Annotated in this window: 108 protein-coding genes and 2 pseudogenes (1 of these 110 running past the window's edge); 65 read left to right on the plus strand and 45 right to left on the minus strand. The window is 60.5% G+C overall.

The features are described from left to right. Window positions 1–2,441 (plus strand): Ig-like domain-containing protein (locus KGB29_RS04210; RefSeq protein ID WP_218543913.1); only part of this gene is annotated, 2,441 nt, incomplete at its 5' end. A 336-nt stretch (window positions 2,442–2,777) separates the two neighbouring features. Here KGB29_RS04210 and KGB29_RS04215 read toward each other — a convergent pair. The 3 genes from KGB29_RS04215 to KGB29_RS04225 all read right to left on the minus strand — a co-directional run bounded on the left by KGB29_RS04215 (window position 2,778) and on the right by KGB29_RS04225 (window position 5,627). Further along, entirely contained in the window at window positions 2,778–3,347 is a 570-nt protein-coding gene (locus tag KGB29_RS04215; protein WP_150814803.1) for a YceI family protein, read from the minus strand. A gap of 137 nt (window positions 3,348–3,484) precedes the next feature. Next, window positions 3,485–4,156, minus strand: a complete 672-nt coding sequence (locus KGB29_RS04220) for a phosphoribosyltransferase (RefSeq protein ID WP_150814802.1) — start codon at window positions 4,154–4,156, stop codon at window positions 3,485–3,487. A gap of 115 nt (window positions 4,157–4,271) precedes the next feature. Beyond that, window positions 4,272–5,627: an MATE family efflux transporter gene (locus KGB29_RS04225; protein ID WP_150814801.1), complete on the minus strand. Its 1,356-nt coding sequence runs from the start codon at window positions 5,625–5,627 to the stop codon at window positions 4,272–4,274. 296 nt (window positions 5,628–5,923) lie between these two features. Between KGB29_RS04225 and KGB29_RS04230 the strand changes: the two genes are divergently transcribed. Continuing rightward, entirely contained in the window at window positions 5,924–6,196 is a 273-nt protein-coding gene (locus tag KGB29_RS04230) for a hypothetical protein (protein ID WP_007976567.1), read from the plus strand. Window positions 6,197–6,362: 166 nt separating this feature from the next. On the opposite strand, the gene KGB29_RS04235 is transcribed toward KGB29_RS04230, so the two are convergent. Continuing rightward, window positions 6,363–7,307: a LysR substrate-binding domain-containing protein gene (locus tag KGB29_RS04235; protein ID WP_150814800.1), complete on the minus strand. Its 945-nt coding sequence runs from the start codon at window positions 7,305–7,307 to the stop codon at window positions 6,363–6,365. 180 nt (window positions 7,308–7,487) lie between these two features. Between KGB29_RS04235 and KGB29_RS04240 the strand changes: the two genes are divergently transcribed. The 4 genes from KGB29_RS04240 to KGB29_RS04255 all read left to right on the plus strand — a co-directional run bounded on the left by KGB29_RS04240 (window position 7,488) and on the right by KGB29_RS04255 (window position 11,622). Then, window positions 7,488–8,717, plus strand: a complete 1,230-nt coding sequence (locus tag KGB29_RS04240) for a CaiB/BaiF CoA transferase family protein (protein ID WP_150814799.1) — start codon at window positions 7,488–7,490, stop codon at window positions 8,715–8,717. Beyond that, window positions 8,714–9,508 (plus strand): methylmalonyl-CoA decarboxylase, encoded by a 795-nt coding sequence (gene scpB, locus KGB29_RS04245; RefSeq protein WP_090454900.1) that lies wholly within the window; start codon window positions 8,714–8,716, stop codon window positions 9,506–9,508. Before KGB29_RS04240 ends, scpB begins: the two co-directional genes overlap by 4 nt. A 169-nt stretch (window positions 9,509–9,677) precedes the next feature. Next, window positions 9,678–11,030, plus strand: a complete 1,353-nt coding sequence (locus KGB29_RS04250) for an SLC13 family permease (RefSeq protein WP_150814798.1) — start codon at window positions 9,678–9,680, stop codon at window positions 11,028–11,030. Window positions 11,031–11,190: 160 nt separating this feature from the next. Next, window positions 11,191–11,622 carry a bleomycin resistance protein gene (locus KGB29_RS04255; RefSeq protein ID WP_150814797.1) on the plus strand — a complete coding sequence of 144 codons (432 nt, stop codon included), beginning with the start codon at window positions 11,191–11,193 and terminating at the stop codon, window positions 11,620–11,622. Between the two features lie 98 nt (window positions 11,623–11,720). On the opposite strand, the gene KGB29_RS04260 is transcribed toward KGB29_RS04255, so the two are convergent. Then, on the minus strand, window positions 11,721–13,583 hold the full coding sequence (locus KGB29_RS04260; RefSeq protein WP_090454898.1) for an ABC transporter ATP-binding protein: 1,863 nt from the start codon (window positions 13,581–13,583) through the stop codon (window positions 11,721–11,723). Window positions 13,584–13,918: 335 nt separating this feature from the next. Beyond that, window positions 13,919–14,872, minus strand: coding sequence for a LysR family transcriptional regulator (locus KGB29_RS04265; protein WP_150814796.1), 954 nt, complete (start codon window positions 14,870–14,872; stop codon window positions 13,919–13,921). Window positions 14,873–15,176: 304 nt separating this feature from the next. On the opposite strand from KGB29_RS04265, the gene KGB29_RS04270 reads away from it, so the two are divergent. From KGB29_RS04270 to KGB29_RS04280, 3 genes and pseudogenes are all read left to right on the plus strand, one after another. Beyond that, on the plus strand, window positions 15,177–15,602 hold the full coding sequence (locus tag KGB29_RS04270) for an ester cyclase (RefSeq protein WP_150814795.1): 426 nt from the start codon (window positions 15,177–15,179) through the stop codon (window positions 15,600–15,602). Between the two features lie 236 nt (window positions 15,603–15,838). Beyond that, the gene (locus KGB29_RS04275) at window positions 15,839–16,735 is read left to right on the plus strand and encodes a serine hydrolase domain-containing protein (protein ID WP_150814794.1); all 897 of its coding nucleotides are present in this window, start codon (window positions 15,839–15,841) and stop codon (window positions 16,733–16,735) included. Window positions 16,736–17,039: 304 nt separating this feature from the next. Next, window positions 17,040–17,443, plus strand: a pseudogene (locus KGB29_RS04280) (hypothetical protein); the annotation flags it as partial. Between the two features lie 207 nt (window positions 17,444–17,650). Here KGB29_RS04280 and KGB29_RS04285 read toward each other — a convergent pair. Further along, a complete protein-coding gene (locus KGB29_RS04285; RefSeq protein ID WP_150814793.1) occupies window positions 17,651–17,833 on the minus strand; it encodes a hypothetical protein in 183 nt (60 codons plus the stop codon). A 293-nt stretch (window positions 17,834–18,126) separates the two neighbouring features. On the opposite strand from KGB29_RS04285, the gene KGB29_RS28620 reads away from it, so the two are divergent. The 5 genes and pseudogenes from KGB29_RS28620 to KGB29_RS04305 all read left to right on the plus strand — a co-directional run. Further along, window positions 18,127–18,261, plus strand: a complete 135-nt coding sequence (locus KGB29_RS28620) for a hypothetical protein (RefSeq protein WP_256355847.1) — start codon at window positions 18,127–18,129, stop codon at window positions 18,259–18,261. Window positions 18,262–18,557: 296 nt separating this feature from the next. Further along, window positions 18,558–20,054 carry a methyl-accepting chemotaxis protein gene (locus KGB29_RS28700; RefSeq protein WP_150814792.1) on the plus strand — a complete coding sequence of 499 codons (1,497 nt, stop codon included), beginning with the start codon at window positions 18,558–18,560 and terminating at the stop codon, window positions 20,052–20,054. A gap of 97 nt (window positions 20,055–20,151) precedes the next feature. Further along, the gene (locus tag KGB29_RS04295; RefSeq protein WP_150814791.1) at window positions 20,152–20,556 is read left to right on the plus strand and encodes an antitoxin Xre-like helix-turn-helix domain-containing protein; all 405 of its coding nucleotides are present in this window, start codon (window positions 20,152–20,154) and stop codon (window positions 20,554–20,556) included. Continuing rightward, on the plus strand, window positions 20,550–21,242 hold the full coding sequence (locus tag KGB29_RS04300; protein ID WP_150814790.1) for an RES family NAD+ phosphorylase: 693 nt from the start codon (window positions 20,550–20,552) through the stop codon (window positions 21,240–21,242). Before KGB29_RS04295 ends, KGB29_RS04300 begins: the two co-directional genes overlap by 7 nt. Before the next feature lie 236 nt (window positions 21,243–21,478). Beyond that, window positions 21,479–21,676: pseudogene (locus KGB29_RS04305) on the plus strand (hypothetical protein); the annotation flags it as partial. 259 nt (window positions 21,677–21,935) lie between these two features. Here the strand turns inward: KGB29_RS04305 and KGB29_RS04310 are convergent. The 4 genes from KGB29_RS04310 to KGB29_RS04325 all read right to left on the minus strand — a co-directional run bounded on the left by KGB29_RS04310 (window position 21,936) and on the right by KGB29_RS04325 (window position 25,928). Then, a complete protein-coding gene (locus KGB29_RS04310; RefSeq protein ID WP_150814787.1) occupies window positions 21,936–23,528 on the minus strand; it encodes a DHA2 family efflux MFS transporter permease subunit in 1,593 nt (530 codons plus the stop codon). Then, a complete protein-coding gene (locus KGB29_RS04315; RefSeq protein WP_150814786.1) occupies window positions 23,525–24,622 on the minus strand; it encodes an HlyD family secretion protein in 1,098 nt (365 codons plus the stop codon). The genes KGB29_RS04310 and KGB29_RS04315 overlap by 4 nt, the downstream gene beginning before the upstream one ends. Before the next feature lie 95 nt (window positions 24,623–24,717). After that, on the minus strand, window positions 24,718–25,131 hold the full coding sequence (locus tag KGB29_RS04320) for a cupin domain-containing protein (protein WP_150814785.1): 414 nt from the start codon (window positions 25,129–25,131) through the stop codon (window positions 24,718–24,720). A 44-nt stretch (window positions 25,132–25,175) separates the two neighbouring features. Continuing rightward, the gene (locus KGB29_RS04325; RefSeq protein WP_150814784.1) at window positions 25,176–25,928 is read right to left on the minus strand and encodes an SDR family oxidoreductase; all 753 of its coding nucleotides are present in this window, start codon (window positions 25,926–25,928) and stop codon (window positions 25,176–25,178) included. A gap of 259 nt (window positions 25,929–26,187) precedes the next feature. Between KGB29_RS04325 and KGB29_RS04330 the strand changes: the two genes are divergently transcribed. The 9 genes from KGB29_RS04330 (at window position 26,188) to KGB29_RS04370 (ending at window position 36,117) form a co-directional block, all read left to right on the plus strand. Beyond that, entirely contained in the window at window positions 26,188–27,777 is a 1,590-nt protein-coding gene (locus KGB29_RS04330) for a winged helix-turn-helix domain-containing tetratricopeptide repeat protein (RefSeq protein ID WP_150814805.1), read from the plus strand. Between the two features lie 251 nt (window positions 27,778–28,028). Further along, entirely contained in the window at window positions 28,029–29,402 is a 1,374-nt protein-coding gene (locus KGB29_RS04335; protein WP_150814783.1) for a glutamine synthetase family protein, read from the plus strand. Window positions 29,403–29,409: 7 nt separating this feature from the next. Further along, entirely contained in the window at window positions 29,410–30,801 is a 1,392-nt protein-coding gene (locus KGB29_RS04340) for an aldehyde dehydrogenase family protein (protein WP_150814782.1), read from the plus strand. A gap of 3 nt (window positions 30,802–30,804) precedes the next feature. After that, entirely contained in the window at window positions 30,805–31,965 is a 1,161-nt protein-coding gene (locus KGB29_RS04345) for an iron-containing alcohol dehydrogenase (protein ID WP_057714226.1), read from the plus strand. Between the two features lie 162 nt (window positions 31,966–32,127). Beyond that, window positions 32,128–33,681, plus strand: coding sequence for an amino acid permease (locus KGB29_RS04350; RefSeq protein WP_150814781.1), 1,554 nt, complete (start codon window positions 32,128–32,130; stop codon window positions 33,679–33,681). 320 nt (window positions 33,682–34,001) lie between these two features. Next, window positions 34,002–34,292, plus strand: coding sequence for a hypothetical protein (locus KGB29_RS04355; RefSeq protein WP_150814780.1), 291 nt, complete (start codon window positions 34,002–34,004; stop codon window positions 34,290–34,292). An 81-nt stretch (window positions 34,293–34,373) separates the two neighbouring features. After that, window positions 34,374–34,946 carry a chorismate mutase gene (locus tag KGB29_RS04360; protein ID WP_150814779.1) on the plus strand — a complete coding sequence of 191 codons (573 nt, stop codon included), beginning with the start codon at window positions 34,374–34,376 and terminating at the stop codon, window positions 34,944–34,946. A gap of 6 nt (window positions 34,947–34,952) precedes the next feature. Next, a complete protein-coding gene (locus KGB29_RS04365; RefSeq protein ID WP_150814778.1) occupies window positions 34,953–35,696 on the plus strand; it encodes an SGNH/GDSL hydrolase family protein in 744 nt (247 codons plus the stop codon). Continuing rightward, window positions 35,689–36,117, plus strand: coding sequence for a nuclear transport factor 2 family protein (locus KGB29_RS04370; RefSeq protein ID WP_150814777.1), 429 nt, complete (start codon window positions 35,689–35,691; stop codon window positions 36,115–36,117). The genes KGB29_RS04365 and KGB29_RS04370 overlap by 8 nt, the downstream gene beginning before the upstream one ends. A gap of 149 nt (window positions 36,118–36,266) precedes the next feature. Here the strand turns inward: KGB29_RS04370 and KGB29_RS04375 are convergent, their stop codons facing one another. From KGB29_RS04375 to KGB29_RS04390, 4 genes are read right to left on the minus strand one after another with little or no spacing between them, the layout of a single operon-like run. Then, window positions 36,267–37,391 carry an agmatine/peptidylarginine deiminase gene (locus KGB29_RS04375; RefSeq protein WP_150814776.1) on the minus strand — a complete coding sequence of 375 codons (1,125 nt, stop codon included), beginning with the start codon at window positions 37,389–37,391 and terminating at the stop codon, window positions 36,267–36,269. Window positions 37,392–37,439: 48 nt separating this feature from the next. After that, window positions 37,440–38,540 carry an extracellular solute-binding protein gene (locus tag KGB29_RS04380; RefSeq protein ID WP_150814775.1) on the minus strand — a complete coding sequence of 367 codons (1,101 nt, stop codon included), beginning with the start codon at window positions 38,538–38,540 and terminating at the stop codon, window positions 37,440–37,442. 1 nt (window position 38,541) lies between these two features. After that, on the minus strand, window positions 38,542–39,450 hold the full coding sequence (aguB, locus tag KGB29_RS04385) for an N-carbamoylputrescine amidase (protein WP_150814774.1): 909 nt from the start codon (window positions 39,448–39,450) through the stop codon (window positions 38,542–38,544). Between the two features lie 4 nt (window positions 39,451–39,454). Then, window positions 39,455–40,507, minus strand: a complete 1,053-nt coding sequence (locus KGB29_RS04390; protein ID WP_150814773.1) for an agmatine/peptidylarginine deiminase — start codon at window positions 40,505–40,507, stop codon at window positions 39,455–39,457. Window positions 40,508–40,641: 134 nt separating this feature from the next. Between KGB29_RS04390 and KGB29_RS04395 the strand changes: the two genes are divergently transcribed. Then, window positions 40,642–41,517 (plus strand): LysR substrate-binding domain-containing protein, encoded by an 876-nt coding sequence (locus KGB29_RS04395; protein ID WP_057714216.1) that lies wholly within the window; start codon window positions 40,642–40,644, stop codon window positions 41,515–41,517. On the opposite strand, the gene KGB29_RS04400 is transcribed toward KGB29_RS04395, so the two are convergent. From KGB29_RS04400 to KGB29_RS04415, 4 genes are all read right to left on the minus strand, one after another. Continuing rightward, window positions 41,518–41,907, minus strand: coding sequence for a c-type cytochrome (locus KGB29_RS04400; protein WP_057714215.1), 390 nt, complete (start codon window positions 41,905–41,907; stop codon window positions 41,518–41,520). Window positions 41,908–42,142: 235 nt separating this feature from the next. Then, on the minus strand, window positions 42,143–42,586 hold the full coding sequence (locus tag KGB29_RS04405) for an arsenate reductase ArsC (RefSeq protein ID WP_150814771.1): 444 nt from the start codon (window positions 42,584–42,586) through the stop codon (window positions 42,143–42,145). A 318-nt stretch (window positions 42,587–42,904) separates the two neighbouring features. Continuing rightward, window positions 42,905–43,243, minus strand: a complete 339-nt coding sequence (locus KGB29_RS04410) for a hypothetical protein (protein ID WP_057714212.1) — start codon at window positions 43,241–43,243, stop codon at window positions 42,905–42,907. Between the two features lie 67 nt (window positions 43,244–43,310). Further along, window positions 43,311–43,973: an ATPase gene (locus KGB29_RS04415; RefSeq protein ID WP_150814770.1), complete on the minus strand. Its 663-nt coding sequence runs from the start codon at window positions 43,971–43,973 to the stop codon at window positions 43,311–43,313. 230 nt (window positions 43,974–44,203) lie between these two features. Here KGB29_RS04415 and KGB29_RS04420 point away from each other — a divergent pair, with 230 nt between their 5' ends. Beyond that, window positions 44,204–44,521, plus strand: a complete 318-nt coding sequence (locus KGB29_RS04420) for an NIPSNAP family protein (RefSeq protein ID WP_102670496.1) — start codon at window positions 44,204–44,206, stop codon at window positions 44,519–44,521. Window position 44,522: 1 nt separating this feature from the next. Here KGB29_RS04420 and KGB29_RS04425 read toward each other — a convergent pair whose 3' ends face one another. The 5 genes from KGB29_RS04425 to speB form a co-directional block, all read right to left on the minus strand. Continuing rightward, a complete protein-coding gene (locus KGB29_RS04425; RefSeq protein WP_150814720.1) occupies window positions 44,523–44,981 on the minus strand; it encodes a GNAT family N-acetyltransferase in 459 nt (152 codons plus the stop codon). Window positions 44,982–45,192: 211 nt separating this feature from the next. After that, entirely contained in the window at window positions 45,193–46,881 is a 1,689-nt protein-coding gene (gene betA / locus KGB29_RS04430; protein WP_090457955.1) for a choline dehydrogenase, read from the minus strand. Between the two features lie 2 nt (window positions 46,882–46,883). Next, entirely contained in the window at window positions 46,884–48,458 is a 1,575-nt protein-coding gene (locus KGB29_RS04435) for a purine-cytosine permease family protein (protein ID WP_057714208.1), read from the minus strand. Between the two features lie 226 nt (window positions 48,459–48,684). After that, a complete protein-coding gene (locus KGB29_RS04440) occupies window positions 48,685–50,196 on the minus strand; it encodes an aldehyde dehydrogenase family protein (RefSeq protein WP_150814722.1) in 1,512 nt (503 codons plus the stop codon). Window positions 50,197–50,249: 53 nt separating this feature from the next. Beyond that, complete coding sequence (gene speB, locus KGB29_RS04445) at window positions 50,250–51,251, minus strand: agmatinase (protein ID WP_057714206.1); 1,002 nt, start codon at window positions 51,249–51,251, stop codon at window positions 50,250–50,252. Between the two features lie 151 nt (window positions 51,252–51,402). Here speB and KGB29_RS04450 point away from each other — a divergent pair, with 151 nt between their 5' ends. From KGB29_RS04450 to KGB29_RS04480, 7 genes are all read left to right on the plus strand, one after another. Beyond that, a complete protein-coding gene (locus KGB29_RS04450; protein ID WP_150814723.1) occupies window positions 51,403–52,317 on the plus strand; it encodes a LysR family transcriptional regulator in 915 nt (304 codons plus the stop codon). A 68-nt stretch (window positions 52,318–52,385) separates the two neighbouring features. Then, window positions 52,386–53,894: a sigma-54-dependent transcriptional regulator gene (locus tag KGB29_RS04455; protein WP_150814724.1), complete on the plus strand. Its 1,509-nt coding sequence runs from the start codon at window positions 52,386–52,388 to the stop codon at window positions 53,892–53,894. Window positions 53,895–54,275: 381 nt separating this feature from the next. Further along, entirely contained in the window at window positions 54,276–54,659 is a 384-nt protein-coding gene (gene gcvH / locus KGB29_RS04460; RefSeq protein WP_057714203.1) for a glycine cleavage system protein GcvH, read from the plus strand. Between the two features lie 41 nt (window positions 54,660–54,700). After that, window positions 54,701–55,957: a serine hydroxymethyltransferase gene (gene glyA / locus KGB29_RS04465; protein ID WP_150814725.1), complete on the plus strand. Its 1,257-nt coding sequence runs from the start codon at window positions 54,701–54,703 to the stop codon at window positions 55,955–55,957. 144 nt (window positions 55,958–56,101) lie between these two features. Then, window positions 56,102–57,091, plus strand: a complete 990-nt coding sequence (lipA, locus tag KGB29_RS04470; RefSeq protein ID WP_150814726.1) for a lipoyl synthase — start codon at window positions 56,102–56,104, stop codon at window positions 57,089–57,091. Window positions 57,092–57,124: 33 nt separating this feature from the next. Continuing rightward, complete coding sequence (locus KGB29_RS04475; protein ID WP_150814727.1) at window positions 57,125–57,883, plus strand: M15 family metallopeptidase; 759 nt, start codon at window positions 57,125–57,127, stop codon at window positions 57,881–57,883. Further along, complete coding sequence (locus tag KGB29_RS04480; RefSeq protein WP_150814728.1) at window positions 57,880–58,599, plus strand: L,D-transpeptidase; 720 nt, start codon at window positions 57,880–57,882, stop codon at window positions 58,597–58,599. The genes KGB29_RS04475 and KGB29_RS04480 overlap by 4 nt, the downstream gene beginning before the upstream one ends. 145 nt (window positions 58,600–58,744) lie before the next feature. Here KGB29_RS04480 and KGB29_RS04485 read toward each other — a convergent pair whose 3' ends face one another. The 7 genes from KGB29_RS04485 to KGB29_RS04515 form a co-directional block, all read right to left on the minus strand. Continuing rightward, a complete protein-coding gene (locus tag KGB29_RS04485; protein ID WP_150814729.1) occupies window positions 58,745–60,133 on the minus strand; it encodes a purine-cytosine permease family protein in 1,389 nt (462 codons plus the stop codon). Window positions 60,134–60,179: 46 nt separating this feature from the next. Next, on the minus strand, window positions 60,180–60,920 hold the full coding sequence (locus KGB29_RS04490; RefSeq protein WP_150814730.1) for a TorF family putative porin: 741 nt from the start codon (window positions 60,918–60,920) through the stop codon (window positions 60,180–60,182). Window positions 60,921–61,026: 106 nt separating this feature from the next. Continuing rightward, the gene (locus tag KGB29_RS04495) at window positions 61,027–62,766 is read right to left on the minus strand and encodes an amidohydrolase (protein ID WP_150814731.1); all 1,740 of its coding nucleotides are present in this window, start codon (window positions 62,764–62,766) and stop codon (window positions 61,027–61,029) included. Between the two features lie 18 nt (window positions 62,767–62,784). Next, window positions 62,785–64,581, minus strand: coding sequence for an amidohydrolase (locus KGB29_RS04500; RefSeq protein WP_150814749.1), 1,797 nt, complete (start codon window positions 64,579–64,581; stop codon window positions 62,785–62,787). Between the two features lie 202 nt (window positions 64,582–64,783). Next, window positions 64,784–65,806, minus strand: coding sequence for a helix-turn-helix transcriptional regulator (locus KGB29_RS04505; protein ID WP_150814750.1), 1,023 nt, complete (start codon window positions 65,804–65,806; stop codon window positions 64,784–64,786). A gap of 100 nt (window positions 65,807–65,906) precedes the next feature. Next, window positions 65,907–66,734: a nitrilase-related carbon-nitrogen hydrolase gene (locus KGB29_RS04510; protein ID WP_150814732.1), complete on the minus strand. Its 828-nt coding sequence runs from the start codon at window positions 66,732–66,734 to the stop codon at window positions 65,907–65,909. Then, complete coding sequence (locus KGB29_RS04515) at window positions 66,731–68,230, minus strand: purine-cytosine permease family protein (protein ID WP_150814733.1); 1,500 nt, start codon at window positions 68,228–68,230, stop codon at window positions 66,731–66,733. Before KGB29_RS04515 ends, KGB29_RS04510 begins: the two co-directional genes overlap by 4 nt. 199 nt (window positions 68,231–68,429) lie before the next feature. Here KGB29_RS04515 and KGB29_RS04520 point away from each other — a divergent pair, with 199 nt between their 5' ends. Beyond that, on the plus strand, window positions 68,430–69,335 hold the full coding sequence (locus tag KGB29_RS04520) for a LysR family transcriptional regulator (protein ID WP_150814734.1): 906 nt from the start codon (window positions 68,430–68,432) through the stop codon (window positions 69,333–69,335). Window positions 69,336–69,450: 115 nt separating this feature from the next. Here the strand turns inward: KGB29_RS04520 and KGB29_RS04525 are convergent, their stop codons facing one another. Both KGB29_RS04525 and ggt read right to left on the minus strand, forming a co-directional pair. After that, a complete protein-coding gene (locus KGB29_RS04525; protein ID WP_150814735.1) occupies window positions 69,451–69,984 on the minus strand; it encodes a cysteine hydrolase family protein in 534 nt (177 codons plus the stop codon). 69 nt (window positions 69,985–70,053) lie between these two features. After that, entirely contained in the window at window positions 70,054–71,781 is a 1,728-nt protein-coding gene (gene ggt, locus KGB29_RS04530; RefSeq protein ID WP_150814736.1) for a gamma-glutamyltransferase, read from the minus strand. 136 nt (window positions 71,782–71,917) lie between these two features. Between ggt and KGB29_RS04535 the strand changes: the two genes are divergently transcribed. Continuing rightward, window positions 71,918–72,433, plus strand: coding sequence for a methylated-DNA--[protein]-cysteine S-methyltransferase (locus tag KGB29_RS04535; RefSeq protein WP_150814737.1), 516 nt, complete (start codon window positions 71,918–71,920; stop codon window positions 72,431–72,433). Between the two features lie 168 nt (window positions 72,434–72,601). Here KGB29_RS04535 and KGB29_RS04540 read toward each other — a convergent pair whose 3' ends face one another. Then, entirely contained in the window at window positions 72,602–73,195 is a 594-nt protein-coding gene (locus KGB29_RS04540; protein WP_150814738.1) for an NUDIX domain-containing protein, read from the minus strand. Between the two features lie 66 nt (window positions 73,196–73,261). Then, a complete protein-coding gene (locus tag KGB29_RS04545) occupies window positions 73,262–73,699 on the minus strand; it encodes a hemerythrin domain-containing protein (RefSeq protein ID WP_150814739.1) in 438 nt (145 codons plus the stop codon). 147 nt (window positions 73,700–73,846) lie between these two features. On the opposite strand from KGB29_RS04545, the gene KGB29_RS04550 reads away from it, so the two are divergent. After that, a complete protein-coding gene (locus KGB29_RS04550; RefSeq protein ID WP_150814740.1) occupies window positions 73,847–74,272 on the plus strand; it encodes a GNAT family N-acetyltransferase in 426 nt (141 codons plus the stop codon). A gap of 128 nt (window positions 74,273–74,400) precedes the next feature. Here KGB29_RS04550 and KGB29_RS04555 read toward each other — a convergent pair whose 3' ends face one another. Then, window positions 74,401–74,751, minus strand: coding sequence for a hypothetical protein (locus KGB29_RS04555; RefSeq protein ID WP_090456593.1), 351 nt, complete (start codon window positions 74,749–74,751; stop codon window positions 74,401–74,403). Between the two features lie 148 nt (window positions 74,752–74,899). On the opposite strand from KGB29_RS04555, the gene KGB29_RS04560 reads away from it, so the two are divergent. The 9 genes from KGB29_RS04560 (at window position 74,900) to KGB29_RS04600 (ending at window position 79,900) form a co-directional block, all read left to right on the plus strand. Further along, entirely contained in the window at window positions 74,900–75,139 is a 240-nt protein-coding gene (locus tag KGB29_RS04560; protein ID WP_150814751.1) for a hypothetical protein, read from the plus strand. 28 nt (window positions 75,140–75,167) lie between these two features. After that, window positions 75,168–75,497, plus strand: coding sequence for a DUF6388 family protein (locus KGB29_RS04565; protein WP_102670523.1), 330 nt, complete (start codon window positions 75,168–75,170; stop codon window positions 75,495–75,497). A 25-nt stretch (window positions 75,498–75,522) separates the two neighbouring features. Continuing rightward, a complete protein-coding gene (locus KGB29_RS04570) occupies window positions 75,523–76,227 on the plus strand; it encodes a YoaK family protein (protein ID WP_090456597.1) in 705 nt (234 codons plus the stop codon). 200 nt (window positions 76,228–76,427) lie between these two features. Further along, window positions 76,428–76,820 (plus strand): sulfurtransferase complex subunit TusD, encoded by a 393-nt coding sequence (gene tusD, locus KGB29_RS04575; RefSeq protein ID WP_150814752.1) that lies wholly within the window; start codon window positions 76,428–76,430, stop codon window positions 76,818–76,820. Between the two features lies 1 nt (window position 76,821). Continuing rightward, complete coding sequence (gene tusC, locus KGB29_RS04580; protein ID WP_150814741.1) at window positions 76,822–77,184, plus strand: sulfurtransferase complex subunit TusC; 363 nt, start codon at window positions 76,822–76,824, stop codon at window positions 77,182–77,184. Continuing rightward, window positions 77,184–77,477 carry a sulfurtransferase complex subunit TusB gene (tusB, locus tag KGB29_RS04585; RefSeq protein ID WP_150814742.1) on the plus strand — a complete coding sequence of 98 codons (294 nt, stop codon included), beginning with the start codon at window positions 77,184–77,186 and terminating at the stop codon, window positions 77,475–77,477. The genes tusC and tusB overlap by 1 nt, the downstream gene beginning before the upstream one ends. Beyond that, window positions 77,474–77,809, plus strand: coding sequence for a TusE/DsrC/DsvC family sulfur relay protein (locus KGB29_RS04590; RefSeq protein WP_057714179.1), 336 nt, complete (start codon window positions 77,474–77,476; stop codon window positions 77,807–77,809). The genes tusB and KGB29_RS04590 overlap by 4 nt, the downstream gene beginning before the upstream one ends. Continuing rightward, the gene (locus KGB29_RS04595; protein WP_057714178.1) at window positions 77,806–78,807 is read left to right on the plus strand and encodes a glycosyl transferase family protein; all 1,002 of its coding nucleotides are present in this window, start codon (window positions 77,806–77,808) and stop codon (window positions 78,805–78,807) included. Before KGB29_RS04590 ends, KGB29_RS04595 begins: the two co-directional genes overlap by 4 nt. A gap of 91 nt (window positions 78,808–78,898) precedes the next feature. After that, window positions 78,899–79,900, plus strand: a complete 1,002-nt coding sequence (locus KGB29_RS04600) for a glutathione S-transferase family protein (protein ID WP_150814743.1) — start codon at window positions 78,899–78,901, stop codon at window positions 79,898–79,900. A 115-nt stretch (window positions 79,901–80,015) separates the two neighbouring features. Here the strand turns inward: KGB29_RS04600 and cysG are convergent, their stop codons facing one another. From cysG to KGB29_RS04630, 6 genes are all read right to left on the minus strand, one after another. Continuing rightward, entirely contained in the window at window positions 80,016–81,410 is a 1,395-nt protein-coding gene (gene cysG, locus KGB29_RS04605; protein WP_150814744.1) for a siroheme synthase CysG, read from the minus strand. Then, window positions 81,411–82,691 carry a serine--tRNA ligase gene (gene serS / locus KGB29_RS04610; protein WP_218543914.1) on the minus strand — a complete coding sequence of 427 codons (1,281 nt, stop codon included), beginning with the start codon at window positions 82,689–82,691 and terminating at the stop codon, window positions 81,411–81,413. Window positions 82,692–82,707: 16 nt separating this feature from the next. Then, the gene (gene crcB / locus KGB29_RS04615) at window positions 82,708–83,082 is read right to left on the minus strand and encodes a fluoride efflux transporter CrcB (RefSeq protein WP_057714174.1); all 375 of its coding nucleotides are present in this window, start codon (window positions 83,080–83,082) and stop codon (window positions 82,708–82,710) included. After that, complete coding sequence (locus KGB29_RS04620; RefSeq protein WP_150755581.1) at window positions 83,082–84,404, minus strand: replication-associated recombination protein A; 1,323 nt, start codon at window positions 84,402–84,404, stop codon at window positions 83,082–83,084. Before KGB29_RS04620 ends, crcB begins: the two co-directional genes overlap by 1 nt. Before the next feature lie 162 nt (window positions 84,405–84,566). After that, on the minus strand, window positions 84,567–85,190 hold the full coding sequence (gene lolA / locus KGB29_RS04625) for an outer membrane lipoprotein chaperone LolA (protein ID WP_008049385.1): 624 nt from the start codon (window positions 85,188–85,190) through the stop codon (window positions 84,567–84,569). Window positions 85,191–85,256: 66 nt separating this feature from the next. Next, window positions 85,257–87,668, minus strand: a complete 2,412-nt coding sequence (locus KGB29_RS04630) for a DNA translocase FtsK (protein WP_150814746.1) — start codon at window positions 87,666–87,668, stop codon at window positions 85,257–85,259. A 307-nt stretch (window positions 87,669–87,975) separates the two neighbouring features. Here KGB29_RS04630 and trxB point away from each other — a divergent pair, with 307 nt between their 5' ends. The 4 genes from trxB to infA all read left to right on the plus strand — a co-directional run bounded on the left by trxB (window position 87,976) and on the right by infA (window position 90,773). Beyond that, complete coding sequence (gene trxB / locus KGB29_RS04635) at window positions 87,976–88,935, plus strand: thioredoxin-disulfide reductase (RefSeq protein WP_150814747.1); 960 nt, start codon at window positions 87,976–87,978, stop codon at window positions 88,933–88,935. 62 nt (window positions 88,936–88,997) lie between these two features. Beyond that, entirely contained in the window at window positions 88,998–89,678 is a 681-nt protein-coding gene (gene aat, locus KGB29_RS04640) for a leucyl/phenylalanyl-tRNA--protein transferase (protein WP_057714170.1), read from the plus strand. Window positions 89,679–89,735: 57 nt separating this feature from the next. After that, complete coding sequence (locus tag KGB29_RS04645) at window positions 89,736–90,443, plus strand: arginyltransferase (RefSeq protein WP_057714169.1); 708 nt, start codon at window positions 89,736–89,738, stop codon at window positions 90,441–90,443. A gap of 111 nt (window positions 90,444–90,554) precedes the next feature. Then, window positions 90,555–90,773 (plus strand): translation initiation factor IF-1, encoded by a 219-nt coding sequence (gene infA / locus KGB29_RS04650; protein ID WP_002553999.1) that lies wholly within the window; start codon window positions 90,555–90,557, stop codon window positions 90,771–90,773. A gap of 358 nt (window positions 90,774–91,131) precedes the next feature. On the opposite strand, the gene clpA is transcribed toward infA, so the two are convergent. Further along, window positions 91,132–93,402, minus strand: a complete 2,271-nt coding sequence (gene clpA / locus KGB29_RS04655; RefSeq protein WP_057714168.1) for an ATP-dependent Clp protease ATP-binding subunit ClpA — start codon at window positions 93,400–93,402, stop codon at window positions 91,132–91,134. A gap of 30 nt (window positions 93,403–93,432) precedes the next feature. Next, window positions 93,433–93,816, minus strand: coding sequence for an ATP-dependent Clp protease adapter ClpS (gene clpS, locus KGB29_RS04660; RefSeq protein WP_020799529.1), 384 nt, complete (start codon window positions 93,814–93,816; stop codon window positions 93,433–93,435). A gap of 224 nt (window positions 93,817–94,040) precedes the next feature. On the opposite strand from clpS, the gene cspD reads away from it, so the two are divergent. Next, window positions 94,041–94,307 (plus strand): cold shock domain-containing protein CspD, encoded by a 267-nt coding sequence (gene cspD, locus KGB29_RS04665; protein WP_150812623.1) that lies wholly within the window; start codon window positions 94,041–94,043, stop codon window positions 94,305–94,307. Window positions 94,308–94,387: 80 nt separating this feature from the next. Here cspD and icd read toward each other — a convergent pair whose 3' ends face one another. Then, complete coding sequence (gene icd / locus KGB29_RS04670; RefSeq protein ID WP_007972065.1) at window positions 94,388–95,644, minus strand: NADP-dependent isocitrate dehydrogenase; 1,257 nt, start codon at window positions 95,642–95,644, stop codon at window positions 94,388–94,390. On the opposite strand from icd, the gene KGB29_RS04675 reads away from it, so the two are divergent. From KGB29_RS04675 to nuoG, 16 genes are all read left to right on the plus strand, one after another. After that, on the plus strand, window positions 95,643–95,810 hold the full coding sequence (locus tag KGB29_RS04675; protein ID WP_167362871.1) for a hypothetical protein: 168 nt from the start codon (window positions 95,643–95,645) through the stop codon (window positions 95,808–95,810). The genes icd and KGB29_RS04675 overlap by 2 nt on opposite strands. Before the next feature lie 327 nt (window positions 95,811–96,137). Continuing rightward, the gene (locus KGB29_RS04680; protein WP_150812622.1) at window positions 96,138–98,363 is read left to right on the plus strand and encodes an NADP-dependent isocitrate dehydrogenase; all 2,226 of its coding nucleotides are present in this window, start codon (window positions 96,138–96,140) and stop codon (window positions 98,361–98,363) included. 199 nt (window positions 98,364–98,562) lie between these two features. Next, window positions 98,563–99,009 carry an NUDIX hydrolase gene (locus KGB29_RS04685; RefSeq protein WP_150812621.1) on the plus strand — a complete coding sequence of 149 codons (447 nt, stop codon included), beginning with the start codon at window positions 98,563–98,565 and terminating at the stop codon, window positions 99,007–99,009. A gap of 59 nt (window positions 99,010–99,068) precedes the next feature. Further along, window positions 99,069–100,202 (plus strand): tRNA 2-thiouridine(34) synthase MnmA, encoded by a 1,134-nt coding sequence (gene mnmA, locus KGB29_RS04690; RefSeq protein WP_150812620.1) that lies wholly within the window; start codon window positions 99,069–99,071, stop codon window positions 100,200–100,202. Next, window positions 100,199–100,822, plus strand: a complete 624-nt coding sequence (gene hflD, locus KGB29_RS04695; RefSeq protein WP_057714163.1) for a high frequency lysogenization protein HflD — start codon at window positions 100,199–100,201, stop codon at window positions 100,820–100,822. Before mnmA ends, hflD begins: the two co-directional genes overlap by 4 nt. A gap of 124 nt (window positions 100,823–100,946) precedes the next feature. After that, the gene (gene purB / locus KGB29_RS04700; protein WP_007972090.1) at window positions 100,947–102,317 is read left to right on the plus strand and encodes an adenylosuccinate lyase; all 1,371 of its coding nucleotides are present in this window, start codon (window positions 100,947–100,949) and stop codon (window positions 102,315–102,317) included. Between the two features lie 87 nt (window positions 102,318–102,404). Further along, window positions 102,405–103,574: a cupin domain-containing protein gene (locus KGB29_RS04705; RefSeq protein ID WP_008053451.1), complete on the plus strand. Its 1,170-nt coding sequence runs from the start codon at window positions 102,405–102,407 to the stop codon at window positions 103,572–103,574. Next, window positions 103,567–103,992, plus strand: coding sequence for a GNAT family N-acetyltransferase (locus KGB29_RS04710; RefSeq protein WP_150812619.1), 426 nt, complete (start codon window positions 103,567–103,569; stop codon window positions 103,990–103,992). Before KGB29_RS04705 ends, KGB29_RS04710 begins: the two co-directional genes overlap by 8 nt. A gap of 362 nt (window positions 103,993–104,354) precedes the next feature. After that, window positions 104,355–105,116, plus strand: a complete 762-nt coding sequence (locus KGB29_RS04715; protein ID WP_150812618.1) for a secretin N-terminal domain-containing protein — start codon at window positions 104,355–104,357, stop codon at window positions 105,114–105,116. A 473-nt stretch (window positions 105,117–105,589) separates the two neighbouring features. After that, entirely contained in the window at window positions 105,590–106,915 is a 1,326-nt protein-coding gene (aceA, locus tag KGB29_RS04720) for an isocitrate lyase (RefSeq protein WP_034146910.1), read from the plus strand. A 645-nt stretch (window positions 106,916–107,560) separates the two neighbouring features. Further along, window positions 107,561–107,974 (plus strand): NADH-quinone oxidoreductase subunit A, encoded by a 414-nt coding sequence (locus KGB29_RS04725; protein ID WP_003223812.1) that lies wholly within the window; start codon window positions 107,561–107,563, stop codon window positions 107,972–107,974. A 10-nt stretch (window positions 107,975–107,984) separates the two neighbouring features. After that, window positions 107,985–108,659: a NuoB/complex I 20 kDa subunit family protein gene (locus KGB29_RS04730; RefSeq protein ID WP_046037844.1), complete on the plus strand. Its 675-nt coding sequence runs from the start codon at window positions 107,985–107,987 to the stop codon at window positions 108,657–108,659. A 72-nt stretch (window positions 108,660–108,731) separates the two neighbouring features. Further along, the gene (gene nuoC / locus KGB29_RS04735; RefSeq protein WP_057714159.1) at window positions 108,732–110,516 is read left to right on the plus strand and encodes an NADH-quinone oxidoreductase subunit C/D; all 1,785 of its coding nucleotides are present in this window, start codon (window positions 108,732–108,734) and stop codon (window positions 110,514–110,516) included. 2 nt (window positions 110,517–110,518) lie between these two features. After that, entirely contained in the window at window positions 110,519–111,016 is a 498-nt protein-coding gene (gene nuoE, locus KGB29_RS04740) for an NADH-quinone oxidoreductase subunit NuoE (protein WP_008020715.1), read from the plus strand. Beyond that, on the plus strand, window positions 111,013–112,368 hold the full coding sequence (nuoF, locus tag KGB29_RS04745) for an NADH-quinone oxidoreductase subunit NuoF (RefSeq protein ID WP_150812616.1): 1,356 nt from the start codon (window positions 111,013–111,015) through the stop codon (window positions 112,366–112,368). Before nuoE ends, nuoF begins: the two co-directional genes overlap by 4 nt. 135 nt (window positions 112,369–112,503) lie before the next feature. After that, window positions 112,504–114,125, plus strand: the 5' portion of a protein-coding gene (gene nuoG, locus KGB29_RS04750; protein WP_150812615.1) for an NADH-quinone oxidoreductase subunit NuoG. 1,093 nt of this gene lie beyond the right edge of the window; only the first 1,622 of its 2,715 coding nucleotides appear in the window; the start codon lies at window positions 112,504–112,506; its stop codon lies off the right edge, out of view.

The following is a 114,125-nucleotide window of genomic DNA, read 5'->3' on the forward strand; positions in this document are numbered from 1 at the left end:
ACGGCCAACCGGTGCTGATGCGCCACTACAACGCCCTGCCGATCGATCCGTCGGCCAACATGGGGTTCGGCCTGCATACCCTCAGCACCCACGAACACAACGGCCACTCCCCGGCCGAAAGCGACGGCTATTCCAATGCGTTTTTCTTTCCGGGGCAGTACTACGACTATCGCTGGCCGATCCAGTTGGCCGGTTACGACACCATCAACACCAGCGCTCAGGATCCGCGCGCGGCATTCCCCTGCGCGCCGGGTGAAACCCTGTTCGTCAACGATGCCACGCCGGGCTTCAAGACCTGCGACAACGGCAGCATCAAGATCCGTGGCGACTGGCGCGAAGCCATGAGCACCCACTGGTTCCACGACCACATGCTCGATTTCACCGCGCAGAACGTCTACAAGGGCAACGCGGTGATGATGAACTACTACAGCGCCATGGATCGTGGCAACGAAGCGCTGCAAGACGGCGTCAACCTGCGCCTGCCCAGCGGTTCGGCGTTGCCCTGGGGCAACCGCGACTATGACGTCAACCTGATGATTGCCGACAAGGCCTGGGATACCAATGGCCAACTGTGGTTCAACCCGTTCAACACCGATGGTTTTCTTGGCGACCAGATCCTGGTCAACTGGCAGTACCAGCCGCGCCTGAACGTGCGGGCGCGCAGCTATCGCTTCCGCATTCTCAATGGCTCGGTGTCGCGCTACTTCAAGATCGCGCTGGTGCGTGAGATCGCCGGTACCGGTGGCGAATTCCCCGGCCCGGCGGGTTCCGGCCTGTCTTACACCCGCGTGCCGTTCCATATGATCGCCAACGACGGCAATCTCATGGAACACGCGGTGCCGTTCGACGGGAGCATGGACCTGGACGCCGACGGCGATGTGCAGGACCACAACGCTATCCTGCCCACCCTGGCCATCGCCGAGCGTTACGACATCATCGTCAACTTCTCGAAACACGGGATCAAGACCGGCGACAAGCTGTACTTCGTCAACCTGATGGAGCACCACGACGGCAAGGGTCCGGAGGTTGCATCGCAGAGCCTGGCCGATGTCTTGTCCGGCAGGTACAAGGCGGTGCTCAAGCTGGGCAGCAAAGGGCTGGAATGGGACGCCGGCGATCCGGTGGTGGGCAAGTTCATGCAGATGGTGGTGCAGACTTATGCCGGCCAGGACGTGAGCATGAACCCCGCCGACTACGAACCCGCCAAGCCAGGCCAGCCGGTGGGTAAAAGCATGATCCCGCTGACCCTCAACCGTGACGATCCGACGGTGCAAGCCACACTCAAGGCGGCGCGCCATCGCGAGTTCACCTTCGGCCGCTCCGACGGTACCGACGAAGAACCCTGGACCATCAAGACCGACGGCGGTTTCGGCTACCAGATGGATCCTCGGATCATCAGCGCCGCTCCGCAACTGGCTACCGGCCCGACCGCTGCCGGGTTCTCCGGCGACGGCACCCTGGAAGTGTGGAAAATCATCAACGGCGGCAACGGCTGGAGCCACCCGGTGCACGTGCACTTCGAAGAAGGCATCGTCCTCAAGCGCGACGGCAAGGCACCGCCGGAATGGGAAAAATGGGCGCGCAAGGACGTCTATCGGATCGGGCAAGAAGTCGACAGTTCGGTGGACGTGGAGATAGCGATCCGCTTCCGCGAATTCGCCGGGACCTACATGGAGCACTGCCACAACACCCAGCACGAGGACACCTCCATGCTGCTGCGCTGGGATGTCGAGAATCCGGGCCAGTTCCAGTTGATGCCAACCCCCCTGCCCGGCTGGGACGGCGTCACCTACGTCAATTCCGCCGCGCTGCCGACCTTCCGCACTGGCGATACACGTGTCGAGGACCCCGATAACCAAAAACCGGTCGCCAACGCCGACAACGCCATCAGTAACACCGGCCAACCGGTGATCATCAACGTGCTGGCCAACGACAGCGACCCTGACGGTAACGTGCCGCTTAAAGTGGTGGGTCTGGAGCAACCGGACTCCGGCAAGGGCGTGGTCAGCACCGATGGCCTGCGTGTGACCTACACACCACCGGCCACGGTCCCCGCGCCGTTCACCGCGACCTTTACCTATAAGGCCGCCGATGCCAAGGGCGCCGAGTCGGCACCGGCGACGGTGTCCGTGGCGGTCTCGGCAGCGGTCAACGAGAGCCTGATCGTCACCAGCGCCACCGTCACCGCCCGCAGCAACAGCCGCTGGTATTGGGTCCTGTCCGGCACCACCTCCCGTGGCACGGGCAATACCATCACGGCGACGGCCACCACCACAACCGGTACGGTGAACCTTGGCGCTGCCGTCCTGACGCAGACACCGACAGGCGCGCGCTGGAACATAGCGGTGACCACCGCCGGCAGTGGCCCGTCGCCTGGCCCGACGGCGACCATCAAATCGGCCTTCGGCAAAACCGTGACGGTGCCGATAAAGGCGAACTAGAGCGGATTGATCGACGCCCGGCCCATGCAATGTGGATCGGGCGTTTTTCTTTTGTGCAGCGTGCGGTGGGACCGAAGTGGGTTTTGTTGACTGTCCGCTCTATCCGCAAAGTGCCTGATGGATCTCAGCCTTTGTATTGACTGTTACACCGCCATCGCGGGCAAGCCCGCTCCCACAGGGGGTCTGCGTCGAGCATAATTTATAGGCTGGCTGAAGATCCTTGTGGGAGCGGGCTTGCCCGCGATGGCGGCACCTCGGTCTATCAGACAAACCACATTCCATCCCCCTGGCAGCATGGTCACATGATTGGCCGACGAACTATCGATGAGGTCCCAGTCACCTTTGCGGCGCCACCATCCGGAAGCGGATATTGATCTCGTTGGACACCACACTGTCCGCCCACTCGCCCTCGCCGATCTTGAAGTCGTCACGCTTGAGCACCAGTTGGCCCTCGAAGATGCCGATGGCGCTCTCGGATTTGAGCAGCACCGGTACACTCACTTCCCGAGTAAGCCCCCGCAGGGAAAGCTTGCCGGTGATGGTGTAGCGGTTATTGCCCAGGGCCTTGATGGACGTCGACTCGAAGGTCGCCACCGGATAAGTCGCCGTGTCGAACCACGCCGGTTTTTGCAGCTCGGTGTTGGCGTCGCTGTTGCCAGCGTCGATGCTGTTCAGGTCGATGGTCAGCGCGGCATGGGCGGCGCCGGGGTTATCGGTGTCGAAGTCCAGTTTGGCCTTGAACTTGCCAAAGGTGCCGTAGGCTCTCGACCCCATCTGCTCATAGGTGAAGCTCAAGGTACTGGCCCTGGCGTTCACATCCTTGTATTCCACGGCTCCAGCAAACGGCACCAGGCCGAACACCAACGTGCCGGCCAGAGCGACGCAACGCGCGGATCGAAGGTTCATGACGCTCTCCGGGAGGGCTCCCGTCCTGAGTTGGCGTGCCGCACAAGTCGGGTCGTATCAGATGGACTAAAGCAAACAACCGGCGTTTATTCCACCTCACCCGTTGATTTGCGACCACCTGCCGCTGGCCGCCAGCGCTACCCGCACTCCCCGCGTTGCCACGCCCGCCGCAACAGGTCGATCACCTCGGCATCCGAGGTTTGGGAAAAATTCATATACCAATGACCAATCGACGTGAACCACTCGGGCATCAGCGGACAGATCAACTCATCCACCTCGCTGCGCAGCGCCTCCACCGTTTCGATCGGCGCCACCGGCACCGCCACCACGATGCGTGATGGCGCCTGCGCCCGCAGCGCCTGGATCGCCGCCCTCATCGAAGCCCCGGTGGCCAGGCCGTCATCGATCAGGATCACCACCTGATCCTTGAGCTGCACCGCCGGTCGCGTGCCACGGTAGACCTGTTCGCGGCGTAGCAACTCGCGGCTTTCCCGTTCGACCACGGCGTCGAAAGCGGCGCGATCAATCGGGTGCACCCGCAGCGCCTCTTCATTACGAATCTGGATACCACCGCTGGCAATCGCGCCCATGGCGTACTCCGGGTGGGACGGCACGCCGAGCTTGCGCACCAGCATCAGATCCAGGCGAACCTTCAGCGCCGTGGCCACCTCATAAGCCACCGGCACGCCGCCACGGGGCAAGGCCAGAACGATGACATCGGGGCGATTGGCGTAAGGCAGCAACGGCTCAATCAAACGCCGCCCGGCTGCTGCTCGGTCTTGCAGGATGGAATGGGACAAGGGGCTCATTTGAAAACCTCCCCAGGCGATAGCGCCTGTCTTTTTCAGTCACACCGTCCTTTTGTGGCGAGGGGCTTTGTGGCAAGGGACCTCTGAACAGCATGCCCCTCCCGCAGCGTTCCGCCTACACCAACCGCTCAATCTTCTGATGCTGCCACACCAGTTTGTAATACAGCGTCTGCAACACCAGCATCCCCAGATACGCCACCGGAAACGCCATCCACACCCCTTGCAATCCAAACTTCGCATCCAGCAGATACGCCGCCGGCAACTGCACGCCCACCACGCACACAATGGAAATCGCCACCGGCACCATCACCGTACCGCTGGCGCGCATGATGCCGCCGATAATCGCCTGGAAACCAAACACCAACAGGCTCCAGAGCATGATGTGCAACAGGTGCTCGGCCATGCCAAGTGTCGCCTCCTCAGTGAGGAACGACGCCAGCAACCAGCTCGACAACAAGTACCCGAGCACCACCAGACCACCGGTCAAACACACGTTGATCATCAGCCCGGTCTTCAGGATCGGCCCGATGCGCTCGATGCGCCCCGCCCCAATCGCCTGGGCGCCAAGAATCGACGCGGTGATCGCAATCGACAGCGCCGGGAACTGCACGTAATTGACGATCTGCGTCACTGCGCCATACGCCGCCGTCGCCTGGGACCCGTGCTGGTTCACCAGCGCCAGAATCACCAACTCCGACAGCGACAACACCACCATCTGCAACCCGGTGGGCAAACCGATGCGCAGCACCTTGCCGAGGATCGCCACGTCCAGCTTCATCGCCGCAAAGAACTCGCGATCCGGCGCCAGTGGATGGCCCTTGCCGATCAAGCGCCATGCCAGCAACCCCATCGCCACCAGGTTACCCACCAACCCGGCAATCGCCGCACTCTGAATCCCCATCGGTGCAAAACCCAGCCACCCGCGAATCAACGCCGGTGTCAGCGCCAGTCCCACACAGGTCGACACCACCAGCGCCAACAACGGCGACAACGTATCGCTCACCCCGCGCAGCAACTGCGTGAACAACACGAACACCAACAGCGACGGCATGATCCACAACATCACATGGGCATACGCCACAGCATCGTCCAGCACATCCGCGGGCGTCCCCAACCCCACCAGCGCCGACCGCGCAAACACGCTCCCCACCACCGCCGCCACCAACCCGATCAACACCCCCAACAACAACGTCGCCCCGGCAATCGCCTTCACCAGATGCGTCTCCCGCGCCCCCCACGCCTGCCCGATCAACACACCCGCGCCGGCACCGAGGCCGATCACCAGGGCGATGAAGAAAAACACGATGGGGAACATCCCCGACACCGCCGCCAGGGCCTGGGTGCCGAGCATCTGGCCGATGTAGATGCTGTTGACCGTACCGGACATGGATTGCAGGAAGTTCGACAGGACCATGGGGGCGAGGAACAGCAGGTAGGTTTTCCAGAGGGGGCGTTGGGGTTGGGTTTGCATTCGGGAAGGTCCATCTCGACGGCCGGAGCGATGATTAAGGATAGCGTGGGTGGCTGAATCCAAGGGCCCGTGAACATCTCAGGTCTGTGTTTATATTTCCAGCGACGTGAGGTGAAAGGTCTGAAGTTTCATCATCAAAGGTCCCACACAAAGCTCGGAATCCCTCACCTTCCCGCGCTGATCTCATGGGGCTTACAGTCGGCGCCGTCGCCCAAATGGCGATTCGGGTTTGGCGACCTGACAATAGAGAATGACCGACTGACGGCCTTGAGCCAAACAAACAGAGATCATTCAAAATGAATCGATATATGCCCCTCACCGGAATCGATCTGGTTCCGGCCTCCCTGCTCATCGACACCCAAGCCCCCCTCGACGTCCTGCAAGCCATGGCCGACTACCGTATTCGGACAGTCACGCAAGTGCTGGAAAACATCGCCTACCGATCAGAACTCGGTTGCGACACCGTGGTGTTGGAGGACTTTTCCAAGCTGCTGGTCATTCCGTTGAGGGATGGTTGTGATTTGATGGATGTGATTGGGCGGCGGTTGCGGGCGCAGGTGGCGGAGTGAATGAAAACGGGCGCCAAAGGTGCCCGTTCTTTTTGTCCGACGAGAAAAGCGGCTTTTTGTTCTGTGGCGTAAATTTCGTCTGTTTTCGTTTTCAGACCTTCGCGACAGGCAGCAATCGTCAAAAGCAGCCGCTCACGAACGACTACTTCCGACCCAATATAGCCTGTCAGTAGTCTTGGAGGTTCTTTCCTTTGACCAGTTCATCTGCCCACCCCGGCTGCCGCTCGAACTCCTCGAACAGCTCGAAAATGGTCGACTTGACCTTCTGCACGGCATTGCTCTCTACAACCGTGTCATGCCAGCACAGCGAAAGATCCCGCTTGAACAGTCGATGATCGATCCTGGCCAGCTTGAGCCTGTGTTGCACAAGCTCAACATGGGCCGCGGCCCACGGCAGGATCGTGACACCGAGCTGCGCCTTGACGGCTGAGAACAACAGGTCGGTGGAATTGGCTTCGAATTCAACCTCGCATTTCAGGCCGGCCTCCTGCAGTGCAAATTCGACCCGACTGCGAATGGTGTTCGGAGCACAGGGCAGCACCAGCGGCATCTTCGCCAATGCCTCAATCGACACCGGTTCATCCGGTAATGAAAACTCCGGCCACGCCACCAAGTACAGCGTTTCGGTTAACAGCCGCCGGAAAGCCATGCCCCGGGTTTCGACCACATCGACATTCACCGCCAGTGCCACTCGCCCTACCGTGATCAGACGTCCGAGTTCGGCGCTCGGAGAATCAATCAATTCCAACTTGATACCCGGATAACGGCTGCGAATCGTGCGTGCGAGCGGAATTGCCAGCATGCGCGCCGTACTCGACGGCATGCCGACCGAGACTTTGCCTTGCGGGAATTCGGCGTCCTGGCGCAGCAGTTCGTGGGTGCCGTCGGCCTGGCGCAGCAGTTCGATGGCATGCCGATAAAGCGTTTGCCCAGCCGCCGTGGGAACAACGCCATGCACGCTGCGCTCGAGCAGTTGCATGCCCATGTCCTGCTCCAGGTTGCGCATCTGCTGGCTGATGGCTGGCTGCGCGATATGCAGCGTTTCACTGGCGCGGGTGATGTTCCCGCACTCGACCACCTTGATGAAATACCGCAACTGGCGCAGGTCCATGTGTACCTCCCAAGCCATATGATTTTCCGATGAGTGTAGAGGAATATCATATTTGAAGGTTATGAGATACGGCGCCTAGACTCGTCTCACAACACGAAGCGCTAACGGTCGTCACAGGCGAATGGCGCTTCAACGGCCTTGGTGCAATGGCCGGTATTCAACCCTTCAATGGAGAGTCCTATGCAAGCTTTGCAAGGCGTGAAAATCGTCGACCTGAGTCGCGCACTGTCCGGGCCGTTCTGCACCATGGTGCTGGCAGACCTCGGTGCCGATGTGATCAAGATCGAGCCCGGCCCGACTGGCGATATGAGCCGCACCTGGGGCCCCTTCGACCGTGGCGTGAGCACCTACTATTTATCGTGTAACCGCAACAAACGCGGCATGTGCATTGACTTGCGCACCCCCGAAGGGTTGACCACCATCGAGCAGCTGATCGATGACGCCGACGTCGTCATCGAGAACTTCAAACCGGGCACGCTGGAAAGCATGGGCCTCGGTTATGAGGTGCTCAGCGCCCGCAATCCGCGACTGGTATTGGGCAGCATTAACGCCTTTGGCGCCGACGGGCCGATGAGCAGTTGGCCGGGCTTCGACCAGATCGCCCAAGGCTACTCGGGGCTGATGAGCCTGACCGGTTTCGTCGATGGCGACCCGACACGCACCGGCACCGCCATCGGCGATTTGACTTCGGGCATGTGGCTGGTGACAGCGGTGCTGGCCGCGCTGCTCGAGCGCGAGCGCACCGGGCGTGGCCAACATGTCAGCACGTCGCTGCTGGCCAGTCTGGTCGGGTTGCTGAGTGTGCACGGCCAACGCTACCTCAGCCTGGGGGATGTGCCGCGCCGCACCGGTAACGCCCATTCGGTGATTGCACCTTACGGCGTGTTCCAGACAAAGGATGGCCCGCTCAATCTGGCGCCGATCACCTCGGCCATGTGGGGGCGTTTGTGCATACTGCTCGATTTGCCCGAGCTGCCGGATGATTCGCGCTTCGCCACCAATGAAGCGAGGGTCGAACGTCGTGACGAATTGAGAGAGATTCTGGAAAGTCGTTTGAAAACCCGCAGCAAACGCGAGTGGACCTCGCTGTTCGTCGACGCAGGATTACCCGCCGGCCCGATCAACACACTCGATGAGGTCTTCGACGACCCGCAGGTACTGCACAGCCAACTGACCGAGACACTCACGCACCCGACCCTTGGTGCACTGCGTCAGGTAGTGACCCCGGTGTTCTGCGCCAATGACAGCGTTGTCAGCCGCCCACCGCCGCTGCTTGGCGAACACACCGTCGAAGTATTGCGCGAAGCCGGTTTCGACGCTGCATCAATCAACGCACTGCTCGCCGCTAAAATAGTGTTCCAGAACGCCGATGACATGACCGGCGCGCAATCGACAGGAGCCGCACAATGAATTCAGCCTCTTCCACAACAGTGACCGTCAACCGGGTCGATGAACGCATCGCGCGGCTGGTCTTCAGCAACCCCACACACCGCAATGCACTCAGCGCGCAACTGCTGACGGCGCTCGACGAAAGTCTCATCGCACTGGCGTCACAACGCATCCCGGTGGTGATCCTCGGCAGCGAAGTCGGCCAATCCGTGTGGAGTGCCGGCCACGATATCCGCGAACTGCAACACGACCGCGACCCGATTGCCTATGGCAAACCGCTCGAACAGGTATTGCGCCGCATCCGCGCCTATCCCGGCGTGGTGGTTGCCCTGGTGTCCGGCTCGGTGTGGGGCGGCGCGGTGGATCTGGTAATGAGCTGCGACATGGTCGTCGCGGACCGCAGCGCAAGCTTTGCCATGACTCCGGTGAACATTGGATTGCCCTACACCACCAGTGGATTGCTGCGCTTCTTCAACAATTTGCCGATTCATGTGTTGAAGGAAATGTTTTTCACTGCACAAAAGCTCGATGCGGTGCGGGCGGAACGGTTTGGTCTGGTCAACCGACTGGTCGACACTGATGTGCTGGAAGCGACCGCGCTGGAGCTGGCACACGGCATCGCCTGCAAAGCGCCGCTAGCCGTTGCGGCGGTCAAGGAACAGCTGCGTATCCTCGAAGACTTGCAACCGATTCCGGTGCAGGCGATGGAGCAGATTGCCGAACTGCGCCGACAAGCCTGCGAAAGTGCTGACTTTGGCGAAGGACTGGCAGCCTTTGCCGAGCGCCGGCCAGCAGCATTTAATGGCAATTAGCACGACAGCGTTGAAAGCTTCTGTGTTTGTACGACCGACTTCGCAGGCAAGCCACGCTTCCTCGTTTCGTCACGCTCGGCCCGAAGCGAGTCGATTGCTAAACATCCCGAAACAATAACAACAAGGACGGTACCTGCGGGACCGTCCGAATGCGGGGAGTCAGATTGAAATGAATAATGAAATTCTGTCGATTTTAGTGCTAGTGGTCATTTTCGGCATCGCCAGCGTGTTGCCCATCAATATGGGCGCGCTGGCGTTCGCGGCGGTCTTTATCGTCGGTTCGGTGATAATGGACATGACACCGGCGACCATTTTCGCCGGCTTTCCCAGTGACCTGTTCCTGACTTTGGTCGGTGTCACCTATTTATTCGGCATCGCCCAGAACAACGGCACCATCGATTGGCTGATCGAACGGGCAGTGTTGATGGTGCGTGGCCATGTCGCCTGGATACCCTGGGTGATGTTCGTGGTGGCGGCGCTGCTCACCGGTTTCGGTGCGCTGAGCCCTGCGGTGGCAGCCATCCTCGCGCCTATTGCTCTCAACTTCGCCGTGCAGTACCGCATCAACCCCGTGCTCATGGGACTGATGGTGATTCACGGCGCTCAAGGCGGCAGTTTCTCCCCTGTGAGTATTTTCGGTGGCATAACCAATCAGATCGTTGCGTCCTCCGGGCTGCCTTATGCACCGTTCACTCTGTTCATCGCCAGCCTGCTGTTCAACCTGGGGATTGCCATGGTGGTATTCGTAGTCTTCGGTGGTTTACGTAGCGCTCGCGTGTCAATGGTGGTGGTCCCGTCCGGTCCCGAATTGCATGCTGCCGGTGCATCGCTGGCCATTCTTGGCCACGGTGGTACGCCGGCGTCCCCTGCTTATCATCGTACTGACCTGACGGGTGCCGGTGCGCCGCTACATACCCTCAGCGGCCTGGACGGGGCCAAGCTGTCGACGCTGGTCGGGCTGTTGGCCCTGGCGATCTCGGCATTAGTGTTCAAGTTCAATATCGGGTTGGTGGCCATGACGGTCGCGGTAGTCCTGGCCATGTTCGCGCCCAAGGCGCAGAAGGCGGCCATCGACAAGGTCAGTTGGTCGACTGTTCTGCTGATTACCGGGATCATCACTTACATCGGAGTGATGCAGACCATCGGTACCATCGACTATGTCGCCCATGGCATCTCCGGCTTGGGTGAACCGCTGCTGGTCGCTTTGCTGCTGTGCTTCACGGCCGCAATTATCTCGTCCTTCGCTTCGTCCACGGCGTTGCTAGGGGTGATCATTCCCTTGGCCGTGCCATTCTTGAGCCAGGGCCACATCAGTGCGGTCGGCGTGGTCGCGGCTATCGCCATTTCCACCACCATCGTCGACACCAGCCCGTTCTCCACCAATGGTGCGCTGGTGGTTGCCAATACCCCCCCGCTGGAGCGAGAAAAAGTGTTGCGCAGTCTGCTGATCTATAGCGCGGTGGTTGCCCTGGTGGGACCCTGTGTTGCCTGGTTGACCCTGGTGGTGCCCGGGGTGCTCTGAGCCTTCGGGTCAGGCCCTGATCAACCTGACGGACTCAATTTTTCCGTCACCTGCCACGAGGGGTAAACTCCTACACGATTTTCGGAAGGGAAGAATCGAAGCCATAAGTGCAGAACCTGCCCGCCCGCAAAAATGAGCCTTTTGAAATGGAAGTCATCTCATGTTCGAACGTAACAAACTGGTTCCGGAGTTAATGGTAAGCAACCTGGATAGCAGCCTGGCTTTTTGGGTTTATTGCCTGGAGTTCAAAGTAGCTTATCAACGCCCGGAAGATGGATTTGCATACCTTGATTTGAATGGTGCTCAAGTAATGCTTGAGCAGGTTGATTCGGACGCGGGTCAATGGCTGACTGCGCCGTTGACCAAGCCGTTTGGAAGAGGCATCAACCTGCAGATTGATGTTGAGGCTGTCGCACCCATCATCCAAAAACTTGATCAGGCTGGATTTCCTCTCTATCGAGAATGCAAAGACACCTGGTATCGGGCTGACAATGTAGAAGTAGGCCAGCGCGAATTCATCGTCCAGGATCCCGACGGTTATCTCGTAAGGTTGGTAGAGCGGTTGGGTGAGAGACCGGCTTGCTCAATCTGAATCAGAGCAGCCCTTGACGAGTGGCGACGGTCGTGACCCTCCCCTCTCGTCCCACTGCACCGCTCAAAGCCCCTTCCCCTGCTACGCACCCTTCACACTCACGCCTGATCCATAGCCTCTTCTACCACGCCCTTATCCTCCCCCAGGAACCCGCCGCTTTGATGCTGCCAAAGCCGCGCATAGACGCCGTTCTTCCCGAGCAATTCGGTGTGGGTGCCCTGTTCGATGATGCGTCCGTCATCCATGACGATGAGCCGATCCATGGCTGCAATCGTGGACAGCCGATGGGCGATGGCGATCACCGTCTTGCCCTGCATCATTTCATCGAGGCTTTCCTGAATGGCCACTTCGACTTCCGAATCCAGCGCGCTGGTGGCCTCGTCAAGAAGCAGGATCGGGGCGTTCTTGAGCATCACCCGGGCAATCGCGACGCGTTGGCGCTGGCCGCCCGACAGCTTGATGCCGCGCTCACCCACAAGGGTGTCGTAACCGGTATGGCCTTGCCGGTCGCTCAATTGACTTATGAATTCATCGGCCTGGGCATTGGCCGCGGCGCTGCGGATTTGCGCGTCGGTCGCATCGGGACGGCCGTAGGCGATGTTGTCGCGAATGGAACGGTGCAGCAGTGAGGTATCCTGCGTGACCATACCGATGCAGCCGCGCAAGCTGTCTTGCGTCACTTGTGCGATGTTTTGGCCGTCGATGCGAATCTCCCCGCTGTCGACGTCATAGAAACGCAGCAGCAAGTTGATAAGCGTGGATTTGCCGGCGCCAGAGCGGCCAACCAAGCCGATTTTTTCGCCCGGGCGGATGCTCAGGCTCAGGCCATCGAGCACCTGGCGTTCGCCATTGTAATTGAAGCTCACCTTATCGAAGGTTACCGCGCCGCCGGAGGTCACCAGCACGCCGGCACCCGGCGCGTCCTGCACCTTGGTGCCCTGGGTCAGCGTTGCCATGCCATCCTGCACGGTGCCGATGCTCTCGAACAGCGAGGTCATTTGCCACATGATCCAGTTCGACATGCCATTGATACGCAACGCCATGGCGGTGATTGCCGCCACGGCACCTGCGCCGACCTCACCCTGGTGCCATAGCCACAGGGCATAACCACCCGCGGCCATGATCAACGCCACCACCAATGCCTGGTTGACGATTTCGAACTGGCTTACCAGGCGCATCTGGCGAAAGCCGGTGTGCTTGAAATCCTCCATCGCTGCGCGCGCGAAGTGCGCTTCACGATTGGAGTGGGAGAACAGCTTCACCGTAGTGATGTTCGTGTAGGCGTCCGAGATACGCCCGGTCATCATCGACCGCGCATTAGCCTGTTCCTGCCCGACTTTCCCCAGACGGGGCACGAAGTACAGCATGGCCAGGCCGAACAACACGACCCAGGCAACGAAAGGCAGCATCAGTTTCAGAGCGAAGCCGCCGGCCAGTGCGATGATCGCAATGAAATACACCCCGATCCCGGGTGCGATCTCGATAAGGGTGAATAGCACGTCGCGCACCGCTAGCGCAGTCTGCATCACCTTGGTAGTGACTCGGCCGGAAAACTCATCGGAAAAAAACGAAAGGCTTTGTCGCAACATCAGGCGATGGAAGTCCCAGCGCAGCCGCAACGGCAAGTTAATCGCCAATATCTGGTGCTGCACCATGGTGCGCAACGCCACCAGCCCGACACTGGTCACCATTACGATGCCCATGCCCCACAACACGCGACTTTCCTGCGCAGCTGCTTCACCGCCTGCCTGCCAGGTCGAGAGCAGGTCCACGACCTGCCCGAGGAAGGAAAACAGCCAGGCTTCGTAAATCGACACACCGGCACTTAGTAGCGCAAGTGCAAGGATGTAACCGCGGGCGCCCCGCGTACAGGCCCACAGGAAGCGAGCCAGGCCATCGGGTGGCGGTGGTACCTCGTCAGGAGGAAAGGGGTCGAGCCTTCGTTCAAACGCACGAAGCATGGAGTTCTCCAAAACGATCAAGTTGAGGAGATTCTGCCATTGAACGGTTGCTTTGAGGGTTTTGCGAAGTTGAGGTATGACGCTGTTGGCAGGTCGCTCTTAGGATCGGGTTGCCGGATGCGGGCTATCAAACGTTGCCAGAGACCCGGTCGGCAGGGATAGATCGGCCGGTATCGAAGGGAACAGGCCAAGACCGGACGCTCATCCAAGGACCGCTTTCAGCCAGAAGCAGCCGAAAACATCACAGACAGAAACGCAGGTGGCTGAGGAAATTCATGCCAATGGCGACTGATTGAACATGACTCATAGCATTCACTACAGAGAACTAAATTCAGTCATCCTCGAAAGTCCACCCTGATGTCTAAGGTGCCATGCATCACTTCCCTTAATGCCTCCACTAAAGCGGAAGCGGCAGGCGGTAAAGTAGTACCTGCCAGGCGGGAAATACCGATCTGTTCCAGAATCATAGGTTCTAAAGCGGGAAGCGGAACAAGGCTACTACTGTGTGCCGGATCGAAAACAACCGACTGGGGCAATATCCCAAGAAGGTCTGTCTGTTTTAATAGCCAAAGTATATTGAAGAAGGACACCGTTTCTATAGCTGCACACGGCGGATCAACATTTTCCCGATAAAAGATGCTATCAAACTGCTTCCGCAAGGTCGTCTCTGCGGGTGGAAGAATCCAGGCTTCGCGTGCGAGTTCTTCAAGTTGAACCTTTGATTGTTGAACAAGAGGATGTCCCCTCCTCGCAACAACGATGGCGTTCTCGCTAAAAAGAGCTTCTTGAGAGACAGCAGCACTTGAGCCAACATCGGAAAGCCTCCCAATCAGGAAGTCTAGCTCTCCCGAGATAAGTCGAGGTATCAGTTCGCCACTCACTCCATCGACAACTTTAATACTGACACTTGGCTGTTTTTTCCAAAGCCGTGCAATAGCCGCAGGCACGAGATAACTTGATCCGGTTAGCACACTTCCTATGGCAACACGTCCCGCATGCCCCTTGCCAAGAGCATCAATAGCTTGGGAGACATGGTCTAGCTGGGCAAGCACCATTCGGCTGCGCTCTACAAAGGCCCGACCAAGCTCTGTAGGTGTAACGCCTCGACGGTTCCGTATGTAGAGCTGAGCCCCCACGGCCTCTTCAAGGTCTTGCAAGAGCTTGCTGGCAGTTGGCTGTGAGAGGTGAAGCGAGCGCGCTGCATGCACGACACTGCCATATTCGAACAAGGCTATAGCTAAGCGAAAGTGCCTTACTGTCGCCCATCTTTCCAGTCTGTCCAGTCCCATGTGATATTCCAATTCCCGATACCACCATCACTATATTCTAGATTTACGAATACCATAACCCCCCCTAGAATCTGTCCATGGGAGCCGTCTTCCTACTCGAACGCATGATTAAAGCCCCCCAAAAGACCTAGGGCGGATTAATAGAAATATCACCAGCAACATGCACTGCCTTTGTTGCCGCGCCGAAGCGACAACACTCAACCAGACTTGAAAACTTAACAGTTGAAAGCAAGAGCTTTTCTTGTCGTTGCTTTTAGTTGCTGGCTAGTTTCACCATCATCAACATAATCGGAGCAAGAACCATATGAGTGCAAAAAACCTCGAAACCGTTAAAAATTACTTTAAATACTGCGTAGACGGAAAAGATGCCGAGCGAGTTTCCGAATACTTTGACATCGACGTAATTGTGCACCGGCCTGACTGCGACGCTCCAATCCATGGTCTGGAAAACTTCAAGCGAGCCTTGAGCACAAATGTTCTCGATCGATACCAGGCAATTAACACTACCTTCAGTAAGGAAGTCGTCACTGATGACGTTGTGGTGGTCGCATTGACGCATTTCGCCACCGGGTCAAATACGTGGCATGGTTTTAACGTTGAAGGTAAGAGCCTGACTTGGACAGCCCTTACGTATTTCCGTTTTAACGGGGAAGGTAAGGTTGTCGAAGAAATCGTAGAACGAAACGAACTGTTCATGGCCAAACAACTAGGGATCATCAACTACGACTGACGTTTGCCAAGACCACCAGGTAGCCGTCCCTCCACTGCCCAGACTGTTACTCAAGAAAGAACCGCGCAAGAACTTGACCGGTACCGACGGGTCAATAGCTGTCTACTCGATAGGCAGCTATCGGCCAAGAGCCGTCGTTCAGGACAGTACAAACGACTGGCTTTTCACTCTGGCGAAGTAAAGTGAATGAGATATCTTGTCGAGCTGTCGATCCGCTCAACACTCCAAGGAAGCCAATGCTCAGTTCACTCGTATCAAATGGTCAACCACGAACGCCTGACCGATCAGAACTGATGGCCCCCTGGTGGAGTTTTACTAAAACAGTCCTGGCAGCGACAGCCCTATCATTGGTGCGTGATGCGCTGGTCGGATTGGACGACCCAATTCTTGATCAGCCTTTCACGTTACGCCAACTACTGCGACATGAGGCAGGTCTCGCCGATTATGGCGAACTTGCGGAGTATCACGCCGCCGTTGCTAACAATGAGTCAGCTTGGTCGGCAAGTGAAATGATGCAACGCCTTGATGGTGCTCGACTTCGATACAGCCCCGGAACCGATTGGCGCTACTCGAATGTTGGCTACTTGCTCATCGGCAGGCTCATTGAACAGCTAACGGATCTGACGCTTGATGATGCAGTGAGTCAACGTGTACTTATCCCTCTGGGCCTGTCGAACGTTCGCTTCGCTAAAACGCGTGCAGACTTACATACGGCCCATCTTGGAGGGACCTTAAATTATGACCCCGCCTGGGTCTATCATGGTTTGTTGATCGGTCCAATTTCACAAGCAGCGCTATTCTTGGATCGACTCCTCTCTGGAGACCTTCTCTCCCCGGGCCTGCTCCTGGAGATGCAGGCAGCACGAACATTGGGTGGCCCAATTCCCGGGCGCCCATGGATCGCCCCGGGCTATGGCCTTGGTGTGATGCAGGGTTCGATTGACGGCGGACTTTCCCTATGCGGACACACAGGCTGCGGACCTGGCAGTGTCATTGCCGTTTACCGTATCTGCAACGGCGACGCATCGGCTTGTTGCGCTGCTTTTGAGGCGGGCGCAAGTGAAGGTGCCGTCGAAACACACGTTGTTGGACAGCTGATACAAGTCCTGCGGCAAGGGGCTGAAGGCGTCTAAGTCCTTCTTGCGGCAGCCTCATGATTCTTCGGAGACCGCGTTGGGTCGTTTACTGCCCTTCACGACAGGCAGCAACCGGACAAAAGCAGACGATTACGACTGGATTTTTACTCCGCCTCAGTGATGAAAAAAGGCGCCTATTCGGCCAATGCCTGTCAGTTAAGCCCCGGACATTGTGGGAGCGAGCTTGCTCGCGATAGCGGACCGTCAGTCACCCCTTATGTGACTGTCCAACCGTCATCGCGAGCAAGCTCGCTCCCACAAGGTTTGCGGTGCCTTAAACGCTTAACTGACTGGCATTCGCAAGGATCTGGACATCTGGTTGCCGAACGGTCGGCGCTTGCTCAATAGCTTCAACCTTTCACTTGAGCCCGGTGACAGCCTGCTGATCAGCGCACCGTCCGGCTACGGCAATGCAACACTTGAGCGAGCAACTGGATGACGAACTGGACTGGTCGCAAATCCTGAGCGTTGGCGAACAGCAACGCTGTGCCTTCGTCCGCGCCCTGTTGGCCCGCCCCGCGGTGCTGTTCGGCGCTGGATGCGGCGAACGAGGCGCGCTGCTATCAGTTACTCAAACAAACGCTGCCGAAGACGATCCTGATCAGCGTCGGCCACAATGCCTTGCTGGAACGCCTCCATTGGCAAGTTCTGGAACTGCAAAGCGAGGCTCAGTGGGTGCATCGAAAGGTGATGCAACCGGTATGACTTCGCAGGGCACACAGCTACGTCAAATCGAACGCGAGCAAGTAATCAGACATCTATCACAGTATTTTCACATCCATTGGCATACGGTGGATCCAGCTCCTTTGTGATTTCCAGCCCGCTCTCCCCATCGCGGGCTTTTTTTCGTCTGCTCGATTCAATTCGTATGAATCAACAAGACGCCCCAGCCATCAGGGGGAGGACAAGTGACTAGAGCAGTCGGACGACTATGGCGGCGGCGGCAAAGATTATCAGTGCCAGGGCGGCACCGATGCCAAATGGCAGCAGAGTAGCGCGGGTCGAGGTCGGGCTACGCATTTCTTCGGCCATGAACCTTCGGATCTCGACTTGTAGTTTATCGAGTTCCAGATTGTCGCGGTCGTTTTGTAGCATGGATCATCCTGTCGGGCTTTGCTATTAAAAAGGCTCTCACCGAACGGCCAGTGTCCCCCTTCCTGCCCCTTCAATATTCCCCGTTTTTCATTTTTTGGAATAGCGGGTCACTCCTGCCGAAGTTGTAGGCAGAATCCGAGAATTGCGTAAGGGGGTCTATCAACGGGGCCGAAACAGAAAAGCTGATCGCTCATAACACATTCCCCAAGCGCCAAACGACCCTGCTTACAGTCGATTAGCTAAACTTCATCAGTAACCCACTTCGCGAATCCCTGAAAATTCAGGAGGCGAACATGAGCAAACAACCGCAACCCCAAAGCCGCTCCAACCCCCAACCCAGATCCCGTCCGTTGGTGCCGAACCTGCCGAGCAAAACCGGCAACAAGTCCGGTGGCTTGCGCGGTAACTATCCGCCGAAGAAGTCGTAACTGCCTCGGGTGTACGACAGGCTTTGCAACGGAGTCTGTCGCACTCCCCCGTCACTTCAGCATTACTTGCCTCTATATCGGACATTGTTTTCCACGAGCGACGTCGTAGCTGCCTAGAATGATGGCCAAAGGCTACGCTCTCCACGACATCTCAAATACAGCTCGACCATGCCGCCAACAGATTCGCATCCCTGACTCTGAAAACGTCTGCCCCTTAACGTACCCAAGCCTTCGCGATGTCCCGTGTTGCCATAAACCCTGCTTTTTTCTGGCTCATTTACATGGAGTAAGCGTACATGCCCTTCCCCCCTCGTTTCCTCGACCACTACCGCAAAGCCGACCGCATCATGCTGGGCCTGATCTGGCTGATGTTCGCGTTCGCTATCGGCCTGGCGTTCTGGCACGACACGTTGAAGCAGGCGCTGCTGGTGGGCGGTGGCACCAGTGTGTTGCTGACGCTGTTGTATCGAGCCATTGGCGGAACGCGGTTGATGCGTTGTCTGCTGGGCGTGGGTTTGATGGTGATGGCGGCGTTGCATATCAATCAGGCCGAGGGGGTCATTGAGTCGCACTTCGGGATTTTTGCGTTGTTGGCAGTGCTGACGTTTTATCGGGACTGGCTGCCGATTCTGGTGGCGGCGGTGACGATTGCGCTGCATCACGTGGTGTTTCATGCGCTGCAGCATCAGGGTTTTCCGGTGTTTGTGATGGCCCATCACGGTGGCTGGACGATGGTGTTCGTTCACGCTTTTTATGTGGTGATGGAGACCGTCGCGCTGCTCTATCTGGCGATGCACAGCCAGGCCGATGCGGTGGAGAGCCAGGACATGCTGGACAAGATGCTCGCCACCACGTCCCAGTTCACTGTCGGTGCCGGCCAAGGTGACAAGGCGCGAGTGCATGTGTCGCTGGCACAGCGCTTCGATCAGTTTTTGATGCAGATCACCGCGTTGGTGGACGGGGTGGTGCGTGACTCTCAGGGTTTGGGTCAGTTGGGCCAGGAGTTGGCCAAGGCCAGTAACACGCTGGAGAAAGGCGCCAAGCATCAGTTGACGGAAATCGCGCAGATGACCGGGTCGATGCAGCGCATGGGCGATGCGATGGAGCACATCGTGGTGCATGTCGAGCATGCCGTTGCCCATGCCGGCCAGGCCAGCGCGCAAGTCACTCGCGGCCAGGAAAGTGTGAACCGTGCGCGGCAGGAAATCACTCAACTGGCCTCACGCCTGGAAGGCACCAACCAGACCGTGCAGGTACTGGCCGGGCAGGCGCAGCAGATCGGTACGGTGCTGGAGGTGATCAGCAGCATTGCCGAGCAGACCAACTTGCTGGCGCTCAACGCGGCGATTGAAGCGGCGCGCGCCGGCGAGCAAGGCCGGGGCTTTGCGGTGGTGGCCGATGAGGTGCGCAGCCTGGCGCAGCGCACGGCGGTGTCCACCAAGGAAATCCGCACCATCATCGAGGCCTTGCAGCAAGGCAGCCGCAAAGCCGTGGAGGCCATGCAGGACAGCCGCGAAGGTGTAGTGCGCTGCGTCGAGGACAGTCAGGTGGCCGCAGCGATGTTGCAGGCCGTCGGCAGCGACATCTCGCAGATCGATGAGCTCAATGGGCGGATCGTCACGACGACCCGCGAACAGTCCACGGCGAGTTTCGAGATTGTCGGGCGCTTGCAGTCGGTGCAAAGCATTGCGCAGAACACGGCGGATGATGTGGAGACACTGGCGCTGAGCAGTCGGCGCTTGCCGCCCATTGCGACCCGGCTGGATGCGTTGGGGCGGACGTTTCATCAGTGATGTTCGACGGGAGAAGTTTTCCGTTGGTCGAACCGATTTGCTCTACAGACTCAATAAACCTATCTTTGAGTCTATGGACTCAAGATAGGTATTGATCATGGCCGTCCCCCTGCAACCCCAATCCTTCAGCAAAAACCAATGCGTCACCGGCCTGCGTGCCGCCGTGAGCATTCTGGAAAAGTGGAAGGCCAACAGCGATCAGGCCTGTCGCATCCTGCGTATTTCCCGCAGCACCTACACCCGCGCCCGGCAGCGGGACCCGGACTGGGCGGTGGCGCTGGATGCGGACCAGATGCAGCGCATCAGTTTTGTGTTGAACATTCACGCGACGTTGCGGCTGGTGTTCGACAACCCGGGTAACGTGTACGGCTTTGCCTCGATGGCCAATGACAACGAGTTTTTCAACGGGCGTTCGCCGCTGGAGATCATGGCCCAGGGCGACATGATTTCGCTGTACGAAACCTTCCGCCGCATCGACATGCTGCGGGGTGCGCAATGGTGATGGCGAGTGAGTTGGCGGTGTTTGCCGGTCAGTCGTTGCAGGCTTATCGCCTGGTCAATTCGAAGTTTCCGCCCATTGCGTTGTTTGATGATGTGGCGGATGCGGCCGAGTTCGAGGTGTTGTTCGAGATTCAGGCTCTGACCAATCCGCGGTTGAAGAATGAGGTGGGTCAACTGGAGTTGATTGCGCGCCGCGAGATCCCGTTCGGCATTCCGGGTTGCTCCTACGCCATTGCGCCGTTTACCCACGTCAACCCGGCGGGCTCGCGTTTCAGCGATGGCCGTTTTGGGGTGTTGTACCTGGCGGAGTCGATGGAAGCGGCGTTGGCCGAGGTGCGGCATCACCAGGCACTGTATTGGTCGAGGGTGCCGAGCCTGAACTATGAGCGCTTTGTGTTTCGTGGACTGGCCTGTGCATTTGGCGATGGCGGGATGAAGGACGCCACGGCCCTGCCGATGAGCGATCCGGTGTATGCGCCAGACGACTACAGCCACTCCCGTGTGCTGGGGCAGGCGGTGCGCGATGCCGGTTGCCCCGGTTTGCGTTATCACTCGGTGCGGATGCCGGGCAGTCATTGCTGGGCGTTGATGACGCCGAGGCCGGTTTCGTCGATTGTGCAGACGGCGCATTACGAGATGGTCTGGAATGGGCAGATCACCAGTGTCAGTCAGATCAGTGAGGCTTGAGTCCCGTTGTCAGACACATGAATACCTGTGGGAGCGAGCTTGCTCGCGATTGCTGTGTGTCAATCGACACATATGTTGAAAGTGAAATTGCCATCGCGAGCAAGCTCGCTCCCACAGGGATCTGCGATCCATTGACCGCATCGATAGTCACCATTATTTCAATGAAGTTCTCTTGAAAATTCCCCGGCGTAACATCTGCTCCATACCAACCCATAAGCACCCCGGAGCACACCATCATGAAACGCCAAACCCTCCTCAGCATCGCTTTCTCGGTTTTCGCAGTTAACGCTTTCGCCGCAAACCCTGCTCAACCTGTGGTCGCTGAAGGCGGCTCGGATCGTCTGATTGAAAGCCGTGTGGCCGAAGGTGGTTCGGATCGCCTGCTGGAAAAACGTGTTTCCGAAGGTGGTTCCGACCGTCTGATCGAAAGCCGCGCTGTCTGAATGCAGTGCTTTACCGCAAGACTCAACGAAAAGCCCGGCCTCAACAGCCTGATGCTGCTCAATCAAGCGAGAATGATCCACTCACTGTAGGAGCGAGCTTGCTCGCGATGGACTCAAGAGCGCTGCGTTTAGTCAGTAAACACGCGGCATCGTTAACGACCATCGCGAGCAAGCTCGCTCCTACAGGGGATCGTTTTCATTTAACTGAACAGCATCAGGCTTCAACAGCCGGGCTTTTTCGTGCGGGTTATCAATTCGTTTGTAGTTCATGCACTTTTGCGGATCGCGAGAGGCCAATCTTGATGCCGACCAGTATGGGCGCGGCAAAGACGAACAGCAGGGCCACGGCGAAGAACGCCGTATCGAAAGCAATCACCGTAGCCTGACCTGATACCGCTTTGCCCAGCAAGCTCGTGGCTGCCCGGCCAGCGGCCACCTGATCCATGCCCTTCCCTGCCAGCATCGCGGTTGTGGTCATCAGCCGTTCGATGACCGCGTGCCCCCCTGGGGTGACGTTGGCGCCGAGGACCACGCCATTGCTGACAACCTGATGGTCGATCAAGGTCTGCAGCCCAGCGACGCCCATCAAGCCTCCCAACTGGCGCCCTGTGTTGAACAGGCCGATGCCGCTGGCCAGGTTGCGGCTGTTGAGGTGGCTGAAAGCGATCAGCGTGATCGACAGAAACAGGAAGCCAAGGCCCAGGCCGCGCAACAGGATGGCCGCCATCATGTCGTCGGTGCCGCTTTCGCTGTTGGAGCCGGACAGCATCCACATCGCCCCCATGATCAGCAGGATACCCAGCGGCACGGTCGCCACGGGCGGCACGCGGCGCACGCTGAACAGATAGGCGGCGATGAGCAGCGAACCGACAAAAAAACCGCCACTGGGCAACAGGAGCAGGCCGGCATCGGTCGGTGTGAACGCGAGTACCGACAGGGCGAACGCCGGGATCAGGTAGGCGCTGCCGAACAGGGCGGCACCGGCGACGAAACTGACGATAAAGGCAAAGGTGAAATCGCTTGTTTTGAACAGGCTGAAATCGAGCAACCCCTGGCCGTTGGCCAACACCTGTTGACCGAGAAAGGCCAGCAGCGCGGCGGCACCGATCACCGTCAGTGCCAGGATGCGCGGTTCCTCGAACCAGTCCCAGCGGCTACCCTGGCTGAGCACGTAGGTGAAACAGAACAGCGCGGCACCGATCAGTGCACAGCCGAGCCAGTCAAACGAAGGTTGCCGGCACCTGGCGGGCATGGGGTGGTCGGCGATGAGCAAGAAGCCGATCGCCGCCAGGGCCAACGGCACTACGCTGAAGAAAATCCAGGTCCAGGACTGGCTGTCGATCAACCACCCTTGCAGGGCCGGCGCGAGGGTCGCCGACGCGACCACCGCCGCCATGGCGAACAGGGCTTGCAGGATCGGCTGAAGAGCGCGCCGATAGCCGCGAAAGATGATCGCCTGGCCCGCCACCAGCAAAGCACCTCCCGCGAAGCCTTGCAGGATGCGCAATGCGATCAGCAGTTCCAGCCAGGCGGTAACGGCAGCCACGCAGCACGCCAGGCCCATGACCAGGGTGGCGCCGATGATCACGTTGCGCGCAGAAAATCGCTGCATCAGCCAAGGGGCGATCATGAACCCGATCAGCTTGAGCGCGATGTAACCGACATCCAGCCAGGCGAACTCGTCGGGCGTGGCATAGGTGTCGCCGATGATGTCGCCGCGGCCGAGGGCCAGCACGGTGCTGGCGATCGCTTCGGTCAACGTCGCCAGCACGATGCCCACCATGAGCAGGACGCCGTTCGTTGTCCTGGCGCTGCTCGGCGTGGTGCAGGCAACGCGGCTCATGAGCCGGCCCCTTGTGCAACTTCCACCCGCGCGGACAGGCCCGGCACGATGCGCCCCGGCAGCGGGTTGTCAGCCAGGCGGATCTTCACCGGTACGCGCTGCACGACACGCACAAAGTTCCCGGTGGCGTTGTCGGGCGGCAGCAGGCTGAACGCCGAGCCACTGCCGGGTGCAAAGCTGTCGACCACGCCATCGAGTGCCGCATCGGGGTAGCCATCGACCGTGACGCGCACCGGCTGACCGGGGCGAATATGTTCCAGTTGGGTTTCCTTGAAGTTCGCCACGACCCATACATCATTGACCGGCACGATATCGAGCAGGGAAACGCCCGGTGTGACGAAACGACCGAGGCGAACCTGACGGTTACCGACCACGCCATCCACAGGTGCGTGTACCACGGTGTGCTCGAGATCGATCCGGGCGAGATCACGTGCGGCCTCTGCCTGGCTCACAGCGGCCACGGCAGCCTCGCGCTCGGCTACAAACACCGTGATGCGCTGCTGTTGCGCCTCGACCGTTGCCGAAGCGGCCGAAACCGAGGCCGCGGCTCTGGATTGCGCGGTGCCGGTTTCATCGACCAGGGCCTGACTCACCGCATTGCTGACGATCAGTTTGCGGCTGCGGTCGTGGGTCTTGGCCGCCAGGCTCATGTCGGCGGAGGCTGAGCGCCTTTGCGCTTCGGCCTGCCTGATCAGCGCATGCTGGAGCTGGATCTGCGCATCGACATGGGTCAGGCGCGCCTGGGCGGCGCTGACATTGGCCTCGGCTTGCGCAAGTTTGGCGCGGTAGTCGCGGTCATCGATTCGAAACAGCACATCACCGGCACGCACGGCCTGGTTGTCCCGGACCTCGACCGCCGTGACATAGCCGGCAACCTTGGCGGCCAGCGAGGTGACGTCCCCGCGGACATACGCGTTGTCGGTCGAGGTCACGCCACTTGAAAACGCCATGGCTCCCCAAACCGCCACGACCATCAAGGCCGCGACGCACAGCAACAGGCCGATGGTCTTGCGCTTGCTTCGCCGCACCACGACCACAGGCGTGCCGCTACTTGCGCTGGTGGCAATGGCGGCCTTGTCCAGGAGCGAGTTCATTTTTTCATTTCCTGTTCAGTGCCAAGAACTGACTCGGCCACTGGGCGACAGCGTCTGCCGCCCGGCGGTCGAGCCTTCATGAGCGCGTGATCGGCTCACTGTTTGATCGGTGTTACGAGCACCTTTTCCTCGGTGTCGAGGACGAACACCGCCAACAGGCGTGCAGGTTGGGTGTCACTGGCGTTGGCGCTGACCAGGTGCACGGAGCCCGGCTCCTCTACGAAGTTTTCGCCGACGTTGTAGATCTTTTCCGGCTCGCCTTTGACCTGGATGCGAAACGAACCCTCCAGCACCGTTGCATAGATGAAGGCCGTTTTCGGATGGGTGTGGGCCGGCGACGCGGCACCCGGCCCATACTCGACGACCACGCCCCTCATGCTCTTGCCAGGGATGTTTGGAATGGGACGGTCGAACACCACCGTCACCTTGCCGGGGGGCGGCTCGGCGGCTGATGCGGCGCTGATCGATAGCGCTGCGAAGACAGCGGCCATTAGCAATCGGGTAACCATGGGATTTCTCCTGGATTCGTAGGGTAATGTGCGGGTGCGATTCGTTACTGCGCTGTCGACCGGGCCAGCCAGTCGTCGAAGCGGATCGCCCCCAGGCGTGCGTTCTTGCCGGTGACCAGCGATTGATCGTCGAGCACGGCGCCGAAGTAACGGGCATGCACATCCGGCACGACCTTGCGGTTGTCCTGAGTCGCTTGCAGATAGCGCCTGGCCAGTTCGTCGATCGGCATGGTTTCCGGGCCGCCGACTTCAACCGTGCCATTGACCGGTGCTGCCAGCACGACATCGGCCAGCGCCGCTACCACGTCGTCGGACGCTATCGGCTGGATCAGCGCCGGCGAAGCATGAATTTCCTCGCCAACGGCGAACGACTGGACAATGCCGCCGGCAAACTCGGAGAACTGCGTGGCACGTAGAATGGTGTAAGGAACGCCAGATGCCTTGATAAGGGCCTCCTGCGCGACCTTGGCCCGGAAATAGCCGGTATCGGGAAGCCGTTCGCTGCCGACAATCGACAGGGCTACGTGATGACGAACCCCGGCAGCGGCTTCGGCGGCCAGCAGGTTACGGCTCGACGTTTCAAAGAAATAGAGAACGGCCTGGTCTTCCCACGACGGCGCGTTCGCCACGTCGACCACCACATCAGCACCATCCATCGCTTCGGCCAGGCCTTCGCGGGTGATGCTGTTCACGCCCGTGCTGGGGCTGGCGGCGAGCGCATCATGGCCGCGCTCGCGCAGGGTGTTCACAAGTTTCGATCCGATGAGGCCGGAGCCTCCGATGACGACGATCTTCATGACTTTTCTCCACTTGTCGACTGCAACCATTGCGTCGGTGTAGAAAGAGTGCCTGCGCGCACCAGGCAAGTCCTTGCGCCGGGCTTGGGTTTGCCTTGGCGAGTGCTTGGATTTATGTCCAAAGCTATTGACGTTCGTCCAGCCGCCCTTGCCGCAGACGGTGCAGCGGGTGTCGAGCTGCCGTATCATCTGCCTCAGTTACCAACCGCCAGCCGCCTGGGACACGGAGTTGAGGGCGCTTCGCCAGGGGATGCTCAATTTGCCATTCACGTTTGAAGACTACGTACTCGATCAGGAGCGCCGGGAGCTGACCCTGCGCGGGCAAATCGTGGCCGTCGGACCGCAGGTTTTCGATCTGTTGCTGCTGTTCGTCAACAATCCCGACCGCGTCGTCAGCAAGGACGAGTTGCTCAAGGCGGTGTGGGGCGACCGGATCGTTTCGGAATCGACGATCACCAGCCACATCAATGCGGTGCGCAAGGCCGTTGGTGATACCGGTGAGGAGCAGCGCCTGGTGCGCACCGTCCCCCGCAAGGGCTACCGCTTCGTTGGTCGGATCAACGGCGACTTGAGCGGGCAAACTCCACAGCCTGACATCGACGAACGCGCAAGCGCTGCCCCGAAACAAATCCCCTCCCCTACGCTCGTCCTGCCGGACAAACCCTCGATCACCGTCCTGCCCTTCCAGAACCTGAGCGGCGATCCGGAGCAGGAGTATTTCGCCGATGGCGTCGTGGAGGACATCATCGCCGCCCTGTCGCGTATCCGCTGGCTGTTCGTCATTGCGCGCAATTCGAGCTTCACCTACAAGGGCCAGGTCGTGGACGCACAGGGCGTCGGCCAGGAACTGGGCGTGCGCTATGTGCTCGAAGGCAGCGTGCGCAAGTACGGGAACCGGCTGCGCATTACCGGGCAACTGATCGACGCGACAAGCGGGACGCATATCTGGGCGGAGCGCTTCGAAGGCCTGCTCGACGACCTCTTCGAGCTGCAGGACCAAATCACCGAAAGCGTCGTCGGTGCCATCGCGCCGCAACTGGAGCGGGCAGAAATCGAACGCGCCAAGCGCAAGCCGACGGAAAGCCTGGACGCCTACGACTACTACCTGCGGGCCATGGCAAAACTGCACAGCGGCAGCCGGGAAGCCATCGAGCAGGCGCTGCCGATGTTCTACCAGGCCATCGAACTCGATGCGGAATTTGCTTCGGCCTATGGCATGGCCGCCTGGTGCCACTTCTGGCGCAAGCTCAATGGCTGGATGAGCGATCGACCCGCAGAAATCGCCGAGGGCATACGGCTGGCGCGTCTGGCGGTGACCCTCGGCCGCGACGATGCCGTCGCGTTGACCCGGGGCGGACATGCGCTTGCTCATCTCGCCGGCGAGGTCGACGGCGGCATTGCGCTGCTCGACAGGGCGCGCCTGCTCAATCCCAACCTCGCCCCCGCCTGGTTTCTGGGCGGTATCCTGCGGGCACTGCACGGCGAAACAGACGCCGCCATCGAGCATTTGAACCATGCCGTTCGCTTGAGTCCGCTGGATCCGGAAATGTTCAGGATGCAGGTGGGGATGGCGCTCGCGCATTTCTTCGCCGGGCACTTCGATGCCGCTGCGCAGTGGGCGGAAAAGGCCCTGGGTAACCTGCCCAGTCTGCTGGTCGCGGCGGCGCTGGTGGCGGCCAGTGATGCGCTCGGCGGTCGAATGGAAAAAGCGAATCTGGCGATGCAGCGTCTGCAAAAGCTGGATCCTTCTTTGCGTCTGTGCACCCTCAAGGACTGGCTGCCCATTCAACGGCCTGAGGATTTCGCCCGTTTCGTCGATGGACTGCGGCTGGCCGGGCTACCGGAGTGAAGACGACTCCCCTCACCTTGTAGGAGCGAGCTTGCTCGCGATGGTCGCCAACGATGACGCGGGTTTTCTGATTAGTCGCGGTGTCTTCAAATCCATCGCGAGCAAGCTCGCTCCTACAATTGCAACGGTAGGCTAAGCTTTGAGCAACTCGTTGCTCATGATGCTCGGTTCTGCAGGTTTTGGGTTTTTCTGGAGAGCGTCTGCAACAGCTATCCCAGACTGGCCCAAACCTTTCACGCAGGATTGCCGTGATGACAGAGCCCCTCCTCAGCTTTGATGCACTCAAGCGCGCCGCGGCTGCCGGCGAAATCGATACCGTACTGGTCTGCATGGTCGACATGCAGGGACGCCTGGTCGGCAAGCGATTCCAGGTCGAGTTTTTCATCGACAGCGGCCACGAAGAAACCCACTGCTGCAACTACCTGCTGGCCGATGACATCGACATGGAGCCGGTGCCGGGTTACGCCGCGGCCAGTTGGAGCAAGGGATACGGCGATTTCGTGCTCAAGCCCGACATGTCCACCCTGCGGCGCGTGCCCTGGCTTGAGTGCACGGCGCTGGTGCTGTGCGACGTGCTCGATCATCACCATCGCCAGGACCTGCCCCACAGCCCAAGGGCCATTCTGAAAAAACAGGTCGAGCGCCTGCGCGAGCGTGGTTACACCGGCATGTTTGCCTCGGAGCTCGAGTTCTATCTGTTCGATGAGAGTTACGAGGCGATCCACAGGCGCAACTATCACAAACCGAAAACCGCCGGCCATTACATCGAGGACTACAACATCCTCCAGACCACCCGCGAAGAGCCGGTGCTGCGGGCGATTCGCAAGCATTTGCAGGCATCGGGCATTCCCGTGGAAAACTCCAAGGGAGAATGGGGCCCCGGCCAGGAAGAGATCAACATCCGCTACGCCGATGCCATGACCATGGCTGACCACCACGTCATCATCAAGCACGCCTGCAAAGAGATCGCGCAATTGCAGGGCAAGGCGATCACCTTCATGGCCAAGTGGCGCTACGACGCTGCCGGCTCCAGCAGTCACATCCATAATTCGCTGTGGGACAAGAACGCCAAGAAGCCGCTGTTCTTCGACGCGAAAGCCGAGTTCGGCATGTCGAAACTGATGCGCTCCTGGGTCGCCGGCCAGCTCAAGTACGCCAACGACATCACCTGTTTTCTTGCGCCCTACATCAACTCCTACAAGCGCTTCCAGGCTGGCACTTTTGCGCCGACGCGGGCGGTCTGGAGCCGCGACAATCGCACCGCCGGCTTTCGCCTGTGTGCCGAAGGCAGCAAGGCCATCCGCATCGAATGCCGCATCGGCGGTGCCGACCTCAATCCCTACCTGGCGTTTGCTGCGTTGATCGCGGCGGGCCTGGCCGGTATCGACGAGAAGCTCGATCTGGCGCCGCCGTTCGAAGGCGACGCCTACCTGGATGAGCATTTGCCGGAAGTGTCCAAGACCCTGCGCGAGGCGAGCGCCGCACTCAAGGCCTCCGGCATGTTGCGCAAGGCGTTCGGCGATGAGGTGGTCGACCATTACGTGCACACCGCCGAGTGGGAGCAGAAAGAGTACGACCGGCGTATCACCGACTGGGAATTGCAGCGCGGCTTCGAGCGCTATTGAGAACATCATGACTGCGAAGGTTCAATTGATCTCCCCGGTCGATGGCCGGGTGTACGCCGAACGCGAGGTGGCCGATGCGGCGCAGGTCGAGCAGGCGCTGACGGCCGCTGCCAGCGCACAGGCGGCATGGCAACGCCGCTCACTGAGCGAACGCGCGGCGTTTTGCACTGCCGCGGTGGACGCAATGCTGTCGATGCAGGCCGACATCGTGCCGGAGCTGGCCTGGCAGATGGGCCGCCCGGTGCGTTATGGCGCCGGCGAACTGCGCGGTTTCGCCGAACGCGCCCGGCACATGATCGCTATCGCACCGCAGGTCCTTGATCGGGTAGAACCCGAGCCTGTCGCGGGATTTCGCCGCTATATCAAACGCGAACCGCTGGGCACGGTGCTGGTGGTCGCTCCGTGGAATTACCCCTATCTGACGGCGGTGAACACGATTATCCCGGCACTGATGGCCGGCAACAGCGTGATCCTCAAGCATGCGTCGCAAACGCTGCTGGTGGGCGAGCGCTTCGCCGAAGCCATGCGTCGCGCAAAACTGCCCGAGGGGTTGTTCCAGAATCTGCTGCTCGACCATGTGTCGACCGGGGCGATCATTGCTTGCGGGCGCGTGCAGCAAGTGAACTTCACCGGTTCCGTGGAGGCTGGAAAAGTCATGGAAAGCGTCGCCAGCGGACAATTTCTCGGTATGGGCCTGGAGCTCGGCGGAAAAGACCCGGCCTATGTCCGGGCAGACGCCAACCTTGAACAGGCGGTGGAAAATCTGGTGGACGGCAGTTTCTTCAATTCCGGGCAGAGTTGCTGCGCCGTGGAACGCATCTACGTCGACCAGAAAATCTACCCGGTGTTTGTCGAGCGTTTCGCCGAACTGACCCGCCAGTACGTGCTGGGCAACCCACTGGATGAAGCCACCACCCTCGGTCCGCTGGTGACACCGGGCGCCGCATTCTTCGTTCGCGGCCAGATTGCCGATGCGCTGGCCCAGGGCGCCAAAGCGCTGATCGATCCGAAGTCCTTTCCCGCCGACGTGCCGGGCAGCGCCTACCTGGCACCGCAAGTGCTGGTGGACGTGAACCATCAAATGTCGGTCATGCGCGACGAAAGCTTTGGCCCGGTGGTCGGCATCATGCCGGTGGCCAGCGATGAAGAAGCCATCGCCTTGATGAATGACAGTGAGTTCGGGCTCAGCGCTTCCATCTGGACCCGGGACCTCGCAGCGGCCGAACGCCTGGGCAACGAGATCGCCACCGGCACGGTGTTCATGAACCGCTGCGACTACCTGGACCCGGCATTGGCCTGGACCGGCGTGAAGAACAGCGGGCGCGGCGTCACCCTGTCGCCACTGGGCTACGAGCACCTGACCCGGGCCAAATCCTTTCATCTGCGTCACGAGGTGTAGACCATGAACCTGACAGGAAACTGGAGCTACCCCACAAGCGTTCGTTTCGGTGTCGGGCGCATCGCCGAACTGGCCGAGGTCTGTCGCAGCCAGGGTATCCAGCGACCTTTGCTCGTGACCGATAGCGGCCTGGCCCGTGCACCGATCACCACGGCGGCACTGGACGCATTGCGCGCCGCCGGTCTTGGCGTGGCGCTGTTTTGTGACCTCAAGCCCAATCCGGTGGAAGCCAACCTGGCCGGCGGGCTCGATGCCTGGCGTGCGGGCCAGCACGACGGCGTGATCGCGTTCGGCGGCGGCAGTGGCCTGGACATGGGCAAGCTCATTGCCTTCATGAGCGGCCAGACCCGTCCGGTCTGGGACTTCGAAGACATCGGCGACTACTGGACCCGCGCCGACGACAGCCGCATCGCCCCGGTCATTGCCGTGCCGACCACGGCGGGAACCGGTTCCGAAGTCGGCCGTGCGGCGGTGATCATCGACGAGCGCACCCACACCAAACGCATCATCTTCCACCCGAAAATGATGCCCCGCGTGGTGATCAGCGATCCGGCCCTCACCGTCGGCATGCCCGCCAAAATCACCGCAGGCACCGGCATGGACGCGCTGTCCCATTGCCTGGAAGCGTACTGCGCCCCCGGCTTTCACCCCTTGGCCGATGGCATTGCCGTGGAAGGCATGCGCCTGGTGGCCAACTCACTGGTGAAGGCGGTACACACGCCGTCGGACCTTGAGGCCCGCGCACAAATGCTCGCGGCGGCGGCCATGGGCGCCACGGCATTCCAGAAAGGCCTGGGCGGGATGCATGCGCTCTCCCATCCGGTGGGTGCGTTGTATGACACCCATCACGGCATGACCAATGCCACCTTCATGCCCTATGTCCTGCACTTCAATCGCTCGGCCATCGAGGAGCGCATCACCCGCCTGGCGGCGTACCTGCGCCTGCCCTCCCCGGGGTTCGACAGTTTCCTGGCCTTCGTCCTCAAGCTGCGCAAGGACATCGGCGTGCCCCATACCCTGGTTGAACTGGGCGTTGATGACCGGCAGGCCGACCTGATCGCCGACATGGCGATTGTCGACCCTTCCGCTGGCGGCAACCCGCTGCCATTGACCCGGGACGGCGTGGCAAAGATTTTCGACGCGGCACTTCACGGCCGTCTGTAGGAGCGAGCCTGCTCGCGATGGACTTGAGGATGACGCGGGGGGTCAGGCTCCCCGCGTCATCGTTGACGTTCATCGCGAGCAAGCTCGCTCCTACAGAAAACCAAGGTCGAGCCTACGGCGGCTTAGTTCGGCCTGTCCAAAACCTGAAAAGGGGCACACATCATGAACCCAGCAAGCCAGCCGGGCACCGAAACGCACGACGATGACGTCAAGGTGCTGCACAGCATGGGCTATGCCCAGCAACTCTCACGACGAATGGGGGTTTTCTCCAACTTCGCCATTTCCTTTTCGATCATCTGCATCCTTTCCGGTGGCATCAACTCGCTGGCCCAGGGCACCTCGGGCGCGGGGGGTATATCCATCGGCATCGGCTGGCCAATCGGTTGCCTGATCTCCGGGGTATTCGCCATGGCCATGGCGCAGATTTCCTCGGCCTACCCCACCGCTGGCGGCCTGTACCACTGGGGTTCGATCCTGGGTAACCGCTTCACCGGATGGCTGACCGCGTGGTTCAACCTGCTGGGGCTGGTCACGGTGCTGGGCGCGATCAACGTCGGTACCTATTACTTCTTTTTCGGTGCCTTCGGGCCGGCACTGGGCATGGAAGACACGACCACGGTCAGGGTGATTTTCCTGGCGATCCTCACCGGCCTGCAGGCCTTGTGCAACCACTTGGGTATCGGCCTGACCGCCAAACTCACTGACTTCTCAGGTTACCTGATCTTCGCCACGGCGCTGGCCCTGACCATCGTCTGCCTGATATCGGCACCCAGCTATGAATTCGCACGGCTGTGGACCTTCGGCAACTATTCCGGCGAAGCGGGTGGCAGCGTCTGGCCGCAGGTCTCCAACGGCTGGGTTTTCATGCTCGGCCTGCTGTTGCCGATCTACACCATCACCGGCTATGACGCCTCTGCGCATACCTCCGAGGAAACCCGCAACGCGGCCATGTCGGTGCCGCGCGGCATGGTCATGTCGGTGGTCTGGTCGTTGCTGTTCGGCTGGCTGATGCTCAGCGCGTTCGTGCTGATGCTGCCGAACATGGACGAGGCGGCCAAGCAAGGCTGGAACGTGTTTTTCTGGGCCATGAACACCCAGGTCGACCCGACACTGAAACTGGTGCTTTTCGTGGCGATTTTCATCTCGCAGGTGCTCTGCGGACTGGCCACCGTCACCTCGGTTTCACGGATGATCTTCGCGTTCTCCCGGGACGGAGGCCTGCCCTGCTCAAAAGCGCTGTCCTCGGTCTCATCGACCCATCGCAGCCCGGTGGCAGCGATCTGGACCGGTGCCACCCTAGCGGTGTTGTTCGTCTGGGGATCGTCGGTGATCTCGATCGGGACAACGCCGGTCTATACCATCGTGGTGTCCTGCACGGTGATCTTCCTGTTCTTCTCCTTCGCCATTCCCATCGCGCTCGGCCTGTTTACCTTTGGGACGTCGAAGTGGCCGACCATGGGGCCGTGGAACATGGGGCGTTTCTGGTACTCGGTGTTCGCCATCCTCTCGATCCTGGCGATGATCATCATTTTCGTCATCGGCATCCAGCCACCGAACGATTGGGCGCTGTACATCACCATCGGTTTCCTGATCCTGACGGCCATCGTCTGGTTCGGTTTTGAAGCCCGGCGCTTCCAGGGGCCACCGGTGGGCGACATGATCGTCAAGCGCCAGGCTGAAATTGCCGCGGCGGAGGCGGCGTTGGACAGGAAATAGGCGAGTGCTGATTAACCTGTGGGAGCGAGCTTGCTCGCGATGGCGGCGTGTCAGGCGCCATTGATGTTGGATGTGCCGGCCTAATCGCGAGCAAGCTCGCTCCCACAAGGTTGTTTGGCGTTTCCGGGATTTGCGGGTGGCTGCATTCCCCTGTGGGAGCGAGCTTGCTCGCGATGGCGGTGTGTCAGGCGCCATCGATGTTGGATGTGCCGGCCTAATCGCGAGCAAGCTCGCTCCCACAAGGTTGTTTGGCGTTTCCGGGCTTTTTTGCAGGCTGATGATCTATCCTGTGCCTCCCCGATTCCGCCCCGGAGACACCTGTGCCCGCCCTCACCGCCCGCGAGGTTTACCAGCCGTTGCGCGATGCCGCTCAAGGTATTTGCACCTTCAAGCGAGTCGACAACGCCTGCGAGTTTGATCATGTACAGGTCGACATCGACGGTTGGCGCCTGACGCTCGACGTCGACGCCGGTCACCTGCGCCACTGCCTGCACGGCCAAAGCCCCGATGGCCGTGAATATGTGTTCGACAACGGGCAGCGCTTCGGCACCGACCCGGTGAGTTTGCTCAGCACCTGGGAGCTGGCGCAGATTGAACGGCTACTGACCTGAATCTTTCGCAACCTGTCGTTCCCTGGCCGCACTTGTGATACACAAGCCGGAGTGATTTTCGCGTCCAAGGAGGTTCTGCCCATGCCCCATTCCCTGCGCCTGCCGCACTGGCTGGCCTGCGCCCTGCTCGGCTTGCTCGCTGGCAGCGCCCAAGCTGGCATGACACCCCCGGCGCCAGATGCCTTGCAGCCCTTGCTGGCGACGATGAATGAGCGGTTGAACATCAGCGAACTGGTGGCGCTGACCAAGTGGGACAGCGGCAAACCGGTCCAGGACAACACCCGGGAAGCGCAAGTCATCGCCAACGCCAGGAAGCAGGCGGCCCAACGCCAGCTTGACCCCGACGATGTCGCCGTCCTGATCGCCGCCCAGATTGAAGCCAGCAAACTGGTGCAATACGGCCGGCTCGCACAATGGCAAGCGGCGCACAAGGCACCGGACACGCCACGGCCAGACCTGGGCAACGACATCCGGCCCAAGCTCGACAACCTGCAGAACCTGCTGCTCACGCAGTACGCCGCGTTCCTGCCCTACCGCAACGACCCGAACTGCCCGCAATGGCTGGCCACCGAACGTTCCGCGCTGATCAAGGATTATTTGCATGGCCAGGCGATGATTCGTGCGACCGGGGAGCTGTGTATTGCAGGGCGATAACGTCAAATGAGCCACATTGAAACCCTCGCCAAAATCCTGCTCGGCCCGTTGTTGCTGGCGCAGGGCCTGTATACGCGGCGGGTGACGCCCAAGTTGCCGGAGGCCGAAGGTGACCGCCAGGGCGAGGCCGGCAGCGGTGACGTGCTGCGCTTGTTGATTGTCGGCGACAGCGCCGCAGCGGGGGTGGGTGCGGCGACTCAAGGTGAAGCCCTCAGTGGTCGGCTGGTCGCGCGCCTGGCCGATGATTACCAGTTGTCGTGGAAACTCTGGGCGCACTCGGGGCTGGATTCACAAGGGTTGCTGGAGCTGCTCGAACAGCACGCCCCCGAGCCGTTCGATGTGGCGCTGTTGTCGATTGGTGTCAACGATGTCACCAGCTCTCTCACCCTGGATCAGTGGCTCGCTCGGCAACGGCGCTTGATGGCGCTGCTGTGCGATAAATACGCGGTGAGGCAGATCGTGGTGTCGCCGCTTCCGCCGATGCATTTGTTCCCCGCGCTGCCCCAGCCGCTGCGCTGGTTTCTGGGTTTCAGGGCGCGGCGGTTCAATGCACATCTTGCGGATCTGGCCGCATGCCTGGATCAATGTACGATGCTGACCACCCCGCTGGCGCCCGAACCGGGCTTGATGGCCAGCGATGGTTTTCATCCGGGGCCGATGCTTTATCGGCAATGGGCCGACGATGCCGCCAGGGTGATCGACCAACGCTTTCGCACCACAACAATAAAAACAGGAGTTGAAGATGTCTGAGCTGAAACTGAACCCCAATGTTGCAGCGTCCCTGAAGCAGTGGCACGCGATGCTCGGCAACCGCGACTTGAGCGGTTTGCCCGAAATGCTCGATCCGCAGGCGGTGTTCCGTTCGCCGATGGCGCACACGCCGTATCCGGGAGCGCCGGTGGTGTCGATGATCCTCAATACGGTCATGGACGTGTTCGAGGATTTTGCCTATCACCGTGAGCTGGCGACGGCGGATGGCTTGAACGTGATTCTCGAATTCAGCGCCAGGGTCGGCGAGAAAGAGCTGAAGGGCATCGACATGATCCGCTTCAACGAACAGGGCAAGATTGTCGAGTTTGAAGTGATGGTGCGACCGCTCAGTGGCTTGCAGGCGTTGGGTGAGGAAATGGGGCGGCGTCTGGGTGCTTACCTGAAGGCCAGCAAGGCCTGACTTAACTGACTCACCAAAAATCCCTGTGGGAGCGGGCTTGCTCGCGAAGGCGGCGAACCAGTCGATAAAAATGTTGACTGACACTCCGCTTTCGCGAGCAAGCCCGCTCCCACAGGATTTGTGTTTAGCCTGAAATCAGGGGCAAACCGTTAAACCATCGGCTGGTGGCTGGTCACGCAGTGAATCCCTCCACCGCCTGCAGAGATCGCATCGATGTCGAGTTGCACCACTTCGCGGTCCGGGTAGAGTTCGGACAGCAGGTCGAAGGCCTTGGCATCCGCTTCCTTGTCGCCGAATTGCGGTGCGATGATCGCGCCATTGATCACGAAGTAGTTGATGTAGCCGGCGGCGAAATCCGGGTTGTCCTTGCTGAACCGGCTGTTGCGCGGGTTGAGTGGCGGCGACACGGTATGCACCTGCAACTTGCGGCCATCGGCATCCGTGGCGTTTTCCAGGATCTGCAGATGGGCGCGAGTGACCTTGTAGTCGTAGGACTCGGGGTCATTGTCGAGGTTAGCGATGACCACGCCGGGCTTGACGAAGCGCGCATAGAAATCGACGTGGGCGTCGGTGATGTCCTTGCCCTTGATGCCTGGTAGCCAGATGATTTTGCGCAGCCCCAGACGCTCTTTCAGCTCTGCCTCGACCTCGGCCTTGCTCCAGTCGGGATTGCGGTTGCGGTTGATCCAGCTGCTTTCGGTCATGATCCCGGTGCCGTGGCCATCCACTTCGATGCCACCGCCCTCGCCCACCAGTTCGCTTTGCTGGTAATCCGCCTTGGCGTTTTCGGCGACCAGGGCGGCCAGTTGCGCATCGTCCGCATGCTGCTGTTTGTTGCCCCAGCCGTTGAAGTTGAAGTCCACGGCAGCAAGGCCGCCGCTTCCGTCGACGACAAAATTGGCGCCGATGTCGCGCATCCAGATGTCGTCCAGTTCGGTGATCACGAAGGTGGTGTTGTGGCTGCCGCATTTGGCTTCGGCCAGGCGCCGTTCGCTCTGGCGACAGAACACGGTGACCGGCTCGTGTTCGGCAATGCTGCGGGCGATCCGGCCAAGGGCGTCTTGCACATGGGGCGTGAAGTCCTCCCAGATCGCGGCCTGTGCCCCGAAGGCGATGAAGGCCCGCTGGTGTTTGTCCCCTTCATCGGGCATGTACCAGTTGCCTTTACCGGCCGCTCGCACCGGCTGGGAGGCAAAGCCCAATCCCATGGACGCCAGCGCGCCCAGTCCGGCAGCGACCGATACCTGCTTGATGAATGTTCGACGTGTCGGCATGTGATTTCCTGAAATCGAGGTTTGGCCGGCCCTCGGGCCGGCCGATGATCATTTGACTGTAGCGGTCTTGAACTTGGTCCAGGTGCGCATGCGTGCCCGCATGTCGGCCTGGGGAATGTCCTTGCCGGGAATCAGCCGCGCGTAGGTGGCATCATCGAGGTAGATGTCCGGGTTGTTGCGCATCGCGGCATCGACATCCGGGCGTGCCTTGGCGTTGGAGGTCGGGTAGCCGGTGAAGTTGCTGATGGCTGCCATGTTTTGCGGGCGCATCACGAAGTTGATGAACGCGTAGGCGTACTCCGGATGCCGGGCGTCGACGGGAATGGCCATGGTGTCCATCCACACCGTGGTGCCTTCGCGGGGGATGCGGTAGTGGAAGGCGGTTTTCTTGCCGGCACTATCAGACGTGCGTTGCGCCTGGGTCATGTCGCCGCTGTAGCCGAGGGACATGCACAGGTTGCCGTTGACCAGGTCGGTCACCGGTTGCGACTGGAACTTGCGAATGTACGGCCGCAGTTTCATCAGCAAGTCACTGGCCGCCGCCAGGTCCGCCGGTTTGGCGCTCCGCGGGTCGCGGCCCAGGTAATTGAGCACCACGGCCAGCACTTCGTCCGGCGAGTCGATCATCGAGATGCCGCAGTCGGCGAATTTCGCCGCCAGTTCCGGTTTGAACAGCATGTCCAGGCTGTCGACCGGCGCATCCGGCGCACGCTGGGCAATCTGCCCGGCGTTGTAGGTCAGGCCGATGGTGCCCCAGGTGTACGGGACCGTGGCCTGGCGCGACTGCTCGTAGTGCGAGCGCAATTTCTGCAACCCTGGCTCGACGTCATTCAGAGCAGTAAGTTTTGACTGATCCAGGGGCTGCAAACTGCCGGCGCGCATCAGGCGTTCGGCCACGGTGTCACCGGGGAAGATCAGGTCGTAGCCGCTGCCGCCAGCGAGCATTTTCGCTTCCAGGGTTTCACTGCCGTCCATCACGTCGTAGATCACTTTGATCCCGGTTTCGGCGGTGAACTTGCTCAAGGTGTCCTCGGCGAAATAGTCGGCCCAGTTGTACAGCCGCAGGGTTTTCTCTTCGGCGTGCAACGCAGGCACCGCACAGCTCAGCGCCAGCCCCATGGCCAGGCACAGCTTGTCGATCGTGTTCATGTCACACCCCTTGGGTTGCCCAGCGTGAATGGATCTGACGACCGTCCTGGGTCAACAAGGCGCCGTACATTTCCGGACGGCGATCGCGGTAGATACCCCAGGTCAGGCGGTCCTCGCGCATGGCCGCCAGGTCCAGGCTGTGGACCAGCACGCCGGTGCTGTCACGGTCGGCTTCGGCGAGCAACTTGCCCTTGTGGTTGCAGATGAACGACGAGCCATAGAAGCTCATTTGCAGAGTCGGGTCGGTGGTCGCCGCTTCCCGGCCGACCCGGTTGGCCGCCACCACCGGCAGCAGGTTGGCGGCGGCGTGGCCGCGCATGGTCATCTGCCAGTGATCCCGGGAATCGAGAGTGGCACAACCCGGTTCGGAGCCGATGGCCGTCGGGAACAACAGCACTTCGGCCCCCATCAACGCCAGGCAGCGAGCGGTTTCGGGGAACCACTGATCCCAGCAGATGCCCAGGCCGATGCGCCCGAACGCGGTGTCCCAGACCCGGAAACCGCTGTCGCCGGGGCTGAAGTATTCTTTCTCCTGATAGCCGATGGCGTTGGGGATGTGGGTCTTGCGGTACACACCCAACAGGCGCCCGTCGGCGTCGGCCACGCTCAGTGAGTTGAAGTAGGCGTTGCCGGCCTTCTCATACCAGCTCAGCGGCAGCACCACGCCCAACTCTTTCGCCAATGCGGCGAAGCGCTGGAGCACGTGGCTGTCGCGATACTCCTCGGCCAGTGCCAGGTGTTTGTGGTGTTGCTCGATGCAGAAATACGGCGTGGCGAACAGCTCCTGCAACAGGATGACCTGCGCGCCCTTGGCCGCCGCTTCGCGGACCAGTTGCTCGGCCTGGTCGAGGTTGTGTTTCAGGTCCCAGGTGCAGGGCATCTGGGTGGTGGCGATGGTCAGCAGTGTCATGGCATCAACCCCGCACCGGCCAGGCCGGCTGTTGCTGGGTGATGCAATGCACACCGCCACCGCCATGGGCCAGATGGTTGATCCGCACCGGCACCACTTCACGACCGGGGAACGCCTGCGCCAGCACTTCGGCAGCGACCTTGTCGGCATCAATGCCGTAGGCCGGCATGATGATCGCGCCGTTGGCGATATAGAAATTGGTGTAGGAGGCGCAGAACACTTCGGCCTCGGTGTCCACCGCATCGGTGGCTTCGAACAGTTCGATCAGTTCGAACTGGCGGCCCTGGGCGTCGGTGGCCAGTTCAAGGGCGCGGCGGTTCTCCCGGGCCACTTCGGCGTACACCGATTGCTTGTCGTGGGTGGCGTCCACCAGCAACACGCCGGGACGGGCAAAGGCGCACACACCATCGACGTGGCCGTCGGTCATGTCGCCGGTCACATAGTCGGGATCGCCCGGCAGCCAGATGGTTTTCTTCACGCCCAGCAGGCGGGTGAAGATCTCTTCGATCTCGGCCTTGCTCACGCCCGGGTTGCGATTGGGGTTGAGCAACACCGATTCAGTGGTGATCAGCGTGCCCTCGCCGTCCACATGAATCGCGCCGCCCTCGTTGCTCAACGCCGTGCCGAAGCACTCCAGTCCCAAATGATTGAGCGCACGGCGGGCCAGGCTTTCGTCCAGATCGTGAGCCGACTTGCCGCCCCACGCATTGAAGCGCCAGCTCACACCGGCCAGGCCTTGCTGCGGGTGGCAGACGAAGCTCGGGCCGGAGTCGCGGCACCAGCTGTCGTTGACCGCCAGTTCGATCAACTCGATGTTCGGCCCGCACAACGCCTTGGCGCTGGCGACGGCTGAAGGATCGACCACCAGTTTCACCGGTTCGAAGCGGGCGATGGCGTTGGCCACCCGGGCGAAATCTTCTTGAACCTGTGGCAGTGTCACCCGCCAGCCTGACTCCCACAGGGTCTTGTTGTGCGGCCAGACCATCCAGGTGGCGGCGTGAGTGACCCACTCGGCCGGCATCGTCCAACCGCTGTTTTGAATTATGTTCTGCTGCATGACAAGCACCTCTGAGTTAAGTCATTGTGTTCAATGAAAATGGCCTTGGCGGTCTTGGCATGCATGCTACGGCTGGAAAAACGGGCAAACAAACGATGGATTTTGCAGACAACTGATTAGAGGAGCTTATCGATATGCTCAAACACTGGCCGCCCCTGAGCACCCTGCGCGGCTTCGAAGCCGCCGCCCGGCTGGGCAGTTTTCACAAGGCTGCCGACGAGTTGCACCTCACCCAATCGGCGATCAGCCAGCAGATCCGCAGCCTTGAGGCCTACCTGGAACAACCGTTGTTCCATCGCAGCGGGCGCAGCGTCAGCCTGACCGATGCCGGGCACGATCTGCTGAGCACCACCCAGGCGTTGTTGCAGCAACTGGCGGTGGGCATTCGCCGCTTGGGGCAATACCAGAAGCCCAATCAACTGGTGCTCAACACCACCCCGGCGTTTGCCCGGCATTGGTTGTTGCCGCGCCTGGGGGATTTCCGCCGGCAGCATCCGCAGGTCGATCTGTGGATTTTCAGCACCGATGAAGTGCCGGACATGGCCAGCCAGACCATCGACCTGGCGGTGCGCGACGACATCAGTTCCCAGGCCGAATGCAGTTTCAAGGTCCTGCACGCCGACCGCCTCTACCCCGCTTGTCACCCGAGCCTGTTGGCCGTGCCCGTGGAACAGCGCACCACCCTGCATGGCGAGCGGGAAATGGACTGGAGCCACTGGGCGGTGGAATCGGGCATAGATGTGGGGCAGATGGATCAGGGGCTGAATTTTTCCGATCCGGGTTTGCTGCTGGACGCAGCCTGTACCGGACTGGGCATTGCGCTGGTGAGCCAGTTGCTGAGTCGGCAGGCGCGGGCCACCGGGCTGTTGCAGCCGATGGTGGAGCAAACCATCCGTGGCCCGAACTGGGCGCTGCTGACCCACCGTGACAGCGAGAACATCCCGATGGCCCGGGCCTTTACCCAGTGGCTGGTCGACAACCTGGCGGCCGAGCAGCAGACCACGGCGTGATCATTGCGCGGGGAAGGTTTGCAGGTAGGCCAGCAGGTCTTCGATTTTTTCCGGGTCGCTGAGGCCCCAGAAAATCATGCGGGTGCCGGGCACGACTTTCTTCGGCGCTTCGAGGTAGGCGATCAGGGTTTCGCGGTCCCAGACCAGGTTGGCGGATTTCATCGCGTCGGAATACACGTAGTCCGTGGTGACGGCGGAATGGCGACCGATCACGCCGTTGAGTTGCGGACCAAAGAAGGCACGAGCCGATTCACCGATCTGATGGCAGCCGCTGCAGAGGCGCTTGTACACTTTCTCCCCGGCCTGGACATCGCCTGCAGCAAGGGTGGGTGTGCTGAACAGGCCCGCGGTGAGCGCCGAGGCGAGGGTCAGTGCTGCGAGTTTCTTCATGTTCCGTTTCCAGTCGGGTGTTGCCGGATGGCTATTGGAACATGCGGGTCGGGGATATCCCAAGTGGTCAAATGGACGCAATCCCTGTGGGAGCGGGCTTGCTCGCGAAAGCAGTAGTCCAGCCACCTACGATGTTGAATGTGGAGGCCTCTTCGCGAGCAAGCCCGCTCCCACAGGGGGCCTGTGCTCATCATGATGGTTGTGACCGATGAGGGTAGACGGTGTTCGAGGGGTTTCAGGAGTCGCTGACTGACGGCGCCTGGGGCATGGGGCGGGTTTTCACGGTGACGAACATTTTGATGCGGTCGCCGATTTCCTGGAGGGTATGGCGGAACGGGTCGTGTCTTTCGCTGGTGGTCGGGTCTTCGAAGCTCCAGACCATCACTTCACCGGTAAACGGCATGCGTGAGGCCTCTTCGCAAGACTTGTCGCACAGGGTGATGACGTAGTCGAATTCCTGACCTTCGAAATCTTCGAGGGACTTGCTGCGCAAGCCGCTGGCATCGACACCGATGTGATCGAGGGATTCGAATGTGCGCGGGTCGATCTCGCTGGCCTCAAGCCCGGCGCTGAAGGCCTGGAAATCGGCAGGATCGGTGTGGCGAAGCAGGGCTTCAGCCATGGGTGAGCGGACATCGTTTCGGGCGCAGACGAACAGCACGCGACGGGGGTCGGTCATGGGTTTTCCTCGGCTGGCAGGTTTTTAGTGTTTGCTCATCAATCCATGCAGAACGCCAAACCGCAGACCCGGTTCAGACGGCCACCGGGGCACTCAAGGCGGATTGCGAGGATCTTGCCATTGCTTTGATGACACCCGGATGACAGGCCTGGAGTTCTGAGCCACACCACAACAGTGGCAGGATTTTCGGCATCCTGATGGATGGCCATCAAGCTGTCATCGAATCGTCATGAACCGAGCGCCATACTCAGTCCATCCAATGCGTGCTTTAACTTTCCGCTGCCAGTCCCGGCAGCTTTTTTTTGCCTGAAATTGCCCTTACAAACACTCTTGCGCCGCACGCTCGAACGTCGACGGCACGAAGGTCGACGCCAGCAGCTTGCGCTCGTACAGGAATACCTTGCCGCCGTTCGAGGCTTTATAGGTTTCAAGCACGTTGTCCGCCGACACTTTGCTTGATACGACGATCCGGTAGCTGCGCTGGGTCTGCGACACCGTTGGGTTGAGCGCATCGTGCTGCAACTTCGGCACCACGCAATGGGTGTACTCCTCCGGTGACTTGCTGGTCTGCAAGGTCATGGTCGGATCGTTCGGCGTGGCACAACCGGCCAGCAGCAGCGAAGCGAAGGCCAGGGTCGGGGCAAAAACAGTGCGCATGTATCAGGTCCTGAATAGAAATCCACGGTGGATCGGGTTGCCCGCCGCTCAATGGACGTCGGGCTGATTAATTTGTTGTTGCGGTCAATCCGGCGGTTACCAGCGCCTTCAACGACGCATCGAACTGTTTCAGCGCGGTCAGTTGCAGGTCCCGTTGCTGTTCGATTTGCGCGGCGATCTCGGGCGCGGTCTTGTCATGCACCCATACCGACGGCAGTTGTTTTTCCACCGCGCCTTCGGCCTTGCCGATGTACTGCAGGTTGGCGTCGTAGAATCGCGCGGCGAAACGCGCCTCGACCCGGTCGTTACGCTGGGTCAGCAACTGGTTGTGGGTATCGAGCATCACCACCACATCGGGATGGGCCTGCACCAGGGCATCGAGATTTTCGTAGACCGTCACCGACAGAAAAGTGTGGTGCAACGAACCCATCAACCAGTCGATGGCCAGGTCCGGATCGGAACTGTTGACGAACGCCTGGCGAATCCGCGTATCCAGTGCGTTTTTCGCACCGTTGATGGCCACCGAGTGGTATTGCTCAAGGTATTGCAGGTTTTCCACAGTGTTGTCGCTGTAGAGCACCCCGACCGTCTGACCGTATTGCAGCCCGCTGTGACCGCCGGTGATCGGCGGCAGATGGCAGGCGCGTGCATCTTCGGCAAAGGCCGATGCGGTGGACGCAACACTGCCCAGCAACAGGGCAATCACAGCCAGTCGGGTCAAGATTTTCATCGCGCAGGTTCCTTGAGCAGCGTGTTCAATGCAGGCAATTTTCCGCCTTTGCGCAAAAAACAGAACTTGCGATTCTTGATGGTGACTATTGACTGAACCAATAGTGCTGCGGCGCCAGTAGCTGCCTTTGGCGCAAAATTACCGGTCAATGTCGAACAAGCGGCTGTGCCGCACGCCCACTGTTCATTACAGTGGCGACTGCCCTCAAAACCTGATCAAGGAACGAAAAAATGGTCACTTGCTACCTGAAATACGTGCTCGACCCCTACCAGCTCGACGCTTTCGAGCACTACGGCAAGATGTGGATTCCCCTGGTGGAAAAGTTCGGCGGCCAGCACCATGGCTACTTTTTGCCGTCGGAGGGCGCCAACAACATCGCCCTGGCGCTGTTCACCTTCCCCAGCCTGGCGGCGTACGAGCATTACCGGCAGCAGTCGATGAACGATCCAGAGTGCATCGCGGCCTTCAAGTACGCCGAGGAGAAGAAATTCATCCTCAGCTACGAGCGTTCATTCATGCGGCCGGTGTTTGGCGAGCAGGCGCGCTGAGTCAGCCTTTTTGCAGATCCAGGCAATAGGTGTAATAACCGGGGTCGCGCACCCAGCCCAGGGATTCATACAGACGCTGGGCGGTGACGTTGTCGGTGGCGGTTTCCAGGGTCATGCCTTTGCCACCGGCCAGCTTCGCAAAATCCCGGGCGGTGTTCATCAGCAAGGTGCCGACGCCTTTGCCCCGGGCGGCGGGCGTGGTGAACAGGTCACCGAGCAGCCAGGTGCGATGGGCGTCGATCGAGGAAAAGGTCGGGAACAGCTGGACGAAGCCGAGGTTTTCACCATCGCTGTCCCGGGCAAGAAAAATCACCGATTCATCCCGGGCGAGGCGCTCGGCGATAAAGGCGCGCGATTGCGAAAGGTTCGACGGCTGCTTGTAGAACATCCGGTAGGCGTCAAACAAAGGGGCGATCTGGTCGATGTGCGATGCGTCGGCGCGCAGGGCCTGAATAGCCATGAGGGTGCTCCATTGCGGTCTCAAGGAATTACAGACTAGCAATGGCGAGGCAACAGCGACGTAAAATTTTCTGAAAACACCGCCGCCTACTGTGGGAGCGGGCTTGCTCGCGAAGAGGCCGTGTCAGTCGACATAAATGTTGAATGACACGCCGCTTTCGCGAGCAAGCCCGCTCCCACATTAGGCTCCCACATTGGATTGCGGATTGCGGTCAGACCCGCACATTACGCCCCGGCAGCGAAGTACGCTGGCTGCTTTCCCAGCCCTCGACCAGCCCCACCGGCACATCCGCCGACGGCAACATCTGCACGCCACGCACCAGGTCGGATGCCCGCTCGGCGAGCATGATGGTCGGCGCATTGAGGTTGCCGTTCGGCTCGGTCGGGAACACCGACGAATCGATCACCCGCAGACCGGCGATACCACGCACGCGCAACTCGGAATCGACCACCGCCATGTCGTCCTCGCCCATGCGGCACGAACCGCACGGATGGTAGGTGCTTTCCAGGTTGTCGCGCACGAACGCGTCGAGGTCTTCATCGCTGGTTACTTGCGCCCCCGGGGCGATTTCGCCGTCGCGGAAGCGGTCCATGGCTTTCTGGCCGATGATCTCGCGGGTCAGGCGGATGCAGCGGCGGAAACCTTCGCGGTCCTCTTCCCGCTCCAGATAGTTGAAGCGGATTTCCGGATGCTCGTAAGGGTCGGCCGAGCGCACCCGCACGTAACCACGACTTTTCGGTTTGTTCGGCCCGGTGAGCACCATGAAGCCGTGGCCCTTGATCGGCTTGTTGCCGTCGTAGCGCATCGCTGCCGGCAGGAAGTGAAACTGGATGTCCGGCCAGCGCAGGCCCTTCTCGGAGCGAATGAAACCACCGGCCTCGAAATGGTTGGTGGCGCCCAGGCCGTCCTTGAACAGCAGCCAGCGCAGACCGATCATCAGCTTGCTCAGCGGATCCATCTTGCTGTTGAGGGTCACCGGCTCCTTGCAACCGAACTGGATGTACACCTCGGCGTGATCCTGCAGGTTCTCCCCTACCCCCGGCAGGTCATGGCGTACGCCGATCCCGGCCTTGCGCAGGACGTCCGCCGGGCCGATGCCCGAGCGTTGCAGCAGGTGCGGCGAACCGATCGGCCCGGACGAGATCAGCACTTCGCGGTTGCAATACACCTGGTGGGTCTGGCCGCCGTGGTCATACATGACCCCCACCGCACGCTTGCCTTCGAGGATGACCTGGCGCGTCATCGCATGGGTGATCACCGTCAGGTTCGGACGGCCCATGGCCGGGCGCAGATAGGCGTTGGCCGTGGAGCAGCGCACGCCGTTCTTCACAGTCATGTGCATGGCACCGAAACCTTCCTGCATGTAGCCGTTGCAGTCTTCGGTCTTGATGTAGCCAGCTTCCGCGCCGGCTTCGACCCAGGCACCGTACAGCGGGTTTTTCATGTGATTGCCGTTGGTGGTGTGCAGCGGCCCGGTTTGCCCGCGATAGCTATCACCACCCGACTCGTAGCTCTCGGCGCGCTTGAAGTACGGCAGGCAGTTGCGATAGCCCCAGCCTTCAGCACCCAGGGATTCCCACTCGTCAAAGTCCAGTGCATGGCCACGGATGTACACAAGGCCATTGATCGACGAAGAGCCGCCCAGCACCTTGCCCCGTGGGCAGTGAATGCGCCGGCCGTTGAGGTGGGTCTCCGGCTCGGTTTCGTAGCGCCAGTTGTACTTCTTGGTGTTCATCGGGATCGAGAATGCGCTCGGCATCTGGATCACTACGCTCTTGTCACTGCCGCCGAATTCCAGGACCAGCACCGAGGTGGCCGGGTCTTCGCTCAGGCGGTTGGCCAACACACAACCTGCCGAGCCTGCGCCAATGATGATGTAGTCGTATTTTTGCGTAGCCATGGTCATCTCCCGACCGTCGATTCAGTGAATACCGGCATAGGCTGCTGCTTGTGGGTCAGCGTGTCGCCGGTGGTGTATTGCGGGGAGTTTTTCTCAATCTGCTGGATCACCGCTTCTTCGCGCTTGAGGTCGATCGAGCGGCTCAGCCAGTAGTACGCCAGGCCCGATACGATCAGCCCGACCAGCCAGGCGATGTCGATGCTGCCCAGCGCCTTGGCGAGCGGACCGACATACACCTCGCGCTGTTCAACGCCGTCGAAGATGTAGAAGAACGGGATCATCGAGATAAAACCGATGGCATAAGCGGCGATACCGCGCAGTCCCCAGCTGCCGTAAATGTTGCCGTGGGGCATGAAGAAGTGCGGGATGGCGTAGCGGCCCTTGCGCACGAAGAAGTAGTCGGTGAGGTTGACCGAGGTCCAGGGCACCAGGAAGTACAGCATCACCACCAGGTAGATCCCCAATACCGACAGGCCTTTGCCGGAACTCTGGATGCTCAGGGCCACGCCCAGTTGCAGCAGGATCACGAAGCCGATGGCCAGGATGCGTGCCTTGCGGGTTGGCTCGATGTGCTTGATCGAGTCGACGCAGGTCAGCGTGGTCAGCTTGGCGCTGTAGATGTTCATCGCGATCACCGGCAGGAACGCCAGGATGGTGACGACCACCACCGCCGTGCCCACCAGCGGCGACACGGTGTTGCCGACTTGCCCGAGGGCCACCAGCACGTCAGTGGAGTGCAGGTGATCGGCCAGCCAGCCACCCACGGAAATCATCCACGCACCGGACAGCGACGCCCCAAGGAACACCACGGCGATCAGCTTGCCGCTGGAAGTATTCTTCGGCAGGTAGCGCGAGTAGTCCGACACATAAGGCGCATAGGCGATGTTGTAGCTGGCGGCCGCCGCAAACTGCGCGATGAAACCGGTCCAGTTGAAACCCAGCGGCTCCCGGGCCACTTCGCCCGCCGCCAGCGCCGGCATTACCGCGTCCGGCACCCAACCCATCAACACCGCCACAGTGACAAGGCCATACAGCGGCAGCGACAGGAACAACGCCCATTTGAAGCTGCGGTGCATCCAGTCATGGCCGAGAATCGCCAGCACCGCCGCCGGTATGGTCACCGCCACCGCGATCACCGCGGGGTTGAAGCCGAACAGCGTGTGCAGCCCCTGCATCATCAGCACCAGGTTGACGATGTTGAAACCGGCGAACACGAACAGCGTCGCCAACAGCACCAGGATCACCCCGCGATAACCGAACTGCGCGCGGGACTGGATCATCTGCGGCAGGCCAAGGTGCGGGCCTTGCGAGCCGTGAAACGCCATGAACAGCGTGCCGAACATGATGCCCAGCGTGCCGGCGAGCGTGGTCCAGAGCGCGGTCAGGCCGACGCTCGGGCCAACGAAGCCGATGGTCATGGTGAAGAAGGTGAAATTGCCGAGGAACCAGAACGGGCCCTGGCTCGACAGTTTGTCGGTGCGCTCGTTCTCGGGGATGAAGTCGATCGAATGCCCCTCGACGACGGATTTTTCGTCGAGGGCGGACACGCTCGTGGCGGACTTGGCGTTAGTGTTCATGACGGACTCTTATTGTTGGAAGATCATGACGAGATAACCGCGTTCTTTCGGGTGAACGACGCCCGGGAGCTTCCTTGCCGTTCCCGTTTTTCAAAGGCTCGATTGCCTTCAGCCCTAGTGCAAAACCTGTGGGAGCGGGCTTGCTCGCGAAAGCGGAGCACCAGCCGACATCAATGTTGGATGTGCCGGCCTCTTCGCGAGCAAGCCCGCTCCCACAAGGGGCGGGTCAGCCTGGCAGCGTGATCCACACCGCCTTGGTTTCGAGCAGGTAGTCGAGCTGCTCGGCGCCCAGGTCCTTGCCGAATCCGGACTGCTTGTAGCCACCGAACGGCATCGACGGATCGAGGGTGCCGTGGGCGTTGACGTAGACCGAACCGGCCTTGAGGCGCGGGATCAGGCTGTGCACTTTCCCGAGGTCGTTGGAATACAGTGCCGCCGCCAGGCCGTAAGGCGAGTCGTTGGCCAGGGCCAGCGCTTCTTCCTCGTCGTCGAACGGTGCGGTGACCAGTACCGGGCCGAAGATTTCTTCCTGGACAATGCGCATGTCGTTACGGCAATTAGCGAAGATGGTCGGCTCGACGAAGAAGCCAGGGCCATCGACCGGTTGACCGCCGTAGACCAGTTCGGCGCCTTCGGCCTTGCCGGTTTCGATGTACTCGGTCACGCGCTGCTTTTGCAGCGCCGAGACCAGCGGGCCGATGAAGCAGTCCGGGTCCAGGCCCGGGGCCATTTTCAGGGTGCGCGTGTAGGCGATCAGCTCACGCAGGAATTCGTCGTAGACACTGCTATGAATATAGGCCCGTGTACCGGCGTCGCATACCTGCCCGGAGTTGAAAAACACGCCGTTGGCGACTGCTTGGGCGGCGGCCGGGATGTCGGCGTCGGCACAGACGATGACCGGTGATTTACCACCGAGTTCGAGGGTCAGCCGCTTCATGTCATCCAGCGCTGCGCGGCCGACAGTCTGGCCGACCGGGGTCGATCCGGTGAAGGTCAGTTTGTCGATGCCGGGATGGGTGGCCATGGCCGCGCCGACCACGCTGCCGCGCCCGGTGACGATGTTGATCACGCCGTCAGGGATGCCCGCTTCCTGCACCAGTTCAGCGAAACGCAGGGCCGACAACGAAGTCAGTTCGGCGGGCTTGACCACCACGGTGCAACCGGTGGCCAGCGCCGCGCCGAGTTTCCAGGCCATGGTTTGCAGCGGGAAATTCCACGGCACGATGGCGCCGACGACACCCACCGCTTCCTTGCGGGTATAGGCCAGGTAATTACCCGGCAGCGAAGGTTCGACGGTACGCCCGTGCAACTTGGTGGCCCAGCCGGCGAAGTAACGCAGGGTATCGACGGTGCCCTGGATGTCAACGTCCTTGGCGAAGGCAACCGATTTGCCCATGTCGATCGATTCGATTTGCGCCAGCTCAGCAGCGTTCTGCTCGATCAGGTCGGCCAGGCGCTGCATCATGCGCTCGCGTTCCGCAGGTTTGGCCTGGCGCCAGGCGCCGCCGTCGAACTGGGCGCGGGCGGCTTGCACGGCGCGGTCCAGGTCATCGGTGGTGCCCATGGGAATGCGGGTGATCAGGCCTTCGGTCGAGGGCTCGATCACATCGGAGGTTTCGCCGTTGCTGGCCTCGACCCAGGCGCCGCCGATGAACATTTTCTGGACCTTGCCGAGGAAGGTCTGGGTGGCTTCGCTGACGCCGAATTTTTGCAGGTAACTTTTGACGATCGTGTCCATTTTTGTTCTCTCTGCCCGGCAGTCAGGGCCTGCCGGGTCACTGGTTTCGATGATCAGGCTGATGCGGTTTCGCTTTCGGCGGCCGCCCGCACCTTGCCTCGTTCGTGGAAGATGAAACCGATGCTGTTGAGCAGCAGTTGTGCGGCCAGGATCGAGGTCATGCCGGTCGGGTCGTAGACCGGAGCCACTTCCACCAGGTCCATGCCGACGATGTTGCCCTTGCTGCGCTTGGCCAGGGCCTGGATGATTTCCAGCACTTCGTAGTAGAGGAAGCCACCGTGGCTCGGGGTGCCGGTGCCGGGGGCGATGGACGGGTCGAAACCGTCAATGTCGATGGTGATGTAGTAGTTGATGTTCTGCGGGATCAGCGCCAGCACGCCTTCGACACCGAGACGACGCACATCGCGCACCGAGAGGATTTTCGAGCCGGCTTCGTGGGCCGCTTCGTAGTCATCACGGTTGGACGACGACACGTTGCGAATGCCCATTTGGGTCATGCCGACAATGTGGTTCATTTCCGAGGCGCGGCGCAGCGGGTTGCCGTGGCCATAGCGAACACCGTGGCGCTCGTCGACGAAATCCAGGTGCGCATCGAAGTGAATGATGTGGATCGGGCCTCGGCCTTCGAAGGCCTTGATCACTGGTGCGTGCACCGAATGGTCGCCGCCGAGAACAACCGGCATAACACCAGCGTCGAGGATCTTGCGCACGGCGTATTCGGTGTTCTTGTTGCTGGTAGCCATGTCGGTGTGGACGATGTCGGCATCACCGACGTCAACCATGCGCACGTCCGATGCGGTGAGGTACATCACGTCATCTTCATGATCGTAGGCGCCGGCGTGGCCGAAGGAAAACAGCGTCGATGCTTCACGAATCCCGCGTGGTCCGAAGCGTGCGCCGGAGCGCCACTGGGTGCCCATGTCGTTGGGCACGCCGAGCACCGCGACGTCGGCATCCAGTGCATCCCAATCGGTGCACACCGGGGATTTGCCAAAGGTGCAATGACCCACGAATGGCAGGTTCAGGCGACCGGATTCATAACCGTTGTTCGACATTTCTAGCCTCTCCACTTCTTGTTATCGGCTTGACGGACTGCAAGGCGACCGCCGTTGGAAAGACTATGGGCGCAGGTTTTCGTGGAAAAAATGCTAAACATCAGATACTCATATCGGCATTCCCGATGCATCCACATGCCGGAGGTTCAAGATGATCCAGCTGCACGACGTCGACCTGAAACTGCTCAGGGTGTTTGCCACGATTGTGCGCTGTGGCGGTTTCTCGGCCGCGCAGGCAGCGTTGAATGCCGGACAGTCGACCATCAGCGAACAGATGACCCACCTGGAAACCCGTCTTGGGGTGAAACTCTGCCAGCGTGGGCGCAGCGGCTTTCGCCTGACCGAACAAGGGGTGGCGATTCATGAAGCCACCCAGCGCCTGCTGTCGGCGGTGGAAAACTTCTGCATGGACGCCGACGTGCTCAAGCAGCACATCAGCGGCAAGCTCAACCTGGGGATCATCGACACCACGATTACCGACCCCGACTCGCCGATTCCGCGCACCACACAGCGCTTCGTCTCCCGCGGGCATGACGTGCACCTGAACGTGTACGTCGGCACCCCGGCGGAACTCGAAGAACGGGTGCTCGACGGTCGCCTGCACCTGGCCATCGGGCACTTCCCGATCCATGTGCCGGGCCTGCTGCAATCACCGCTGTACCAGGAAGCGCTGGGTTTGTATTGCGGCCGGCGACACCCGTTGTTCGGCAGCCAGGCCGAGGGCGCCGAGCTGCTCGAAGAGGTCGGCGCGGGGCGCATCGTCGTGCGCGGCTACATGCAGCAATACGACCTGGAACACCTGGGTATCACCAAAGCGGCGGCCACCGTGGACAACATCGAGGCGTCGGCCATCCTGATCATCTCCGGCGCTTATGTGGGTTTCCTGCCGGAGCACTTCGCCAGCCAGTGGGTGAAAAGCGGCGAGATGCACCAACTGGCACCCGCGAGCCTGCGCCTGAAATCACCGTTCGACGTGATCACCCGTCGCGGCACGGCACCACCGCCGATCCTCCAGGCGTTCCTGGAAGACCTGGCCGCCAGCGCCCGTAAAACCGGCCAGCTGTGATGTGACACTCGCCAAATTGAAAATTTGCCGGGCATACTGATTCGGTTCGCCAACCTTGCAGGCCCGTCATGCGCATCCACGTCACCTTCATCGACCGCGTCGGAATCACCCAGGAAGTGCTGGCCCTGCTCGGTGGACGCAGTTTCAATCTGGACGCCGTGGAGATGGTGCCGCCGAACGTCTACATCGATGCGCCAACCCTCGGCGCCGAGGTGCTGGAGGAGTTGCGCGAGGCGCTTTTCGGTGTGCGCGGCGTGCAAGCGGTGACCATGGTCGACATCCTTCCGGGGCAACGCCGGCGCCTGCAACTGGACGCGTTGCTGGCAGCCAGTTCCGACCCGGTGCTGGCGGTGGATGACCGAGGTCATGTGCTGCTGGCCAACCCGGCGCTGATCGCCCTGTGCGGGCGCGAACCGGCCGGTGAATCGCTGACCGCGCTGTTCGACGATGCCGATTTGCAACGCACCTTGATCGCTCACCATTTCCGCCTGCCGATGCACGAGGTCAGCCTCGGTGGCCAGACCTTGCTCCTCGACGCGATGCCGATCACCGACGCCGGCGCCCTGCTCACCTTGTATCAACCCAATCGCATCGGCGAACGCCTGTCGGCACTGCACCATGACCATGCCGAAGGCTTCGATGCACTGCTCGGCGAATCACCGCCGATTCGCGCGCTCAAGGCGCGTGCGCAACGGGTGGCGGCCCTCGATGCGCCGCTGTTGATCCAGGGCGAAACCGGCACCGGCAAGGAGCTGGTGGCCCGCGCCTGCCACGCCATCAGCCCACGGCACGACGCGCCTTTTCTGGCCCTGAACTGCGCGGCACTGCCGGAGAGCCTGGCCGAAAGCGAGCTGTTCGGCTACGCCCCCGGCGCCTTCACCGGCGCGCAACGGGGTGGCAAGCTCGGCCTGCTGGAACTGGCGGACCAGGGCACGGTGTTCCTCGATGAAGTCGGGGAAATGTCGCCGTACCTGCAAGCCAAGTTGCTGCGTTTTTTGAGCGATGGCTGCTTCCGTCGGGTCGGTGGCGATAAAGAGGTCCGGGTCAATGTGCGGGTGCTCAGCGCGACCCACCGCGACCTGGAAAAAATGGTCGCCGAAGGGCGTTTTCGCGAAGACCTGTTCTACCGTCTCAATGTGCTCAACCTGCAAGTACCGCCGCTGCGCGAGCGCGGTCACGACATCCTGTTGATGGCCAATCACTTCATGCAACAGGCCTGTGCGCAGATCCAGCGACCGGCGTGTCGTTTGGCACCGAGCACCTTCAGCGCCCTGCTCGGCAACCGCTGGCCGGGCAATGTGCGGCAATTGCAGAACGTGATCTTCCGTGCAGCGGCGATTTGCGAAAATCCGCTGGTGGACATCGACGATCTGGACATCGCCCGCACGGCGGTAGAGCGGCAGAACGACGGCGAAGTCGGTAGCCTGGAAGAGGCCGTTGGCGACTTTGAGAAGAACCTGCTGGAACAGCTTTATCGCAGCTATCCGTCCAGTCGGTTGCTGGCGGCGCGGTTGCAGACGTCCCATAGCGCCATTGCGATTCGCCTGCGCAAGTACGGGATTCCCAATAAACCCTGAACCTGGCTCGGTCAAAAATGTGGGAGCGGGCTTGCTCGCGAAAGCGGTCGGTCAGACAACATCGATATTGGCTGCGATGACGCCTTCGCGAGCAAGCCCGCTCCCACAGGGGCTCAGTGTTGTTGCCGAGCTCTCCGTCTTCAAATCGATACAGCGTAGCGAAATCAAGACAAAACCTTTTCCACCCACAATTACGGCGTCCGCACCCACAGCCCGGGTTTCCTGTATTCATTTCAATACAGCCGAAATCTCCAACGCCTTACAGAATCACTTCAAGCCATTGATTTAAAACAAATAAAAAACATTGGCACCACCCTTGCTATCACTCCTCCAACCCCGCTCGTCGCCCCGCCACGAGCCTTAAAACAATAAGGAGTTGAGATGAGCGAATTGCGTTTTACCGTCGATCACGAATGGCTGCGCCTTGAGAGCAATGGCCTGGTCACCGTCGGCATCACGGCGTTTGCCCAGCAGGCGCTGGGGGATGTGGTATTCGTTCAGGTGCCTGAGCTGGGCGCCTTCGATGCAGGCGCTGAAGTGTCAGTGCTGGAATCGGTGAAAGCCGCCAGCAGTATCGGCATGCCGCTGGACGGTGAAGTGGTCGAGATCAACGCGACACTGGAGAACACCCCGGAACTGGTCAACGAAGACCCATTGGGCGAAGGCTGGTTCTTTCGCTTCAAACCGGTCGATGTCCAGGCGTTGAGCGATCTACTGGATCAAGACGCCTATGAACGCCTGACCGCAGAACACGCCGACGCTTGAAGCCCCCTACGCATTTCCCGAATCCGAAAAAGGACCACACCATGTTCAGCAAGCACGACCAGATCAAAGGCTATGACGACGAACTGCTGGCGGCGATGAACGCCGAGGATGCACGGCAGGAACACCATATCGAACTGATCGCCTCGGAGAACTACACCAGCCAGCGGGTGATGCAAGCCCAGGGCAGCGGCCTGACCAACAAGTACGCCGAAGGCTATCCGGGCAAGCGCTATTACGGCGGTTGCGAGCACGTCGATGTGGTCGAGCAACTGGCCATCGACCGCGCCAGGCAGCTGTTCGGTGCCGATTATGCCAACGTCCAGCCGCACTCCGGCAGCCAGGCCAACGCGGCGGTTTATCTGGCCCTGCTGCAAGCCGGCGACACCGTGCTCGGCATGAGCCTGGCCCACGGCGGTCACCTGACCCACGGCGCCAAGGTGAGTTTTTCCGGCAAGCTGTACAACGCCGTGCAATACGGCATCGACACCACCACGGGCCTGATCGATTACGACGAAGTCGAGCGCCTGGCGGTCGAACACAAGCCGAAGATGATCATCGCCGGGTTCTCGGCCTATTCGAAGACCCTGGACTTCCCGCGCTTCCGTCAGATCGCGGACAAGGTCGGCGCGTACTTTTTCGTCGACATGGCCCACGTCGCCGGCCTGGTGGCGACCGGTCTGTACCCCAATCCCCTGCCCTACGCCGACGTGGTCACCACCACCACCCACAAGACCCTGCGCGGCCCCCGTGGCGGTCTGATTCTGGCCAAGGCCAATCCGGAACTGGAGAAGAAGCTCAACGCCGCGGTGTTCCCAGGTGGTCAGGGTGGCCCGCTGATGCACGTGATCGCCGCCAAGGCCGTGTGCTTCAAGGAAGCGCTGGAGCCGGCATTCAAGACCTATCAGTCGCAGGTGATCCGCAACGCTCAGGCCATGGCGCAGGTGTTTATCGAGCGTGGTTATGACGTGGTGTCCGGCGGCACCGACAACCATCTGTTCCTGGTCAGCCTGATCCGCCAGGGCCTGACCGGCAAGGACGCCAACGCCGCCCTCGGTCGCGCCGGCATCACCGTGAACAAGAACGCCGTGCCCAACGATCCGCAATCGCCGTTCGTGACCTCCGGCCTGCGCATCGGTACCCCGGCGATCACCAGCCGTGGCTTCAAGGAGGCGCAGAGCATTGCCTTGGCCGGCTGGATCTGCGACATCCTCGATCACCTGGGTGATGCCGATGTGGAGGCTCAGGTCGCTCAACAAGCTGCTGCCTTGTGCGCGGACTTCCCGGTCTACCGCGACTGATCACACCACACAAAACCCCTTGTGGGAGCGGGCTTGCTCGCGAAGGCGGTGTGTCAGTCAACATTAATTTCAACTGACACTCCCTCTTCGCGAGCAAGCCCGCTCCCACAGGTTTCGTGCCCATTGCTGCAAAAGGAAAGCATCATGAACGCCATTGTCGAGTCGACCGGCAACAGCCCAGCCAAAGTGGAGGTCGGCACCAAACTGCGCGGTGCGCAAAAGGTTGCGCGGATTCCGGTGAAGATCATTCCCACGGATGAATTCCCGCGCAAACCCGACTGGATTCGCGTGCGCATGCCGATCTCTCCCGAGGTCGACCGCATCAAGCAACTGTTGCGCAAACACAAGCTGCACAGCGTCTGCGAAGAGGCGTCCTGCCCTAACTTGGGCGAGTGCTTCTCCGGTGGCACCGCGACCTTCATGATCATGGGCGACATCTGCACCCGTCGCTGTCCGTTCTGCGATGTCGGCCATGGCCGGCCCAAGCCGCTGGACGCCAACGAGCCGATGAACCTGGCCGTGGCCATCGCCGAGCTGCGCCTGAAGTACGTGGTGATCACCTCGGTGGACCGTGACGATTTGCGCGACGGCGGCGCCCAACACTTTGTCGATTGCCTGCGCGAGATCCGCAAGCTGTCGCCCGGCATTCAACTGGAAACCCTGGTGCCGGATTATCGCGGACGCATGGACGTGGCCCTGGCGATCACCGCCCATGAGCCGCCGGATGTGTTCAACCACAACCTGGAAACGGTACCGCGCCTGTACAAGGCCGCGCGGCCGGGTTCGGACTTCGAGTGGTCGCTGGACCTGCTGCAGAAATTCAAGCAGATGATGCCGCACATTCCGACCAAGTCCGGCCTGATGCTGGGTCTGGGCGAGACCGACGAAGAAGTCATCGAAGTCATGCAGCGCATGCGCGAGCACGACATCGACATGCTGACCCTCGGTCAGTATCTGCAACCGTCCCGCAGTCACTTGCCGGTACAGCGCTTCGTGCACCCGGACACCTTTGCCTGGTTTGCCGAAGAAGGCACGCGCATGGGCTTCAAGAACGTGGCGTCCGGGCCGCTGGTGCGTTCGTCCTATCACGCCGATCAACAACTCCATGGAGGTACGGACGGTTTCAAGCCATGATGGAATGACTGGTCATGCATGGAGCCGTTCCCGATGTCGCGTTCACCCTGTCTGATGTTGCTGTGCCTGAGCCTTGCCACGCCGTGCATGGCCGACGAGTCGAAACCCGGGCACATGGTGTATGTGCGCAGCGTCGACCCGGGCATCGCGCAGGACATCCGCTACGCTAGCGCGCACAACTTCACCGGGCACCCGCTCGACGGCTACCAGGCGGCGGAGTGCCTGCTGTCGCAGGACGCGGCGAAGGCGTTAGCCCGAGTGCAAAACTCACTGAAAGCCGAAGGCTACGGCTTGAAGGTATTCGACTGCTATCGCCCGACCCGCGCGGTGGTGGACATGGGCCGCTTCGCCAGCGAACCCGGCGACCCGCTCAAGACCGAGTTCTATCCACGGGTCGACAAGCAGGACTTCTGGCGCCTGGGTTATGTCGCGCGGGTGTCCAATCACTCTCGAGGCAACACCGTCGACCTGACCCTGACCGGCCCCGACGCCCTGCCCGCCGACACCTGGACACCTTCGGCGATACCGGCGGATTGCACCGCCCCCTATGGCGAGCGCTGGCACGACGGCGCGCTCGACATGGGCACCGGTTTCGATTGCTTCGATGAGCGGGCGCACACCGACTCGGCGCTGATCAACGCCACGGCCAAGGCCAATCGCCAGCGGCTGACCAGTGCCATGGCCAAGGAAGGCTTTGTGGGTTATTCGGCCGAGTGGTGGCACTTCACGTACAGTGGGAATCCGCCGAAGCCGGACGTCATGAACTTCCCCATCACGCCGCTCGCACCATGAACATTCTCTTCAAGCCCCTGTTGGTGGCGTTTTTTCCGCTGGCCGCCATGGCCCAGGGACTCGACGGCAGTGACCAACTGATCGTGGTCACCAGTAAAGGCTGGGATGACATCCAGGGTACTGCCCAACGCTATGAACGGCACGGGCAGACCTTGCAGAAGTTCGAAGCGCCCTTTGCAGTGGTGCTCGGCAAGAATGGCATGGGCTGGGGCAAGGGCCAACTCAACCCCGGGCGGCCTGAAGGGCCGATCAAAAAGGAAGGCGACGGCAAGGCGCCGGCCGGGATGTTCAGCCTGGGCACGGCGTTTGGCTACGAGCCTTCGGCCAATACCCGCCTGCCCTACCTGGCGCTGACAGCGACCATCGAATGCGTGGACGACAGCCAGTCGGCTCGCTACAACGAGCTGGTCGACAGCTCGGTCATTGCAAGAGACTGGAACAGTTCCGAACGCATGCGCCGCAGCGATGACTTGTATCGCCAGGGCATTTTCATCCGGCACAACACCCTGGCCACTCCCGCTGCCGGATCATGCATTTTCTTCCACATCTGGCGCGGACCCACCGCACCGACTCGCGGCTGCACCGCCATGGCCCCGGCGGATATCGCGCGGTTGTTCAACTGGCTGGACCCGGGAAAATCCCCGATGCTGGTGCAATTGCCCGAAGCGCAGTACGAACAGTTGCGCCAGCGCTGGGAACTTCCCGAACGCGAGTAAACGCTGAACCCTGTGGCGAGGGGGCTTGTCGGAACGCCGCATCGCCCCGTTGGGGCACGAAGTGCACCCAAAAAAGGGACTGCTACGCAGTCCAACGGGGGCAAGCCCCCTCGCCACAAAAGCCCCCTCGCCACAAATGCGGGAATTAACCCCGCTCAACCACCACGCCACTCATCGACGGCTTGGCCAGCGCGTAATAGATCACACCCGGCACCAGCAACCCGACGATCCAGGAAATATCCACGCCGCCCAGCTGCGCAACCATCGGCCCGGAGTAGAAATGGGTGTCGACAAAGGGCAACTGGATCAATACGCCGATCACGTACACGCTGATCCCCAGCACGTTCCAGCGACCGTAGCGCCCGTTCGGGTCGGACAACGCAGGAATGTCGTAACGTTCCTTGTTGATGAAGTAGTAATCCACCAGGTTGATCGCGCTCCAGGGGGTGAAGAACGTCAGCAAGAACAGGATGAAGTACTTGAACGAGTTGAGGAACGAGTACTGCCCCAGCAATGCCAGCGCGGTGGACGCCGCGACGATCAGCAGCACAAACAGCATGCGCTGGCGGGCGGTGATTTCCAGGCGACGACGAAAGCCGCTGATGATGGTGGCGATGCACATGAAACTGCCATAGGCGTTGAGGGTGGACACCGTGACCTTGCCGAACACAATGCTCAGGTACAGCAAGGACGCGATCACACCGCTACTGCCCAGGCCGACAATGGTCGCCACTTCGTGCCCACGGAAATTCGCCCCGGCCAGTGCGGCGGCGAACACCCCCAGCACCATCGAAGTCTGGGCCCCCAGCACGGTGCCAAGGCCCACGGCGGCGAAGGTTTTCCACGATGAGGTCTTGCTCGGCAGGTAACGTGAGTAGTCCGCCACGTAGGGGCCGAAGGCGATCTGCCAGGATGCCGAGAGCGAAACCGCCAGCAGGAAGGTGCTCCAGCCAAAATGACGATTGTCGAGCAGCAAGCCGATGTCGTTGAGGGTCATCAACCGGGTGAACAGGTAGGCGAACGCGATGATCCCCAGCACGCTGGCCACCCGCCCGACCAAGTGAATCACCCGATAACCGAAGATCGTCAGGAACGCGATGCACGCGGCGAAAATCAGGATGCCGGCGCTGTCGCTGACGCTGATCAATTGCGCAATCGCCTGCCCCGACAGCACCGCGCCGGTGGCGCTGAAACCGAGGTACATCAGGCACACCAGCACAATCGGGATTGCCGCGCCATACACCCCGAACTGCACTCGGCTGGAGATCATTTGCGGCAGCCCGAGCTTCGGACCTTGCGCCGCGTGCAGCGCCACTACGGCACCACCCAGCACCTGCCCGATCAGCAAGCCGATCAGTGACCAGAACACATCGCCGCCCAGCACCACGGCGAGGGCGCCGGTGACGATGGCGGTGATCTGCAGGTTGGCGCCTAGCCACAAGGTGAACTGGCTATAGAGGCTGCCGTGACGCTCAGCCTCGGGAATGAAATCGATCGAGCGAGTCTCGATCAGCGGACTTCGTTGCGCACTCATGACGATGTTTCCTTTGAGGAACTGTTTTTGTTGTCAGGGATGGAAGTTAGAACGTCTTGGTTGCACTGGCTACAACCGTTGCAGAGCAGAGGTCGTCATACCCGTACCAACTGGCGCACTCGCTTTTCGACAAGTCCGTGTCGATATAGCTCAGGCCCCAGGTGACGCCGACGAAGTCGCGGGTCAGCTTGGCTTCCCACTCGTAGTAAGACTCACGGCTATCGCCATTGGCGGACCAGAACGCGGGGTCATTTACATCGTTGCGCCCAAAGCGCAGGTCCAGGCCGACTTCGGCCGGCAAATCGATTTTGTAGCCCAGGTAGGTGTAAAGAGTGTCCTGGTCCTCGCCGAAGAAGTTCGGCGTGTCCTTGGAGTAATAGGCACCCAGCTTCACGCCGTACAGGTCGAGGACGGCGTAGACCTCGCTGAGGTTGAAGTCGGAATTTTTCGGGTAGTCGTACTTGATGTAGCCCAGATCCAGGCTGATGGCATCCGTCGCCTGCCAGTAATAACCGGCGTAGTACTCAAGCTCCTGGCGGGTATCGAAGCCGCCGCCGAAATCCACGTTGGAGGTCCAGGCTCCGATGTACAGGCCGCTGCTGTGCAACAGCGTTGCGCCGCCCTGTACTGCCGGATCGCCCAGGGTTTGCGAGATGCCCCGGGTGCGGTAATCGCTGACCACGCCCAAGGTCATGTCCAGGCTGAAATCATCGTTGAGGGTCAGGGCCTGGCTGCTCAGGGGGATCAATGCCAGTGTCGCGAGGGTCAATGCTGAAAGTGCGTTCATACAATTCTCTTGTTGTTATGGCGTACGGGAATTTCAGGCATGGCGATGCCAGGCCCCTCGCGCTACGAGGGGCTGGCGGTTTTTGCGTGTGCTGGGTGTACGCAGGTCAGGACGCGGGGGCGTAGACCTGCTTGCCGGCGAAGAAGGTGTTCAGGACTTTGGTTTCGAACAGTTCGTCATCGCTGACTTTGAACACATCGCGGTCGAGGATGATCAGGTCGGCCTGCTTGCCCGGTGCCAGCGAACCGATCTGCTGATCCAGGCGCAGGGTTTTCGCCGCGTTGATGGTGTAGGCGTAGAACATGGTCTGGCGGTCGATGCTTTCCTTGGCATTGAGTACACCCAACGGCCCCTTGCGCGTGCTGGCCTGGGCAATGGCGTTGAACGGATTGGCGCTCGACACCGGCCAGTCGCTGCCACCGGCAATCGTCGCGCCGGCGTTATGCAAGGACCGCGCGGGATACTGGTAACCGTAGGCAAAGGCGCTGATGTAAGGCTTGACCAGCTCGACGGTGTAGGACTCGCCAGTGGCCCACAGCAGCTGCATCGAGGCAATCACGCCCAGTTGCTTGAAGCGCGCAAACTCCTTGGGATTGACCAGTTGCAGGTGCGCGATGCTGTGGGGCACAGGTGTCGGGCTGAGCTTGCGCGCATACGCCACGCCATTGAGCGCTTCACGCACCGCGCGGTCGCCGACGGCATGCATGTGCACGATCCAGCCGCGTTTTTCCGCTGCCACTACCAGTTCGCCAAAGTGCGCCGGGTCGGTCAGCAGCTGACCGTCCTTGTGGCTGTTCTTGTACGGCACGACGACCGCCGCTGTTTGCCCCGGGAATTCGAGAATGCCGTCGACAAACACCTTGACGCCGGGGAACGTCAGGTTAGGCACGCCCTCGAACTGTTTCATTACTGTGGCGATCACCTCCAGGTCGGCAGGTTTGCTCTTCGGATTGGTGACCATCAGCGCGGCGACGTGGGCACTGAGTTCGCCGTTCTGTGCCAGTTCCTTGTACAGCGGCAGCACGCCGACACTTTCGGCGGTGGCATGGAAATCGAACAGCGAATCCTCACTGCCGCCGTTCGCCGCCGCGTCCATCCAGGCGGTGACGCCGAATTGATTGTTGATCTTCACCGCCTCGCGAGCGGCCTTGAGCATGGCCTCCGGGCTGGGCGCCGGAATCCCGTTACGCACCACGTCCCAGCGGGATTCGGCAAAGTAGCCGTTAGGAGTGAAGTCCGCTTCATGGCCGATGTAACCGCGTTCCTTTTCCGGCAGGCTCTTGACCAGCGCCGCGTCGATGTCCAGGCGTTTGAGCATCGCGTTGTTGGCCCAACCGGTGTGCCCGTCGATGCCACTGAAGACAATCGGTTGATCCGCCCAGCGTCCCTGGTTGAACACCTTGCCCAGTTCACGGCTTTTCTCCCAGTAAGCCGAACTGACCCCGGCCACGCTGATCACATCACCGGCGCGTGCGCGTCCAGCCTTGTCTTCCTCGATCAACCATTGCTCCAGTTCCGGCAAGGGTTTGACCTCGTCCAGCAGGTTGGCTTTCATGCTGTCGAAAGCGCCCACCACCGGGTGGCTGTGGGTGTCGATCATGCCCGGCATCAACACTTTGCCCGCCAAGTCGATGCGCTGGGTCTTGGCATCGGCCAGGGCATTGATTTCGGCATCGCTGCCCACTTTCAGAATCTTGCCGTCTTGCACCGCAACAGCCTGCACCAGCGCCTGGCCGGGTTCGGCGGTAAAGACCTTGCCGTTGAACAACACCAGGTCAGCGGCGGCCATCGCCTGCACCGACGACAAGGCCAACGCGGCGGCCAACAGGTTTGGAATGAATCGCATCGGAACGCTCTCTAGTTTTTATTGGACGGATCGAGAAGTGACAACTTGGGAAACAACCTGTGGCGCCAGTCCCAGGAACGGCGCCTTGGCCCACACGACCTTGCCGCCGACCAGCGTCAGCAGCACGTCATTACGGCCCAGCTCCTCCTCGGGCACCTGCATGAAGTTCTTGTCGAGCACGATCAGGTCAGCGAACTTGCCGACTTCGACCGAGCCCAGCACCGCGTCCAGCTTCAGCTGTTCGGCGGAACTGAGGGTGATGCTGCGCAGCACCTCGGCTCGCGACAGCGCCGGATCGGCGTTGAGTCGCCCGGCATACTTGGGCCCATAGCTGTGCGGATTGGTCGGATCGCCCGAACGGGTGACACCGACTTTCAGCGCCAGGAACTCGTCGAGGGGATCGACCGGCCAATCGCTGCCGAACGCCACTCGGCCGCCGGCATGGGCGATGCTGCCGGAAGGCTCCATGCGCTCGAATCGCTCGGCACCGAGGTGATCGCTGGTTCCGTCGACCGTGGACGGGGCCTGCTGCGCCCACTGGAACGACATGGTGGCGGTGACGTCCAGTGCCTTGAAACGTGCGTAATCGGCAGGGTCGACTGACTCGGCGTGAGCGATGGCCGGGCGGAAGTCTTGACCGGGCAGTTGCTGACGCACGTAGGCAACGCTGTCCAGAGCGTCGCGCACCGCGCGCTCGCCGGTGGCGTGCAGGTGCGGATCGAGACCGGCCTTGACCGCTTGCAGCACCAGCGGATTGAGCACCTGCGGCGGGAAGTACAGCTCGCCCAGGTTCTTGCCCGGCGTCCACTGCGGCGCCTTGTCGGTACCGCTGTTGTGCAGGTACGGGGTCAACATGGCGCCGGTGTCCGCCGGGGCGTTGATGATGCCGTCCATGAACAGTTTGACGTGGCGCATGTTCACGCCCGGTGCGACCTTCACCTCACCCTGGTCGTAGGTGCTGGCCAGGGCCTTGGCCTCGGCGATGGTTTTCACCGGGTCGGCGGCCGCGGCGGCCGGGTCCAGCTTGATCGCCAGCAAGGCCCGGGCGGTCAGTTCGCCGGACTGTTGCAGGCGGGTGAAGGCCTTGCCGTTTTCCGGCCCCGCCAGCGCATCGAAGAAACTGGTGATGCCTTGCTGGCGCATGGCGTCGAGCGCCGCTCGCATCTGATTGAGTTTTTCCGCGTCGGTCGCCGGCGGCACCACGGCGGCCAACGATTCGGCGGCGCCGTCTTCACAAATACCGTTCGGGTTGCCGGCGCTGTCGCGTCGGTATTTGCCGTCCTCGGGGTCGGCGGTGTTCTTGTTGATCCCGGCCAGTTCCAGCCCGCGGGAGTTGGTCAGCACGGTGTGGAAATCGGTGGAGCGCACCTGGATCGGACGCTGGGTCTTGAGCGCGTCCAGGGTCGATTTGTCGGCGTCGCCGTCGAGCCCGGTCATGCCCATGCGGTCCCAGCTGCCCACTTCCAGCCAGACGTCCGGGCCCTTGTCCTTGTCGGCATCGAGGCAGGCCTGGATGCTCGCCTGAAACTGCGCGCGGGTCATGGTCTGGTATTTCAGGTCGCACAAGGTCATGGCGCGACCACCATCCCCGGGGTGCATGTGTGCATCGACGAAGCCCGGCATCAGCATGCGTCCGGCCAGGTCGATCAGTTGTGTCTGCTTGCCGATGTAGCCGTCGACCCCGGCATCGCTGCCGACGTAGACGATCTTGCCACCCGAAATGGCGATGGCCTGCTGCACGGAATTCTGGCCATCGACGGTGTAGACGTAGCCATTGCGCATGACCGTGTCGGCGGGCGCCGCGCCCAATGCCATGCAGGAAAACGCCGTTGTCGACGCAACGGCGATGAACAACCTGGAAAGTCTCAAATGCCTCACCCCTGTTCTTATTGTTTTGAAGCGGCCCGAAGCGACTGCGCAAGCCCTTGTATAGACAGGGCCTACCCTATAGGGCGCGGCGCGCGAATGGACCTCTGCAAATGAGGAGGGGTCAGGCAAATAATTGAAACGGCGGGGATCAGTCCCGGCGCACGGACTCCGTCAGCGCACCCGGTGAACGCAGGACGGAGCCCAGTTCCACCTTGCTTTTCACACCGAGCTGCAAGTAGCAGTTACGCAGGTAGGTGCGCACGGTCGACGGGCTCAAGGCGAGCATTCTGGCGATTTCCTTGTAGGAGTGGCCCGCGGCGAACAGCATCGCCGCCGTGCGCTCCCGAGGTGCCAGGCCGTCCCCGCCCGACGGTGCTTCGAGGGACAGGATGACGTGTTCGGCGTTGGGGCTCAGGGTCAGGGCGCAGCGGCCCAGACGAATCACGCAGGGGGCTTTGGACAATTGCGCGATTACCTCCGGTGGCAGCGTGGAACCGCTCCAGCCGGGCAGTTCGCGCTGGATGGCGACGCACAGCCTGGCCCCCACATAGAGCAGACTGCCGTCCATGCGCGCGACACCAAAATCACTCGCGCCGTTTTCGCTGTCGAAGCGAATCATGTCCTGCACCTGAAACCGCCACAGCTGGAACAGGTGATCGCAGAACGCCGAAAACAGCTCGGCTTCGTTCTCCTCGAACGCCTGTTCATCCTGCCCCCGGTAGAGGCAGACGAAAAACATCAGGCCGCTTTCGGGCAATTCGTAGGTGATGCTCATCAGGTGATAGAGGTCGAAGCGCCGGGCGAAATCATTGACCGCCTCGCAAGGGTCGTTGAAACCCGTGTCGCACACCACCTCACCGGGACGATTGAGCGTGGCGTAGGAGAACTGATCGTTGGCCGCCACCGGATGCCATTCGGCGGCAAAGGATTCAGGAAGATTGATGCTGCCATGCATCCAGCTTTGCATGGGCACCTCAGGACCTGGTGCAGACATTTCGCCCCACCAGGCAGATGCGAAGGGCACCAGCTGACCGAATGCCTGCAGGCCATCGGCGATGAACCGCGACGCCCCGCTCTCCCGCGCCAGCCGGCCCAGGTGCAATACGCAATGATTGAACGCCTTCAGCGTGGCCAACGACCCGTCGTCGCCGACCTTGTTCCCCTCCTCCATCATGACGATCCCGTTCACTGCATGGTCTGTTGCCGGGACGATGCCATAGCGCCGGGAATGGCGTCCAGTTCGCCGTGACATCAGCAGTTACAACAACCGCTCAGCCGTACAACTGCGGCCGCCGGTCCTGATGCAGGTCATTGCGCGCACTGATGCGCTTGTTGCGCGCCTCGGCGAGGTTCAGCGTGGCCAGCAACATCTGCTCACCGCCCTGCTCCGCCGGCCCGGCCAACGGATAGCCGTCGGCATCGACGATGACCGAGCCCTGGACCCAACCAACTCCACGTTCATGGCCATAGCGATCACAGGCGGCGATGAACATGCGGTTGACCGAGGCATTGGCCTGCACCCGCAGCACTTCGGCCGGGCGCTCGGTTTGCGGCCGCGGACCGTCGGGCCAATTGACCGGCGCGCACAACAGTTCGGCCCCGGCCAGCGCCGCAAGACGCACCCACTCGGGGAACTCCAGGTCGTAGCAAATCAGCATGCCGAGCCGTCCATGCACAGTTTCGACCACCGGCGGTGGCGCATCGCCGGCCGTGAAGATGTCCTTCTCGACATCCCACAGATGCGCCTTGCGGTACACCGCGCGCAGGCCGTTGGCATCGATCATCGCCGCGCTGTTGGCCAGTTCATCAGCGGGCAGGCGCTCGCAGAAGCCGCCGACTATCACCAGGTTCAGCTCACGGGCCAGGGCCTGCCACAGTTGCAAGGCCGGACCATCAACGGTTTCCGCCAGGCCCAGCGCCTCAAAGCGGTCGGCAAACAGATAGCCGCTCTGCACCAGTTCGGGCAGCACGACGACTTGCGCGCCCTGAAAGGCTGCCTGGCGAATCGCGCGTTCGGTGAGCGTGCGGTTGTAGGCCAGGTCGCCTATTTTCGGTGCCAGTTGGCAGCAGGCGACCACTGTGTTTTTAGCGTTGTTCAACGCACTGTCTCCGCAGATGAATGGGTCATGGCGACGATGTCGCTTTCGCTCAGCGCGTCGATCACCCGGCGTTCGGCGGCCAGATCAATCGAGCGACTGAGCAGGTAGTAGGTCAGCCCCGACACCACAAGCCCCACCAGCCAGGCGATGTCCACGCCTTCAAGCATCCGCGCCAGCGGACCAACGAACACTTCCTTGTTGGCCGCTGCGTTGAAGATGTAGAAGAACGGCACCATCGCGGCGAAGCCGATCAGGTACGAAACGATGCCGCGAAATTGCCAGGCGCCGTAGATGCCTTTTGGCGTGAAGAAATGCGGGATCGCATAACGGCCCTTGCGCACGAAGAAGTAGTCCACCAGGTTGACGGCGGTCCACGGCACGAGGAAGTACAGCAGCAACACCAGGAAGGTGTTCAGCAGAGCGATGCCGTCACCTTTGATCGACAGCACGCAGGTCAACAGGATGACGCTGATCACACTGATCGAGAGCACACGGGCGCGGGGTGTCGGGGTGATTTTTTTGATCGAGTCGACGCCGGTCAGCAGCGTCAGCATGGCGCTGTAGGTGTTGAGCGCGATGATCGGCAGGAAGCCCGCCACCGAAACGATCACCAGCAGATTGCCCAGCCCCGGAATCATCGACGAGCCGACCTGATTCAACGCCACCAGCGCATCCGCCGCTTTCAATTGCTGCGCCAGCCAGGCACCGAGGCCGATCATCCAGCTGCCCGACAACGAGGCGCCGATGAACACCGCCGCAATCAGTTTCGTCCGGCTGGTGTTTTTCGGCAGGTAACGGGAATAGTCGGACACGTAGGGTGCATAGGAAATGTTGTAGCTGGCACCGATGGCGAACAACGTGGCGAAGGCCACCCAGTTGAAGCCCAGGTCGGTTGCCGGGGTGACGCCTTCGGAACCTGCGCCGAACATCAGGGCGATGGTCACCAGTGCGTACAGCGGCAAGGTCGCCAGCAAGGCCCACTTGAAGGCCTTGTGCATCAGGTCGTGGCCGTAGATCGACAACAGCGCGCCGATCATTACCACGGCCACGGCCACGATGGTCGGGTCGATGCCAAACACATGTTCAAGGCCGTTCATGATCAGCGAGATGTTCACCACATTGAAACCGACGAACACAAACATCGTCGCCATCAACGCCAGGATCACCCCGCGATAACCGAACTGCGCACGGGACTGGATCATCTGCGGCAGGCCCATTTCCGGGCCCTGGGAGCCGTGGAACGCCATGAAAATGGTGCCGAACATGATGCCCAGGGCACCGGCGAGCATGGTCCACAGCGCCGACAAGCCGAGGCTCGGGCCGACAAAGCCGATGGAGATGGTGAAGAAGTGGAAATTGCCGAGGAACCAGAATGGGCCCTGGCTGCCGAGTTTGGCGTGACGTTCGTTTTCCGGAATGTAATCGATGGAGTGGCCTTCGATGGCCAACCCGCCGCTCGCCTCGGTGGCGTGCGCAGACACTGGGGAACCTGACATACGATTGTTCCTATGCTGTTGTTTGTTGTTTTTGTGGGTACAGCGCTCGCTACGACGTCCAGATCAGGTGAAACTCCAGAAAAAGCTGACGATGACGCTGGTTTCACGGCAATGTAGGGCGTGAGTTCTGGCAGTAAAATATCGCAGGCACACTGTTCACATAGATCGGTATCTATGTAAGCGAGAATCGGGAGCCCCCATGCTGGGAACTGTTACGGAGCTGGATCTGCGTCTGATCCGGGTATTTCTGACCGTCGTCGAAGCGGGCGGCATCTCGGCGGCACAAACCGCTCTCAACACCACGCAACCCACGATCAGCGCGCAACTGGCAACGCTGGAAGCGCGGGTCGGTTTCCGCCTGTGCGAACGCGGACGCGGCGGGTTTTCCGTGACGCCCAAAGGTACTCAATTCATTGAGGCAGCCCGGCGCTTGCTGGCGGCGGCCGAAGGTTTTCGGGTCGAGGTGCAGCACATCAACCGCAAAGTCTCGGGCAGTATCAACATCGGTTTGCTAGGGCAAATCGACCCGGTGGCGAACAGGAAAATCGGCCAGGCCATTGCCCGATTGCGGGCTCGGCACGAGGGGCTGTACTTCCATTTCACCGAGCTGTCGTCGTCCCTGCTGGAAGAAAAAATCATCAACGGCCATATCGACCTGGCCATCGGTTACTTCTGGCACCGCTTGCCCAGCATCGATTATTTCCCGCTGTTCCCGGAAACCCAGATTGCCTACTGCGCGCCCTCGCATCCACTGTTCGACCAGGTTGGCGCGCTGACCCGGGAAGATGTCAGCGGGTTTGACTGGGTCTGGCCGAGCCATCCGCTGCCGGAAATGCCGGCCCCCACCTCCATCGAGCGCCTGACCGTGCTCACCGACAGCATGGACGGCGCGGCCCTGCTGATTCTGTCCGGCCAGCACCTGGGGTTTCTGCCGCAGCACTACGCGACCCGGCATGAACAGCTGGGGCAGTTGCACCCGCTGAACCCTGACCTGCTGCGCTATGAGGTGAGCTTTCATGCGGCGGTGCGGCATTCGGCGCGGCAGCGGGACCTGGTGAGTGCGTTCCTGAACGAGCTGATCGAGATTTTCGGTTCACCCTTGTAGGAGCGAGCCTGCTCGCGATGGACTTCCGGGCACCGCTGGGTATCTGGCCCCCCGCGTTATCGTTAACGTCCATCGCGAGCCGGCTCGCTCCTACAAGGGGGGCGCAATGGTGTTATCAGAAGCGGATTTCAGCAGCCGGGACCACATCGATCCGGGCCACCGAGCCGCTCAGATCTGCCCAATCCTTGTTGTGTTGGGCAATGATGTCCTCGGCAGTGACATTGCCATTGTCGACGGTGGAGTGCGCGTCGGCGGCCAACACCACGTCATAGCCCAATTGATGCGCCTGACGCAGGGTTGCATTCACGCAGTAATCGGTTTGCAGGCCGCAGATGACCAGCCTTTCGAAGTCTTCTACCGGCAACAACCGTTGCAGGTTGGTCTGATAGAACGAATCGCCAGTGGTTTTACGTACGCGATGATCTTCGGGCGATGTTTGCAGCCCTTCGGCCAGTTGCCAGCCTGGGGCACCGTGTTTCAACAGTTCACCCTCTTCTTCATGCTGGATCAGCACCACCGGAACGCCGGCCTTGCGCGCCCGGGCAGACAGGTCATTGATGGTGTTGATGACCCGTCCAATCTCGAAGCACTCGTACTCCCCGGAACACAAAGCTTGCTGGACGTCGATGATTAATAACGCAGTGGTCATGATTTCCTTCCTTGATATGTCGAGGGATCAGGGGACGAACATAAGCCCGTCCCCCTCCGGACACAACCCTCAATAACCCAGCGACAACCCGGTGTTACGCCGTGGGTCGTTCGCCCCGTAGAAACGGTTATTGCCTACCGGTTTGCCACCCAGGGATGGCGCGCCGACCAGGATCGCCGCCAGGTGGTTGGCATCCTGGGGACCGGCGAACTTGTGGCCCCAGCTCTCGAGGATTTTCACCGTGTCCGGGCTGGTGGTGAAGGCTTCCAGGTTGGTTTCCTCCGGCAGCCACTGCTGGTGGAAACGCGGTGCATCCACCGCCTCCTGGATGTTCATGCCGTAGTCGATCACGTTGAGCATGGTCAGCAATGTCGCGGTGATGATGCGGCTGCCGCCCGGAGTGCCGACCACCATCACCACTTTGCCGTCCTTGGTGACGATGGTCGGGCTCATGGACGACAGCGGCGCCTTGCCGGGCGCGATGGCGTTGGCCTCGCCCTGCACCAGGCCGTACATGTTCGGTACGCCGATCTTCGAGGTGAAGTCGTCCATTTCATCGTTGAGGATGACCCCGGTCTTGCTCGCCATCACGCCAGCACCGAACCAGTCGTTGAGGGTGTAGGTCACCGACACCGCGTTGCCCCACTTGTCGACGATGGAGTAATGGGTGGTGTTGCTGCCTTCATGGGGCGCTACGCCGGGCTTGAGTTCACTGGATACCGCGGCTTTTTGTGGTTTGATCGCCTCGCGCAGCTTGGTCGCGTAGTTTTTATCCAGCAGATGGGCAATCGGGTTCTTCACGAAATCCGGGTCGCCCAGGTAACTGTTGCGGTCCACATAGGCATGGCGCATTGCCTCGATCTGATAGTGCATGCCCTGGGCCGAGTGGTAGCCCAGTTCCTTCATCGGGTAGCCTTCGAGGATGTTCATGATCTCGCAGATCACCACGCCGCCGGAGCTCGGTGGCGGTGCGGAAACCACGTGATAGCCACGGTAGTCGCACTCGATGGGCGCCAGTTCACGGGTCTTGTATTTGTCGAGGTCGGCCTGGGTGATGATGCCCTTGTTGGCCTGACTGGAGGTGACGATGGCGTCGGCCACCCAGCCTTTATAGAAACCGTCGGCGCCTTTCTCGGAGATCTCCCGCAAGGTTTTGCTCAGGTCCTTTTGCACCAGTTTTTGGCCGACCTGCATCGGCTCGCCGTTACTCAAGAAGATCGAGCCGGAATCCTTGATGTCCTTCTTGAACATGTCGGTGGCGTAGTCCAGCAGATCGACATCCCCCTGCTCCAGCACGAAACCGTCTTCGGCCAGCTTGATGGCCGGGGCGATGATTTCCTTGCGCGGCTTGGTGCCGTACTTGGACAGCGCCAGTTCCATGCCCGATACCGTGCCCGGCACACCCACGGCCAGGTGGCCACGGGTACTCAGATCGGGGACGACATTGCCCTCCTTGTCCAGGTACATGTTGGCGGTTGCGGCCAGCGGGGCTTTTTCACGGAAGTCGAGGAAGGTCTTGCGCCCGTCCGCCAGTTGAATGGTCATGAAACCACCGCCGCCAAGGTTGCCTGCCGCGGGGTACACCACTGCCAGCGCATAGCCGACCGCGACCGCCGCATCCACGGCATTGCCGCCGTTCTTGAGCACATCCACGCCCACATGGCTGGCCAGGTGCTGGGCCGTGACCACCATGCCGTTTTCCCCGGTAGCCGGGGCCACGGAGGCGGCATGGGCGGTCAGGCAGCTGAGCGCCAAGGAGGTCGCAATCAGCGATTTGGCAAAAGGTTCGTACTTCATGAGTCGGTCTCTTCTTGTTATTAAACAGGGGAACGTTTCGAAAGCAGTAGGCAAGTATGGTCGGGATTACGTATTGCGCCTCCCCGCCGAGGCAGTATCCTTAACGCCTGTTCAGCAATTTTGCGCGAGCCCTGGCATGACCTATACCTGCACCACCGTGGCCTCCCCCGTGGGCCAGTTGAAGCTGGTCGCGAACGGTTCACGACTGGCGGCCATCCTCTGGGAAAACGACAAACCCGGGCGGGTGTGCCTGGGACCGATGAGCGAAGCGCCGGACAATCCGATCCTGGTGCGCACGGCTGCGCAGCTACACGAATATTTTTCCGGCACCCGCGATCGCTTCGAACTGGATCTGGATTTTGCCGGCACGGAATTTCAGAAGAAGGTCTGGGCGGCGCTGCTGACCATCCCGTTCGGCGAGACCCGCAGCTACAGCCAGATCGCCGAACAGATCGGCAACCCGGCGGCAGTCAGGGCGGTGGGTGCGGCGAATGGCAAGAACCCGATTTCGATCGTGGCGCCCTGTCATCGGGTGATTGGCGCGTCGGGCAAGCTCACCGGGTTTGCCGGTGGGCTTGAGGCGAAGGCGTTGTTGCTGACCCTGGAGGGCTGCGAGTGGTCAGGCGCCAGTCGCATGGATGATTTGTTTTAGGGACGCACTGCATCTTTGTGGCGAGGGGGCTTGCCCCCGTTGGACTGCGCAGCGGTCCCAAAAGCATTTGTACTTTTATTCTGGACGTTCGCACGCTCCGCGATGACGACTGCTTCGCAGCCGAACGGGGGCAAGCCCCCTCGCCACAAAAGCCCTTCCACCACAGGGTCAGGTTGGGGCGAAGAGGTTTTTCATCGCCGCATACTGCAACAGCATGATGGTCTTGGCGTCGCAGATTTCGCCACGGTAAAACGCTTCGAGCGCGTCCTCGAACGTCCACTCCAGCACTTCCAGCTCTTCGGTTTCCGCCTCCAGCCCGCCACCGTCGCTGACTTTCGACTTCGCGTCGTATTCGGCAATGAAGAAGTGCAGTTTTTCCGTCACCGAACCGGGGCTCATGTACGCCTCGAACACCTTCTGCACATGGTGCACGCGGTAACCCGTCTCCTCCTCCGCTTCATCGCGGATGCGGTCTTCAGGTGCCGCGCCTTCCAACAGCCCTGCCGCCACTTCGATCAACAGCCCATCGTGACCGTTGACGAATACCGGCAGGCGAAATTGCCGGGTCAGTACCACGGTTTTCTTTTCGCGGTTGTACAGGAGAATCGCCGCGCCATTGCCACGGTCGTAGACCTCCCGGACCTGGCGTTGCCACTCGCCGTTGTTGCGTTGGTAATCGAAGGTGATTTTCTTGAGCAGGTACCAGTCGTGGGACAATACCTGAGACTCAAGGATGTTGACCCGCTCGGCTGTGTTCGACATGACAACGCGTCCTGTGATTTGTCTGAGGGTCCACATGTTAAGTGAAAACGCACAGCCTTTGCCCCCTCAGGCAAGCTGCGCCTTGTACTCCTTCTCGTATTGTCCGGCCAATGACTCTTTCTGTTTGTCGTTGAGCAGCTTGCCAGCCATCTGGAAGAACTTCTGCTCTTCTTCCTCGAGGTGATGATGCACTTTCTCCGAGAGTTTCTTCGCGGTCACCAGCCACGCCGGGCTGGACATCTCGGTGTCGTCCAGTTCCTCCATCATTTCGTCCATTTCGTGATGTTCGGCGATGCCATGACGGCTGAGGTCGATACCGTTGTCGACCTCCATCAACGGGATGTAGAAATGCCGCTCTTCGGCCGTGGCGTGTGCCTGCAATTCAGACTTGAGTTGCTTGTACGCCTCGACCCGCTCAGGCGTATCGCCGCTGGTATGGATCAGCGCTTTTGCATAGGTCCGTTGGCGTTCGTGGCTTTCACGCAAGGCTTCAAAAATGTTCACGGGGTGGTTGTCCTCATCAGCTGCGTTCTGGAGTGACGCGTCTTAAGGAATGACAGCTGCGCATTGGCCACGGTTCAACTTTTCCGGGGATGGAACAATCGCGACAACCGGGATAGGCTGCGGTTTCACTGCCATAAGGATATAGCCATGAACCTGCGTATCGAACGCAAGCACAACCCCAGCACCGAAGAGCGCGAGGCGATCCTCGTGCCGTTACGCGCCTACAACTCCTCGAAGTCTGCAAGCCCGCCACCGGAACATATCGCGTTACTGATACGCGACGACAACGACGAAATCGTCGGCGGCGTTTACGCCCGGTTGTTCTATCAGTGGTTGTTCATAGACTTGCTGGCGGTGCCGGAACAGGCCCGGGGACAAGGCATGGGCACCCGGTTGATGCAGATGGCCGAAGACCTTGCACGGGAAAAGGAATGCGTCGGTCTGTGGCTGGAAACCTTCGAGTTCCAGGCGCCGGAGTTCTACAAGAAATGCGGCTACAGCGAGATCGGCCACATTGCCGATTACCCGCCGGGCCACAAGCACTTCTTCTTCCAGAAGCGCCTGAATTACTGACCACACACAAAACAACTGTGGGAGCGGGCTTGCTCGCGAAAGCGGTCTATCAACCAACATTGATAGCGACTGACACTAAGTCTTCGCGAGCAAGCCCGCTCCCACAAGTTACTGCGCAAGCCTTCGAATCACAGGCAAGTCGCCAACGCCGCCAACCGGCGCTTGGCCACGAAATCATCCTTCTGAGCGTAGTAGCTCAACACCGTGCCCGAGGCATCGGTGGTCACGTCGACGAAGGACTCCGCCGAACGGGTGTAAACCGTCGTGCCGCCCTTCTCCCCCGGTTGCAGATAGGCAGCGGCATCGACGCCGAACACGGCCTCGTCCTGCCAGGAAAACTGCACGCACTGGGCGACGTCTTTGCCCGGTTTTTCCGAGTTCAGGGTCTTGTACGGGGCCTTGGTGCGGGCGTCGTTCATCGCCGAGCCTGCGCATCCGGCCAGCAACGTCACGGCCAGCGCCACCATCAGAATTCGCATTGCATTCACTCATCAGGAAAAAGCGGACTTTATCACCCCGGCGGGCCGTACCGTTCTGCTTTACTGCATTTATACCGCGACAGCGCGCAACGATTCGCGCACCCTGTCGCGCCAATATCGCCCCATCGCACCCATGACTGGAAACCTGATGACACCTAATGCCGAGTTCTACAAACCGAGCACTGAATATGCCGACAAGCTGATCAGCCAGATCGGTCAGACGCCCTCCTGGATTGCCAAGCGAATCGGCGTCACCGACAAGCGGATTCGTTACATCCTCGACGGCGAAAGAACCGTCAAAGGCGAAACCACGCCGATCCAGATGACCTACATCGAACAGTTTGCCCTCGAATGCCTGGCGGCAGCGGCCAAGGCCAGCAAGAAGTAGTCTTCGTAATCCCATCCAAGGAGCGACCATGGCGGCAACCGAGCAGCAACATGAGCAGGCACTGAAGCGGTTTCTCGATGCGCGCCCCGAGTTGCGCGAAGAACTCGACCACCTCAACCCGCTGTTGGCCCAGGCCAAGGGTGAAACGGCGGCACAGTATCGCGAAGAACGGCTGCACGAAGCGTTTGAAGCTGAAGCAGAACGCCAGCAGTTGTTCGCCTGGGAACTGACGTTGCAGTTAACTGCCGCCACGCCCCGGGACTACGAAGCGCAGCGCCTTGAAGTACACCGGGAAGTGGCGGAAATGGCCGGCATGGACTGGCTGGAATATTGCGAGTTGAATGGGATAAAACCGTAAACACTGTTCATGGAGGCCATCGCCGATGCTGCCCAACACCGCCAGGACCCACGCCAGCCCCGGTCATTTGCACACACAGAAATGGCGCGGGCGCATAGGCTTGAGCCTGGTGGCCATGCTCTCGGTACTCGCCGGCATGACCGACGCCATCGGCTTCATGGCCAGCGGCGACTTCGTTTCGTTCATGAGCGGCAATACCACCCGGATGGCGGTCGCCATCAGTACTGGTGACCTTGGGTTGACCCTGCGCCTGGTGATCCTCATCGCCACCTTCATCGTCGGCAACGCGCTGGGCATTATCGTCAGCCGCCTGGGCAGACGCCGGACCCTGCCCTTGTTACTGTGCATTGCCGCCCTGCTGTGCGCCGCCGCGGCCTGGTCGTATGACGAGCAACTGCCAGCCCTGCTGGCGGCGATCATCGCCATGGGCATGCTCAACGCCGCGGTGGAAGAAGTAAATGGCCTGCCGGTGGGCCTGACCTACGTTACCGGTGCCCTGTCGCGTTTCGGCCGCGGGCTGGGCCGCTGGATGCTCGGCGAGCGCCGTAGCGGCTGGCGGGTGCAGTTGATCCCCTGGACCGGCATGTTCGCCGGCGCGGTACTCGGTGCCGTGCTGGAACACCACCTGGGGCTCAAGGCGTTGTTTGCCAGTGGCCTGCTGGCTGCCGGGCTCGGGGTGCTGTCGTTGAAGATCCCGCGGCGTTGGCAGTTGGGGTATATGCCGCGCTGAGTCTGGTGTTGTCTGGGCGGGCCTCATCGCGAGCAAGCTCGCTCCCACAGTGGACCTGTGGTGGTTGCTGATTTTGTGTCCGACGCAAATCCCTTGTGGGAGCGAGCTTGCTCGCGATGAGGCCCGCCCAGACAACATCACTTTAGCCGCCCCGCCGATAAAGCATTATCATGGCGGCAGTTTCGCTGATCGAGTCCGTCATGAAGTTCGCCATCGCCGTATTTTCCGCCGCCCATGCGCCCTCCTCGCGCCGAGCCCTGCTGTTCGCCCAGGCCGCGCTGGCCGGCGGGCACGAGATTGTCCGGCTGTTTTTCTATCAGGACGGCGTCTACAACGCGTCCGCCAGCGTGGTCACGCCCCAGGATGAACTGGACCTGCCCAAGCAATGGCGTGCCTTTGTCGGTGACCATCAACTCGATGGCGTGGTGTGCATCGCCGCCGCGCTGCGTCGTGGCGTGTTGAACGAGGAAGAAGCCAGGCGCTATCAGCGTGAGGCTGTAGCCGTCGGCGCACCGTGGGAATTGTCCGGCCTCGGCCAATTGCATGACGCGGCGCAGGATGCCGACCGTCTGATCTGTTTCGGAGGCGCATGACATGGCCAAATCCATATTGATCATCAACCGCCAGTCGCCATGGTCCGGCCCAGGCGCGCGGGAAGCGCTGGATATCGTGCTGGCCGGGGGCGCTTTCGATCTGCCGATCGGCCTGTTGTTTCTCGATGACGGCGTGTTCCAGCTGGCCGCCGGTCAGAACGCCAAGGCCCTGCAACAGAAAGACCTGAGCGCCAACCTGCAAGCCCTGCCGATGTTCGGTGTCGAGGAACTGTTTGCCTGTGGCGACAGCATCACCCAGCGTGGCCTGGACCCCAGCGGCCTGTCGCTGGAAGAAGCCCAGGTATTGGCCGCCCACGAAATCACCGCCCTCATTGACCGTTACGACCAGGTGATCACCCTCTGATGTCGACTTTGCATGTGTTGTCTCATTCCCCGTTCGGCGACGAACGCCTGACCAGTTGCCTGCGCGTGATCGGCGCCAACGACGGGTTGCTGTTGTCCGGTGATGCCGCCTATGCGTTGCAACCAGGCACCGCGCCGTTCACTGCGCTCAGCACGCGCGGCCTGAAGCTGTTCGTGCTGGCCGAAGATGCCCAGGCCCGTGCGCTTGCGGTTCCAGACTGGGCCAGTGCCATCGATTACCCGGCCTTCGTCGAGCTGTCGATTCACTACGACAAGGTCAACAGTTGGCTATGAAGGCATTGACGGTCGGCCCCCGCGCCATCGAACTGGACAAGGACGGTTTCCTGGTCGAACTGAGTGACTGGTCCGCCGATGTGGCCAGTGCCCTGGCGGCGGCCGAAGACATCGAGTTGACGCCCGAACACTGGGAAGTCCTCGAACTGCTGCGCAGTTTCTACGCCGAATTCCAGCTGTCACCGGCCACCCGCCCGTTGATCAAGTACACCGCCCTGAAACTCGGCCCGGAAAAAGGCAACAGCCTGCACCTGAACCGACTGTTCAAAGGCACTCCCGCCAAACTCGCCGCGAAACTGGCGGGCCTGCCCAAACCGACGAATTGCTTATGACCGATTACCCAGCACTGACACTCGAAACACCCGCCGAGCATCCGTTCGCCCAGTTCGTACGGATCCTTGGCAAAGGCAAGCGCGGCGCCCGTGACCTGACCCGGGTCGAGGCCCGGGAAGCCATGGGCATGGTGCTCGATGAAAAGGTCGAGGAAACCCAGCTCGGCGCATTCCTGATGCTGTTGCGGCACAAGGAAGAAAGCTTCGAGGAGATGGCGGGTTTCACCGAAGCCTTGCGCGAACGCCTGAATCCTCCGGCAATGGCAGTGGATCTGGACTGGCCGACCTATGCCGGCAAGAAGCGGCACTTGCCGTGGTATCTGCTGGCGGCCAAGTGCCTGGCGCAAAACGGCGTGCGGATTTTCATGCACGGCGGCGGCGCCCACACGGCCGGACGCTTGTACAGCGAGCAACTGCTGGGCGAATTGAACATCCCGTTGTGCCGTAACTGGCAACAGGTGGGTTCGGCGCTGGATAACGGCGGCCTGGCCTTCATGCCATTGATGGACTGGGCGCCACAGCTGCAACGCATGATCGACCTGCGCAACACCCTGGGCCTGCGCTCGCCGATCCACTCCCTGGCGCGGATCCTCAATCCGTTGGGCGCCCGTTGCGGCCTGCAGAGCATTTTCCACCCGGGTTATCAGGCCGTGCATCGCGACGCCAGTGGATTGCTCGGTGATACCGCCATCGTGATCAAGGGCGATGGCGGCGAGATCGAGATCAACCCGGACGCCGACAGTCACCTGTACGGCACCACCGGGGGCGAGAGCTGGGACGAGGAATGGCCGCAGTTGTCGGCGCAGCGTCACGTCAAACCTGCCTCGCTTGATCCTGAGCATTTGAAAGCGGTCTGGCGTGGCGACGTGGTCGACAGCTACCCGCAAATGGCCCTGATCTCGACCATGGCCTTGGCCCTGCGTGGCCTTGGCCAGACCCGCGAACAGGCCTTCGAAACCGCTGAAAAATACTGGGCCGCGCGGGACAAATCGATTTAATCGATCATTCGCGCCCGATCTTTGCGCTTTTTGTTCGAACTCATCGGAATAGACTCGACTCCATCGATTATGGGTTTCGGGAGTCTTGAACATGGGTTTGTTAGTGGATGGCCGCTGGCAGGACAAGTGGTACGAAAGCAGCAAGGACGGCGCGTTCCAGCGCGAACAGGCGCAGCGTCGCAACTGGCTGACCGCTGACGGCAAGCCGGGACCGACCGGCATCGGCGGTTTCGCGGCCGAACCCGGGTGCTATCACCTGTACGTGTCCCTGGCCTGTCCGTGGGCCCATCGCACACTGATCCTGCGCAAACTCAAAGGCCTCGAAAACCTGATCGACGTTTCGGTGGTCAGTTGGTTGATGCTGGAAAACGGCTGGACCTTCGACCAGCACCTGGGGTCGACCGGCGACAAGCTCGACCACTTCGAATTCATGCACCAGCGCTACACCGCCGACACCGCCGACTACACCGGTCGCGTCACCGTACCGGTGCTGTGGGACAAACAGCAAAAGCGCATCGTCAACAATGAATCATCGGAAATCATCCGCATGTTCAATGGCGCCTTCGACGATCTGACCGGTAACGACCTGGACTTCTACCCGGCGCCGCTGCGGGGAGAAATCGATGCGTTGAACGAGCGGATTTACCCGGCGGTGAACAATGGCGTGTACCGCGCCGGGTTTGCTACCTCGCAACAGGCTTATGAACAAGCCTTCGATGAGGTGTTTGCCGAGCTGGACCGACTGGAGCTGCTGCTGGGCGCCAACCGCTATCTGGCGGGCGAGTACCTGACCGAAGCGGACATCCGCCTGTTCACCACGCTGATTCGCTTCGATGCGGTGTACTACGGGCACTTCAAGTGCAATCTGCGGCGGATTGCGGATTATCCGAACCTGTCGAACTGGCTGCGGGAGATTTATCAGTGGTCGGGGATTGCCGAGACCGTCGACTTCACCCACATCAAAAACCACTACTATGCCAGCCACCGCACCATCAACCCGACGGGTGTGGTGCCGAAAGGGCCGGCGCAGGACTTCACCGCGGCCCATGATCGGGAGCGGTTGAGTGGGAAAGGGGTTTGGCGCAGAGCTTGAGATTTGTGCAGGTTTTGAAGGCCCCATCGCGAGCAAGCTCGCTCCCACAATTGATTTGTGTCGTTCACAAATCACCTGTGGGAGCGAGCTTGCTCGCGATGAGGGCAACTCGGTCTCAGACCTGCCCCTGAGCCCCTTCGAACCACGCCAGTTTCTCGCGCAGTTGCACCACTTCACCCACGATCACCAAGGTCGGCGCATGCACTTCATGCTCCGCCACCAGTCGTGGCAGGTCCGACAGGGTGCCGGTAAACACCCGCTGGTTGACCGTGGTGCCCTGCTGGATCAGTGCCGCCGGGGTATCGGCGGCGCGACCATGCTTGATCAACTGTTCGCAGATGATCGGCAAGCCCACCAGCCCCATGTAGAACACCAGGGTTTGCGCCGGGGCGACCAGATCGGCCCATGGCAAATCGCTGGAGCCGTCCTTGAGGTGGCCGGTGATGAAACGCACCGACTGCGCATAATCGCGGTGGGTCAGCGGAATCCCGGCATAGGCCGCGCAACCGCTGGCTGCCGTGATCCCCGGCACGACCTGGAACGGGATGCCATGGGCCGCCAGCTCTTCGATCTCCTCGCCACCACGACCGAAGATGAACGGATCGCCGCCCTTCAATCGCACCACACGCTTGCCTTTCTTGGCCAGATCCACCAATTGCTGGTTGATCTGATCCTGCGGCACCGCGTGATCGGATCGGCGCTTGCCGACGTAAACCCGCTCGGCGTCGCGACGGCACAGTTCGAGAATCGCCGGTGCCACCAAACGGTCGTACAGCACCACGTCGGCTTGCTGCATCAGACGCAATGCCTTGAACGTCAGCAGGTCGGGATCACCTGGCCCTGCGCCCACCAGATAGACTTCACCGGTTGCCACTGGCGCCTCACCATCGATTTTCGCCTGGAGCAACCGCTCGGCTTCACCGCCCTGCCCAGCCAGTTGCCGATCGGCAACCGGGCCCTGGAAAACATCCTCCCAGAACGCCCGACGCTGCTGCACATCCGGAAACAGGCCTTTGACCTGATGACGGAATCGCGCAGCCAGCCCGGCCAATTGACCGTAGGTGGAAGGAATCCAGGTTTCGATCTTGGCGCGAATCAAGCGTGCCAGCACCGGCGCATCGCCGCCGCTGGACACTGCAATGATCAAGGGAGAACGGTCGACGATGGCCGGGAAGATCACGCTGCACAGGGCCGGCGCGTCCACCACATTGACCGGCACGCAACGCCGATGGGCATCGGCGGAAACTTGTGCGTTCAGCGTTTCGTCGTCGGTGGCGGCAATGATCAGCCCGCAACCGTCCAGATCCGCCTCGGCGTAGCCACGCAACAGGCACTCGCCACCGCTGCCGGCAACCAGCTCGCGCAATTGCGCTTCGATTTCAGGTGCAACCACCCGCAGCAGCGCACCGGCATCGGCCAGCAGGCGGGATTTGCGCAAGGCAATCTCCCCCCCGCCGACGACCAACACACGACTGCCGCGAAGGTTGTGAAACAGCGGCAGATAGTTCATTTAGCCGATGACCTCAAGGCCACCCATGTAGGGCTTGAGGACTTCAGGCACACGGATGGAACCGTCGGCCTGCTGATAATTCTCGAGCACCGCGACCAGGGTACGGCCCACCGCCAGGCCGGAGCCGTTCAGGGTGTGTACCAGTTCCGGCTTGCCGGTTTCCGGGTTGCGGAAACGCGCTTGCATGCGGCGGGCCTGGAAGTCGCCGCAGTTGGAGCACGACGAGATTTCGCGGTACTTGTCCTGGCTCGGGATCCACACTTCCAGGTCGTAGGTCTTGACCGCGCTGAAGCCCATGTCGCCGGTGCACAGCGCCAGAGTGCGGTAAGGCAGTTCCAGCAATTGCAGGACTTTCTCGGCGTTAGCGGTCAGGCCTTCCAGCGCTTCCATGGATTTCGATGGCTCGACGATCTGCACCATTTCAACCTTGTCGAACTGGTGCTGGCGGATCATGCCGCGGGTGTCACGACCCGATGCACCGGCTTCGCTGCGGAAGCACGGCGTGTGGGCGACGAACTTGATTGGCAGCAGTTTCGAATCGACGATTTCGCCGGCGACGATGTTGGTCAGCGACACTTCGGCGGTCGGGATCAAGTACAGGTCGGCTTCGCCTTCGCGCGCGATCTTGAACAGGTCTTCTTCGAACTTCGGCAGCTGGCCGGTGCCTTGCAGCGCCGGGGCCTGGACCAGATAAGGCGTATAGGCCTCTTCGTAGCCGTGCTCGGTGATGTGCAGGTTGATCATGAACTGCGCCAGGGCGCGGTGCAGACGGGCAATCGGGCCGCGCAGCAGGGCGAAACGGGCGCCGGACAGCTTGGCGGCGGTTTCGAAGTCCAGCCAGCCGAACTTCTCGCCCAGGGCGACATGATCCTGAACCGGGAAATCGAAGGCAGTCGGGGTGCCCCAGCGGCGCACTTCGACGTTGCCGTCTTCGTCTTCGCCGACCGGCACCGATTCGTGCGGCAGGTTGGGGATACCCAGCAGGATCGAGTCCAGATCGGTCTGGATCGCGTCCAGTTCGACTTTACCCGCGCTCAATTCGCCCGCCATGCGCTCGACGTCCGCCATCAGCGGCGCGATGTCTTCGCCGCGCTGCTTGGCCTGACCGATGGATTTGGAGCGCGCATTACGTTCAGCCTGCAGTGCTTCGGTGCGGGTCTGGACGGTCTTGCGCTGTTCTTCCAGCGCTTCGATGCGCGCAACATCCAGGGTATAGCCACGGGATGCCAGGCGGTCCGCTACGTCCTGAAGGTTGCTACGTAACAGTTTGGAATCGAGCATGTCGGTTTCTCGTTTATCAAAGTTTGGTCAAGGACAGGCCGGCCCAGGTGGCAAGCAGCCCGCCGAATACGCTGAGCGCCGCATAGCCCAGGGCTAGCGGCACTTGCCCGCTTTCCAGCAGGCGCACCGTATCCAGTGAAAAGGATGAAAAAGTCGTCAGCCCCCCGAGGAAGCCAACGATCAACCCGGCACGCACCTCGATGGGCACCTCCGGGCGTATCAAAAACAGACCGTATAGAACGCCGATCAGCAAACAGCCCACGATATTAACGGCCAGCGTCGCGGTATAGAAGTGCCGCGGCCAATTCGCGTTGATCCAGTTGCCCGTGACGAAGCGCAACAACGTGCCGGCCATCCCGCCGACGGAAACCGCAACGATCAAGGGAAGCACTATTTTCTCCGCTGCCTTGGGCTTAAACGGTCAAGTTTCGCCAGGTGATTGAGTTTTTCACCGATCTTCAACTCCAGGCCACGGGGCACGGGCTGATAGAACGGGATCGGGTCGAGTTCTTCCGGGAAATAGTCTTCGCCAGCGGCATACGCGTCCGGCTCATCGTGGGCATAACGGTATTCATCGCCGTAGCCCAATTGTTTCATAAGCTTGGTCGGCGCGTTGCGCAGGTGCAGCGGCACTTCCAGCGAGCCGTGCTCGGCGGCGGCGCGCAATGCCGTCTTGAAGCCCATGTACACCGCGTTGCTCTTTGGCGCGCAGGCCAGATAGGTGATGGCCTGGGCCACCGCCAGCTCGCCTTCGGGGCTGCCGAGGCGCTCCTGCACCTCCCAGGCCGCCAGGCACAGGCTCAGGGCGCGGGGATCGGCATTGCCAATGTCTTCGCTGGCCATGCGCACCACGCGCCGGGCCAGGTACAAGGGGTCGCAACCGCCGTCGATCATCCGTGCGAACCAGTACAAGGCGCCGTCGGGGTTGGAGCCGCGCACCGATTTATGCAGCGCGGAAATCTGGTCGTAGAACGCTTCGCCGCCCTTGTCGAACCGCCGGCGGGTATCACCGAGCAGGCTTTGCAGCAGGTCGGTGCCGATTTCGCTGTTGTCTTCTGCCAGGTCCGAGGCGTTTTCCAGCAGGTTGAGCAGGCGCCGACCATCGCCATCGGCGGCCGACAGCAGCATCTGGAAGCCTTCGTCGCTGAGGGTCAGGTTACGTTTACCCAGGCCACGCTCTTCGGTCAGCGCGCGGTGCACCAGTTTGCGCAGGGCCGCTTCGTCGAGGCTTTTCAGCACATAGACCCGCGCCCGCGACAGCAAGGCGTTGTTGAGTTCGAACGAGGGATTTTCCGTGGTTGCGCCGATGAAAATCAGCGTACCGTCTTCGACATAGGGCAGGAACGCATCCTGCTGGGACTTGTTGAATCGATGCACTTCGTCGACGAACAGAATGGTGCGGCGGCCGTACTGCGCGGCCTGCTGTTTGGCGATTTCCACCGACTGGCGGATCTCCTTGACCCCGGCCAGCACTGCCGAGACCGTTTCGAAGTGCGCGTCCGAGACTTCCGCGAGCAATCGCGCCAGGGTGGTTTTGCCCACGCCCGGCGGCCCCCAGAAAATCATCGAATGCAGGGCACCCTGCTCCAACGCTTCGCGCAGGGGCTTGCCGCGAGCGAGCACGTGTTCCTGACCGACGTACTCGTCCAGATTGGCCGCACGCAGGCGGGCGGCCAATGGCTGGGCGATGGGGGTGCTGCGAAACAGATCCATGGCGTACGTTGAAAACCTCGGGTTACTTAATACCTGCGGGCCAAAACGCTGACCCTGTGGGAGCGAGCTTGCTCGCGATTACGGCATCACATTCAACATTTATGTCGACTGACCCAACGCTATCGCGAGCAAGCTCGCTCCCACAGGTTTTGCATCAGCCGTTTATTCCTGAATGACGTCCGCGCCCTTGGGAATATCGAACTTGAACTTGGACGCAGGGATCGGCTCGTTCGCCTTCACCCCGGTGAACAGGATATTGGTGCGCTGGCCGACGCTGTCGATCAGTTGCATATCATTGACCAGGCCATTGCGGAACGACAGGCGCAGGCTGTCGAACAGGGTGTCCTTGGTCTTCGGCTTCAAGGTGAAGTCAATCACGCCGCCGGCTTCCTTGGCACTGATGTCGAAGCTCTGGCTGATCTTCGACACGTCACCGGACAACAGCAAGGCCGGGGTCTGGGTCAGGCGCTGGTCGAGGTTCTTGATGGTGGCCTGTTCCAGGTCCGGGTCCCACAAGGTGACTTTCTTGCCATCGGAGATCATGGTCTGTTCGGCCGGCGCATCGGTGTGCCAGTAGAACAGGCCCGGACGCTGCAAGGACATCTCGCCGGCGGTTTCCTGCAATTGAGTGCCTGTGCCATCAAGGGTCAGTTGCGAGAAACGTGCGGTCAGGGTCTGGGATTTTTCCAGCAGTTGGGTCAGGCGCGCCACGTCCTTGTCATCGGCGTTAGCCTGGAGCGTGGTCAAGGCCAGTACCGGCAGCAACAGCATGCGGATCAGACGCATGGGAGTCCTCATAACATTCGTGGGAGTGCGGGCGGCGCAAAAGGCGCCCCCCCTTTCATACTCGGGTCAGTCGCGCACCGGCCCCGGGGCCAGGACTTCTCGCGAACCGTTGGTGTTCATGGACGTCACGACCCCGGCCGTTTCCATGGCTTCGATCATGCGCGCAGCGCGGTTGTAGCCGATCTTCAGCTTGCGCTGAACCGCGGAAATGGAGGCACGACGGCTTTCCAGCACGAACTGGACCGCTTCGTCGTACAGCGCGTCGGCCTCGGGATCGTCACCGTCGCCGCCACCGCTGCTGCCTTCAAAGCCGCTGCCCGCCTCTTCGACGCCATTGAGGATGTCGTCGTTGTATTCCGGCGCACCCCGCAGCTTCCAGGCTTCCACCACGCGGTGAACCTCATCGTCGGACACGAAAGCACCGTGAACACGAATCGGCAGGCTGGTACCCGGCGGCATGTAGAGCATGTCTCCGTGGCCCAGCAGTTGTTCGGCGCCGCCCTGGTCGATGATGGTCCGCGAGTCGATCTTGCTCGATACCTGGAACGCCATGCGGGTCGGGATGTTGGCCTTGATCAGACCGGTGATCACATCCACCGACGGACGCTGGGTCGCAAGGATCAAGTGGATACCGGCCGCACGAGCCTTTTGCGCGATACGGGCGATCAGTTCTTCAACCTTCTTGCCGACGATCATCATCATGTCGGCGAATTCGTCGACTACGACCACGATGGTCGGCAGCTTCTGCAGCAGTGGCGCTTCGTCGTGGATGCTTTCGCGCTTGTACAGCGGATCGCTCAACGGCTCGCCGGCGTCCTGGGCTTCCTTGACCTTGGCGTTGAAGCCCGACAGGTTTCGCACCCCCATCTTGGCCATCAACTTGTAGCGTCGCTCCATCTCGGCAACGCTCCAGCGCAGGGCGTTGGCGGCGTCCTTCATGTCGGTGACAACCGGGCACAGCAGGTGCGGAATGCCTTCGTAGATCGACAGTTCCAGCATTTTCGGGTCGATCATGATCAGTTTGGCGTCTTCCGGGCCAGACTTGAACAGGATCGACAGGATCATCGCGTTCACACCCACCGACTTACCGGAACCGGTGGTACCGGCGACCAGCAAGTGCGGCATTTTCGCAAGGTCGGTGATGACCGGCTTGCCGCCGATGTCATGGCCCAGGGCCAGGGTGACCGGGGATTTGAAGTTGTCGTACTCCGGAGTCGACAACACCTCGGAGAAACGCACGATCTGCCGATCTTCGTTGGGAATCTCGATACCGACCGTGGTCTTGCCCGGAATCACTTCCACCACGCGCACGCTGGTCACGGCCAGGGAACGGGCCAAGTCTTTGGCCAGGTTGGAGATTCGGCTGACTTTTACCCCGGCCGCCGGCTGGATTTCGTAACGAGTGATCACCGGGCCCGGGTGGATCGAATCCACTGCGACTTCAACGCCGAATTCCTTGAGCTTGATTTCCAGCAAGTGGCCAACCGCAGCCAGGGATTCAGGCGAGTAATTGAGTTGTTTCTTTTCCGCCGGATCGAGAATCGAAATCGGCGGCAAGGTGCCTTCCACGGCGCTGTCGACAAACAGCGGCGCCTGCTTCTCTTTCTCGACGCGTTTGCTCGGTGCGGCGGGCTTTGGCGGCGCGGGCGCAATCACCGGCGGCACCTGCTTCTCGCGCTCGGACATGTGCTTGCTCAGGGCTTGCTCACGTTCGATCAGGCGCTCCTTGACCTTGGCCTGCTCGCGTTTGTCGGTGACGGTCGGCGCAACCACTTCATCCATACGGTCGTCGACTTCACGCAACTGGGCAACCAGCTGTTTGCGCTCGGTACGGGCCGCCCACCAGCGATTGGCGGCGCCCTGGAACAGTTCGAACAGGTCGAGGGTGATCTTGCCGGTGATGTCCATCACCTTGAACCACGACAGGTCGGTAAACACGGTCAGGCCGAACAGGAATAACGCAATGAACAACAGCGTACTGCCCTGGATATTCAGGGCGTTCCTGGCCAGTTCGCCGAGGCTTTCCCCCAGCGCACCGCCCGCACCGGCCGGCAGACCGGTCGCGGCATGAAAATGGATATGGGCCAGAGCGGCGCCCGACAGCACCAGGAACACCAGGCCGATCAGGCGCCAGGAGAACAGCCACCCGCTCCACTGCCACGGTTCGTGACGCTGGCGGAAGATCTGGTACGCCTTGATGGCCAGCAGCAACGGAAAGATGTAGGCGAAGTAACCCAGCACCATGAACAGGATATCGGCGCTGTAGGAGCCCGCTGGCCCGCCGAAGTTCTGCACGTCGTCGATCTTGCTGTTATGGCTCCAGCCCGGATCATCCTTGCCATAGGTCAACAAGGCCATCATCAGGAACAGGCACAAGGCACCGATGGCGATCAGCGCACCTTCCTTGAGTCGGTAGTGCAAGTGCTGGCGCCAGAGCGGCACGACGGCTGGTTTGGGTGCTGCGGTGGATTTCTTCAAAACGCTTCTTTTCCTGCGCCAATGGCGCGTCCATCTGGTGAATGTCTATAAAAACCGCGAAAAAACTGCCCAATCCAGGCAGGTAATAAAGTTAACACGTGTAACCGGGACTACTTTTAACACTGCACCCCTGTTTCTATAAACACGGCGCACACTGAATATATGTAACACGCAGGGCATTGTACGGGTTTGTACGCACGACGCCATGCTTGAGACCCTTGGATGCAGCATAGTCAACAGCACATGACATGCCATTCAATTTGAGCATGCATTCTCTTTGGTGACAAAGGCTTATGAGGTGTTTTTTATGAGTGAAGCGAAGCATTCCCGCCTGATTATCCTGGGCTCCGGCCCTGCCGGTTACAGCGCGGCAGTTTATGCCGCCCGCGCCAACCTCAAGCCGGTTGTCATTACCGGCATCCAGGCAGGCGGCCAGCTCACCACCACCGTCGAAGTGGATAACTGGCCAGGCGACGTTGAAGGCCTGACCGGACCGGTGCTGATGGATCGCATGCAAAAACACGCCGAACGCTTTGCCACCGAGATCGTTTACGACCACATCCATACCGCCAAGTTGCAACAACGACCGTTCGAGCTGATCGGCGATGGCGGCACCTACACCTGCGACGCCTTGATAATTGCCACCGGCGCCTCCGCGCAATACCTGGGCCTGCCGTCGGAAGAAGCGTTCGCCGGCAAAGGGGTTTCGGCGTGCGCGACCTGTGATGGATTTTTCTATCGCAATCAAGTGGTTGCCGTGGTCGGCGGCGGCAACACGGCGGTCGAGGAAGCCTTGTACCTGTCGAACATCGCCAAAGAAGTGCACCTGATCCATCGGCGCGACAAACTGCGCTCGGAGAAAATCCTCCAGGACAAACTCTTTGAAAAGGCCGCCAACGGCAATGTTCGCCTGCACTGGAACCAAAACCTGGACGAAGTGCTCGGCGATGCCAGCGGCGTGACCGGTGCCCGCCTGCGGGACAGTCACACGGGTGAAACCCGGGAGCTGTCGCTGGCCGGGGTGTTTATCGCCATCGGCCATAAACCCAACACCGACCTGTTCACAGGCCAGCTGGAAATGCGCGACGGGTATCTGCTGGTCAAGGGTGGCAGCGAAGGCTATGCCACCGCTACGGCGATTGCAGGTGTGTTTGCCGCCGGTGACGTGGCCGACCACGTTTATCGCCAGGCCGTTACATCTGCCGGTGCCGGTTGCATGGCGGCGCTGGACGCTGAAAAATACCTGGACGACATTCCAACCGTTTGAAGGCAAACTTTATGGCGGGCCAACACCCGCCACTGCCCTCCCCTTCTGCAAGCCCGGATGCCATGCTGACTTGGTTACAACGCAATACCTTGCATTTCCCTCCACTGGAAAAGGCCATGCGCGACCCCAACGGGCTGCTGGCTGCCGGTGGTGATCTGTCCGCCGATCGGCTGATCTCGGCTTATCGCCACGGCTGTTTCCCCTGGTTCTCCGAGGGCCAGCCAATCCTCTGGTGGTCTCCGGACCCGCGTACGGTGCTGTTTCCCGACGAATTGCACGTCTCGCGCAGCCTGAACAAACTGCTACGCCAGCAACGCTATCAAGTGACCTTTGACCAGGACTTCGCCGCCGTCATCCGCGCCTGTGCCGCGCCCCGGGATTACGCCGACGGCACCTGGATCACGGAGGCCATGCAGGACGCCTACATCGAACTGCACAGGCGTGGCCACGCGCACTCGGTGGAAGTGTGGGACGGGGACGAACTGGTGGGCGGACTCTACGGCCTGGCAATGGGCCAGCTGTTTTTCGGTGAGTCCATGTTCAGCCTCGCTGACAACGCCTCGAAATTCGGCTTTGCCACACTGGTGCGGCATCTGAAAGACTCGGGTTTTGTACTGATCGATTGCCAGATGCCCACCGATCACCTGCACAGTCTCGGAGCCCGGGCGATACCCCGCCATGAATTTGCCAACTATCTGGCCAGGCATCTGGACCAGCCCAATCGCGCTAGCTGGGTTTGCTGAGCGACTTTTGCGCAGGTGGCTTACACTTATTCAAAAGCATTATCCCGAGGGTTGATCATGACCGAGTTGGCGCGATTGAAGTTTTATGCCACTCAGCCGCACTCTTGCAGTTATCTGCCGGAGGAGCAGGCCACAACCCTGTTCCTCGATCCTAGCCAGCCCATGGATGTGCATGTCTATGCAGACCTGTCGGAGATGGGGTTTCGTCGCAGTGGCGATCATCTCTATCGGCCGCATTGCCAGAATTGCAATGCCTGCGTTCCGGCGCGCATTCCCGTGGGACAGTTCACGCCCAACCGGCAACAGAAACGCATCTTCAAGCGCAACGTGGATTTGCAGGTACGTCCAGCCAAGCCCGGCTTCAACGAAGAATACTTCGACCTCTACCAGCGCTATATCGAACAGCGTCACGCCGATGGCGACATGTACCCGCCGAGTCGTGACCAGTTTTCGACATTCCTGGTGCGGGACCTGCCGTTTTCAAGATTTTATGAATTTCGCCTGAATGGCCGGCTGCTGGCCGTCGCCGTCACCGATTTACTGCCGAACGGTCTTTCGGCGGTCTACACCTTCTACGAACCCTCCGAAGAGCGTCGCAGCCTTGGGCGCTATGCGATCCTGTGGCAAATCGCCGAGGCCAGGCGGCTAGGGCTGGATGCGGTCTACCTCGGCTACTGGATCAAAAACTGCAAAAAAATGAACTACAAGACTCAATATCGCCCTATCGAGTTGCTGATTAATCAGCGCTGGGTGGTTCTAAACTAGAGCAGACCCTAAACCCCTTGGCTTAAACCCCATTTTTCGGGCACAATGCACGCCGCTTTTGCCTGGCGCAGTTGCACCGGGCCATTCATTGGACACCGAGGGCTTTACTGCATGTCGAAAGAAGACAGCTTCGAAATGGAAGGCACTGTCGTCGACACCCTGCCCAACACCATGTTTCGTGTGGAGTTGGAAAATGGGCACGTCGTAACCGCGCACATCTCCGGCAAGATGCGCAAGAACTACATCCGTATTCTTACCGGCGACAAAGTGCGCGTAGAGCTGACTCCTTATGACTTGAGCAAAGGGCGCATCACTTACCGCGCTCGATAAGGTTGGAGCGAGCTTGCTCGCGAAAAACCTGACGGTACCGCGTCAAGTCAGAGTCCCCGCATCATCATTGACGAACATCGCGAGCAAGCTCGCTCCTACAGAGATAGGGCTCACTCGCTAAGCAAGTCAATACAAAACGCCCGGCTTATGCCGGGCGTTTTTGTTTGTCTGTAATTTACCTCCCCCCTGTAGGAGCGAGCCTGCTCGCGAAAAACCCGAGGGCGCCACGTGAAACCAGACTTCCCGCGTCATCGTTAACGACCATCGCGAGCAGGCTCGCTCCTACAGACAGCGGATATGCCGATCAACAGACAGCAAAAAGGCGCCTTTCGGCGCCTTTTTGTTTTGCTTTTGAACGTCAGGCCATCTCGGCCGTGGTCTCGAACTCGAAGGTCAGCTCCCCGTCCTTGATGTCGATGTGTACCACACCGCCATGCTCGGCCAGTTCGCCAAAGAGAATCTCCTCCGCCAGCGGACGCTTGATCTTGTCCTGGATCAGGCGAGCCATTGGGCGAGCCCCCATCGCCGCGTCATAACCACCTTCGGCCAGCCAGTTGCGGGCCGCATCGGTGACTTCCAGCAACACTCGCTTGTCTTCCAGTTGCGCCTGAAGCTCGGTAAGGAACTTGTCCACCACGCTCTTGATAACCTCATGACTGAGGCGACCAAACTGGATGATGGTGTCCAGACGGTTGCGGAATTCCGGCGTGAAGCTCTTCTTGATCACTTCCATCGCATCGGACGAGTGATCCTGATAGGTGAAACCGATCGAAGCGCGGGCTGCAGTCTCGGCACCGGCGTTGGTCGTCATGATGACGATCACGTTACGGAAATCCGCCTTGCGCCCGTTGTTATCGGTCAACGTACCGTGGTCCATGACCTGCAGCAGCAGGTTGAAGACTTCCGGATGCGCCTTTTCGATTTCATCGAGCAACAACACGCAGTGTGGCTGCTTGGTAATGGCTTCGGTGAGCAGACCGCCCTGATCGAACCCGACATAACCAGGAGGCGCACCGATCAGACGCGATACGGTGTGGCGCTCCATGTACTCGGACATGTCGAAACGAATCAACTCGACACCCAAGGCCTTGGCCAACTGACGCGCCGCTTCGGTCTTACCGACACCGGTAGGCCCTGCGAACAGGAACGAACCGACAGGCTTGTCAGGGGACTTGAGGCCGGCACGGGACAGCTTGATCGCAGTTGCCAGCGAGTCGATAGCGGCATCCTGACCGAACACGGTCAACTTCAGGTCACGCTCCAGGTTACGCAGCAGCTCCTTGTCGGAACTGGTGACGTGTTTTGGCGGAATGCGCGCGATTTTCGCGACGATGTCCTCGACTTGCGGCACTTCGATGCGCTTCACACGCTTCTCGACCGGTTGCAGGCGCTGATAGGCACCCGCCTCGTCGATGACATCGATGGCCTTGTCCGGCATATGACGGTCATTGATGTAACGCGAGGCCAGTTCGGCAGCCGCGCGCAGGGCCTCATCACTGTATTCGATATTGTGATGGCTTTCGAAACGCCCTTTCAGGCCGCGCAGAATGCCAATGGTGTCTTCCACCGAAGGCTCCGACACATCGACCTTCTGGAAGCGCCGGGCCAAGGCACGGTCCTTCTCGAAGATGCCGCGGAATTCCTGGAAGGTGGTTGAACCGATGCAACGGATATCACCCGAGGACAGCAGCGGCTTGAGCAGGTTCGAGGCATCCATGACGCCACCGGACGCGGCACCCGCACCAATGATGGTGTGGATCTCGTCGATGAACAGAATCGCCTGCGGACGTTTTTTCAGTTCATTGAGCAACGCCTTGAAGCGCTTCTCGAAATCGCCACGGTATTTGGTCCCGGCCAGCAACGCGCCGAGATCAAGAGAGTAAACCACGCTGTTGGCCAGCAGGTCCGGTACCTGGTCGTCGACAATGCGCTTGGCCAGGCCTTCGGCAATCGCGGTTTTACCCACGCCCGCCTCGCCCACCAGCAGCGGATTGTTTTTGCGCCGACGCGCCAGGATCTGCGCAACGCGCTCGACTTCCAGCTCACGCCCCACCAGCGGATCGATGCGACCCTGGCGCGCGAGTTCGTTGAGGTTGCTGGCATAAGCATCCAGGGGATTGCCTGAGGAAGAAGACTCACCGCCCTCGTCGTCCTGCATATCTTGCTCACCTTCAGAGTGATCGCCATGCCCCGGCACTTTGGAAATGCCATGGGCGATGTAGTTGACGACATCTATACGGGCAACGCTCTGCTGTTTCAGCAGGAACACCGCCTGACTCTCTTGCTCACTGAAGATCGCGACCAGCACGTTGGCGCCAGTCACTTCGCGTTTGCCCGAGCTCTGTACGTGAAACACAGCACGTTGCAGTACACGCTGGAAGCCCAGGGTTGGCTGGGTTTCGCGATCCTCGTCATGCACGGGGATCAATGGCGTGGTGGAGTCGATGAACTCCTGCAGGTCATGCTTGAGTTTGTCGAGGTTTGCGCCGCACGCACGCAGAACGGTGGCGGCAGCCTCATTGTCCAATAGGGCCAGCAAGAGGTGCTCGACGGTCATGAACTCATGACGCTTCGAACGAGCTTCCTTGAAGGCAAGATTGAGGGTGACTTCGAGCTCGCGGTTTAACATAGCTTCACCTCATACCCAAGTGTCCGGCGATTAACCGTCCTTCTCGATTTCACAGAGTAGCGGATGCTGGCTTTCCCTGGCGTACTGGTTGACCTGCATGGCCTTGGTCTCGGCGATGTCGCGGGTAAACACTCCACATACTGCCCGTCCTTCTGTGTGGACGGCCAGCATGACCTTGGTCGCCAGCTCGCGATTCAGGTTAAAAAACACCTCGAGCACTTCGACGACGAAATCCATCGGTGTGTAGTCATCATTGAACAAAACCACCTTGTACATCGGCGGCGCCTGTAAAGCAGGCTTGGCCTCCTGAACAGCAATGCCTGCGGAATCGTCGTCGTGTTCCTCCGGGCGATCCTTCTGGAGAGTCGGGCGATCCTGATTGAATGTTAGTCGAATCTGGCTGATTGCATGCATGGAAAGAAAGGTTCGTCAGTTGTTCAAATACAGTGGTGGGGGCGGCTATCAGCGATTTCAACTCCGACTGCCGGGTCAGCTTGACTATCGGCAAAACGGTGTTACAACCAATAGAGCCCACAGTGGGTAAAAAAGGTCCGCGGAGTCAATCTTATTTACAGATTCGACTGCGGATGTACTGGATGATACTCCAGTGATGGAGTCTGTTGCAGAGGGAGTTGGGTATGTCAGGCGGCAAGGTCAGCGGCAAGGTCAAATGGTTCAACAATGCCAAGGGTTACGGTTTCATCAATGAGGACGGCAAGACAGAAGACCTGTTTGCCCACTACTCCGCCATCCAGATGGAAGGTTATAAAACCCTGAAAGCCGGACAAGCTGTCGTATTCGATATCATCCAGGGCCCCAAAGGCCTGCACGCGGTCAACATCGGCAACCCGGCGGGCGCTTCGAAAGCAACGGCATCCGCCCCGCAACAGACCGTTACAGTGTAAGTCCACACCGTCATAGCGCCATAAAAAAACCGCCTGACTCATCTACTTGAATCAGGCGGTTTTTGTGTGCCTGCGTTTTCTTACATGTGCGAGATCAGCGCATCACCGAAGCCGGAAGACGACACCAGTTTCGCGCCCTCCATCAGACGCTCGAAGTCATAGGTCACGGTCTTGGCGGAAATCGCGCCGTTGGTGCCCTTGATGATCAGGTCGGCCGCTTCGGTCCAGCCCATGTGGCGCAGCATCATTTCAGCCGACAGGATCAACGACCCTGGGTTGACCTGGTCCTTGCCGGCGTACTTCGGCGCCGTACCGTGGGTGGCTTCGAACATGGCGACGGTGTCGGACAGGTTGGCACCCGGCGCAATACCGATACCGCCCACTTCCGCCGCCAGGGCGTCGGAGAGGTAGTCGCCGTTCAGGTTCAGGGTCGCGATCACATCGTACTCGGCCGGGCGCAGCAGGATCTGCTGGAGCATGGCATCGGCGATGGCATCCTTGACGATGACGTTCTTGCCGGTTTTCGGGTTCTTGAACTGCATCCACGGGCCACCGTCGAGCAGGGTCGCGCCGAACTCTTCAGCCGCCACTTCGTAGGCCCATTCCTTGAAGGCACCTTCGGTGAACTTCATGATGTTGCCTTTGTGTACGATGGTCAGCGAATCGCGATCGTTGTCGACCACATATTGCAGGGCCTTGCGCGCCAGACGCTTGGTGCCCTGCAGGGACACCGGCTTGACGCCGATACCGCAGTTCTCGTCGAAACGGATCTTGGTAACGCCCATTTCTTCTTTCAGGAACTTGATGACCTTGGTGGCTTCCGGCGTACCGGCCTTCCACTCGATGCCCGCATAGATGTCTTCGGAGTTCTCGCGGAAGATGGTCATGTCGACATCGCCTGGCTTCTTGACCGGGCTAGGCACGCCTTCGAACCAACGCACCGGGCGCAGGCAGACGTACAGGTCGAGTTGCTGACGCAGGGCCACGTTCAGGGAACGGATGCCGCCACCGACCGGGGTGGTCAGCGGGCCCTTGATGGAAACCACGTAATCCTTGACCGCGTCCAGGGTTTCCTGAGGCAGCCAGGTGTCCTGATCGTAAACCTGAGTCGCTTTCTCCCCGGCGTACACTTCCATCCAGGAAATCTTGCGTTCGCCACCGTAGGCCTTCTTAACAGCAGCATCGACAACCTTGATCATGACCGGGCTGATGTCGACACCAATGCCGTCACCTTCGATGAAGGGGATGATCGGGTTATTAGGAACATTGAGAGAATGGTCTGCATTGACGGTGATTTTGTCGCCGACGGCTGGAACCTGAATCTTCTTGTAACCCATGCTGAACTCCATTGATTGGATTGAACATCTGGCTTGGTTCGAGCGTAACCCAGTTGAATCGGCGCGCAAACCCTATGTTCCATCGATCTGGCGCAAAGCCTTGCAACTCGCGCGCTACAAGCCTGAAAGCAAAGGGAAAAGCGCCAAAACCAAGCACGACGAGTGACCTTACGCCCTGCTCGCCCCTGCGACCTTTAGACCAATGGACGACATTCGTTGCATATGAACCATCGGCAGATTGCCAGCTACCTATGTATAATGCCGCCCGCTGACCACAGGGTCACGACGGCTGAAGTGCTCTACGATGAGACTTTCCGCCCGGCAAGCCGGCCTGTTATCGCAGTCCGGCTACTTGACGCCCTACTGATGCACCCAACATCACAGCAACGAAACCTCGATATTCGGCTCATGGATGACTTTGAACGAACGCGCTTACCCGGCGCCCTCGAGTTTCTGCGCACGCTTTAGCAAAGAAGAGAGAGTTAATCCGAATATGCCCACCCGCTCGAAGATCATCTATACCTTCACCGACGAAGCTCCTGCCCTCGCCACCTATTCACTGTTGCCTATCGTAGAGGCGTTCACCGCCTCGGCTGATATCGCCGTTGAAACCCGCGATATCTCTCTTGCAGGGCGCATCCTGGCCAGCTTCCCCGAGCAACTGGGTGACAAAGCCGTAGCCGACCACCTCGCCGAACTGGGCGCCCTGGCCGTTACGCCTGAAGCCAACATCATCAAATTGCCGAACATCAGCGCCTCGGTTCCGCAACTGCAAGCCGCGATCAAAGAGCTGCAAGCCCAGGGCTACGCACTGCCGGACTACCCGGAAACCGTGACCTGCGACGCCGACAAGGAAGCCAAGGCGCGTTACGACAAGATCAAGGGCAGCGCCGTGAACCCGGTCCTGCGCGAAGGCAACTCCGACCGCCGCGCACCGTTGTCGGTCAAGAACTACGCACGCAAGCACCCGCACAAAATGGGCGCTTGGGCCAAGGACTCCAAGTCCCACATCGCGCACATGAGCAACGGCGATTTCTACGGCAGCGAAAAAGCCGCCCTGATCGACGCCGCTGACGCCGTGAAAATCGAGCTGATCGCCCAAGACGGCACCGCTACCGTCCTGAAAGAAAAGACCAGCGTACAAGCCGGTGAGATCCTCGATTGCGCGGTACTGAGCAAAAACGCCCTGCGCAGCTTCATCGCGGCTGAAATCGAAGACGCCAAGGCACAAGGCGTGCTGCTGTCGGTTCACTTGAAAGCCACCATGATGAAGGTCTCCGACCCGATCATGTTCGGCCAGATCGTTGCCGAGTTCTATAAGGACGCACTGGCCAAGCACGCTGACGTGCTGGCACAGATCGGCTTCAACCTGAACAACGGCATCGGTGACCTGTACGCTCGCATCAAGGCTTTGCCTGCCGAGCAGCAAGCGCAGATCGAAGCTGACATCCAGGCGGTCTACGCCGTTCGCCCTTCCCTGGCGATGGTCAACTCCGACAAAGGCATCACCAACCTGCACGTGCCGAGCGACGTGATCGTCGACGCCTCGATGCCGGCCATGATCCGTGACTCCGGCAAGATGTGGGGCACCGACGGCCAGTTGCACGACACCAAAGCCGTGATCCCTGACCGTTGCTACGCCACCATTTACCAGGCCGTGATCGAAGATTGCAAAGCCAACGGTGCGTTCGATCCGACTACCATGGGCAGCGTGCCGAACGTTGGCCTGATGGCGAAGAAAGCCGAAGAGTACGGCTCTCACGACAAGACTTTCCAGATCAAGGCTGACGGCGTTGTTCGCGTCACCGACAGCAAGGGCAACCTGCTGATGGAACAGGCTGTAGAAGCCGGCGACATCTTCCGCATGTGCCAGACCAAAGACGCGCCGATCCAGGACTGGGTCAAACTGGCCGTCAACCGTGCTCGCGCCAGCAGCACCCCGGCGATCTTCTGGCTGGACCCGATGCGCGCCCACGACGGCGTAGTGATCGAGAAAGTTCAGGCTTACCTGAAGGACCACGACACTGCCGGCCTGGACATCCAGATCATGGCACCGGTCGACGCGATGAAGTACACCCTGCAGCGCACCCGCGCCGGCAAGGACACCATCTCGGTAACGGGCAACGTACTGCGCGACTACCTGACCGACCTGTTCCCGATCATGGAACTGGGCACCAGCGCCAAGATGCTGTCGATCGTGCCGCTGATGAACGGCGGTGGCCTGTTCGAAACCGGCGCCGGCGGCTCGGCTCCGAAGCACGTTCAGCAACTGCTGGAAGAAAACTTCCTGCGCTGGGATTCGCTGGGTGAATTCCTGGCCCTGGCCGCGTCCCTGGAACACCTGGGCGTGACCTACAACAACCCCAAGGCGCTGGTTCTGGCCAAGACCCTGGACCAGGCCACCGGCCAGTTCCTGGACAACAACAAGTCGCCATCGCGCAAAGTCGGCAACATCGACAACCGCGGCAGCCACTTCTATCTGGCGCTGTACTGGGCTCAGGCCCTGGCTGCCCAGACCGAAGACGCTGCACTGCAAGCGCAGTTCGCGACCCTGGCCAAGACCCTGACCGAGAACGAGGCGACCATCGTTGCCGAACTCAACGCCGTTCAGGGCAAGCCAGTGGACATCGGCGGTTACTACCACGCCGACGCCGAACTGATCAGCAAGGCCATGCGCCCAAGCGCAACCTTCAACGCGGCTGTCGCTGCGCTGGTTTAAGGTTGTAAGGGAACATCACAAACCCCGGCCCTGTGCCGGGGTTTGTGCTTTCAGACCTTACACACACCCCATGTGGGAGCGGGCTTGCTCGCGAATGCGGTTTATCATTCAACATCGATGTTGACTGACCCACCGCTTTCGCGAGCAAGCCCGCTCCCACATTTGACTGTATTTCAACACTGGAAACCGAGGAAACCATATGGATTGGCAACCCCACATCACCGTCGCCACCATCGTCGAAGACAACGGCCGCTTCCTGATGGTCGAGGAACTCAAGCACGGACGCGTGGTGCTCAATCAGCCCGCCGGCCATCTGGATCCGAACGAAACCCTGACCGAAGCCGCCGTGCGCGAAACCCTCGAGGAAACCGGCTGGGACGTCGATCCGACCGGCGTACTGGGCATTTACCTCTACACCGCCCCGAGCAATGGCGTGACCTACCAGCGGGTCTGCTTCATCGCCAAACCACTGAAACACCACGCGGATTATCAACTGGATGACGGCATCGTCGGCGCCAAGTGGTTGACCCGTGAGGAATTAATCGAGCAGCGCGACAACTGGCGCAGCGAGCTGATCATCCGCTGCATCGACGACTATCTGGCAGGCCAACACTTCGGCCTCGAATTGATCCGTCCTTCTCTTTAGCCTTGCGAGCCTGAGCCTGCTAGAATCGCGTCCTTTTTCAAGACACTCATTGAATCCCTATGCGTGATCCAGCCCCTTCTGACACACAAAAGAAGCGCGTCATTGTCGGCATGTCCGGCGGCGTGGACTCTTCCGTTTCCGCCCTCCTGCTGATCGAGCAGGGTTATGAGGTGGAAGGCCTGTTCATGAAGAACTGGGAAGAAGACGATGGAACGGAATACTGCACCGCCATGGATGACCTGGCGGACGCCCAGGCCGTGTGCGACAAGATTGGCATCAAGCTGCACACCGCCAACTTCGCCGCCGAGTACTGGGACAACGTGTTCGAGCATTTTCTGGCCGAATACAAGGCCGGACGCACGCCGAACCCGGACATCCTGTGCAACCGCGAAATCAAGTTCAAGGCGTTCCTCGACTACGCCATGATGCTTGGCGCCGACCTGATCGCCACCGGCCACTACGTGCGTCGCCGCGACATCGATGGTCGCACCGAACTGCTCAAGGGCCTGGACCCGAACAAGGACCAGAGTTACTTCCTGCACGCCGTCGGTGGCGAACAGATCGCCAAGACCCTGTTCCCGGTCGGCGAGCTGGAAAAACCGCAAGTGCGCGCCATTGCCGAGAAGTACGAGCTGGCGACCGCGAAGAAAAAGGATTCCACCGGGATCTGCTTTATCGGCGAACGCCGCTTCAGCGACTTCCTCAAGCAATACCTGCCGGCCCAACCGGGCGAGATCAAGACCACCGAAGGCGAAGTCATCGGTCGTCACCACGGCCTGATGTACCACACCATCGGCCAGCGTCAGGGCCTGGGCATCGGCGGCCTGAAAGACGCCGGCGACGAGCCGTGGTATGTGCTGATCAAAGACCTGGAACACAACGAACTGATCGTTGGCCAGGGCAATGATCACCCTTACCTGTTCTCCCGCGCCCTGCTCGCCTCGGACATCTATTGGGTCAACCCGATCGATTTGACCGAGCCGCGCAAACTGACCGCCAAGGTGCGTTATCGCCAGAGCGACCAGCCCTGCACCCTGGAAAAAACCGCCACCGGTTATCGCGCGACCTTCGATGATCCGCAACGCGCGGTCACTCCGGGCCAGTCCGTGGTGTTCTATGACGGTGAAATCTGCCTCGGCGGCGGCGTGATTGAAGTAGCCGAGCCGTGGACGAGCAAGGGCCAGGCCCTATGAACCCGATTCAGGAGCAACTGACGGCACTGGGCGGGGTGTTTCTCGCCGCGGTGCTGGTGGACAGGATCGCCAAGACCGGCCAGACCAACGAAGCCGGCCTGAGCTGCATGCTCGGCAGCCTGCTGATCCGCGACCCCAAGGACACGCTGGAAGTCTATGGTGGCGACGACATCAACCTGCGCGAAGGCTACCGCGCGCTGATCGGTGCCCTCGAACGCGACCCAAGTGCCCTGCAGCGCGAGCCACTGCGTTATGCCCTGGCCATGCTCGGCCTTGAGCGTCAACTGGCCAAACGCGGCGACATGCTCGACGTGATCGGCAAACGCCTGCCGCAGATTCAGTCCCAGGTCGAACACTTCGGCCCGGCCCACGAAAACGTGATCGCCGCCTGCGGTGCGCTGTATCAGGACACCCTGAGCACGCTGCGCCAGCGCATTCAGGTGCACGGCGACATGCGCAACCTGCAACAACCGAGCAACGCCTCGAAAATTCGCGCCCTGCTGCTGGCCGGCATTCGCTCAGCACGCCTGTGGCGGCAATTGGGCGGTCATCGCTGGCAACTGGTGATCAGCCGCCGCAAATTGCTCAAAGAGCTTTACCCCTTGATGCGTAACGAATAACCCGCATCGACAGAACCGAACTCAGCAATACGCGTAATACGCCGGTCAGTTGGCGACGGACCGGCGGATTTTTTCATGTATGATACGCGCCCCATTTCGTTGCCCGACTGTCCGAGAACACCCCATGCAGCTTTCTTCGCTCACTGCGGTTTCCCCTGTTGACGGCCGCTACGCCGGCAAAACCCAGGCCCTGCGCCCAATTTTCAGCGAGTACGGCCTGATCCGTGCCCGCGTTCTGGTTGAAGTGCGCTGGCTCCAGCGCCTGGCCGCTCACCCTGCCATCAGTGAAGTGCCGGCGTTCTCCGCCGAAGCCAACGCTGTGCTCAACACCCTGGCGGAAAACTTCTCTCTGGAGCACGCCGAGCGCGTCAAAGAGATCGAGCGCACCACCAACCACGACGTCAAGGCCATCGAGTACCTGCTCAAAGAGCAAGCGGCCAAGTTGCCGGAGCTGGCCAAGGTCAGTGAATTCATCCACTTTGCCTGCACCAGCGAGGACATCAACAACCTGTCCCACGCCCTGATGCTGCGCGAAGGCCGTGATGACGTGATGCTGCCGCTGATGCGCCAGACTGCCAACGCCATCCGCGAACTGGCCATCCGTTTCGCCGACGTGCCGATGCTGTCGCGCACCCACGGTCAGCCGGCCTCGCCGACCACCCTGGGCAAAGAGCTGGCGAACGTGGTTTACCGCCTGGAGCGCCAGATCGCTCAAGTCGCTGCCGTTCCGCTGCTGGGCAAGATCAACGGCGCTGTCGGCAACTACAACGCCCACCTGTCGGCCTACCCTGAGATCGACTGGGAAGCCAACGCCCGCGCCTTCATCGAAGACGAGCTGGGCCTGGGCTTCAACCCGTACACCACGCAGATCGAACCGCACGACTACATTGCCGAGCTGTTCGACGCGATCGCCCGCTTCAACACCATCCTGATCGACTTCGACCGCGACATCTGGGGCTACATCTCCCTGGGTTATTTCAAACAGCGCACCATCGCTGGCGAAATCGGTTCGTCGACCATGCCGCACAAGGTCAACCCGATCGACTTCGAAAACTCCGAAGGCAACCTGGGTATCGCCAACGCACTGTTCCAGCACCTGGCGAGCAAACTGCCGATCTCCCGCTGGCAGCGCGACCTGACCGACTCCACCGTACTGCGCAACCTCGGTGTCGGCTTCGCCCACAGCGTGATCGCTTACGAAGCCAGCCTCAAGGGCATCAGCAAGCTTGAGCTCAACGAGCAGAAGATTGCCGCCGACCTGGACGCCTGCTGGGAAGTACTGGCCGAGCCGATCCAGACCGTGATGCGTCGCTACAACATCGAAAACCCGTACGAAAAGCTGAAAGAACTGACCCGCGGCAAGGGCATCAGCCCAGAAGCGCTGCAGACTTTCATCGACGGCCTGGACATGCCAGCCGCCGCCAAGGCCGAGCTGAAATTGCTCACCCCGGCGAACTACATCGGCAACGCTGTAGAACAAGCCAAACGCATCTGATCGACCGCTAGACCCTTTATAAGACGCCCGGCCGCGCCGGGCGTTTTTATTCCCGTCTGAAAAGTGCATTTTTTCAATAGGTTACACATGAATCCTGATATTCCTCTTCAACTTCTGGGCGGCATCACGGCACGGGAATTCCTGCGCGACTACTGGCAGAAAAAGCCGCTGCTGATCCGTCAGGCCATTCCTGATTTCGAAAGCCCGATCGACGCCGACGAACTGGCCGGCCTGGCGCTGGAAGAAGAAGTCGAATCGCGACTGATCATCGAGAATGGCGAGCGCCCATGGGAACTGCGTCGCGGCCCGTTCGCCGAAGATGAATTCAGCAAGCTGCCTGAAACTGACTGGACCCTGCTGGTTCAAGCCGTGGATCAGTTCGTCCCGGAAGTCAGCGAACTGCTGGAAAATTTCCGCTTTCTGCCGAGCTGGCGCATCGACGACGTGATGATCAGCTACGCCGCACCGGGTGGCAGCGTTGGTCCGCACTTCGACAACTACGACGTGTTCCTGCTGCAAGGCCACGGCAAGCGCAACTGGAAGATCGGCCAGATGTGCAACACCGAGAGCCCGATGCTGGCCCACGCCGACCTGCGCATCCTCTCCGAATTCGAAGCCACCGATGAATGGGTGCTGGAACCGGGCGACATGCTCTACCTGCCACCGCGCCTGGCCCATTGCGGCGTTGCCGTTGATGAATGCATGACCTACTCGGTCGGCTTCCGTGCACCGAGCGCCGCTGAAGTGCTGACCCACTTCACCGACTTCCTCAGCCAGTTCCTGTCGGACGAAGAACGCTACACCGACGCCGACGCCTTGCCGACCGCCGATCCTCACCAGATCCAGCGCGACGCACTCGACCGCCTCAAAGGCCTGCTGGCCGAGCACATGAGCGACGAGCGCCTGCTGCTGACCTGGTTCGGCCAGTTCATGACCGAGCCACGCTACCCGGAACTGGTGGTGGGCCCGGAAGACGTCGAAGAAGAGGACTTCATGTCCGCCCTGGAACAAGGCGCGATCCTGATTCGCAACCCGAGCGCACGCCTGGCGTGGTCTGAAGTCGATGACGACCTGCTGCTGTTCGCCAGCGGCCAGAGCCGTTACCTGCCGGGCAAACTGCGCGAATTGTTGAAGATGATCTGCGCCGCCGACGCGCTGCACGCCGACAACCTTGGCGACTGGCTGAGCGACGAAGACGGTCGCGGGCTGCTGTGTGAACTGGTCAAGCAAGGAAGCCTGGGGTTTGCCGATGAATAAGATTCACGTACGTGTCGCAGACTGGCAGAAGGACAACGCCGAGATCCGGCGCATTCGTGAGACGGTGTTCGTCGCCGAGCAATCCGTTCCGCCCGAGCTGGAATGGGATGCCGATGATGTAACGGCCGTGCATTTCCTCGCCCTCGAAGGCGACTTTCCGATTGGCACCGCCCGCCTGCTGCCTGACGGTCACGTCGGCCGGGTATCGGTACTCAAGGACTGGCGCGGCCTGAAAGTCGGCGATGCGCTGATGCAAGCAGTGATTGGTGAAGCCGAAGAGCGCGGGCTGAAGCAGCAGATGCTCAGCGCCCAGGTACAAGCCACGGCGTTCTATGAACGGCTGGGCTTTCACATGGTCAGTGAGGAGTTCCTGGAAGCCGGGATTCCGCACGTGGACATGGTTCGCCATTCGGCATAAGGCCCAGGTGCCGCCATCGCGAGCAAGCTCGCTCCCACATTGGATTTGTGAGTTGCTGAAGATTTCAGCAACACCATCGATCCCTGTGGGAGCGAGCTTGCTCGCGATGGCGGCCTGAAGAACACCACAAAACGCCCCGCTATCTTCGGATACCGGGGCGTTTTGCTGTCTACGATTCAACTTACCCCACCCCGGGCCGACAAACTGTAGGAGCGAGCCTGCTCGCGATGGTCTTGAGAACACCGCGGGGGTGTCAGACTTCCAGCATTATCGTTCACGCCCATCGCGAGCAAGCTCGCTCCTACAAACCCCGGGCCGACAAAGTGGCAATATCAAGCCTTTAGAACGCGGAGATAACGGACATGTCCCTACGCACCCTGCTCACCACCCTACTGCTCGGCTGCAGTTTTTCGGTGCTGGCTGCCACAGAAATCATCCCCCTCAAATACCACACCAGTGCCGACCTGCTGCCGGTGGCGCAGGATTTCGTCGGCAAGGACGGACAGGTCAGCGCCTATGGCAATCAATTGATCGTCAACGCCGATCAACGCAAGATCGACGAACTTAAAGCCCTTCTTTCCCAACTCGACACCGCACCCAAGCGCTTGCTGATCACCGTCGACACCAGCGACAACAACTTCCAGGGTGACCAGGGTTATTCGGTGAACGGCGCCAAGCCAAGCCAGACCCGCATCATCAACTACACCACCGACAGTCGTGACGGCGGCATTCAGCAGGTGCAGGCCAGCGAAGGCACACCGGCGCTGATCCAGGTCGGCCAGAGCGTGCCGCTGACCAGCTCGCAGACCGATTCCTACGGCGACCTGCGCAGCCAGACCGAATACCGCAACGTCACCCAGGGCTTCTACGTCACCGCAAACGTCACCGGCGACATCGTCCACCTGTCGATCAGTACCAACCGTGACCGCATGAGCCAGGAACGTCCCGATGTAGTGAACGTACAAAGCACCGACACAACCGTCACCGGCCACCTCGGCGAGTGGATCCTGCTGGCCGGGGTCAACGGCCAGACCCAGGCCGACAAACAGGGCCTGACCCGCAGCTACTCGACCCAGAGCCGCAACGACATGACTTTGCGGGTGAAAGTCGACACCTTGGACTAAAGCACCAAAAACTGACTGACTAGTCGTATTAGACCAAAGATGTAGTGCCTTAAAAAAAGCACTACAAAACGTTTGACGAGCCAAAAAAGCGAAGGCATGATGGCCTCGCTCCCGCTAATCAGAGGCCCTGGCAAGGGCCTTCGAGGCGATGTTCGCACCTACCCCGCGAACCGCTTCGTGTCTGTACCGCCCACAAGGTGTGTTTGACGAGGTTGTCGACTGGAACGAAGTTGTCCCGAGGGACGGAAGCGTAATAGGTAACCCGGCACCACACTGATGTTCGCACCAAGGCCCACGACGCCCGAATGCGCCCGCAGTTCGCCTTTACCTGCTCACTTCCCCTCGAGCCGATCGTTCATCCCGTCGCCCTCCCCGCCGAATCCGACTTGACCGCTTAAGCTTCTGGTCAGCGAGCGCAGGAATTTTCCACCGCAGAACAACTTTTCATAAAGACGCGACGAGGTTTATCTCCCATGGCACTGACACGCGAACAGCAAATTGCAGCCCTCGAAAAAGACTGGGCTGAAAACCCGCGCTGGAAAGGCGTGACACGCACTTACTCCGCTGCTGACGTCGTCCGCCTGCGTGGCTCGGTTCAACCTGAGCACACTTTTGCAAAAATGGGCGCCGAGAAGCTGTGGAACCTGGTGACCCAGGGTGCCAAGCCAGCCTTCCGTCCTGAGAAAGATTTCGTCAACTGCATGGGCGCCCTGACCGGCGGCCAGGCTGTGCAACAAGTCAAGGCCGGCATCCAGGCGATCTACCTGTCTGGCTGGCAAGTGGCTGCGGACAACAACTCCGCCGAATCGATGTACCCGGACCAGTCGCTGTACCCGGTGGACTCGGTTCCAACCGTGGTCAAGCGCATCAACAACTCGTTCCGTCGTGCCGACCAGATCCAGTGGAAAGCCGGCAAGAACCCGGGCGACGACGGCTACATCGACTACTTCGCGCCAATCGTGGCTGACGCCGAAGCCGGTTTCGGTGGCGTACTGAACGCTTACGAGCTGATGAAGAGCATGATCGAAGCAGGCGCCGCCGGCGTTCACTTCGAAGACCAGCTGGCTTCCGTGAAGAAATGCGGCCACATGGGCGGCAAGGTACTGGTTCCTACCCAGGAAGCCGTACAGAAGCTGACCGCCGCCCGCCTGGCTGCTGACGTTGCCGGTACTCCGACCATCATCCTGGCCCGTACCGACGCTAACGCCGCTGACCTGCTGACGTCCGACTGCGACCCGTACGACCAGCCATTCGTGACTGGCGAACGTACCCAGGAAGGTTTCTACAAAGTGCGCGCCGGCCTGGATCAAGCCATCGCCCGTGGCCTGGCCTACGCTCCGTACGCCGACCTGATCTGGTGCGAAACCGCCAAGCCGGATCTGGACGAGGCTCGTCGCTTCGCTGAAGCGATCAAGAAGGAATACCCGGACCAACTGCTGTCGTACAACTGCTCGCCTTCCTTCAACTGGAAGAAAAACCTGGACGACGCGACCATCGCCAAGTTCCAGCGCGAACTGTCCGCCATGGGTTACAAGCACCAGTTCATCACCCTGGCCGGCATTCACAACATGTGGCACAGCATGTTCAACCTGGCGCACGACTACGCCCGCAACGACATGACTGCCTACGTGAAGCTGCAAGAGCAGGAATTCGCTGACGCTTCCAAGGGCTACACCTTCGTGGCGCACCAGCAGGAAGTGGGCACCGGCTACTTCGACGACATGACCACCGTGATCCAGGGTGGCTCGTCCTCGGTAACCGCACTGACCGGTTCGACTGAAGAAGAACAGTTCCACTGATCTGCTTCGCCTGAGACATCAGCCGCTGCGGGCCGAATAGAAAGCTAACCGCAGCGCTGCACCTCTGACGCCCCGACTGGTTCGGGGCGTTTTTTTGCCTGCGATTCAATGAGCGCCCCCCCTGTAGGAGCGAGCCTGCTCGCGATGAACCTGAGGACGCCGTGGGGTGTCAGGCCCCCAGCGTCATCGTTGACCACCATCGCGAGCAGGCTCTCTCCTACAGGGGATGGTGGTGACCTGGAAAAACATTGATCCAGAGCGCTACGACCGTCAGAAAAATCCGCTAAAACGCTCTCCGCCGCTACTTGCTGTAACGCCCATATAAGACAACTTCCGGAGTATCCGAAGGATAAGCAGTTTAAAAACCAAGCCAAACAATATTGATTATCATTTAGCGCCAACTATGTTCGTTACATTCCCTACAAAACATAATTGACGAAATGCCGGCTAATGCCCAAGGCGCAAGGCCTGCGGGGCTTTTGAAGCGCGCTATGTCCTTATTCCTATAAATAATTTCGCTATAGGAATTTTACTTGCCGGGTGTTTAGCCATAAAATCAGCGGGATTGATTGCTGCGACATATCGTCACTGCTTTTGTTTCTTTTCAAGCTCAGAGACCTTTGCTCTCTGTTAAGGATTACCAGCATGCCCGAAGCGACAGGACTCATGGCCCACAACTGGGGCTTTGCCATTTTCCTTCTAGGCGTCGTCGGCCTCTGTGCCTTCATGCTGGGCGTCTCAAGCCTCCTTGGGTCAAAAGCCTGGGGCCGCAGCAAAAACGAACCGTTCGAGTCCGGCATGCTACCTACAGGTGGCGCCCGCTTGCGGCTCTCAGCCAAATTCTATCTGGTCGCGATGTTGTTCGTGATCTTCGATATCGAAGCCCTCTTTCTCTTTGCATGGTCTGTGTCCGTCCGCGAAAGCGGCTGGACCGGATTCGTCGAAGCTCTCGTTTTCATAGCAATTCTGTTGGCAGGCCTTGTCTACCTATTCCGAGTGGGCGCCCTTGACTGGGCTCCGGAAGCTCGGCGCAAGCGGCAAGCGAAGCTGAAACAATGAGGCTTTGGCAATGCAATACAATCTCACCAGGATCGACCCCGATGCTCCTAACGAGCAGTATCCGATTGGCCAGCGGGAAACCGTTTCCGATCCGTTAGAAGATCAAGTCCACAAAAACATTTTCATGGGCAAGCTCGAAGACGTGCTTAACGGCACGATCAACTGGGGGCGCAAGAACTCCCTGTGGCCGTATAACTTCGGTCTTTCGTGCTGCTACGTGGAAATGACCACCGCCTTCACGGCGCCCCACGACATCGCGCGCTTTGGCGCCGAGGTTATCCGGGCATCGCCGCGCCAGGCGGATTTCATGGTTATCGCCGGTACCTGCTTCATCAAGATGGCGCCGATCATTCAGCGTCTCTACGAGCAAATGCTCGAGCCTAAATGGGTCATCTCCATGGGTTCGTGCGCCAACTCCGGTGGCATGTACGACATCTACTCCGTCGTTCAAGGGGTGGACAAGTTCCTGCCCGTGGACGTCTACGTGCCTGGCTGCCCGCCCCGCCCTGAGGCTTTCCTGCAAGGCTTGATGCTGTTGCAGGAGTCGATTGGACAGGAGCGTCGCCCGCTTTCCTGGGTCGTTGGTGATCAAGGCGTCTATCGCGCCGAGATGCCTTCCGAGAAGGAAAAGCGCCGCGAACAGCGAATCGCAGTCACCAACCTGCGCAGCCCCGACGAAGTCTGATCCAGATCTGCTTCTTAAATAGAACGAGAACCTGGCTTCATTCTTTACGTTGACCGAAAGCGATAAATAACCATGACTACAGGCAGTGCTCTGTACATCCCGCCTTACAAGGCAGACGACCAGGATGTGGTCGTCGAACTGAACAACCGTTTTGGCCCGGAGGCGTTCACCGCCCAGCCGACCCGCACCGGCATGCCGGTGCTTTGGGTTGCCCGCGCCAAACTCGTCGAAGTCCTGACCTTCCTGCGTAACCTACCCAAGCCGTACGTCATGCTCTATGACCTGCACGGCGTGGACGAGCGTCTGCGCACCAAGCGTCAAGGGCTGCCGAACGGCGTCGACTTCTCCGTGTTCTATCACTTGATGTCGATCGAACGTAATAGTGACGTAATGATCAAGGTTGCCTTGTCCGAGGGCGACCTCAGCTTGCCGACCGTCACCAGCATCTGGCCGAACGCCAACTGGTACGAGCGTGAAGTCTGGGACATGTTCGGCATCGACTTCAAAGGTCACCCTCACCTGTCGCGCATCATGATGCCGCCGACCTGGGAAGGTCACCCGCTGCGCAAGGACTTTCCGGCCCGTGCCACCGAGTTCGACCCGTTCACCCTGAACCTGGCCAAGCAACAGCTCGAGGAAGAGTCCGCGCGCTTCAAGCCGGAAGACTGGGGCATGAAGCGTTCCGGTCCGAACGAGGACTACATGTTCCTCAACCTCGGCCCGAACCACCCGTCCGCGCACGGTGCGTTCCGCATCATCCTGCAGCTGGACGGTGAAGAGATCGTCGACTGCGTACCGGACGTCGGTTACCACCACCGTGGTGCCGAGAAGATGGCCGAGCGTCAGTCCTGGCACAGCTTCATCCCGTACACCGACCGTATCGACTACCTCGGCGGCGTGATGAACAACCTGCCGTACGTGCTTTCGGTCGAGAAGCTGGCCGGCATCAAGGTACCGGAGAAGGTCGACGTCATCCGCATCATGATGGCCGAGTTCTTCCGGATCACCAGCCACCTGCTGTTCCTGGGTACCTACATCCAGGACGTCGGCGCCATGACCCCGGTGTTCTTCACCTTCACCGACCGCCAGCGCGCGTACACGGTGATCGAAGCCATTACCGGTTTCCGCCTGCACCCGGCCTGGTACCGCATCGGTGGCGTCGCCCATGACCTGCCGCGGGGCTGGGAAAAACTGGTCAAGGACTTCGTCGAGTGGATGCCAAAGCGTCTGGACGAATACCAGAAAGCCGCCCTGGACAACAGCATCCTGCGTGGCCGCACCATCGGCGTCGCCGACTACAACACCAAAGAGGCCCTGGAATGGGGCGTCACCGGTGCCGGCCTGCGTTCGACCGGTTGCGATTTCGACTTGCGTAAAGCGCGTCCGTACTCGGGCTACGAGAACTTCGAATTCGAAGTGCCGCTGGCCGCCAACGGCGATGCCTACGACCGCTGCATCGTGCGTGTCGAGGAGATGCGCCAGAGCATCAGGATCATCGACCAGTGCCTGCGCAACATGCCGGAAGGCCCGTACAAGGCGGATCACCCGCTGACCACGCCGCCGCCGAAAGAGCGCACCCTGCAGCACATCGAAACCTTGATCACGCACTTCCTGCAGGTTTCGTGGGGCCCGGTCATGCCGGCCAACGAATCCTTCCAGATGATCGAAGCGACCAAGGGCATCAACAGTTATTACCTGACGAGCGATGGCGGCACCATGAGCTACCGCACCCGGATTCGTACCCCAAGCTTCCCGCACTTGCAGCAGATCCCTTCGGTGATCAAAGGCAGCATGGTCGCGGACTTGATTGCGTACCTGGGTAGTATCGATTTCGTTATGGCCGACGTGGACCGCTAAGCATGAACAGCACGCTTATCCAGACAGACCGTTTCACCTTGAGTGAAACCGAGCGCTCGGCCATCGAGCACGAGCTGCATCACTACGAAGACCCGCGCGCGGCGTCGATCGAAGCCCTGAAGATCGTCCAGAAGGAACGTGGCTGGGTGCCGGACGGCGCCCTGTACGCCATCGGCGAGATCCTCGGCATCCCGGCCAGCGACGTTGAAGGCGTGGCGACGTTCTACAGCCAGATCTTCCGTCAGCCAGTGGGCCGTCACATCATCCGCGTCTGCGACAGCATGGTCTGCTACATCGGCGGCCACGAGTCCGTGGTCAGCGAAATCCAGAGCAAGCTCGGCATCGGCCTGGGTCAGACCACCGCCGACGGTCGTTTCACCCTGCTGCCGGTCTGCTGCCTCGGCAACTGCGACAAGGCGCCGGCGCTGATGATCGACGACGACACTTTCGGTGATGTGCAGCCTGCAGGCGTTGCCAAATTGCTCGAGGGCTACGTATGACCCTGACTTCCTTCGGTCCGGCCAACCGCATCAAGCGTTCGGCCGAGACTCACCCGCTCACCTGGCGTCTGCGTGACGACGGCGAAGCCGTATGGCTCGACGAGTACCAGGCCAAGAACGGTTACGCCGCTGCGCGCAAGGCCTTCGCCGACATGGCCCAGGACGACATCGTCCAGACCGTGAAAGACTCCGGCCTCAAAGGCCGCGGCGGTGCAGGCTTCCCCACTGGCGTGAAGTGGGGCCTGATGCCAAAGGACGAATCCATCAACATCCGCTACCTGCTGTGCAACGCGGATGAAATGGAGCCCAACACCTGGAAAGACCGCATGCTGATGGAGCAACTGCCCCATCTGCTGATCGAAGGCATGCTGATCAGTGCCCGCGCACTGAAAACCTACCGTGGCTACATCTTCCTGCGTGGCGAATACACCACCGCCGCCAAGCACTTGAACCGTGCCGTGGAAGAAGCCAAGGCAGCCGGCCTGCTGGGCAAGAACATCCTGGGTTCGGGTTTTGATTTCGAGCTGTTCGTTCACACCGGCGCCGGGCGTTATATCTGCGGTGAAGAAACCGCACTGATCAACTCCCTCGAAGGCCGTCGCGCCAACCCGCGCTCCAAACCGCCCTTCCCTGCCGCCGTTGGCGTGTGGGGCAAGCCGACTTGCGTGAATAACGTCGAAACCCTGTGCAACGTGCCGGCGATCATTGCCGACGGCGTGGACTGGTACAAATCGTTGGCTCGCGAAGGCAGCGAAGACATGGGCACCAAGCTCATGGGCTTCTCCGGCAAGGTCAAGAACCCGGGCCTGTGGGAACTGCCGTTCGGCGTCACCGGTCGCGAGCTGTTCGAAGACTACGCCGGCGGCATGCACGACGGTTACAAGCTCAAGGCCTGGCAGCCTGGCGGCGCCGGTACCGGTTTCCTGTTGCCGGAACACCTGGACGCACAAATGTACGCCGGCGGCATCGCCAAAGTGGGCACCCGCATGGGTACCGGCCTGGCCATGGCGGTGGACGACAGCGTCAACATGGTGTCCCTGCTGCGCAACATGGAGCAGTTCTTCGCCCGCGAATCCTGCGGTTTCTGCACCCCTTGCCGCGATGGCTTGCCATGGAGCGTCAAGCTCCTGATGGCCATCGAGAACGGTGAAGGCCAGCCAGGCGACATCGAGACCCTGCTGGGTCTGGTCGGTTTCCTCGGCCCAGGCAAGACCTTCTGTGCTCACGCACCGGGCGCCGTGGAGCCGTTGGGCAGCGCAATCAAATACTTCCGCCATGAGTTCGAAGCCGGTATCGCGCCTGTCAGCGCCGCCGTCCCGCCTCTGGCAAGGCCGATCGTAGTCGGCGCGTAAACGCTTAAAAAGCGAAGGGTCCGCGCCCTTCGCTTTTCGTGTGATGACGCCTTTAACGGCTGTGTTGATTCACGCGGATAACAAGATTCCATTAGCCACGCCCGCTGACACCGGGCCAACGAAGAACTTTGAACCATGGCCACTATCCACGTAGACGGCAAAGCGCTCGAAGTCGATGGGGCAGACAACCTGTTACAGGCATGTCTGTCTCTGGGCCTCGATATTCCGTATTTCTGCTGGCACCCTGCCCTCGGCAGCGTTGGCGCTTGCCGCCAGTGCGCGGTCAAGCAGTACACCGACGAGAACGACACCCGTGGTCGTATCGTGATGTCCTGCATGACCCCTGCCACCGACAACACCTGGATCTCCATCGAAGATGAAGAATCCAAGGCCTTCCGCGCCAGTGTTGTCGAATGGCTGATGACCAACCACCCTCACGACTGCCCGGTCTGTGAAGAAGGCGGTCACTGCCACCTGCAAGACATGACGGTAATGACCGGCCACAACGAGCGCCGTTACCGCTTCACCAAGCGTACCCACCAGAACCAGCAACTGGGCCCGTTCATTTCCCACGAAATGAACCGCTGCATCGCTTGCTACCGCTGCGTGCGCTTCTATAAGGACTACGCCGGCGGCACCGATCTTGGTGTGTTTGGCGCCCACGACAACGTGTACTTCGGTCGCGTTGAAGACGGCACCCTGGAAAGCGAGTTCTCCGGCAACCTCACCGAGGTCTGCCCGACCGGTGTGTTCACCGACAAGACTCACTCCGAGCGCTACAACCGTAAATGGGACATGCAGTTCTCGCCGAGCATCTGCCATGGCTGCTCCAGCGGTTGCAACATCTCCCCGGGCGAGCGTTACGGCGAACTGCGTCGTATCGAAAACCGTTTCAACGGTTCGGTAAACCAGTACTTCCTGTGCGACCGTGGCCGTTTCGGCTATGGCTACGTCAACCGCGAAGACCGCCCACGCCAACCGCAGCTGGCGGGCGGCACCAAGCTGAGCCTCGACGAAGCGCTGGATAAAGCCGCGGACCTGCTGCGCGGTCGCAACATCGTCGGTATCGGTTCGCCCCGCGCCAGCCTCGAAAGCAACTACGCGTTGCGTGAACTGGTCGGTGCCGAGCACTTCTACTCCGGTATCGAAGCTGCCGAGCTGGAGCGCATCCGCCTGGTCCTGCAAGTGCTCAAAGACAGCCCGCTGCCAGTACCGAACATGCGCGACATCGAAGACCACGACGCCGTGTTCGTCCTCGGTGAAGACCTGACCCAGACTGCTGCGCGCATGGCCCTGTCCCTGCGTCAATCGGTCAAGGGCAAGGCCGAAGACATGGCCGACGCCATGCGCGTCCAGCCTTGGCTCGACGCCGCGGTGAAAAACATCGGCCAGCACGCGCTGAACCCGCTGTTCATCGCCAGCCTGGCTGAAACCAAGCTCGACGACATCGCTGAAGAATGCGTTCACGCCGCTCCAGACGACCTGGCCCGCATCGGTTTCGCCGTGGCTCACGCCCTCGACGCCAGCGCTCCAGCCGTTGAAGGCCTGGATGCTGAAGCACTCGAACTGGCCAAGCGCATTGCCGACGCCCTGCTCGCCGCCAAGCGTCCATTGATCATTGCCGGTACCTCGTTGGGTTCCAAGGCGTTGATCGAAGCTGCTGCGAACATCGCCAAAGCGTTGAAGCTGCGCGAGAAGAACGGTTCCATCAGCCTGATCGTGCCAGAGGCCAACAGCCTCGGCCTGGCCATGCTCGG

The organism is Pseudomonas sp. BF-B-30 (genome assembly GCF_019956305.1).
In the GTDB taxonomy this organism is placed as follows: domain Bacteria; phylum Pseudomonadota; class Gammaproteobacteria; order Pseudomonadales; family Pseudomonadaceae; genus Aquipseudomonas; species Aquipseudomonas jessenii.

Excerpts from the sequence above, each read along its gene's own strand:
- trxB (WP_150814747.1), top strand. The coding sequence starts at position 87,976 with ATGAGTGAAGCGAAGCATTCCCGCCTGATTATCCTGGGCTCCGGCCCT.
- KGB29_RS04255 (WP_150814797.1), top strand. The coding sequence starts at position 11,191 with ATGTTCGAACGTAACAAACTGGTTCCGGAGTTAATGGTAAGCAACCTG.
- KGB29_RS04595 (WP_057714178.1), top strand. The coding sequence starts at position 77,806 with ATGACCGATTACCCAGCACTGACACTCGAAACACCCGCCGAGCATCCG.
- icd (WP_007972065.1), bottom strand. The coding sequence starts at position 95,644 with ATGGGTTACAAGAAGATTCAGGTTCCAGCCGTCGGCGACAAAATCACC.
- KGB29_RS04675 (WP_167362871.1), top strand. The coding sequence starts at position 95,643 with ATGCTGAACTCCATTGATTGGATTGAACATCTGGCTTGGTTCGAGCGT.
- KGB29_RS04450 (WP_150814723.1), top strand. The coding sequence starts at position 51,403 with ATGATCCAGCTGCACGACGTCGACCTGAAACTGCTCAGGGTGTTTGCC.
- KGB29_RS04270 (WP_150814795.1), top strand. The coding sequence starts at position 15,177 with ATGAGTGCAAAAAACCTCGAAACCGTTAAAAATTACTTTAAATACTGC.
- cspD (WP_150812623.1), top strand. The coding sequence starts at position 94,041 with ATGTCAGGCGGCAAGGTCAGCGGCAAGGTCAAATGGTTCAACAATGCC.
- KGB29_RS04705 (WP_008053451.1), top strand. The coding sequence starts at position 102,405 with ATGAATCCTGATATTCCTCTTCAACTTCTGGGCGGCATCACGGCACGG.
- KGB29_RS04380 (WP_150814775.1), bottom strand. The coding sequence starts at position 38,540 with ATGAACACGATCGACAAGCTGTGCCTGGCCATGGGGCTGGCGCTGAGC.
- KGB29_RS04560 (WP_150814751.1), top strand. The coding sequence starts at position 74,900 with ATGACACCTAATGCCGAGTTCTACAAACCGAGCACTGAATATGCCGAC.
- KGB29_RS04230 (WP_007976567.1), top strand. The coding sequence starts at position 5,924 with ATGAATCGATATATGCCCCTCACCGGAATCGATCTGGTTCCGGCCTCC.
- KGB29_RS04295 (WP_150814791.1), top strand. The coding sequence starts at position 20,152 with ATGGCCGTCCCCCTGCAACCCCAATCCTTCAGCAAAAACCAATGCGTC.
- KGB29_RS04415 (WP_150814770.1), bottom strand. The coding sequence starts at position 43,973 with ATGAAAATCTTGACCCGACTGGCTGTGATTGCCCTGTTGCTGGGCAGT.
- infA (WP_002553999.1), top strand. The coding sequence starts at position 90,555 with ATGTCGAAAGAAGACAGCTTCGAAATGGAAGGCACTGTCGTCGACACC.
- aguB (WP_150814774.1), bottom strand. The coding sequence starts at position 39,450 with ATGACACTGCTGACCATCGCCACCACCCAGATGCCCTGCACCTGGGAC.
- cysG (WP_150814744.1), bottom strand. The coding sequence starts at position 81,410 with ATGAACTATCTGCCGCTGTTTCACAACCTTCGCGGCAGTCGTGTGTTG.
- KGB29_RS04620 (WP_150755581.1), bottom strand. The coding sequence starts at position 84,404 with ATGGATCTGTTTCGCAGCACCCCCATCGCCCAGCCATTGGCCGCCCGC.
- KGB29_RS04725 (WP_003223812.1), top strand. The coding sequence starts at position 107,561 with ATGCCCGAAGCGACAGGACTCATGGCCCACAACTGGGGCTTTGCCATT.
- KGB29_RS04345 (WP_057714226.1), top strand. The coding sequence starts at position 30,805 with ATGAACCTGACAGGAAACTGGAGCTACCCCACAAGCGTTCGTTTCGGT.
- KGB29_RS04600 (WP_150814743.1), top strand. The coding sequence starts at position 78,899 with ATGGGTTTGTTAGTGGATGGCCGCTGGCAGGACAAGTGGTACGAAAGC.
- KGB29_RS04360 (WP_150814779.1), top strand. The coding sequence starts at position 34,374 with ATGCCCCATTCCCTGCGCCTGCCGCACTGGCTGGCCTGCGCCCTGCTC.
- KGB29_RS04405 (WP_150814771.1), bottom strand. The coding sequence starts at position 42,586 with ATGACCGACCCCCGTCGCGTGCTGTTCGTCTGCGCCCGAAACGATGTC.
- KGB29_RS28620 (WP_256355847.1), top strand. The coding sequence starts at position 18,127 with ATGAGCAAACAACCGCAACCCCAAAGCCGCTCCAACCCCCAACCCAGA.
- scpB (WP_090454900.1), top strand. The coding sequence starts at position 8,714 with ATGAATTCAGCCTCTTCCACAACAGTGACCGTCAACCGGGTCGATGAA.
- KGB29_RS04485 (WP_150814729.1), bottom strand. The coding sequence starts at position 60,133 with ATGAGTGCGCAACGAAGTCCGCTGATCGAGACTCGCTCGATCGATTTC.
- betA (WP_090457955.1), bottom strand. The coding sequence starts at position 46,881 with ATGGCTACGCAAAAATACGACTACATCATCATTGGCGCAGGCTCGGCA.
- ggt (WP_150814736.1), bottom strand. The coding sequence starts at position 71,781 with ATGAAGTACGAACCTTTTGCCAAATCGCTGATTGCGACCTCCTTGGCG.
- aat (WP_057714170.1), top strand. The coding sequence starts at position 88,998 with ATGCTGACTTGGTTACAACGCAATACCTTGCATTTCCCTCCACTGGAA.
- mnmA (WP_150812620.1), top strand. The coding sequence starts at position 99,069 with ATGCGTGATCCAGCCCCTTCTGACACACAAAAGAAGCGCGTCATTGTC.
- KGB29_RS04435 (WP_057714208.1), bottom strand. The coding sequence starts at position 48,458 with ATGAACACTAACGCCAAGTCCGCCACGAGCGTGTCCGCCCTCGACGAA.
- KGB29_RS04350 (WP_150814781.1), top strand. The coding sequence starts at position 32,128 with ATGAACCCAGCAAGCCAGCCGGGCACCGAAACGCACGACGATGACGTC.
- KGB29_RS04215 (WP_150814803.1), bottom strand. The coding sequence starts at position 3,347 with ATGAACCTTCGATCCGCGCGTTGCGTCGCTCTGGCCGGCACGTTGGTG.
- KGB29_RS04275 (WP_150814794.1), top strand. The coding sequence starts at position 15,839 with ATGCTCAGTTCACTCGTATCAAATGGTCAACCACGAACGCCTGACCGA.
- KGB29_RS04315 (WP_150814786.1), bottom strand. The coding sequence starts at position 24,622 with ATGAACTCGCTCCTGGACAAGGCCGCCATTGCCACCAGCGCAAGTAGC.
- KGB29_RS04325 (WP_150814784.1), bottom strand. The coding sequence starts at position 25,928 with ATGAAGATCGTCGTCATCGGAGGCTCCGGCCTCATCGGATCGAAACTT.
- KGB29_RS04520 (WP_150814734.1), top strand. The coding sequence starts at position 68,430 with ATGCTGGGAACTGTTACGGAGCTGGATCTGCGTCTGATCCGGGTATTT.
- KGB29_RS04455 (WP_150814724.1), top strand. The coding sequence starts at position 52,386 with ATGCGCATCCACGTCACCTTCATCGACCGCGTCGGAATCACCCAGGAA.
- KGB29_RS04480 (WP_150814728.1), top strand. The coding sequence starts at position 57,880 with ATGAACATTCTCTTCAAGCCCCTGTTGGTGGCGTTTTTTCCGCTGGCC.
- KGB29_RS04250 (WP_150814798.1), top strand. The coding sequence starts at position 9,678 with ATGAATAATGAAATTCTGTCGATTTTAGTGCTAGTGGTCATTTTCGGC.
- KGB29_RS04425 (WP_150814720.1), bottom strand. The coding sequence starts at position 44,981 with ATGGCTATTCAGGCCCTGCGCGCCGACGCATCGCACATCGACCAGATC.
- aceA (WP_034146910.1), top strand. The coding sequence starts at position 105,590 with ATGGCACTGACACGCGAACAGCAAATTGCAGCCCTCGAAAAAGACTGG.
- KGB29_RS04730 (WP_046037844.1), top strand. The coding sequence starts at position 107,985 with ATGCAATACAATCTCACCAGGATCGACCCCGATGCTCCTAACGAGCAG.
- nuoF (WP_150812616.1), top strand. The coding sequence starts at position 111,013 with ATGACCCTGACTTCCTTCGGTCCGGCCAACCGCATCAAGCGTTCGGCC.
- KGB29_RS04680 (WP_150812622.1), top strand. The coding sequence starts at position 96,138 with ATGCCCACCCGCTCGAAGATCATCTATACCTTCACCGACGAAGCTCCT.
- nuoE (WP_008020715.1), top strand. The coding sequence starts at position 110,519 with ATGAACAGCACGCTTATCCAGACAGACCGTTTCACCTTGAGTGAAACC.
- KGB29_RS04590 (WP_057714179.1), top strand. The coding sequence starts at position 77,474 with ATGAAGGCATTGACGGTCGGCCCCCGCGCCATCGAACTGGACAAGGAC.
- lolA (WP_008049385.1), bottom strand. The coding sequence starts at position 85,190 with ATGCGTCTGATCCGCATGCTGTTGCTGCCGGTACTGGCCTTGACCACG.
- KGB29_RS04395 (WP_057714216.1), top strand. The coding sequence starts at position 40,642 with ATGCTCAAACACTGGCCGCCCCTGAGCACCCTGCGCGGCTTCGAAGCC.
- tusD (WP_150814752.1), top strand. The coding sequence starts at position 76,428 with ATGAAGTTCGCCATCGCCGTATTTTCCGCCGCCCATGCGCCCTCCTCG.
- KGB29_RS04240 (WP_150814799.1), top strand. The coding sequence starts at position 7,488 with ATGCAAGCTTTGCAAGGCGTGAAAATCGTCGACCTGAGTCGCGCACTG.
- KGB29_RS04265 (WP_150814796.1), bottom strand. The coding sequence starts at position 14,872 with ATGGGACTGGACAGACTGGAAAGATGGGCGACAGTAAGGCACTTTCGC.
- KGB29_RS04320 (WP_150814785.1), bottom strand. The coding sequence starts at position 25,131 with ATGGTTACCCGATTGCTAATGGCCGCTGTCTTCGCAGCGCTATCGATC.
- KGB29_RS28700 (WP_150814792.1), top strand. The coding sequence starts at position 18,558 with ATGCCCTTCCCCCCTCGTTTCCTCGACCACTACCGCAAAGCCGACCGC.
- KGB29_RS04495 (WP_150814731.1), bottom strand. The coding sequence starts at position 62,766 with ATGCGATTCATTCCAAACCTGTTGGCCGCCGCGTTGGCCTTGTCGTCG.
- KGB29_RS04525 (WP_150814735.1), bottom strand. The coding sequence starts at position 69,984 with ATGACCACTGCGTTATTAATCATCGACGTCCAGCAAGCTTTGTGTTCC.
- KGB29_RS04400 (WP_057714215.1), bottom strand. The coding sequence starts at position 41,907 with ATGAAGAAACTCGCAGCACTGACCCTCGCCTCGGCGCTCACCGCGGGC.
- KGB29_RS04490 (WP_150814730.1), bottom strand. The coding sequence starts at position 60,920 with ATGAACGCACTTTCAGCATTGACCCTCGCGACACTGGCATTGATCCCC.
- purB (WP_007972090.1), top strand. The coding sequence starts at position 100,947 with ATGCAGCTTTCTTCGCTCACTGCGGTTTCCCCTGTTGACGGCCGCTAC.
- KGB29_RS04335 (WP_150814783.1), top strand. The coding sequence starts at position 28,029 with ATGACAGAGCCCCTCCTCAGCTTTGATGCACTCAAGCGCGCCGCGGCT.
- KGB29_RS04555 (WP_090456593.1), bottom strand. The coding sequence starts at position 74,751 with ATGCGAATTCTGATGGTGGCGCTGGCCGTGACGTTGCTGGCCGGATGC.
- KGB29_RS04565 (WP_102670523.1), top strand. The coding sequence starts at position 75,168 with ATGGCGGCAACCGAGCAGCAACATGAGCAGGCACTGAAGCGGTTTCTC.
- lipA (WP_150814726.1), top strand. The coding sequence starts at position 56,102 with ATGAACGCCATTGTCGAGTCGACCGGCAACAGCCCAGCCAAAGTGGAG.
- KGB29_RS04645 (WP_057714169.1), top strand. The coding sequence starts at position 89,736 with ATGACCGAGTTGGCGCGATTGAAGTTTTATGCCACTCAGCCGCACTCT.
- KGB29_RS04570 (WP_090456597.1), top strand. The coding sequence starts at position 75,523 with ATGCTGCCCAACACCGCCAGGACCCACGCCAGCCCCGGTCATTTGCAC.
- glyA (WP_150814725.1), top strand. The coding sequence starts at position 54,701 with ATGTTCAGCAAGCACGACCAGATCAAAGGCTATGACGACGAACTGCTG.
- KGB29_RS04390 (WP_150814773.1), bottom strand. The coding sequence starts at position 40,507 with ATGCAGCAGAACATAATTCAAAACAGCGGTTGGACGATGCCGGCCGAG.
- KGB29_RS04340 (WP_150814782.1), top strand. The coding sequence starts at position 29,410 with ATGACTGCGAAGGTTCAATTGATCTCCCCGGTCGATGGCCGGGTGTAC.
- KGB29_RS04370 (WP_150814777.1), top strand. The coding sequence starts at position 35,689 with ATGTCTGAGCTGAAACTGAACCCCAATGTTGCAGCGTCCCTGAAGCAG.
- serS (WP_218543914.1), bottom strand. The coding sequence starts at position 82,691 with ATGCTCGATTCCAAACTGTTACGTAGCAACCTTCAGGACGTAGCGGAC.
- clpA (WP_057714168.1), bottom strand. The coding sequence starts at position 93,402 with ATGTTAAACCGCGAGCTCGAAGTCACCCTCAATCTTGCCTTCAAGGAA.
- KGB29_RS04285 (WP_150814793.1), bottom strand. The coding sequence starts at position 17,833 with ATGCTACAAAACGACCGCGACAATCTGGAACTCGATAAACTACAAGTC.
- KGB29_RS04310 (WP_150814787.1), bottom strand. The coding sequence starts at position 23,528 with ATGAGCCGCGTTGCCTGCACCACGCCGAGCAGCGCCAGGACAACGAAC.
- KGB29_RS04365 (WP_150814778.1), top strand. The coding sequence starts at position 34,953 with ATGAGCCACATTGAAACCCTCGCCAAAATCCTGCTCGGCCCGTTGTTG.
- KGB29_RS04715 (WP_150812618.1), top strand. The coding sequence starts at position 104,355 with ATGTCCCTACGCACCCTGCTCACCACCCTACTGCTCGGCTGCAGTTTT.
- KGB29_RS04685 (WP_150812621.1), top strand. The coding sequence starts at position 98,563 with ATGGATTGGCAACCCCACATCACCGTCGCCACCATCGTCGAAGACAAC.
- KGB29_RS04420 (WP_102670496.1), top strand. The coding sequence starts at position 44,204 with ATGGTCACTTGCTACCTGAAATACGTGCTCGACCCCTACCAGCTCGAC.
- KGB29_RS04535 (WP_150814737.1), top strand. The coding sequence starts at position 71,918 with ATGACCTATACCTGCACCACCGTGGCCTCCCCCGTGGGCCAGTTGAAG.
- tusB (WP_150814742.1), top strand. The coding sequence starts at position 77,184 with ATGTCGACTTTGCATGTGTTGTCTCATTCCCCGTTCGGCGACGAACGC.
- KGB29_RS04540 (WP_150814738.1), bottom strand. The coding sequence starts at position 73,195 with ATGTCGAACACAGCCGAGCGGGTCAACATCCTTGAGTCTCAGGTATTG.
- KGB29_RS04235 (WP_150814800.1), bottom strand. The coding sequence starts at position 7,307 with ATGGACCTGCGCCAGTTGCGGTATTTCATCAAGGTGGTCGAGTGCGGG.
- KGB29_RS04260 (WP_090454898.1), bottom strand. The coding sequence starts at position 13,583 with ATGCTTCGTGCGTTTGAACGAAGGCTCGACCCCTTTCCTCCTGACGAG.
- KGB29_RS04375 (WP_150814776.1), bottom strand. The coding sequence starts at position 37,391 with ATGCCGACACGTCGAACATTCATCAAGCAGGTATCGGTCGCTGCCGGA.
- speB (WP_057714206.1), bottom strand. The coding sequence starts at position 51,251 with ATGTCGAACAACGGTTATGAATCCGGTCGCCTGAACCTGCCATTCGTG.
- gcvH (WP_057714203.1), top strand. The coding sequence starts at position 54,276 with ATGAGCGAATTGCGTTTTACCGTCGATCACGAATGGCTGCGCCTTGAG.
- KGB29_RS04500 (WP_150814749.1), bottom strand. The coding sequence starts at position 64,581 with ATGGCATTGGGCGCGGCGCCCGCCGACACGGTCATGCGCAATGGCTAC.
- KGB29_RS04505 (WP_150814750.1), bottom strand. The coding sequence starts at position 65,806 with ATGGAGGAGGGGAACAAGGTCGGCGACGACGGGTCGTTGGCCACGCTG.
- hflD (WP_057714163.1), top strand. The coding sequence starts at position 100,199 with ATGAACCCGATTCAGGAGCAACTGACGGCACTGGGCGGGGTGTTTCTC.
- tusC (WP_150814741.1), top strand. The coding sequence starts at position 76,822 with ATGGCCAAATCCATATTGATCATCAACCGCCAGTCGCCATGGTCCGGC.
- KGB29_RS04300 (WP_150814790.1), top strand. The coding sequence starts at position 20,550 with ATGGTGATGGCGAGTGAGTTGGCGGTGTTTGCCGGTCAGTCGTTGCAG.
- KGB29_RS04225 (WP_150814801.1), bottom strand. The coding sequence starts at position 5,627 with ATGCAAACCCAACCCCAACGCCCCCTCTGGAAAACCTACCTGCTGTTC.
- KGB29_RS04550 (WP_150814740.1), top strand. The coding sequence starts at position 73,847 with ATGAACCTGCGTATCGAACGCAAGCACAACCCCAGCACCGAAGAGCGC.
- KGB29_RS04220 (WP_150814802.1), bottom strand. The coding sequence starts at position 4,156 with ATGAGCCCCTTGTCCCATTCCATCCTGCAAGACCGAGCAGCAGCCGGG.
- KGB29_RS04515 (WP_150814733.1), bottom strand. The coding sequence starts at position 68,230 with ATGTCAGGTTCCCCAGTGTCTGCGCACGCCACCGAGGCGAGCGGCGGG.
- clpS (WP_020799529.1), bottom strand. The coding sequence starts at position 93,816 with ATGCATGCAATCAGCCAGATTCGACTAACATTCAATCAGGATCGCCCG.
- KGB29_RS04440 (WP_150814722.1), bottom strand. The coding sequence starts at position 50,196 with ATGGACACGATCGTCAAAAGTTACCTGCAAAAATTCGGCGTCAGCGAA.
- KGB29_RS04410 (WP_057714212.1), bottom strand. The coding sequence starts at position 43,243 with ATGCGCACTGTTTTTGCCCCGACCCTGGCCTTCGCTTCGCTGCTGCTG.
- nuoC (WP_057714159.1), top strand. The coding sequence starts at position 108,732 with ATGACTACAGGCAGTGCTCTGTACATCCCGCCTTACAAGGCAGACGAC.
- KGB29_RS04475 (WP_150814727.1), top strand. The coding sequence starts at position 57,125 with ATGTCGCGTTCACCCTGTCTGATGTTGCTGTGCCTGAGCCTTGCCACG.
- KGB29_RS04710 (WP_150812619.1), top strand. The coding sequence starts at position 103,567 with ATGAATAAGATTCACGTACGTGTCGCAGACTGGCAGAAGGACAACGCC.